Origin of the sequence: Microcoleus sp. LAD1_D5 (assembly GCF_036702115.1) — a bacterium.
Lineage (GTDB): Bacteria > Cyanobacteriota > Cyanobacteriia > Cyanobacteriales > Microcoleaceae > Microcoleus.
This window is the reverse complement of record NZ_JAUBSA010000005.1, coordinates 56,960-144,042: the sequence shown is the minus strand read 5'-3', so window position 1 is coordinate 144,042 and position 87,083 is coordinate 56,960. Positions and strand designations below refer to the sequence as shown.

Sequence of the window (87,083 nt, the reverse complement as noted above, 5' to 3'; positions counted from 1 at the left end):
CTTTTTAGGGGCGGGCTAGAAGCCCACCCCACAAGAAAATTCACTCTTTGTGGAACAGGCATCTTGCCTGTTCTTCAGGATTGTTTTAGGGGCGCAATCTTTTTAGGGGCGGGCTAGAAGCCCACCCCACAAGAAAATTCACTCTTTGTGGAACAGGCATCTTGCCTGTTCTTCAAGATAGTACAAGATGTAAAGAGACACCCATTACCAATTACCATTAACAATTACCAATTACCACTTAACAATTACCTAAATGTTTAACAAAGTTTTGATTGCAAATCGCGGTGAAATTGCCTGCCGAATTATCCGCACACTCGATCGCCTCGGAATTGCTTCGGTAGCAGTATATTCTGAAGCCGACGCCCGCGCTAAGCACGTTTTCGCCGCCAGCGAAGCCGTTTGTATCGGTGCAGCCGCCGCAGCCGAGAGTTATTTGCGGTTCGATCGCATTCTCGAAGTTGCGCGCCAAACTAAAGCTCAAGCTATCCATCCGGGTTACGGCTTTTTGAGCGAAAATGCTGAATTTGCCGAAGCTTGTGCAAGCGAAAATATTGCATTTATCGGCCCGACTCCGAGTCAGTTGCGCTGCTTTGGATTGAAGCACACCGCGCGGGAAATAGCCGCTGCAAATCAAGTGCCGCTAACTCCCGGAAGCGAACTTTTAGCAAGTTTAGAGGATGCGGAAAAAGCGGCTGGGGCGATCGGCTATCCGGTGATGCTCAAAAGTACCGCAGGCGGCGGCGGCATTGGTTTGCAGGCTTGTTTTGGCGATCGAGATTTGGCAGAAGCATTTGAAAAAGTACAGCGTTTGAGTCAAAGCAATTTTAAACAAAGTGGCGTTTTTTTAGAGAAATACATTCAAACAGCCAGACACATTGAAGTCCAAATTTTTGGAGATGGCAAAGGCAATGTCATAGCCTTGGGCGAGCGAGATTGTTCGGTGCAGCGGCGCAATCAAAAAGTAATTGAAGAAACCCCCGCCCCTGGTATTAGCGACGAACAGCGAAATCAATTGTACAGTGCAGCCGTGCGGTTGGGAAAAGCCGTAAATTACCAGTCAGCCGGTACTGTTGAATTTGTGTTTGATGTCGATGCGAAACAGTTTTATTTTTTGGAAGTCAACACGCGCTTGCAAGTTGAACACGGCGTTACTGAAGCTGTCAACAATATCGACCTCGTTGAGTGGATGGTAAAACAGGCTTCTGGAGATTTGTTCCCCCTGGAAGAGTACCGCTATCAACCGCAGGGACACTCAATTGAGGTGCGAATTTATGCCGAAGATGCCGGCAAGAATTTTCAGCCGAGTTCCGGGTTGCTGAATCAAGTTGCGTTTCCCGAAAACGTCCGCTGCGACAGTTGGATAGAAACCGGCACGGAGGTTACTCCTTTTTACGATCCGCTGCTAGCCAAAGTAATCGTTTGCGGGGATAATCGAACCCAGGCGATCGCTCAACTCAAAGCTGCTTTAGATGCCAGTGAAATAGCGGGAATAGAAACTAATTTAGATTACCTCCGCCAGATTTTGGACGATTCCCGATTCAACCGAGGCGAACTGAGCACGCGCTTTTTAAACTCTTTTGAATACGCACCTTTAACGATCGATGTATTGGATGGGGGAACCTACAGCAGCATTCAAGATTATCCGGGGCGGATTGGCTATTGGGATGTTGGCGTGCCGCCTTCTGGGCCGATGGATCATCTGGCATTTCGATCGGCAAATCGTTTAGTAGGAAATCCCGAATCGACAGCAGGATTGGAATTCACAGCTACAGGCCCAACTCTGCGCTTTAATGCCGATACAGTTATTAGTTTAACTGGTGCAACTATGAAGGGAACGCTAAACGGCGAATCGGTGCCGTTTTGGACGGCAATTCCCGTTAAAGCGGGCAGCATTCTCAAGCTAAAAGCCATTCAAGGCGGTGGCTACCGCACTTATTTAGCAGTCAAACACGGCTTTAATGTCCCCGATTATTTGGGCAGCAAATCAACTTTTGTACTGGGCAAATTTGGCGGACACGCGGGCCGCACGCTGCGTCCGGGAGATGTGCTTAAACTGCATCAAACTGCAACTCTGGAAGCGGAATTATCTTTGCCTCCGGAACTAATTCCCACCTACAGCAATAATTGGGAAATCGGCGTTTTGTACGGCCCTCACGGCGCGCCGGATTTCTTTACTGAGTCAGACATGGAAATGTTTTTCTCTACAGAATGGCAGGTGCATTACAACTCGACGCGGACGGGCATTCGGCTGATCGGCCCGAAGCCCACTTGGGCGCGTCAAGACGGAGGAGAAGCGGGTTTGCACCCGTCTAACATTCACGATAATGCTTATGCGATCGGCACGATCGATTTTACGGGCGATATGCCTGTAATTCTCGGTCTTGACGGCCCGAGTTTGGGAGGTTTTGTGTGTCCTGCTACTATTGTGCAGTCGGAATTGTGGAAAATCGGGCAACTGAAACCGGGGGACAGCATTCGCTTTCACTGTTTGAGTTTTGCTGAAGCTTTGCAGCGGGAATTAGCACAAAATAGGCAAATTGCTACTTTTTGCTTGCCTGTTTTTGGGGAAAATGCGGAGGAATTGCCCGCAGTTTCCGCTTCTCCAATTTTGCACGAAATTCCAGAATCTCCGGGACAGGTTGCTGTTACTTACCGTCAAGCTGGGGATAAATATATTCTAGTTGAATACGGCCCATTGGTGCTGGATTTAAATTTGCGTTTTCGGGCGCACGCATTGATGGAACAGTTGAAAGCAAATCCGTTGCCGGGTGTTATCGAATTAGTGCCGGGAATGCGATCGCTCCAAATTCACTTTGACAGCCGCCAGATTTCGCAACAGCAGCTAATGCAGGCGCTGATTGCGGCGGAGGCGGAACTTCCGGCGATCGAGGATTTGGAAGTGCCGGCGCGAATTGTGCACTTGCCTTTATCTTGGGAAGATGAATCGACGCTGTTGGCCATTGAAAAATATATGCAGTCTGTGCGATCGGATGCACCTTGGTGTCCCAGCAATATTGAGTTTATTCGCCGCATAAACGGGCTTGACAGCATCGAACAAGTCAGAGAAATTGTATTTAATGCTAGTTATTTAGTGATGGGTTTGGGAGACGTTTATTTAGGCGCGCCCGTCGCAACTCCCCTCGATCCGCGTCACCGTTTGGTTACTACTAAATACAATCCCGCCCGCACTTGGACTCCTGAAAATGCAGTTGGCATTGGCGGCGCGTATTTGTGCGTTTACGGGATGGAAGGGCCGGGAGGTTATCAATTTGTCGGCCGCACGGTGCAAATGTGGAATCGGTTCAAACAAACGGCGGATTTCCAGTCTGGTAAACCTTGGCTTTTGCGCTTTTTTGACCAAATCCGATTTTATCCGGTTTCTCATGAGGAATTGCACCGCTGTCGGGAAGAATTTATTGAAGGGAAGTTTAAATTAAAGGTTGAGGAAATCACTTTTAATTTGAGAGAATACAATGAGTTTTTGCATTCTATTGCGGGCAGTGCGGCTGAATTTAAAGCGCAGCAGCAGGCCGCATTTAATGCAGAGCGCGATCGCTGGGCCGCATCCGGGGAATTTGACGCTGAATCTGCCGCAGAATCCTCGGCGGATGTGGGTTCTGAAACGGCTGCGGAGGTTACTTTGCCGATCGGTTGTGAGGCTGTTGTCGCTCACGTTTCGGCCAATGTTTGGCAGGTGCTGGTTAATGTGGGAGATGCGGTTGCAGAGGGCGATCGCCTGTTAATTTTGGAAGCGATGAAAATGGAAATTGCTATTACTGCTGATGTTGCGGGCACTGTTGCCCAGTTGTTTTGTGAAAAGGGGCAAACGGTGACAGCCGGACAAATTTTAGCGGCTGTTCAACCGAATTAATCCCTCTGTTGTCAGTTCGGGCACAGTAGAAGCCGTTGCATAATTGCGGGATGATTTTGATTGTTTTGTGGGATGAGTTCCTGATCTCGTCCGATGTATTTTCACCGCAGGCGGGACACCCCACAAGAATCATCCTCAAATTGTGCAACGCCCGCTCATTTAATGAAGGTTTAGCAGCAGTAAGGGCTTCAAAAGGGTGGGGATACATCAATCAAGCAGGCCAGTGTGCGATCGCCCCCCACTTTTCGGCGGCCGACAGTTTTTCGGAAGGCTTAGCCGCTGTCAAGCCCGATGGCAAATCTGGCTTTATCCATCAAGCTGGAAAGCTGGTCATTTAGGAGGTTAGGACTTTGTTTAGGCTTTAAATTTGTTTAAGTCTCGTTAACTTAACTCCAGCCGCCCAGAATTGAGCGGCAAACCATCCTGAAATACCAGCAATTCTCCCGGCTGGATTTGCGTCCAAACTTCGTTATCTGTCAGCGGAAAAGTAGCAATAACAGCCACGCGATCGTCCTCGTTGGTCAATTCCCGAAAATCGACAGTTACATCTTCGTCGATCGAGTGAGCGCTAGCAAAAGGTGCTTGTCGCACAATATAATGCAGATTAGTAGAACAGTGGGTGAACAAGTGTTCTCCATCAGAAAGTAAATAGTTAAAAATTCCGTGTTCTGCCAGACTTTTAGTGATTTCCTCCAGTACGGGGTAAATTTCCCCTAAAGGAGGCTTACTTTGAGGAAAAGTAGAGCGCAGCTTTTCTAATATCAAACAGAATGCTTTTTCGCTGTCAGTTTTGCCAACCGGTTTGTAAACTCCGGCACATTCTGGATAAAAATTTTCGAGATTTCCGTTGTGAGCAAATACCCAATAACGTCCCCAAAGTTCCCGAATAAAAGGGTGGCAGTTTTCCAGAGCAATTTTGCCTTGCGTAGCTTTGCGGATGTGAGCAATGACGTTAGTTGAATGAATGGGATAGCGACGTACTACTTCTGCAACCGGAGAAGCAATCGCAGGTTTAGAGTCTATAAAAAGGCGACATCCCAAACCTTCAAAGAAAGCAATTCCCCAACCGTCTTGATGAACGTCCGTTTTGCCCCCCCTTGCAGAAAAACCCTCAAAAGAAAAGCAAATATCTGTCGGAACATTGCAGTTCATTCCCAGTAATTGGCACATAGCTTTTAAGTCTCTGGAGTGTGGATCGATCGCGCAGCTATTGGCAGCTACAGATTTGCGGTGATAATATTATAGTATTAACGGGTTAAATACACATAATATTTGGCTTAATCAACCTTAATGATACTGAAGTTAAAAACTTGGCGATCGGTAAAAAAATCGCTCGTGTTTCCCTGCGAACGATGTTAACCGATAAATCGCTGTACACTTTTTCCCGTGTAGACAGCGAGTATAAAATGTTAGCCGATATCCGGGAAGGAATTGATAGGACTTTGATGGTTTGGCAGCACCGTTTGAAGGCCTATAACAATTAGCCGGCCATTCACCTCATCAAAAATTATGGAAAGATTAGTTTGCTTAAATGCTCTGGGAACTGAATCTGGTGTTTATGAATGGTGCTGGACAAGACGATATATACTGTATAAAAAGCTAAGCAATGGTGTATTTGGGTCTCGATTATATCCGCCCCCACATCATTAATATTACTACTTAACTATCCGAGCGAGAGCGAGATTTTTTGATTAAAATTAAAGACAAGGGCACAGGAATGTCTGAGGAAATAATATCGCAGATTTTTGATTTTTCCTTCATTACAAAATCTGTTATAAAAAACGGGAACCGGATAGTCAATCAGGCGTCACATAGGGGAAGAAACCGAGGGCGGCAGTTTGACTTGTTCCTGGGTTTTGGGAGAAGGAATGGAATTTACGATCGCCCTTCATCTCAAATAGTACGCGCGTGCGTAGCTATCCCGTCGGGAATCGCGCTTTTTCTCACTTTTTTGGTCTTAAACTCACAAAGTATAAATAATATGAAAAATCATAAGTGCGATCGACAAATTTGGAAAATCCTTAGCAGCTTAATACTAGGATTCGGATTGCAGGCATTATTCAGCATTCCAGCCTTAGCAGAAACGACAGATCCTGAAACAACAGCAAATAGTGAAAATTCAGAACCTCCAGTTAATGAATGGTATCAATTACCCGTACCGACAAATAATCTAGCGGATAATTTTGATCGTAATCTCGATCGACAATCCCTCGAAGCTTCTCACAATGTAGATGTAATTTCACCGATAAACCCCACATCGGAGCCGCCTGTACCTATCGCGAGTGAGAGAGAAACTCACATATCCGAAGCCAGCGAAACCCAGCCGGCAGAAATACCTCCGTTAGTTGAAGAAAATAAATTAGAAAATCCCCCATTAGTTTACCCTGCTGAAAACTCAATAGAACAAGTTACATCAGTTTCCCAACTCAGCGACGTACAGCCCACAGACTGGGCATTTCAAGCCCTGCAATCCTTAGTAGAAAAATACGGCTGCATAGCTGGATACCCCGACGGAACCTATCGTGGAAACCGCGCTATAACCCGCTATGAATTTGCAGCCGGAGTCAATGCTTGTTTAGATAAAATCCGCGAGTCCATCGCCAAATCAACTGAAAGTCTAGCTAAGCGAGACGACTTAATAAAACTGCAAAAATTGCAAGAAGAATTTGCCGCAGAAATTGCCACAATGCGAGGCAGAGTGGATGTGCTAGAAGCGCGAACTAGCGAACTAGAAGCCAATCAATTTTCGACCACAACTAAGCTGTCGGGATTTACAATTTTTGGGATACAAGGGCGCACTGCCAACCGTGCTGATCGGACTCCCAGAGACGGCAAAAGAGATACCAGAGACCCCGGTACAAATGTCAACACCATTAACCTAAATCAATTCTACTTAACCACTCAATTTAGTCCTCGCAGTAACTTATTAATCGGTTTTTACAACCAGAACGGAGGCACTTCACCACAATTAACCGAAGACGTAAACCTTGCTTATAATTTAGCCGAAACTTCTGGATTCACTCTCAGCGACCTCAACTACCGCTTTCTGGTCGGGGACAAATTGGCAGTGTTTGCAGGAACAGCAGGAGTTAACATGATTACCGCTTTTCGAGGGCCGAATCGGGCAGAAAGTGCAGCTTCCGGCCCCCTTTCTGCCTTCGCCCAAAGAAACCCAATTTTGAACACTGGTTTGGGTTTAGGCGGCATCGGCCTTGACTGGCAATTTGCGAAGCGAGCCAGTTTGCAAGCAGTTTATTCTACTAACATTCCCGGATTTTTTGTCAGTTCTAACGGGTCTCAAGGACACAATACATTGGGTGTACAACTAACTCTGACACCAGCCGATCCCGTTGATTTTACTATCTATTACGTTAACGATTATTCGCCGAACGGTAATCTGATTAGTTTGGCAGGGGATAGCCAATTAACTGCTATTAATCCTAACACAAATAAGTCCGCATCTCTGGAAACAAATGCAGTTGGAGCAAGTTTAAATTGGCGCATTTCATCGCGAGTTTCTATGGGAGGTTGGGCTGGTTATACAAATTCTCGCATTCCTGGTAAATCTGGTACGGTAGCCACTACAAATTATATGGTTTTTGTAAATTTTCCCGATTTGTTTAAAGCCGGAAATTTAGGAGGAATTTATATCGGGCAACCGCCTAAAATTGTCAGCAGCAATTTACCTACAGGCAATAACGTTCCTGATTTTTTAGATACGGGTTTAGGGCGATCGGGCGGGCAACCCGGAACGACTACTCATGTAGAGGTATTCTACCGCTGGCAGGTGAATGATAATATCAGCGTCACCCCTGGATTAATCTTGATTTTTCAACCCGGTCATACTCCCGATAGCGACCCGATCTCAGTTGGTGTATTGAGAACTTCATTCTCCTTTTAAGAGTTTAATCCTGTGGGGCCGGGTTTAGTAAATCGCGAATTGCAAACAATTTTGGTGAACTCGGCCCGGAGGAACGGCCCACAAGAAAATTTTATTTTGTGGAACAGGCACCCTGCCTGTTAAGCGAGAAAGGTGTTCTTCGGTCTGCAGACAGTGATTAAAACCCCAGCGGGATTTCCTAAGATTTTTTCTCAGTAAAAACCCGCTATCTTTACTGCAACTTTACAATTAGTAGTAATTTCCCCGTTTTTATCTTTTTTTCCTACATACAAATACTTAATTAGTAAGTTTAAAAAAATACGCATAAATACGCTTGAAACATAAGTTTTCCTAACTTAATCTATTATTAGGAGCATTACTAATAGTTCTTTAAGTTTAGGTTTAGATAAATATGATTAAATCAACGGGCTGTCTTGGGTTTCTGAGCTTTGCTGTAATTTCTGCTATGACTGCCTATCCGTGCCAGGCACAAACCACTGTCAAATCGCCGACAAATGTAAATGCAACACAGGAGATTACAATTACCGAGTCACCAAATGTTGTTAACACTTCTGCCAGCAATATAGGGAAAAATTCTAACATTTCTAAATCTTTTACCGTCTCAGAATTGAATAGCACACCTCCTAACTCTCGTCCTCCTATAACAACTCCTCCAAATCAATCTGCACGCACAAATCCATTAGGATGTCGATTTTTTGATACTCCTTCAATGCAGCAATAAATGTTCCTGCATCTCTGGATAAATAGAATATCATGGCTGAATTGAGGGCGATCCTTTTTTAGGATAGCCCTCTATTTGTGCGATCGTACTTCCGAAGAACATTATATGCAGTAAAAATGATTGATGAAATTAACTCTAGTTTAAATATTATCGGGGAAAATCAGAAAGTTGTTTGATATCCCTCAAAACAATTTGAGGCTGCCCTTTGTACTGTTCTACCTTCCCGCTGACATACACATATCCCCGTCCCACACCCGCATAACGCTTCTCGATTAGCCGCTTCAAGGGAGCCATTTCATCAGTTTCAGCATCTGGTATCCACAAATCTAATTTATGATACACCGAACCAGCATAAATTAGAGCGCTGCCACCGATCCATTTAGTAATTCCCGCCTGCAAATCGCAGAAAATAGTTATAGATTTAGCTTTCTCAGAAGCAGCTAATATTTTCGGGTAGTGCAACCTCAAAGAAAGCGCTCCTGCCGTTGCTTCCGACAACCGAAACTCTTCAACAATCGAGGCTCGCATCGACCACCAAGGCAGTAAATTAGCATAGTTGCGAGAGGGAATTTTGGCATTGATAATCGGATTCCAAATCATCAGATTGTAAGCTTTTGCCGCCGATTCTGCCTCAGTCATTTGGCGGTGATATAATCGGGAGCGGCCGTATTTTACAAAGTAGGGACTCCAGCCTTCTGCAATCAGTTTCAGATTGTAATTTTCTCCGTCTTTATGCACATAACAAAGGAGGCGGCCGTAGTTATCGCGGTGTTTTTCCACCGCAATTTCTATCGGGTCATCTGTATCAAATTCTATGTCAATTTGAGCAAGTCCGCCATCTGCTGTGGCGAAGTATTTTTTAGCCATTTCCGAAGCTGCTTTCCCCGCCGCAGTTACAGGTTTGGAACCTCCCGAATGACTTTCTTCTGTATCGACGCAAATCAGGCGCAGAGATTCGGTTTTGCCGTTGAGAGAAATTTTGATGCTGTCGCCGTCAACTACTTTAGTTATTTGCAAGTTCGGAATTCTGGTTGCCATATTTTCAACCCTGTTGCACTTGAGATTTCATGCAGATATCGGTTGAATCATACACGAGTTCGTTATCAAGAGCAACTGTAATTTTTGTTGTTTGTATTAATATTTGTCAACTGTGGCGTATTTTATCAACTCGGGGAAAAAATCTCGAAAATCTGATTCTAATCGCTGATAGTTAGCGGTCAAATCTTCTATGCCGCTTGCCAAGTTGTTTGTCCGTTTGAGTCGCGCCGACATTCTTGTAAGAGTGATGCCGATTTCGGCAATTTCCTGATAAGATGAAAGCAAGTCGCGGGCAATTATTGTTGGCAGCACCCGCTGGAGAGACTCAGGTAATATATCGCGGTTGTCTTGCAGGATTTTATAGACATCCTGAGAAAAATCGCGGAGCGGAATTTCTGAATATTCCAGCCAATTTTTAGCCAAGAAGTGGTCGTAAAACACGTCAATCAAAACTCCAGCAAACCTGCGTCTATCGCCGCAAACAAGGCTTTTACTCGATCGCACTATGGGGTGAGTGTCCGTGTAGCTATCTACTTTGCGGTGCAAATCGATGCCCTTTCTAATTTCCTCGGGATATAGGTTGACTGCCGAACCTTTGACAAAATCTCCTAAGAGATTGCCAATCAGGGATTCTGGCGTGCCTTTTGATAAGAATAGATGAGCCAAATAATTCATCGATTATCAATTAATTTTTGTGGAGCGATCGAGTTTCACCTTCCAAGCTCCTAATATATTCGCGAATCACATCGGTCTTTGTTCGACCGCTGTTCGCGCAATAAGCTTCCAGCCGAAGCATTTCGATTTCAGGCAGTCGAATGGTTAGAACTTTAACATTGTTACTCATACTGCAATTATACTGAAAAATGCAGTACAATTATAGCAGATAAATGCGCCTTGGCAGAATGTTGCCGCACCATGCCAAGACGACTTCCCCGAAGTTGAACGTCCAACAAAGGAGCAATTTAATTATGATTCAAGATCCAGAAAAAGAACCAGAACGCTGAGACGAGCCGATTTTAGCGGATAACCCCAAGCAAGCGAAACAGGAGTGCCAAAAACGAGCCGATCGCTACCGAGTTGAATTAGAATCTGTAACTCAACCCGGAAAAGTCGAAAATCGCCCTCAAGTGTACCGTTGCAACTACAAGGAGAAAGAGTGTGCGATTCGTTGGAACGTGAATCACGGTAAAAGCCCGTACATAACGTTTCCAGCCACAAGGCTGAACTCTCGGTATGATAAGGGTGCAAGTCCCTTCTGTCAGACTCAGGCATGACTCCCTATCTGCCCACACCGACCAAGCTCGATTCTTGGAGAGTGAAGCTGGGAACAGGGCGCAACCAGACACCCAACGTGGGGTGACACTGGCGCTAATGGGGAGTTCCAATGGTGAAACAGAGCCTAGAAAAGTAACTTACTCCTAAGCGGGTCACAGACCAAAAATCCCGACTTCACTGGAGCTTATTCCCGCCGAATTGTACATTTAATATCGGCAAGAGTCCTGGGAATCCAGTAGTTAAATTGGCTCCACCTAAAGGAACAATCAATCTAACCGAGGGAACGAAGAAAAACGGACTAAGGGTCAAGGGGAAGTCGAACCCTTTCGTAGGCTAGACGAGCAGCGGAATCCCCTTAGTTCGGGTAGGACAGACCGTAATTGGTCTGAGGTGTTCAGAAAACATAAGTTAGAGCAGCGCATGATTAGACACAGCAGCAATGTTAGTGAATCTTGGAAGACGTTACCTTGGAAGAAATTCCGAAGGGACTTATTTCGCCTACAAAAACGAGTGTTTAAAGCGATTCAGGTTGGAGACAAGCCGAAAGCGAAGTCCCTCCAAAAGCTAATTCTGAAATCTCGGGCTGCAAGAATGTTGGCGATACGTCAAGTAACGCAACTGAATGCTGGCAAAAAGACTGCGGGAATCGACGGAAAAGCCTCACTCACATTTGAGGAAAGGTTCGCACTGAGTGAAGAACTCAGAGCCAAAAGCAACAACTGGAAACATCAGAAGTTGCGCTCAATACCAATCCCTAAAAAGGATGGGAGTACCCGCCTCCTTAAGATACCGACTATCGCCGATAGAGCGTGGCAATGCCTCGCAAAATACGCGCTAGAGCCAGCACACGAAGCAACCTTCCACGCCCGGAGTTATGGGTTTAGAACAGGAAGGTCGGCGCATGACGCGCAGAAAACTCTGTTCGACAACCTACGCTCTAAGAGCAACGGAATAGAGAAACGGGTTATCGAGCTCGATATCGAAAAATGCTTTGACAAGATAAGCACGCGCGAGCATAATGGAACGACTCATCGCCCCAAGGGGCATCAAGACCGGAATATTCCGCTGTCTAAAATCAGGAGTCAATCCAGAATTTCCAGAACAAGGAACCCCGCAAGGGGGCGTGGTAAGTCCATTACTAGCCAATATCGCTCTCAATGGGATCGAAGGAATACATCAATCAGTCCGTTACGCGGACGACATGGTAATAATTCTGAAGCCCAAAGATGACGCACTGGCAATACTTGATAAAGTCAGCGAATTTCTGGCAGAACGAGGTATGAAGGTTAGTGAAAAGAAAACCAAGCTAACGGCTGCGACAGATGGGTTTGACTTCCTCGGTTGGCATTTCAAAGTGCAAAACAACGGGAAATTTAGATGCGTCCCATCAGCGGACAATTTTAAAGTGTTCCGTCAGAAGGTAAAACACATAGTTAACAAACCGAATTATGGTGCTACAGTCAAAGCTGAGAAATTAGCCCCTGTAGTTAGAGGCTGGAGAAATTACCATCGCTACTGTAAGTTGGAAGGGTCACGGTTATCACTGTGGTTTATCCAAAAAAGAGCCTTCAAGGTATTCAATAAGGAATCGAAACAATCTCGCGACACCAGCAAAAAACTGCTGGATAAAGCATTCCCGACGGTTCCTTACTCCGAAAATAAATTCGTCAAAATCAAAGGGGAAAAATCACCTTACGACGGAGATATAGCCTACTGGAGCGAGCGTAATAGCAAGCTTTACAACGGCGAAACCTCTAGAGCTTTAAAACGGCAAAACCATAAATGTGGGAAATGTGGTCTAAAAATGCTAGGCGATGAAAAGGTACATCTGCATCACGTAGATGGTTGCCACAGTAATTGGAAAATAAACAACCTTCTAGCGGTTCACGAAAGTTGCCACGATTATCTACACATGAGCAAAGGCGCAAGCCAAGAACATCGGGAGCCGGATGCGGGGAAACCAGCACGTCCGGATCTAACTGAGAGGTGCGGAGGATAATACCTCCCATCGACTCAAACAATGGCTGTTCTGGAATGTGTAAAACCAGGTGCTAAATTCGGTCAAATTATTCTGGCCGTCGATCTGACTGTTGCCGGTGCTGTCGATCGCGTTCTGGCAAAAATTCAAGACTTGGGATATGACCCAGAAATTCGTCATGTCAACTATCCGTCTGGAGTTCACGTCTTGGCAATTCTCAAAGACGAACAGCACAAGCAAGCAGTTGATGATGACTACTTGCTGGAGGATTGGCTACAGGTAAGGTCTGAAATTAACGCCGATGCCGTTCATCTGTGGCGCGGCAAATAAGCAAATTAACAATTAAACCGCAGATGAATGCAGATGTAATCTTATCTGCGTTCATCTGTGTTTATCTGCCTACATCTGCGGTTGCAAAATACCCCTACGAACCTCCCCGCAACTTATCCAAAACCGTCCGGTCTTCCAAAGTGGAAGTATCCCCAGAAACCTCTTCTCCCGCAGCTAAAGAACGCAGCAACCGGCGCATGATTTTGCCGCTTCGCGTTTTCGGCAAAGCATCGGTAAATCGAATTTCGCCGGGACGGGCGATCGCCCCAATTTCCTTAACAACGTGCTGCTTCAACTCCTTAGCCAATTCATCGCTAGGTTGCTGCGAGTTGTCCAGCGTCACGAAAGCCACAATTTCCTCACCTTTAATCTCATCCGGTTTGCCAACAACCGCAGCTTCCGCCACCGCTGGATGCGATACCAAAGCTGACTCGACTTCCATTGTGCCGAGTCGGTGTCCGGCCACATTTATTACATCGTCAACGCGGCCCATTACCCAGAAATAACCGTCTTTGTCCTGGTGCGCGCCGTCTCCAGCAAAGTACACGAATTCGCCATCTTTCGGGTGCAAATATTCCCAATAAGTGCGGCGGAAGCGATCGGGATCGTTGTAAAGTGTACGCATCATTCCCGGCCAAGGATGCTTCACCACTAAATAACCGCCGCTTTCGTTAGTGACTGGTTCGCCATCTTGGTCAACAACATCGGCTACAATTCCGGGGAACGGTAGGGTTGCAGAACCGGGTTTTGTAGGAATTGCACCGGGCAAAGCGGTAATCATAATTCCCCCGGTTTCTGTTTGCCACCAAGTATCGACGATCGGACAATTCGAGTTGCCAATTACGCGCTGATACCACATCCAAGCTTCGGGATTTATCGGTTCGCCGACGGTTCCTAACAATCGCAAAGAGGACAAATTTCTGGCATTTGGCAATTGTTCACCCATTTTCATAAAGGTGCGAATTGCGGTGGGTGCAGTGTAGAAAACTGTGACGCCGTATCTTTCAATTACATCCCAAAAACAGCCGGGATTAGAAGGGCGAGGAGCACCTTCATACATTAAAGTTGTCGCACCGTTGGACAGTGGCCCGTAGACTATGTAACTGTGTCCGGTAATCCAGCCTACATCAGCAGTACACCAGTAGACATCGGTATCTTGAAGGTCGAATATCCACTTGGTTGTCATGTGGGTATAAAGGTTATAACCACCGGTTGTATGGACGACTCCTTTGGGTTTTCCGGTACTTCCAGAAGTGTAAAGAATGAACAGCAAATCTTCGCTATCCATCGGTTCGGCCGGACAGTCAGCGGATGCACCTTTTTGCAATTCATGCCACCAGCGATCACGCCCTGGTTCCATGTCAATTTGCTGTTTGGTGCGCTGAACTACCAGAACGTTGGTAACGCTGGGTACGGCATCATTTGCTAATGCTTTGTCTACTTGTGTTTTGAGGCCGACTGCTGCATCTTTGCGGAAGCCTCCGTCAGCGGTGATGACGAGTTTTGCTTGGCCGTCGTTGAGGCGATCGCGCAAAGCTTCTGCACTAAAACCGCCAAAAACAACGCTGTGTACTGCACCGATTCTGGCGCAGGCTAGCATGGCGATCGCAGCTTCGGGAATCATGGGCATATAAATGCCGACGCGATCGCCTTTTTGGACTCCCAATTGTTTGATGACGTTCGCCATTTGGCAGACTTCGCGGTGGAGTTGCGCGTAGGTGAGGGTGCGGGAGTCTCCGGGTTCGCCTTCCCAAATCAGGGCGGCTTTATTTTTGCGCCAAGTGGTTAAGTGGCGATCGAGACAATTGTAAGAAATGTTTATTTTGCCGTTGACAAACCATTTAGCAAAAGGCGGCTGCCAGTCGAGCACGGTATCCCAGTTTTGGAACCAGTGCAATTCTTGGGCCGCGAGTTCTGCCCAGAATGCTTGGGGGTCAGCTTTGGCTTTATCGTAGAGGGCTTGGTACTCTTCTAGGCTTTTGATGTGAGCTTTTTGGGAGAATTCAGCGGGCGGCTGAAATAGGCGTTTTTCCTGAAGAATTGATTCGATCGTATCTTGTGACATTGCTTTTAACTTTAATTTCGGTTAGTCTTTGTAACTATTGTTTGCATAAGTTGGGGCCGAAGTATGTTTATTTTCCTTAAGACTTTGGGAAATTTTGTAATAGGTTGAGAGGTTGTTCTTTTTTTGCTCGTCGATGAATGCCGATTAACGCAGATGAAGAGGATTTTTTAGCCTATTTTTAATGGTTGATTATTGTTAGTAATTAGTCTAATACATTTTTTTAATTTGTACTTTTTTGTAAATTATATCAGCTATAATTAGGTAGTTAGTGAATTTTAATTGAATGAAAGCCATGACCCAAAATTTAGAAGCAAGCCAACTCTCGCTAAATGACGTTCGCCGCCTTCTCAAACTGGAAGAGGGAGAAGGAGACGCCTTCACCGATTTTTTCTCTTTGGAACCGCTGTCAGAATTAGAACAGCAGGAAATATTAAAAATTAGAACTGACTTTCGACGCTACTTATCCGCAGGAAAAGTTTCAGAAGAACTGGTTAAATTTTTAGTGCTTTCACCGTTAATGAGATTAGCAGGATTTTTTGATATTCCGATCGTGCTGACAATGGAAGATAGCATCCCGATCGAGGTTGAGGATGGGGATACTTTAATTAAAGGGCGCTTGGATATTTTAGCGGTAAATCAGCCGGATGCAGAGCTCGCGGCTGCACAGTTTTGGATTTTGGTAGTGGAGGCGAAAAATAGTGCGATCGATCCTTGGGCCGGTTTGCCGCAATTGCTGACTTATGCTTATAAAAGTTTGCAGCAGCAATCGTCTGTTTGGGGATTGACGACGAATGGACGTAACTATCAGTTTGTGTATCTGACGCGGGGCAATCCTTGCACTTATCAGATTTTACCAGACTTGAGTTTGACTGACCCAGAGCGATCGCTCTTGTTGGCGCAAGTCTTGAAAGCTATTTGCAAATTGCAGAATGTGCAGTTGCAGTTGGCTTAATATAGACTTGTTATACGGCATTCTCAGTATTCGGTTCGCGTGCAAAGGTGATTGCACCATCATCATGGTAGTACAGACACCAATCAGCATTCTCGCCAATTACCACAAGGTTTTCGCCAGCAAATATTTCAGCCGCAAATTCCACAAGTATTTCCCACATCGTCAGCACAGCAGGATCGCCATCGGCACTAAAAACCGGAAGTAAAAGAACCTTAGCTAGAAATGGAATACCGCGCTGATGCAACCAATTCTTTAAATCAGACTCTTTTTGAATACTGTACTTCTCTACCGACTTGAAGCATCCGGCGCTGAACGGCGTATTGCCCCAACCATCATCGCCGCAAAGGATATCGTAACAGTTAAAAGCATCGTAAACAGCTTGAGTTGATGCCCTGTCTAGAAATAAAATTTGATCTCTGCGTGCCTGTGGTCTCTCTAAAAACGCCTCTGGAGAATCAAAAATTGTCCAGCGATTGACCGGAGGAAAATTGGCTCCTTGCAGAATCGAAATATCAATCCAATTATAGGGTTCCATCAACGATAGCTCCTTAAGTGGATCTAAATACGTAACCTCAATATCGCAACGAAATCACCCCACTGTACTTTTTGAGACATTGGTTAACTGTAGCAACTTATCCAGCGTCTCCTGGGCCGATACTTGCAATTGAACCTCACCAATATCAAATCGAGGATCTTCAATCAAATCCGGGTTGCTGCAATAAGCATCAACATCGGCAAACAACTTGTCTAAAATCTGAAATTCTCTTCCCGGCTGGAGATTATTGTCACTCTTAAACAGTTGTAGAAACCGCTGTTCAAACTCATCAGCGCTGATTTTACTTCCTGCAAAATTTTGTAATAACTTGATATAGTTCTCCATGCTTATCCACCTCCAATATCTCCACTCGCACTTAATTCAGCAATTTGGGCAGAAGTCAGCTTCCAGCCACTAATAAAATTGTCTCCTGCGTCCACTATAACATTTAAATTAGTCGCAGGGTCAAAGTAGTGCTTGACTGGTTGCCTGCGATAAGTACCGGCAATCTCTTGCACTCCCTGTTTCTGGACATGAGTTTGAATAGCTGCTGCAAATGCTGCTGCTGTCTGCAAATTATAATTGCCTGAAACACCAAAATCAGCAGCGTGTTTGAATTTCTTTTGAATTTGCCGATCGCATATAGGCAGATTTATAGACATATTTAAGTCAAGATTTGTTAAAAATTTACAGTTTACCGTGACATCAGGTAAATTCTTATCTTACTATAAGAAACGGCTCAACCCTAAAACTAAAGGTAAGAAAATGTCTGAACTTAGACAAAATCTAATTACCAGAGATTGGGTAATCATCGCCACCGAACGTGCGACAAGACCAGATCAATTCTCTAACAAAAAAAAGTTGGCGGTAGTAGTGCCACCGCACCGGGCCGATTGCCCGTTTTGCGTGGGAAATGAGGAAGACGGAACCTTAGAAACTTGCCGTTTGGGCGATCGCACCGGGTGGAAAGTCAGGGCAATTTACAACAAATATCCCGCCCTCTCCCCGACAGCAGAATGGATGAGGATATCATCGGGAATTCACCGCACGATGGCGGGAATCGGCGTTCACGAAGTAATTGTCGAACACCCGCGACACGATTTGACGACAGCTTTGTTGAGCGTTGAAGAAGTTGCAAACATACTTTTAGTATACCGCCAGCGCTATGTAGAAATTAGAAAAAATCCCCACATTGAAACAATTATTATCTTCAAAAATCACGGGGAAAGTGCCGGAACTTCTCTCGAACACCCCCACTCGCAGATAGCAGCGACGCCCGTTGTACCCAGCCAATTTCGCAGCCGCATCGACGAAGCTATTAGATATTTTGATGACACGGGAGAATGTCTGTTTTGCCGGACTTTGGAAGATGAATTAGCGGCGAGAGAAAGAGTGATTTATGAGAGTGAACATTTTGTGGCTTTTATCCCTTACGCTGCACTTTCACCGTTTCACACTTGGGTTTTTCCGCGCCGACATTCCTCTTCATTTGATGAAATTACTGAGGGGGAAATTACGGATCTTGCTGATACTCTGAAAACTGTACTGGCTAAGCTTTATTACGGATTGAACAATCCCGATTACAACTATAATATTCGATCGGCGCCGATCGCCGAAGGGGGAACAAAATACTTTCACTGGTATATCGCAATTATTCCCAGAGTCACCAAGCAAGCTGGGTTTGAGTTAGGCAGCGGGATGTTTATCAATACTGCTTTGCCCGAAGAAAGTGCAGCGTTTTTGCGATCGATCGAAAATCCTAGCGACAGTAATTTGGGGTTGATCTAGAGTATCCTAGCTCACAATATGTTCAATTGTGGTGGAAATGCACCCAGGCCTTCTGAGTTGCGAGTCAGTGTTGGGGGAAGAAACTGATACCCTTTGATATTTGAGATGAAAAAATTGAAGACTTGGGAATGATGGACTCTCTAAGAGTTTGGATGAGGGACTTACGGTTGCATTCTGCTTTGAAACTGGTTAAATTTACGATTTAAAGTTATGAACGTACAAATACTTAGGGATTTTACCAACCTCAAAATAAACTTTCGACATACTGCCAGCAGTCGTCGCTAAAAGTACCTCTCAAAATATCTCTAATTTTGGCATCGATCGATAATATCCCCTCGCCAGATTCGCCAGATTCGCTGATTTCGCAACTGTCATCAGACAAATTTTCTTGGAGGTGGGCGAGAGTATCGGCGAAATTAGCCAAAAAATAATGTTCTTGCACCCACGCTGTCGGATCGGGTATTGCTGCACTTCCAAAAGCTCGATCGACTAAATTTTTTTTGGCAACATCGTCAGTGTGGTTTTTCATGTTGAGGTCGATGTAGGTAGATTTTGTAACTATATCCCATCTTAAGCTTAATTTTCAACAGGATAGCGATCGCGATCGACCCCCCGCAGTGACAAATTTGTATAGTTTGTGCGATCGCGATCGTGATTTTTTTCGAGAGGGTGTGTTATCATACTACCTCAAACTCGGTGGTCAATAATTTTCACCTCCGGCAAAATACACTTGGGCAGCATCCCGTGAACTCCTTTTTGGGGATTGTTGACAGCCTGCGTAATCCGAAAATTTACCGCAAGGGAAGAGAAAACATAAGCATCTTCTTCTTTGAAACCTGCAAACTTTTGCAGCCAATAAACCGTCTGTTTTACTGCCATTTCAAAGGCTTCATCTAACGTCCGCCCGAATCCCATAATCACAATATGAGTAGGCGTTTCCGCAAACGGAAATATCAGAAAAAAATCCTTGCGTAAGATGATTTGAATAGTCCCGTTCATCGAAGTTTCAATCGCAGTACCGTCAACTTCACCGTCTCCTTGTGCCGAATGTCCGTCGCCGACGGACAGTAAACCGCCGCGCAGAAAAACAGGTAAAAATAACCGCGTTCCTGGTTGGAGTTCCTGATTGTCCATATTGCCGCCGTAGCGCTCTGGAGGAATAGAAGAACGGTTGATTTGTGCATTGGCCACGCCGATAATTCCAAAAAAAGGATGCAGGGGAATCCGAATGCCGCTACCTGCAGGAAATTCTGCAATTTTTTGCTCTAAATCTAGCGGAATAAACCGCAATTTAGGTTCGGGAAAATACTCAGGCAAAACTCCCCATCCGGCGCGAATTGCATTAAATCCTACTGGTAAACTTGGGTAAACATCCTCAATGTGAATTTCTAAAACGTCTCCTGGTTCGGCATTGTTAACATAAATCGGGCCTGTCAGCAAGTGGGGCCCTGGGCCAACTTTGCGGTTGGGAGGCAAATTCTGACAAATATCTAAAAATTCGGGGGTGAGAAATTCGGGCGGCGCTTTGTCAGCAACATAATATCCTGAATAGGTTTCGATATCGATGCGATCGCCCGAATCGACAGTTAAAGCAGGTTCGATCTTCGGAGAAAAACCGCCCAAGTGTACGGTTTTGCAGTTAGCCTTGAGAAGGTGGCGAGTCATATCTATTTGAGATTGAAGATGGTTTAAGAGTGTTAAGATTGCTATATCGCAAGTCTAAATCATTTTTGCCAAAGATTTTTTTTATGAACCGCAGAGGGCGCAGAGGGCGCAGAGAAACAGAATGGAGAGATGAAAAGAGGTCAAAAAATCATTGAGGTTTGTTAGAGGTGAGATATTTTACTAATTTCTTAACTTTTTGATAACGTTGGTAGTTTAAAATTTAAAGTGGGTGTCGCGGGTTTATATGTATTGGGGTGGCGAGTTCTGTTTGGCTGGTGAAACCCGCCCTTACAAACTAATGACTAATGAATTATGTTAACGCCTTTGCCTAATAAAGTTGAAATTTCTCAAGGTTATTCTCGCAATCCCTGGTTTTTTGCTGTTTTGATTTTGATTGTCCTCTTGCTAGGTTTTATGATGCCATCTAACCTCAACGAACCTCAGCTTTTAACCGATCCGTTTTTGCAAGTCCCAACAGCAAACTCGGTGCGAGTTGTCTGGTTCACAGAGTTTGCTGGTACTCGCAACACTGTTGCTTACGGCGAAAATTTGAATCAAGTTGTGACGGCAAATACTACTAAGCTAAGCCGCACTCGCGAAGACAAAGACTCGCGCATCTCCGATGAAATCAAACAAAGCATAGTTGACAGCAATTCCATAGTCCGCGACATCTGGCGGCATCAAGCAGAAGTCTCCAATTTAATGCCCGGTGTTCGCATTCCTTATCGAGTCACTAGCGAAAGGAAAGACGGCGCATCTGTCAGTAGCAAAGTTTTCACTCTTTCTCCCACACCAGCAGCAGGAATTGGGATTAAAATTCTCCTCACTTCCGACCATCAATTGATGCCTATGACAGCAGCAAATCTCCAGAAAGTAGCCGAAACAATGGGGAGAGTTGACGCGGTTTTGATGGCTGGGGATTTAATTAATATACCCGATCGCGCTTCCGAATGGTTTGACGACGACCGAGGCCGCGCCTTCTTTCCCGCTCTGCAAGGTCGCGCATTTTCCGAACTGGACAAAAACGGCATCAAAACCGTTTACAACGGCGGCGAACTGATCCAACACGCGCCTTTATTTCCCGCCATTGGCAATCACGAAATCATGGGTCGCTTTGCAACCAACAGCAAACTTGATGACCAATTTAATGATCCTTTTCCCCGCGCCGTTGCCGAGAAAATATACGCTCAACGTGCTACCTCTTTGAATCCCAAGAATGACTCTTCAGTGCGCGAACTCTGGCTAAAAAACAATACTTTTAATAGCGATACCTATGACGAAATTTTCAATTTACCAGGAGGCAAAAAATACTATGCTGTGACTTTTGGGGACGTGCGGTTAGTGACTTTGTATGTTACGAATATCTGGCGAACTCCGAATTTAGATCCGGGTGCGAGAGGCAGGTATCGCGAACGGGACGAAGATTTTAATAATCCCGAAAAATGGGGATACGGACAGCATATTTTTGAGCCGATTGTCAAGGGGAGCGCTCAATATAATTGGCTGCAACAAGAGTTAAAGAGTGCGGAATTCCAGCAGGCAAAATATAAAATTGTGATGTTTCACCACCCGCCGCATTCTCTGGGTGACAATATTGTACCTGCTTATACTGACCCAGTGCAAATAGTCGATCGCGCGGAGAATGGCGAGATTAAAATGGTGCGTTACGAGTATCCGAAACAGCAAGATTATCTGATTCGGGATGTAGTGCCGCTACTAGAAACAGCGGGGGTGCAGTTGGTATTTTACGGACATTCGCACTTGTGGAATCGGTTTGTAAGTTCCAGCGGAATGCACTTTTTGGAGAGTTCTAATGTTGGCAACAGTTACGGTGCTTTTGCGGGGGAAAAGCGCCGATTTGTGCCGCCGGCATATCGGGAAGATTACAGCGCTATTGGAGACCCGAACGGATTGGAACCTGTGGTGCCGACTGTTGCGCCTTTGTTGGGAGAAGACGGGCGGCCGCTGCCGTATATTGATAGCAACGATATTACGGCTTTTACTATTTTTGATACGGGGGAGGGTACGGTTAGCAGCTACTATTTTGATACGCGGAAACCGGAGTCGCAAGTGGTGAAGTTTGATGAGTTTAAGTGCGAAAGGTAAGGGCACGGCATTGCCGTGCCCCTACAGATATCTGATTGAACTGAGATGTTGCACTATTCTCAATTAGCTGTTTAAAAACGGGCAAGATGCCCCTTCCACAATAGCATTGAGTTGTGTGGAACAGGCATCTTGCCTGTTCTTGAGAATGGTGCAAGATGTAATACCCAGTTGCATTCTGATGTAGAATCTAGTTGAGGGTGATAAATGTCAAATAATTTGGAAATTTCCGAAAATATTCGGCTGTTGACTCAACCGTCTTATAGCCCCGAATTAATGCCAGTTGAACATCTGTGGGAAGATTTACGAGAAAACTATTTTAATAATCGAATATTCAAGTCAATGTCTAAGGTAGTCGATGAACTTTGTCATGGACTTGTCAATCTCGCATCTAATCCGGAACGCTTGCGATCAATGACTTATTTCCCACATTTTAGAATAAGCTCTTTGAACGCAACTTAGTATCAGCTTATACAACAGGCATACAATGTTCGCTGGAAAAAAAGTCAAGCTAATCGCTCACTGAAAACGTGTTAATACTTTGTTCAAACGTGGGCCTGCGCTGTTCAAATTCCTCAGCACTGGTAGAGAATGCAACAATCCACATATTGCTCCCTTGCTTAATCGTGTACATTATCTGTTTGGCAGTTACACCCGAAATTGTTGATTCTGTCACGATCTGACCTGCCTGATAGCGGTCAAGCGACACCTTCTTCTGCTCCACGACACGAAATTCGCTGGGTAATTGTTTGGTAATCATATCCAAGTATGTATCTATTGTCACTGTAGATCCAACTGACTCTATAGCAATAGCGACATTACTCAGAAAACCGGGTTTACCAACCTTCGAGTCAAAAGCCCAAATGACGAATGCGGATGGATTCTGTTTGAGAGACTGAGCTATCTGCTGATAGAAGGGCCCCAAAGATTCCAGCTTTTGAACCACCACGTCCAGATTTTGGCTGAGATCTCCGCCGCTATAACTCTCCGGTAACTGTAATTGTGCACCCCGTCCCTCAAATTTTTTCCAACCTGGGATGGTGGTGGTTTGTGTGGTGACAAACGGACTTGATGCCTGTTGTTGAGAGGTTTCTGGCTGCTTGCAGCCTATGACTAGGCTTGGTAGCAACAGACAGAGTACCAGCAAAAAGTTTTTCTTATTCATGGAATTACGGTTTATACCCCAACTTGGTATCACTCATGATTGTACGTCTGAACGCAACTTGGTATAAGATTAAATTGAGATGTTGCACCCTTCTTAATTACCTGTTTAGGAACGGGCAAGATTCCCCTTCCACAATAAAATTGAGTTGGGTGGAACAGGAATCTTGCCTGTTCTTAACAATGGTGCAAGATGTAAGATTAAACCTTGTCTTTCGCAGGTGGAACCAAACCAGTTTTATTCAAACCCGCATCAATCTGCCTGAGCAATTTAAAATCATCTTCGGGTAAGGAATTAACAGGCGAGTGTTTTTCCAGAAATGAGAATGCTTGGCGAAATTCACGCGGCCGGGAGTCGATCGCACCATCGAAGTGACAAGGTACAATTTTTTCAAAGTCCCAACTCGCCACTTTATCCACCCAATCGAGAGTTTCCCTCGGCGCGCGGTTGAGAATCAAAGTCTGCAAAATCGGCGCCACAAACAACCGCCCTCCTCCCCGCAAAGCCTCAAACGATCGCTCCCAATGTGTTTTCCACTTGAACGGATACAACCCGAAATAAGCTTTCCTAGAGCGTTCTGGCGCTTCTAGTGCGTTGGCGAACACCTCCGACCACGGCGGCACTTCCAGCACGCTAGGCGTAAAATACATGGCAAATAAGGCGATTCTCTGCCACCCTTTGCGCCGATTTTCGTGGGTGTCTGCCACCGTCTCCAAGGCGCTGTCTTTGGCGTGAAATAGCAGCGGGTACGAGTCGAGTTGGACGATCGCGGGCGGATTTTCGGGAATGGAAACTATGGAATCTGTTAACATCAGCGTGCGCGATCGTCTGTGAAATAACGCAACTTCTGCAAATCTGCCCAAACCGAGGTCTAGCGGGCCGAGAATTGCCCAGTCAAATTGATCGGCTAACGGCGTGTTGCTGCTGTCAAACGGCAGTACAGAGGTGCGTTTCGCCGGCAAACCCAGCCAACTCAGCGGCAAATTCACCGGGAAACTCCACTGCTGCGGGGCGACAAATACCTGCGCTTCGGGAAAACTCCTCGCAAAGGGGCCGACAAAAACCTTGTGCTCGATGCCCGAAACCGTTGTCAGCAGGATGTACTTCACCTCGCCGTGCTCTGCTACTAACTCTTTTACCAAGCGGATGCACTCAGGAGTCGGTGCAACGGGGGCGTAGACGAGAAGGCCTTCGGGTTCTAGTTTAATTACTGTCATCCGAATCGGGACGACAACGTAGAAAATGCCTTGTAGTTGGTCAAAAGTCCAGATTGTGTCCTTGACTATTTCCTTGCGGATGGTGCGCCGCTTGCTGTAGGGATAGAGGGGGACGACTGGCCAAAAGGCCCAAGAATAGTCCCGAGAATCAATCTGTGCTGATGTTGGTATGCCTTCGCCCTCTGCCACTGCGCGACTCCTTGCCGATGTTTTTGGTACGTGCGTGCGATCGAACTGTTTTTATCTTATTTCACTCCTGTTGCGCGGATTCGAGGAGTTGAAACCGGGTTTCACCAGGCCTGGGTGCGAGAACTATTAAACCAACTGTTCAGGATCGATGCCTAACTCCCGCAACCGCGCCGCTAGTCTTTCCTCTCGCTGTTGAGATTCTGTGAGTTGCTGTTGAGATTCTGTGAGTTGCTGTTGAGATTCTAGAACTTGCTGTTGAGCTTCTATCAGTTGCCGTTCCGCCGCCGTTGCTCTTTCACCCGGACTCAAAATCAACCCTCCTTGGGCCGTAAACCACCGCACCCACAACCGATTCATACTCTTATAAGTGCCTTGCCACCAACCTAAACTCAACTGCAACTCAGGAATAAATAACCGCCCATCAATTAATTCTGCAGGTTCATAGTGGCCTCCTACAAGATGAAAAGCTCGCAATTCATCCGTGTAGCGACTGAAAATAAAATAGTAAGGAATCCGCAAAATTTGTTCATAAACTTGCCACTTAGTCGGCGGTTCCCCAGCTTGCTGAACAGTCCGCCCTAAATCTTCATCTTCAGTGCCCGGCGATAGCAATTCCACCACCACAAACGGATTTACCCGTTCTTGCCAAACTACATAACTCAAACGCATATCGCGCCCTTGATAAAGCCTTGGCACACCCACCGCAGCAAACCAATCCGGGCGTTTATGCCAGCGCGGTTGTGTTGCATCGTAATACAAATTTAGGTCACTGGCTGTAAAGACTTGTTCCGCATCCCATCCCGGCGGCAAAAACGTGAATTCCAAGAGTTGCGGCTGATCTAAATGAAATGTATCTGGCAAACCGGGCTCCTTTGGGTCTTCGCTGGGTAAATCATACATTGTTGGCAAACTCTGCCGGGGGTCTAAAGGCGGTTCAGCTTGAGCAGGCGGGTAAGTCGGGAATGTCATAATGAATTTTGAGGTTGCTTATCCTGATATGATTATAACCTTGTGAGAATGTCTTGCATTTCCAAAGAATTCCCATTAACTCTCAATCTCAAATCTCAAATCAAAACTCCAAAATCGATATGACTCAAAACTACCGCATCACTCTTTTACCAGGAGACGGCATCGGCCCTGAAATTATCGCTGTGGCGGTAGATGTCCTGAAACTTGTCGGTCAACAATTGGACATCGGCTTTGAATTTCAAGAAGCTTTAATGGGTGGCGCTGCTATTGATGCAACAGGCAATCCGCTACCCGAAGAAACACTGGAAAAATGCCGCAACTGCGATGCAGTATTGTTAGCAGCTATTGGCGGTTACAAGTGGGATAATTTGCCCCGCGAACAGCGGCCGGAAACTGGATTATTAGGACTGCGCGCCGGATTGGGATTGTTTGCAAATTTGCGTCCTGCGACTATTTTACCGCAATTGGTTGATGCTTCTAGTTTGAAACGGGAAGTTGTCGAAGGCGTGGATATTATGGTCATCCGCGAACTCACCGGCGGCATTTATTTCGGCAAACCGAAAGGTATTTTTGAGACGGAAACAGGCGAAAAACGCGGTGTCAATACGATGGCTTACACCGAGTCAGAAATTGATAGAATCGGGCGTGTCGCTTTTGAGACAGCCAGGAAGCGGGGCAAAAGGCTGTGTTCCGTTGATAAAGCGAATGTTTTGGATGTTTCGCAACTGTGGCGCGATCGTATTATTGCCCTTTCTTCAGAATACCCTGATGTTGAAGTTTCTCACCTCTACGTTGACGCCGCCGCCATGCAGTTAATTCGCTGGCCGAAACAGTTCGATACGATTGTCACCGGCAATTTATTCGGCGACATTCTTTCCGATGCGGCGGCAATGCTAACTGGTAGTATTGGGATGCTGCCTTCTGCTAGTTTGGGAGCAAGCGGGCCGGGGGTTTTTGAACCCGTGCACGGTTCCGCACCAGACATCGCCGGACAAGATAAAGCCAATCCCCTCGCCCAAGTTTTAAGCGCAGCAATGATGCTACGTTACGCCTTAAATCAGCCGGAAGCTGCTAATAAAATCGAGCAAGCAGTCGTCGAAGTTTTGGATCGAGGTTATCGCACTGGTGATATCATGTCGGAAGGCATGAAACTCGTCGGCTGTCGGGCGATAGGCGATGCTTTAATTGAAGTTCTGCAAGGTTGATTTATTTACCTTGTAGGGGCGAATTCTTACTCCATTAGTGTCAACTTAAAGTTAAACGTAGTATCAGTTTTCGGTCTGAGTCACAATCCTCTCGATCCCCCCTAACCCCCCTTAACAAGGGGGGAACTGGAAGCACTCAAAGTCAACCCCTACTCCCCTTTTTAAGGGGGATTTAGGGGGATCGAGACTTCGATACAAACGAGAGAGATACAGGGTTTTAGTCTTAAGTTGACACCCATAGTTCTTACTCGTTCCCAGGCTCTGCCTGGGAACGAGAAAACAGCCCCTACAGGAATTGGGGTTTAATGTTCCGCAGTCAAAAGATTGAATTGCTCGGTATCAATGCGATTTGCTCGATACAAAACTTCAGCTATTTCCGAAAGCGCTAGCACAGAATGTGCGCGATAACCGTTGGCCTGCATCTTATCTTTGACTCCCTGTTCGTGGTCGATTAATACCACGATATCTTCCACATTCAACCCGGCCGATTTTAACTTAGCCGCGCCTTCCATCACGCTTTTGCCACTAATTAAAATATCATCGACTACGACAATCGTTTCTCCTGCCTGAAAATGCCCCTCAATCAATTTGCCCGCCCCGTAAGTTTTCACCTCCTTGCGCGGGAAAATCATCGGGCGTTCCATCCGCAATGCTAAACCCGTTGCTGTGGGTAAAGAACCGTAGGGAATTCCGGCAATGCGATCGAATTTTAAATCCTTGAGAATGTCTGCATAAGCGCTGACAATTTGATGGAAAATCTGCGGAATTGAGATAATTTTCCGCAAGTCGATGTAATAGGGAAATACGGCTCCCGATGCTTGTACGTGGTCGCCAAAAACTACGCAGCCGATGTCATAAAGTTGCAAGATTAAATCGCGGTGAGGTTCCGGTTGCAAAAAGCAAACATCCGGCAGCCACAGTTCGCAAGTGGGACTACCTTCGATCGCCCGCAGCCTCTGTTTATTAATACTATCCCGCAATTTCTCAATTTCTCGGCGCGGCTCTTTTCCCGCTAATAAACTCGGGGGGACTGGCAGCAATAAATCTTCACCATTCTTGCTTAAACCAGCCGCCAGCAGTTGTGCGAGGTCGTTTTCTTCTGTGAGGTCATTTTCTACGGGGATGTCTCCTTCTACTAAAATTAGGCGTTCAGGAGCCTCTCTGCGGATGCGGGCTAACATATCCGGCATTACTCCTACTTCTAAACCGAGTTTTTCGGGAGTTCCCCAAGTTTGAGAGAGTCGGACTAATTGCAAGTAAAAAGGGTTGTTTGGCGTCGGGTATTCTTGCAAATCCGCCGCTGACGGGTTGGCGGTGGCACAGAGGACAAAAACAGTTTTTCCAGCGTATAACAAAAAAGGCGCTACTTGGTCGAATCCGGGATAGGGACTTAAAGTAATAGCGTCAACTCGCCAGTCTTGAAATACAATTTTGGCAAACACTGTGCTGGTATTTAAATCGCAGTGTTTGGCATCTAAAATTACTGGCAGGTGAGGGGGAATAATTGTTAAAATTTCTTGCAGCAATGCCCAACCGGGAATACCGAGAGATTGGTAAAAACCGAGGGTGATTTTGCAGGCACAGATTAAATCGGCTGTTTGGTCGATCGCACTTTTTAGCTTTGACAACAAATCAGTTACAAAAGTTTGAGTTTCCTCCCCAGTCATGGAAACCAGCGCGGGCAAGGTTTCCGGGTCGGGGTCGAGGGCTAAATAAAGCAAACTTTGATTGCTTTCAACAGCCGCTAACAGTTTATCGAAAAAGTTGGTTCGATCCGTCATAGTGTGTTATAGAGGTAAGGGGAAATTAAAAAATTGCAGATCAAAGTGGGAGGGGTGTTGTGCCGGAATAAACCGATCCCCGTTGAAATTGAAATTAAGAATCTTTTAAGATTGTAGAAGGTAAAGAGGCGGAAATCTGTAACTTTGGGAGCAGTTTCATGGGGAATGATTTTTGGGTTGGCTACACCAGTGATTTCACCTAACCCGCAGCAAATCAATTAGTTGCGGTAAAGTAACCAGTGTCCGGGCGGCGATTTGATCGGCATTCCTCTAGCGCAGGGGAGTTTAGCAAATGCAGATTTGAGAGGAGCAAATTTTAGGGAAGCTAATTTATCCGGGGCAAATTTGAGCGGGGCTTCTTTGCCGCAAGCTAATTGACAAGGCGCTAATTTTAGCGATGCTAATTTAACCAGAGCTCGTTTGAGGGGGCCAATCTAAAAAATGCTACCGTTGCAGGTGTTATTTGGGTTGACGGTAGTATTAAATAGAAGCAGAAGCTAAAGCAATGCCCGCCTTATATTATGGATAGTAATAAATGATCGGTACGATCGACTTTACGATTTGGGACGAGTTGCTGCAACGCTACGTTGACGATTTCGGCCGGGTCAATTATCGGGGCTGGAAAGCTGAGGGGGCGGATGTTTTGAGGGGGTGGCTGGAAAGTTTGGCGGATGTGGATTTGGCGGATGGTACTGATGCGGATGCGCGGCTGGCGTTGTGGCTGAATGCGTATAATGCGATCGCAATTTCTCATGTTCTGGAAGTATATCCGATCGCGTCCATCCGTCCCAAAATTTTGGGAATTCCCAACTGGCTGAGTTTTTTGGATTTTTTCACTCGTTCAAATTCGATTATTGGCGGCAAAAAGCACAGTCTCAATCAAATCGAACACGCAATTTTGCGGCCGGAATTTGCCGAACCGCGCATCCATTTTGCATTAGTTTGCGCTTCAGTCGGGTGCCCGCTGCTGCGCCGGGGGGCTTATTTCCCCGAGTCGGTACGGACTCAACTAGAAGCGGATGCCAGCCGTTTTATTCACAATCCTGATAAGGTGCGATATGATGCCCAGAAAAAGACGCTTTATTTGAGCAAGATTTTTAAGTGGTACGGCGAGGATTTTGTAAAGGCGGCGGGTTCGGTGGCTGAGTATGTGGGCGGTTATTTGGGGCCGGAGGCGGCTGTGGGTGATGGATGGGCGATCGTTTTTTTGCCTTACGACTGGAATTTGAATCGGGTTGAGGGTTGAAATTTCCGGGAATTGGTAGGTTTTTTTTGGGGGTGGTTTTTTCGGTTGTATCGCTTGTTCTGTAAGGATTTGAGCTACTTTGGGGAAAAAAAATGTTCCCGGAAACGCTGTAATGCTGGCTGTGATGGGTTTTGAGGGCATTTGAAAATTTTGCCTCTTGACAGGTCGATCGCTCAAATGCTACTTTTTATATCAGTTTACGGAAATGTACCTTGAAAACTAAATAGAGTAAGGCTTTCAGATATGGCAGCCGCAATCAAACTAAAACCCTATTAGGGATTGAAACCGTGCTGTTGCGGGTTGGGGAGTTTTAGTGTTATATTCATGCCGCAATCAAACTAAAACCCTATTAGGGATTGAAACAGTTCCGTGCGTGGCAATCTTCGGCTGAGGCTGCCGCGCCGCAATCAAACTAAAACCCTATTAGGGATTGAAACGCTAGCGCCATCTTTTCGTGCCAGTTGCATCCGTGAGGCCGCAATCAAACTAAAACCCTATTAGGGATTGAAACGAAGACCGGAAAGATTTCCAAAATTGGTGGGCAAAATTCCAGCCGCAATCAAACTAAAACCCTATTAGGGATTGAAACTACCGGATTGGAAGCGGGTAGGTTTTTAGTGGCGCCGCAATCAAACTAAAACCCTATTAGGGATTGAAACTTTTCTTCATGAAACGGACACAAGCCTTTGAGATTTTGCCGCAATCAAACTAAAACCCTATTAGGGATTGAAACGGTTGCGGGCGGTTGTTGTCGTGGGGCTTCGTTCGCCGCAATCAAACTAAAACCCTATTAGGGATTGAAACTGCCGGAAAAATGCGCCGCTCCTAATTTATGCGATGCCGCAATCAAACTAAAACCCTATTAGGGATTGAAACGATGTGCCCCGAGCCTGCGAGGGGTGCGCTTGCGCGCCGCAATCAAACTAAAACCCTATTAGGGATTGAAACGTGGGAGAATAAGTGTATCTTGCGCGAACGGTCGCCGCAATCAAACTAAAACCCTATTAGGGATTGAAACATGGCTGCCGGCATTGTTGCATTACAAGGCTTGTGCCGCAATCAAACTAAAACCCTATTAGGGATTGAAACGGGTTACTCCAAATTGCATCTCGACGCAAATCGAGCGCCGCCGCAATCAAACTAAAACCCTAGTAGGGATGGAAACATAGCCTTAATCAGGTTGAGAGTGGAGATTTTCACTAATCGGTAGGTGGTTACAAGAATGCTAACCAATTAGCTATTGATCCGCCCTTAAACCTCTCCACTCAAAATCTGTTGAACCGTCAAACTTAGCTGTGGAAACATCGGAGATACGATCGCCTCTCCATCCCGAAACACCCCAACCTCAACATATTGCCCGTCCTCAAGCCGCAAAACCGTCACCACTTCTTCTATTGGATCGATAACCCAATACTCTGCGATGCCCCGCGCTGCGTACTGAGCTCGTTTGCGATCGTAATCCCGATCGCTGCCCACTCTACCCCGACTGACTACCTCCACTACAAACCGAGGAGGCAGCATATCGAAAGTGATAGTTAGCCTGGTTGCTGTCAGCGGAATGTGTTCAGGTTCCAGAATTATCAAATCGGGGTAGCGGTTGGCCGCATCTCCCGATCGCAAAACGGCAACTTGAACCTCGCAATTATGCGTTTTAATCAGCCTGAGTGGCACTAGCCCGCTGCTAGCAAGATAGAAAAATAGATAGTTAGCAATGAAATTATTAGGTTCAGATTCTGGTGGCAAAGCTATTAACTCCCCATCAATTAACTCATAGCGTTGACCCGTATCATTTGAGTAATTAAGGTACTCGTCAAAAGTTAATTTTTTAGATTGAGCTTGTACCATAAAATTACATTCCTTGATTTATTCGTTCCTTTCTGCTGGGAGTTTGTTTCTGTAGAAACGGTTTCAACAGCCGAAGGATATCAATCAAATCTGCTGTGCAAGTTCAGCAGGTGTCCCAGCCTCCATCGACAATCGACCCACAAGTGACATATTAAAAACTATCACAGTTCAAATCCTCTGGAATATTAAAAATGATTTCAGATAAATTTCGGCGCGAGTTGCGAGCTCAAGCCAAACTCTGGCAAGCAGAAGGACTCATCGACACTTCATTCTACCAACAACTTTCCGAACGCTACCAATTCAACACACTCGAAACCGCCTCCCGCAACCGTTTCCTCAGCATTCTCATCAGTCTCGGCGGCATTCTCCTCGGTATAGGAGTCATCACCTTTGTAGCGGCAAACTGGCAAGTTTGGTCGCGCGAAGTGAGAGTTGCACTGCTGCTAAGTCTTTTCGTAGCAGTCAATGCAGCAGGTTTCTATCTGTGGCGAATTCCCCCATCCCGAAGCCAAAACTCCAATCCCAATATGCCCGCAACAAAAGGGCGAAACAAACTCCTAGGTGAAGGATTGTTGCTGTTAGGAGCTCTGATTTTAGGAGCAAATATGGCATTGATGGCGCAAATGTTCCATATTGGCGGTTCTTCCTACGGACTTTTCCTTGCTTGGGGAATCGGCGTGCTCGGAATGGCTTACAGTTTGCGGTTGACTTCCTTGGGCGTTTTGTCCGCACTTTTAATCGGTTTGGGCTATTGGCTTGCCGTGTTAGATTGGTCTTCCAAAGTCGAGTTTTCTTGGCTGGAAGTTTTGGTGCGGCAAATGCCGATCGCAGCCAGTATAATGTTTGTGCCACTGGCTTATTGGTGTCGATCGCGTGCTATTTTTGCCATAGGTGCGATCGTGATAATTTTTTCCCTACAAGTTTCTATCGTCCAAGGCTTAAATCTAACCTGGGGTACAGCAATTTTTTGCGCCCTACCGCCCGCTTTGCTGTGGGGATACGACGATGCAATCTGGCCGAAGGTACGCAGCAAGCTGTTTCAACCTACCGCCCGCAGTTTAGCACTGCTGTTTCTCGCCAGTTTGTTTTATTTTCTTTCTTTCCACTGGTTGTGGCAAGATTCGCCGAATCCTGCGCCAACGGAGTCGGATTGGGTTTTGCTGGCAAATGTGGCTGTTTTGGGCGGTTTCACGGTGTTTGAGTGGCTGCGCTTGGGACGTTTGGAACTGCGGCGACCAAGACAAAAAGCAGTGGATTTGACTACAAGTGCGATCGGCATTTTAATTCTCGCCAGCGCCTTAATACCGCTTATTCACCTCAATTTTACTCCCCTTCCTCAATTGGCAACTTTTCTGTTCAATGTTTTATCATTTTTGCTCGCTGTCGGCTTAATCCGAGAAGGTTTAACTGTAGGAAACCGCCAGACTTTTTGGGGAGGCATGGTATTAATCACCCTGCAAATTATCAGCCGAGTGTTTGAATATAATACAGGATTGTTGCTCAAATCTTTTGTATTTGTTTTGTGCGGAATTGGCGTAATAGCTGCGGGTTTGTGGTTCGAGCGCCACTTCGCAAAAATCCCCGATGAATAGGAGCATTCTACTATAGTGCGATCGTCCCGCTTGCACTGCACTCGGAAGATGATTAGGCCGATTCAAAGGTCAACGATATTATTCTGCGAACCAATTCCCAATTCCCAATATGAACACCGAAAATCCAGCTTTAACAGATCAAAGTTCCGAAATAGCAGATACCAGCGCTACTCCCCCATCATTCACCCTTCCCCCCGCTGCGAAACGCCTTCCCGGGTGGCGGTTGTGGGTTCCTTTGCTGCTGCAAATCGGACTAATTGCCGCCGTACCCGCCACCGCAGTTTACACTTTTATTACTGGCAAAACAGTTGTCCTGCAAACAGCACCAGTAGACCCTTACGACTTTTTGCGCGGCTATTACCAAGTTTTGAGCTATGATATTTCCGCTATCACAAATCTCCAAAAACTCCCCGGCTGGAAAGATTTACCTGGAGAAAAAATATATTGTCCGCCAAGAGTTGTTTGTCCACAAAATACGCACAGTGTCAAGCCACAAACCAGTTTTTATGTAATCTTAGAAGCGCCAAAAGCCGCGACTAATCCCGGTCGCCCCCAAGCTTGGAAACCCGTCCGCGTCAGCCCGGAAAATCCCGCCAATTTGCCCGCGAATCAAATCGCTATTAAGGGCAAATATAACGGTTGGCAGATGGAATACGGCTTAGAAACTTATTATATGCCAGAGGATGAAAGGGAAAAAGTCAATCAGGAGATTAGCGAAGCTCAAAGGAAGCAGCGACAATCTTTTTTGGTAGAAGTAAAGGTTGACAAAACAGGCCATGCTGTGCCTGTGAGTTTGTGGGTGCGCGATCGCAATTATCGATTTTAGCCAATTTAGCCAAAAGGTCGATCGGTCTTTTGCCCTTGTTTTGAGTATTTTGGCTTAGGGATGGGGCCGAGGTTCCGCGATTCCCTACCGCAACCGGTCCGCAGGCGCGATCGGGATAGCTTCACTCGCGCAGACCTTTCAATTGCCGACAACCCAGGAGAATCTATTAAGATATATAAGACTTGTGCAAATCTTGCCAGTTCAAGGGCGCAAGTCATGACTCTACTGGAGCTTCTCATGTTAGCCGAGCTAATCTCTGCCAGACGAATACTCAAGACCAAACTCCTCGACTTCTTAGGACTTCCCGAAAATTGCCAAGACCAAACCGATCACCTCGTCAACCGAATTGTATCCCTGCTGGAAGCAAATCCAGCCGAACAAGAAAGATTTTGGGAGACATTCAAAAGTGAATTAGCCGTCGATCCGGTAGAAGTAGAAACAATACTCAAGTGTTCGCCAGCAGAACGCCAGCAGTGGATTGAACAAGACAAACTCCCTATTTTAGAATACCGCTCTTTCCGCAAATCAGGAATCCATTTAGAATATCCCGTTCACGACAGAAGATTGATCTTAAGTCTAACGCCAACCGATATTAATAATTGGCGCAAAGAACCCAAAGGGCTGATTAAAAATCATCGCCCAATACCCACCCCAATCAATACAGAAAACCCCGTAGAAAACGAACAATCCCGAGTAGCTTTTAGTTCAGAGTGGGAAAAAATAATTGCCGACTGGAAAGAACAAGGTTCGGCGGAAATTTCAGCAACCTTCCAGCTAGCTTACTGGACAGTTTGGGCGTCGCGGTGGGCAAAAGAAAATCAGCTCAACAGCTTTAAAGCAATTAATAAATATAAGGAAGTCTACGAAACTCACCAGCAGGAATGGTACCAGCGAAAAAATCAAGCAGTCAAGTTACTGATTGAAATGCCTTACGCCATGCTTTACTTCTACCGTCCGGCGGATGCTGACAAATTATATCTGGAACTGTGCGACGACCACCAGGAAATGATGAAAGATGGCTACTATTGGGATAAGTGGGATTTTTTCTATCAGAACCGCAAATTGGTAAATAAGTGCCGCGAATGCGTGTACTCCGACATCAAAGATTATTACTCGCTTTACTATCTCGAAATCAAAAGCGACAAGTTTCCCGATTTTAGTTTTTCTTTCCACACGCCGTACCCAATCGGCAGAAAATTTTTGCCGCATCCAGAAACGCTGCCTTATGTAGACCACGTAGAACAGGACGGTATTTTTCGCTTTGGTCGCCCGCTGCTGGAACAAGAGAAAGCTCTTCACACAGAAAAAGATGTATTGCTCAAGTTTGAGGCGGCTTTGGCAGAAGCGAAAAAGTTTGTTTAGTCATTAGTCATTAGTCATGAGTAGAGTTATTGCACATTTTTTGATTGATAGGGAAAACCATGATATCAAATCTGTTAGCATCGGCATTATTCAGATATCTATTCTCGACCTCTGCGTGAATCAGCGTCAATCCATTGTCTTCTGCGGTTAATTTTTCTTTTTTTAACCGCAGATACAGGCAGATAAACACCGATTAACGCAGATAAATTATATCTATTCCGGTTGTACCTTCGGTGATTGTTTACGGTTGACTGGACTTGACGCCCGACGATGCTACCGGATTTGATATGTTTTGAACTTGGATTACTTGAATGCTGCCGCCAGCATAAACTTTTGGTTGTTGAGTTCCTTCGGAATTGTACGATCGCAATCCCACCTCTGCCAACAAACTCCCCAAGTCAGTTTCAGTCTCAAACAACCACAAAAATACAGCCCACCCTGGCAAAAATACCGGATTAGTAGGCGAGTGAAAATCTACCAAAATGAATAGACCACCTGGCTCGATCGCGCGGTACACTTCTTAAAAGATTTGTCGCAATTGCGCCCGTTGCATTTCGTGCATCGCAACGCTGCTGTGTACTCCTGTGAAACTGACAGTCGGGAAAAGGCATCGACTCAGCAAAAGCTTCTAAATAATAATTGGCTGATGGTACATTTTTCCTTGCCCGTTGCAGAGATAATGGCGAAGCGTCAAGTCCTGTGACATCCTGGAAATATTGCACCAGAAATTGCTTAGTTTGACCGCTACCGCAGCAACGGTCTAAAACTTTAGTTTCGGCGCTGAGGGTCAAATTTTCCCAGGCTTGTTGACCCAAACGAGCATCGCCACCTACGCTCAAAGCAGCAAGACGCGCGATCGTATCGTAGAGCCACTGATACCGATAACTTAAATCTCTAAAAATAGTTGCCATAGTCAAAATTATGTATACCTTGCTATCGACTTAAGATATTATTAAGTTATATGATAAAGATAAGTAACAGAACTGAGATATTGGGAGAGCTGTAACCGCTATGGGTCGTGTGGGAGTATTGCTATTAAACTTGGGCGGGCCAGATCAAATCGAGGATGTCCGTCCTTTCCTGTTCAACTTGTTTGCTGACCCGGAAATCATTCGCATTCCGTTTCCGTGGATGCAAAAACCGCTCGCCTGGTTGATTTCGACCCTGCGTTTTCAGAAATCCCAGGAAAACTACCGCCAAATCGGGGGCGGCTCTCCTTTGCGGCGGATTACCGAGGAACAAGCCGCTTCGCTGCAATCCGTCTTGCAGTCCAAGGGACAAGATGCTCGAGTATACGTGGGGATGCGCTACTGGCATCCTTTTACCGAAGAGGCGATCGCCAAAATTAAGCGCGATCGCATCGAACATTTGACAATCTTGCCGCTGTATCCTCAATTTTCTATCAGCACCAGCGGTTCTAGCTTCCGGCAGCTAGAAGAAATGTGGGGCAAAGATCCAGCCCTCAAAGATATCGAATATACCGCGATTCCTTCTTGGTATAAGCGGCCAGGCTACATTCAGGCAATGTCGGAATTGATAGCCCAAGAACTAGACCACAATCCTCATCCCGATCGAGTTCACATCTTTTTCAGCGCCCACGGCGTCCCCCTGAGCTACGTAGAAGAGGCTGCAGACCCCTATCAGCGCGAGATTGAAGATTGCACTCGTCTGATTATGGAACATTTGGATCGATCGAACGAACACACTCTAGCTTATCAAAGTCGGGTTGGCCCGGTGGAATGGCTCAAGCCTTACACCGAAGACGCGATTACCGAATTGGCAGAAAATGGAGTCCAAGATTTGTTGGTAGTTCCGATTAGTTTTGTTTCCGAACACATCGAGACTCTGCAAGAAATTGACATGGAGTATCGAGAATTAGCCGAAGAATCGGGGATTAAAAATTTCTACCGAGTGCCCGCCCTGAATACTCATCCGGTGTTTATTGAAGCTTTGGCCGATTTAGTCATCGAGTCGATCGAATCTCCCAGCGTTAAATTCTCGGATGTTATACGCCCTTCCAAGACAGTGAAAATGTACCCTCAAGAGCAGTGGGAGTGGGGTTTGACCACGGGGGCGGAAGTTTGGAACGGTCGTGTGGCGATGATTGGTTTTGTGGCATTATTGCTGGAGTTAATTACGGGTCAGGGCCCGCTACACTCGATCGGATTGCTTTAAATTGACAGTTGACAGTTGACAATTGACCGTTGACTGTTGACTGTTGTTACAAATGACTAATGATATCAAATCCGTTGGGATCTGAATTATTCATCTCTCTTCTCTTCCTCAGCGCCCTCTGCGGTATCTGCGGTTAAATCATTCCGAAACAACCGCAAACGATATGATTAATTACCAATAACTAATCACTAATTAATCAGGATCGCGCTTGCGGCGGCGGGGATTTCCCCTATCACCCGGTATTCCCTGACTTTTGTACCAGCGATACCACTCTTTAGAACTGCGAATTGCCAGCCACAGCAGCAGCATAGCAAATAACCCTCCCTGCCGCGGGGCGTCAAAGGCAAACAAAACCAAGGAAATGCACAGAACATCTTGGAGGAAAATCACCCAAATCGGCAAACCCCGCAGCCGATAAAACCATCCTGCTTGTACCAGTTGCAGCACTAAAGCCAACAAACCTCCGACAATACCAATTATCCACAGCATCCAAGGGTGAGCAATAATTTCCTCGATCGAACTTACTTGAGCGATCGAAATTCCCATAATTGCTCCTACAATAGGGCTGAAAATAATTTGCACAATTTGCAGTACCCGCTGTCCTACAAAGGTTTTAGAAGCAAATAACTCTAACAGCGACCAACTCACCAAGATGGTGATAGCCACCTGGGGGGGAACCCCCGACAATAGAGGTATTTCCGACCAAAGTTTGTCAATCCGCAACAAACCAATTAACAGCAGGGGCAGGGCAATTCTCATACCCCCTGCCGCAGACGCAGAGAGTGCGGCTAGGAGTCCAACCATAATAATAATTCAGTTTCTAACGTCAGCTAAAGCCTCGATCTATTTCAGAATTTAATTCCCCTGATGGCTGGCTGTGATTTGAGCGATCAAACTCAAGTTGAGGCTTGAGCTTAAATATCACCTTCTATTGTAAGTGTATCTGCTTAATTGCTGCTTGGCCCTGCGAGATTGTCGATCAATACAAAACAGTTGAGTGTTCTTAGTTGACTGTTGTCAGAAGAAAGGAGGCAGCATTCAACCAGGATTGTGATTAAATTAGCTTAAGCACCCGAAGCCTTTTTCTCTCTGACAACAGTCAATTAACAACACTCAACAGTCAACTAACTTCTTATGTCTGATTCATTATTTGCCGATGCCAGTCGCCGATTAGAACGAGCCTTAAAATATGTGTCCCTTTCCGAGGATACGATCGAACGGCTGAAACACCCCAAATCCAGTTTAATTGTATCGATTCCCGTGCGGATGGACGACGGTTCCCTGCGAATTTTTCAAGGTTATCGGGTGCGCTACGACAATACCAGAGGCCCGTCTAAAGGAGGAGTGCGCTATCATCCGGGAGTATCCCTTGATGAAGTGCAATCCTTAGCATTTTGGATGACTTTTAAATGTGCAGTTTTGAACTTGCCTTTTGGAGGAGCCAAGGGCGGAATTACTCTCAATCCCAAGGAATTGTCCAAACTGGAATTGGAACGGTTGAGCCGGGGCTATGTCGATGCGATCGCAGATTTCATCGGCCCCGATGTCGATATTCCCGCGCCGGATGTCTACACCAATCCCATGATTATGGGTTGGATGATGGATCAATACAATATTATTAAGCGGCAGCTTTCTCCAGCGGTGGTGACTGGTAAACCAGTGACAATTGGTGGCAGTTTGGGCAGAGATACGGCAACAGCAATGGGTGCTTTTTTTGTAGTAGAAACTATTTTACCCAAATTTGAGCTAAATCCTCAAGATACAACTGTAGCAGTACAAGGTTTTGGTAATGCCGGTGCAGAAATAGCTGAACTTCTCTGGAAAGCAGGTTACAAAGTTGTTGCTGTCAGCGATTCCCAAGGGGGAATTTATGCTAAACAAGGGCTGGATATCCCCAGTATTCGAGGCTTTAAAGACTCTAACAAAGGTATCAAAGCTCTTTACTGCGAAGGTTCTGTTTGCAATATTATCGAACACGAAATCTTGACAAATGAACAGCTTTTAGCATTAGATGTAGACGTGCTCGTTCCAGCAGCTTTGGAGAATCAAATAACGGAAGCAAATGTTAATGATATTAAGGCTAAGTTTATTCTTGAAGTAGCTAACGGGCCGATTGATTCTGCTGCTGATTTGATTTTAGAAGCGAGGGGGATTCAGGTAATTCCTGATATTTTAGTCAATGCGGGAGGCGTAACGGTTAGTTATTTTGAGTGGGTGCAAAACCGCAGCGGGCTTTATTGGACGCTGGAGGAAGTCAACCAGCGGTTGAAGCATAAAATGGTCGAAGAAACTGAGGCAATTTGGAAAAAATCTCAGGAATTGTCAGTTTCCATGAGAACTGCTGCTTACGTGTACGGGTTAAATCGACTCGGAGAAGCGATGAATGCGAAGGGAACACGGGATTATTATGTGAATGGTTGAGAAATAAAATCCCCGACTTCTTCTGGTTATGTTCGTGAAATATCGAAGTAATTTCAGAAGTCGGGGATTTGGCTATTGGCTATTACATAGCCTTAGTCTCCGGCATCAAACACTTATCAGAATCGCAGCCAGCCGGTCCCGAATCCATCATTTCACCTAAGTCATAACGACTCAGTGCCGCATGAAAAACATCTATTTGGCGACGAACTAAAACGTCTTTCAACATCGTCTCGTAAGTTTTCTTACTCACGGGTTCAAAAGGCAGACGCGGGAAAGTTTCAAGAGCATCAAACCGAGCCAAAAGCGCTGCGGAAATGTAGCCTTCATCATCGCGAATCGCTTCGTAAATCCGAGTACCCAAACTTTCAACTTCATTTTCCCGCAACTCAATAGTCGCGCTGGTGTTATGTCGCACATAGAACTTTTGCACCTGCATATAAAAGTCCATTTGTGCCGCCGCTGAGAATTTGTTAATGTCAATTTCATCAGCACCGGGCAAGTCAGCCCAACTTACCGCAACGGGTATTTCTACCAGCCATTCCGTGCAGCGTTCGTCGAAGGGATTGTTCAACAAATTGCCGTTTTCATCTTTGTCAGATTGAGACGGAATTACGTTGTATCCGTAGTCGATGCAGGCGAGGGCTACGGGGTCGTTTTTGCCGAAAGTGATGCGGCGAATGAAACGCTGGGCTTTCGGCGGATGCCAGCCGGGGGAAGCACCTGTCAGCAGAGATTTAGTACCCGATGGTTGAACGGTTGTGCAGCGATTTGGGCGTTTTAAGGAATGGCGATCGCAATAATCCCATACTACCCGATTCACAATCTCCCGCCAACCACTCAAATACTCTTCTTCCCGCTGTTTAAAAGCGATTCCTTGGGGAGTTTGCGGGCGGCCTTCCACCCACCAGCGCAGCCACTCAACGCCAAAAGCATGAACGAAGAAATCGAACAATCCCGTGAAAGATACGCCGACAATCGGGTCTAGTTCGCGGCTGTATTGATAGCGAGGTTCAAGAAATTTGTGATTGAGAAGTACCGCTACAGATAGAGCTCCGGCGGTGAAAGCTTCCTCTTGTTCTTTGAAGTTGTAAGGGTCAAGTTGATTGAGGTGAACCTCCGCCAAATTACAGTTTCCAGCTAGGGTATTGCCGAAAACTCCCTTATGAAACTCTGGTTCGTTGAAGCAGTAAGTATCGTGCAATCCTGGTAATTCTTCGACACTTCTGACGACTTGCCATTTACCTTTGCCTTTAGCATTCGTCCCTTTGCTCACATCTAACCGCTGACAAGGTATTTCACCACAGTCAGTAATTTGCAAGTAGTACAAATCCCGACTTCGGACACCGTAATTAGTAATTGACCCTTGATGAGCGCAAAGATTTAGCGACGAACGAATACCGCATTTAGTCAAAAGTAACTGAACTCTGAAAGCGCGATCGCGGTCAGAAATATAAATTCTGATACCATTACTGTGGGTATTCGAGCCGTCCGTATCAGCTAATCCAGCAATAAAATGTAAAATTGCTTGCCGATTCCAGCTCGCAATTACATTTAGTGCTTCTGGGTTAACTTTCAAACTTTTCAGCAACTCTCCAGAAAAGCTCAAGTTAGTTACATCGGTAAAAGCAGGTAAATAGTCATAGCTTCTTTCAGGAGACTTATTTCCTGCCACTGACAATGCCATTTTTTGTTCGTAAAGTCGAACTTTTGCATTGTCATTTTGGTCTGTAGTTCCATCTCCTACAGCCACACCCAAAGTGTAAGCATAACTTGAATCGATATTCATGCCATCTTCATACTGAATTGTAAAAGGTTCAGTATGAATGCTATATCGACTTGTATCCATCAAGTCTTTGGTTTGAACTTCTTTGTAAACTTTACCAAAGCGATCCTTGACAAAAAAACGATGATATTCTGTGGCATCCAGATAAGTACCATCACCAAACTTTACACGATAAAGTTTGCGTCGCCCGCCACAAGTATCACTCCCTGTCTGAAATGGTGTGACTGAACTCCATTTTTTACCATTCCAAATTTCGATTTCAGTTCCAACAACGTCCTTTATTTGATGCAGTCCGCCTCTAGTAATTAGCAGAGTGTCACCACTGACACAATGAAAATTAGAGCCGATTATTTCACCACACGGGTTTAAACCCATGCGGACTAACCGATGCTCTAATTCTTCCACAGTCATATTAGGATAGCGTTCCTGCAACCAATCTTTAGCTTTTCCTTCGTCGTAAGCTTTCAAAAACTCAAGTTTAAGACTCGGTGTTGAAAGTAAATCAACATTAGATCGAGCTACAGCTTCGCCGGCCCATTGAATCGCACCTTCGCCGCTGTAATACTGTTTGCGGACAGCATCAATACATTCTTCTAGTGTAGGTTTGGTATGGAAAACTCGCGTATGGTTGGCCATCCGAAGGGCATCGCGTTCTGGATCTATTCTCCAGTTGCCGTTATCATCTTGCTGCCACAAATTATTTTTAGCATTTGCCCCTAGTTCGTCATCGAAAGAAAACTGACGAATTCCGGCGGATCGGCGAATATTGCCAGCAACAATTGTGACCGCTGCTTCATCAATCAACACGCAGCATTCAACTGAATTTAACTGCCGCCCTAAAGCTTTATTCAAAATTGCGGCGCAGCGCTGATAAAGGTCGGGCAATTTCACCGGATTGGCTACTCCGCCAAAACCTTTTAAAGGTTCTCCCACGGGGCGAACGTCGCTCAAATCGATGAATACTTGAACTTCTCCGGCAAATCTTTCATCTGTGGATAATTCCAGCAAAGTTTGATAGGAGTTTACCCAACCTTGGCGAGAATCTCCGACATAAATAGTTGCGGTTTTTTCTGCTATTTTTACTTCTGTTTCTTGACGGCGCGACTGGGCGGGTGTAGAGCCAATTTCGCCTTGCATGGTTAGGGTTAAACGGTTGCGGATCGGCGGCAGTTGGTTGATATATTGTGGTTCCAAGACTGCCCCAGTGCCGCAGCCCATCATTGCCAAATCCATTAACAAACCAAAGGAACGCCAGTCGAGAATATTTGTTGAGGAGCAATTATATGCGCCGGAAAAATTCTCTGGTTGTTCGATCCATTTGCTGCCCCCTACCCACAGCCAGCGGCCTGAAGCGAGGGTTTTGAGCTGGTTTTGCATCCGGTGCAGCAGTTGTGTTTCTTCGGGGGTGAGGTTTCCCAGCTTTTGCAGCCCCTTGACTGTTCGATCGCACACTTGGGCCCAAGTCTCCCTTCCCGTCTCGGTACGGCGGCTGTAAGTCCTAAAAAATACTGGATTGGCTGCGGGTGCTGTTTCGGGGAAATCGGACAGGTTGCGTTTCTCGCTGGCACTCGATCGCTCTAATTCTCGAACCATAGGTTGTGTACTGACGTGTCGGAATATATCAACAGACTACGAATATACAACAGGATTCAGATTTAGGGTTAAAGGTTAATATATTTGACAATTTGCACTAAATATGGGGCACAGAAGTGTACAAGCTCGATCGGGCGAGATCCTCAAAACTTGACAAAAAAACCCGATTTCTTCCTGAAAGCGGGTGAATAGCAAATCTTGTCAATTGTCAATCCTTTGTCAATAAAAACTCAATATTGGGTAACAGCGGGTCTTGAACAACCCCCACACCGTTAAAGCCCCAACGTTCGAGTAGCTTTTTTACCTGAGAACCGGAAATCGATTCTACTCCAAATCGATCGGCAACATCAGCAGCGTGGGCGTTGAGATAACTCAAAGCGTCATAGTCTTCGCGAAACATCAGCAGGTAACTCACTGCCGCATCTGGGTTGGGATTCGCGGACAGATATTTGCCGTCACTGCGGGAACGTAGCAAGTAAAAAACTTGAGATAACATCTTATCTTGGTTGTCAAAATAATATGTTACCTCAAATTGGGAATTAGAAATTGCCCAAACGATTTTAGACTGACAATTTGAGATAGTAGAAAAGTTGAGTTTTTTTCAACTTTCTACCTAAAAAGTACATAATTGATGCCTAAAATCGCTGGGAATCTAGCAGTTAAATCAAAGTCAGTGCTAAGCCTTTAATCCCTCGCCCGTCACCTATTTGACCGACGATAGAAGCTTGACCGGTCGTCAAATTGATATTGTATAGGCTGGAAACTCCGCCAACCTCGATCGCAGCCAAAGCCGTCTCGTTACCGCCAACACTCCTGATATCAAAGCCGAGAACAGTACCAGCATCAATTCCCAAAGATCCGATCGTATTCAACACCCCATTATTCGGTGGATCTTGTCGCACCAAAACGTCTAAATTGGTGTCAATTGCAAATAGTGTCGTCGAATTTGCCCCTGCAAAGTTATTCACATACGCAGCAGCAGCAGCAGCGCCGGGATTGCCAAAATTGCGATCGCCCGCAGCATAAGCCAAATTCCCGTCGAGTTGAATTCCCCCCGTCAGCGTGTCAAAATCCACAAGTGCCCCAGTATCAGGGTTGAGGCGGGCGTTTTGACCAGGTTGATTGACAAACCGAATTCGATCGACTGTCGGATTGAAATCAAAACCCGCAGCCCCCGGAGTTAGAGGAACAGCAAACTGCCCGCTACCGACTTGACTTGCAGCCCCAGTAACCGGATTAATCGCGTACAAGCGATTACTAGAACCCACACCGTAAAGCAAACCGTTAGCGGGGCGAAAATCAATTCCCAGCAAACTTTCTCCCGGCTGCAACCCCGTAACTGCTGCGTCACTGAGAATCGCCCGCGGTCCCGCCTCGTTAAAACCTACAATTGTTTCAGCGCCATTTCTGACCGTTAAGGCGTAAGCTGTAGGCAAAGGCAAAGCCAAACCGTTAATCTGTCTCCCGTCGGCAATTTGACCGACAAAGGAAGCTTGACCGCTACTTAAATTGATATTGTACAAGCCGGAAATGCCACCAACTTCCAGCGCCGCCACTGCCACCTCGCGGCCGCCAATACTCCTGATATCAAAGCCGAGAATGCTAGTAGCATCAACTCCCAAAGATCCGATCGTATTCAACCCTCCATTATTCGGCGGATCTTGTCGCACCAAAACATCCAAATCGCTGTCAATTACAAACAGGGTTGTCGAAGTTGCCCCTGCAAAGTTATTCACATACGCAGCCCCTGCTGCCGCCGGATTTGACCCAAAATTGCGATCGCCCGCAACATAAGCCAAATTCCCGTCGAGTTGAATTCCCCCCGCCACCGTGTCAAAATCCACAAGTGCCCCGTTATCCGGGTTGAGGCGGGCGTTTTGATCGCCTTCATTGACAAACCGAATTCGATCGACTGTCGGATTGAAATCAAAACCCGCAGCCCCCGGAGTTAGGGGAACAGCAAACTCCCCGTTACCGACAGGACTTGCTTCCCCAGTCATCGGATTGACAGTATACAAGCGATTGCTAGAACCCACACCGTAAAGCAAACCGTTAGCCGGCCGATAATCAATTCCCAGCAAACTTTCTCCCGCTTGCAATCCAGTCACGGGCAAATCTGAGAGTACACTTCCCGGATTGGAAAGACTAAAACCGACAATCCGATTAGCAGGAGTTAAAGCATAAGCCGTTGTCCGCGCTGGAGGCGGGGGGCTGGGAACAACGCTGCCAATATTATTAGTGAAACTTGCCTGGTTAATCGCACTTTGCCTCACTCCTCTGAGAGTAGCGAGAAATTCTCCTGTTACCCGGTCTTGAATAACAGTATCGTTTCCAGCTTCCTGAATATTCAAGTCGCTAAAACTGAGTCCTCCCGCCAAACCGATTAAATCTGTACCGGCAGCAAAATCGGCGATCGCGTCGGCATTTGCCAAACTAACACCGCCACTGGTACGGAAAGGGTCAGCCTCAGCGTAGCGCCTCAAAACAAATAGGTCTGCCCCCTCTCCCCCTATCAGGATATCAGTATCTCGATCGCCCGACAAAACATCATTGCCGGAGTTGCCCGATATGGAATCGCTGCCTTTTCCGCCCACTAAAAAATCGTTACCTTCTCCGCCGTTAATAGTGTCGTTATCTAAATCTCCAAAAAGCGAATCTTGACCTGAATTGCCATCTATTAAATCGCTTTGCTTACCTCCATAAATGCTGTCATTACCAGAGTTTCCGGCAATGGTGTCATTCCCCATTAAACCAAAAATCAGGTCATCTTCTGGACTTCCTGCTAGCAAGTCTGCTTGGGCGGTGCCTCTAATTTCTGCCATCCTCTAATTACCCTCTAAATTTGATACTTCTGTTGCCTAACGGCGGTGGTATTCTCAGTCAAAATATCACAAATTCGCACTTTTAGGAGAGTTTTTCTGATTTTCGGCTGTAGGGGTGGCTTGCCATACAAGTATTACAGGCAGATCAAATGATATATAAACCCGCCCCCGGATTCAAATAAACCCACTCCTAAAGATAGATCGCTTAGCCGTATTTTATAGTTGGCTGTGTAGCTGGCGGGCGATCGCAGCTAAACTGCAAACAGGCAAGCTGAATTTTTTAGGGGTGCGAACCTATGAAATTTTGTACTGCGTTCATTAGTAATATACGCTGACTCTATAATTTTGGATCTGTACAGTCAGAAATTCTTTTTTAACTTTAATCTTAAAGCCTGCGAAGGTGAGCTTTGTGTGTGTAGCGGCGACCACCATCGCTCAATATAAAGTGGATAATAACTGCGGAATTGACCTAATAAGTTGAACAGTCGTCTGAAGAGGAATTAAGCTTTCAGGCAGGGGTTTAAACCTCTGCCTGAATAGGGGTTTCACATTAAGTTAACACCAATGAGTTTTGCCTGGGAACGCACAAAAGCTGTTTTTTAGCTTTTCTTTCTTCCTTCCTTCTTTCTTTCTCAGGACTTACGCAATAACACATTGTGACTGCTAATCTAACTTGATTTAAGTATATACTGTCGCCGCCATTATATCAAGTCTGCACGGAAAATTCCTCTGGATCAATATCCCAATTTGCCCAGCGAATTGCCTCCCTCGCTGATGTCAGGTTAGGTGGAACTCTCAAAGCGTGAATGAATCCCGTACTCGGACAAGTCATTTTTAACAAACAAATCGGCTCTACATCGGCATTATCTATTTGTAATAGTGCATATTCCTGCCAACTATCTATTTGTTTTGCTGACAATTCTTGAATTATGCGCTCGTAACCAATTCCTTCAATTAACACTCGCCGCACTTCGGCATTCTCTTCTGCTAAAAGCCATTGGGATTGCCATTGATTGGGGTGGACTTTGCCGTATTCTTCAGGCAATCTGACGCTGTGATAATAGTAAATTTTCCATCCATCGGCAAACTCGATCGCAGGTTCTCCTTCAGCGTGCAAGCGGTTTTGACTGTCAAAGCGCAGGTGGCGGGGGCGATCGCACACCGCGCAAATCTTTTCAAAGGGAAATATAAAACCGCAATGCTCAAAAAGCAGCTTTTGGCAGTGATGTATTTCTTGTGCCTTTTGGGACAGATTGACACCTGATGAAGAGATATACAATTCAGTCAAATAGATTTCTTTAAACAAATTCGTGGGGGTTGAATGGTATCTCAGCTCGGACAAATGATTGGGAAAAACATTCCCCATCGTTCCTTCTGATCGCTCTAATTCGTCAACCAATTCCCTCATTAGCGAACTCAGTGCGCTGTCTGCTTCGGACTCGATCGTCAGGCGATCGAGCTCATACTGCCACACGCCCGGACTTGCAAATTCTCCCACAATCGATGGGGACATGGATATCAATTTCCAATCTAGCTTTTCCCCCAATCTATTGCTGTCCCATTCGTCTGAGCAGTTTGGTGAATGGTCGCCTTTGGGCAAGTTGAAAATTTGGATAAAAGCGTCGCGGGGACTGCTGCAAACAATAACTTGGGGTTCTTCTAGGCTAATAGCGGCATAGGCAACTTTGACAGCTTCTGTGGCTTTTTGAGCATCAATTGGCGTAGTCGAGAGAGTAAGATGTTTCTGTGCGAGGAGGCCTAACACGCAGATAGCGGTCATTTGATTGTTGTCGAGATTCAGTTCTGTCAGATTGGTGAGCGATCGCAAGGCACTGATGTCGGTAATTTTATTGTTATTGTATTCGAGATACAGTGTGGTCAGATTGGTGAGCGAGCCCAGGGAGCTGATGTCGGTAATTTTATTGTTGTCGAGATCCAGTGTTGTCAGATTGGTGAGCGAGCCGAGGATGCTGATGTCGCTAATTTCATTGCCCCAGAGATGCAGTGTTGTCAGATTGGTGAGCGAGCCGAGGATGCTGATGTCGCTAATTTTATTGCCACCGAGATACAGTGTTGTCAGATTGGTGAGCGAGCCGAGGATGCTGATGTCGCTAATTTTATTGTCGTTGAGATTCAGTGTGCTCAGATTGGTGAGCGAGCCGAGAAAGCTGATGTCGGTAATTTGATTGTCGCTGAGATCCAGTGTGGTGAGATTGGTGAGCGAGCCGAGGATGCTGATGTCGGTATTTTGATTGCAGTCGAGAGACAGTGTGATCAGATTGGTGAGCGAGCCGAGGATGCTGATATCGCTAATTCCCGTGTTGCTGAGATCCAATTCGGTCATGCTTGAAAGTATCTGCTCCGCTTCTTGTGCGTCATCAGTGCCAGCCTTTTCTAACAACACTTTAACTGTGTGCCTTGCCGATTCTGAAAGACTGTCAATATGCCTGCACCAGTCCGCAAAGCGACTAAAACTCATTGGCTCGTTTGGTGGTTTTTCTGACATAAAACACTCCTAGATGGGGAATGGGGCATCGGGAATGGGGCATGGGAATATTTATCGCACTTTTATGGTAGTTTATCGCGTAGTAAAAGCCAAGTGTTGAGTTTTTCATCTAAAACATATTTATCAGTATCAGAAAGTGCTGCAATAACTTTCAATCGATTTTTAAGTTTTCTTAACTCGCGAATTTCTGCAATAGGTAGCGTTTTCCAATTAGCTGCCTTTTTTTCGACATCTTCCTGCGACTCTTGGACGTTCTCCCAAAACCATTCTAAAATTAAGTTAACATCGAGAACAGGATGATCGGAAATTACTTCCTGTTTTTCTATCATCGCAGCCCGCAACATCATTGAGGAAATCGTAAAAGACTCGCCACTACCTGGTTTTTTCCGATCGGCATCATCGGCTTTGCGATCGTAAATTGCGATTGCTACTTCTGCCCATTTGCGATCGCACAAACCGGAACCATTTTGACCTTTTCGAGCCTTAGCCGAGGCAACATCGGCTAATAATAGCCAGTTAAACCCTTGTGGTTCGGTGGTTTGACCTGAAAATATGTTGTTCGCCCAAATCAGTACAGATTCGGCATTTTGTTCGAGAATGCGATCGAGGGATATTGTCGTAGGAGATTGAGTCATAATTTATCTACTCCACATATTCGATATCAGCATTATTTGGATCGACTCCTTGCTGCCTAAAGGCTGCAATTCCTAGTTCTAAGCTCTCTGAATTGGGTCTAAAATGCCCGCTGTGATTGCTGATTGTTAGCAAAATATACAAACCGTTGGTGCCGACAATCTCGGCTTCTCCCGCCGCCAAAACAGGCTGACCGCGAGTTATAACCGTATGGTAAATTTCATTGTTAACATCTAAAAATTTCGGAATTATAAGGAGTTCTAGGTTGGTTGTCACTGCCCATTTGACAGTACCTTCATTAATTATATCGTCAAATCCTGCTTCTCCCACTTTAATGGGTCTGATACCTAACTCATCTGCCGATCGAATTTCATCATTTAGCGTCGCGGGGGACTGATTGGAAAAGCGAGGGCTAGGAACATTATTTGAAAATGATTGTGTCACAACAGAATTTAACGAGAATCAAATTTACAGTCAAATATGATTCTATCACTTCAAATCTTCCAGCTTAATCCGAGGATCGACAGCTTTCAGCAGCAAATCCGCAAACAAATTCCCAACAATCAACATCGTCGCACCCATCATCAAACTTGCCATTACTAAATACAAATCTTGATTAGTCACGGCCTCCAGAGTCAGCTTTCCCAAACCCGGCCAATTAAAGAAATATTCGGCAATAAACGCACCGCTCAACAAACTAGCAAACTCAAAACCCAATAGGGTAATCAACGGATTAACTGCATTCCGCAAAGCGTGAACGTAAATTACTCGATCGTCCGGCAAACCTTTAGCCCGTGCTGTTCGGATATAATCTTGACGCAGCACGTCCAAAAATTGTCCGCGCATCAATCTTTGCAAACCCGCAAAACCAGTAAGGCTGAGGGCGACTGTTGGCAAAATTAAGTGCCAGCCGTAATCAAGGATTTGACCCCACCAAGGTAAGTCTGCGTGGTCGATACTTGTCATTCCTCCGACGGGAAACAGAGGCGAAGTATTCTGAGCAAAAAATAGCAGCAGCAACGCTGTGATAAAGCTGGGAAATCCTTGTCCCGTGTAGCTGACTACTTGCAGAACTCGATCGACTGTGCGGTTTTGATTGACGGCGGCGACAATTCCCAAAGGAATCGCGATCGCCCAAGTTACAATCAAAGATGCGATCGCCATCAATAACGTCGCCGGTACCCGTTCCCACAGCAGCGAAGCTACGGAGCGCTGATACACAAAACTCGTGCCAAAATTCCCCCGCGTTACAATTTGTTGCAGCCACAGCCAATACTGCACAATCGCTGGTTTATCTAAGCCGAACTGCTGTTCGAGTTGCTTGAGAGTCTCCGGCGAAATCTTCGGATTTTGGCTCAAAGTATCCAAGTAATTTCCCGGTGCCAGTTCAATAATTGCAAAACAAAGCATCGATGCCAAAAATAGCGTTAAAAGTGCCTGCAACAGTCGCTTGAAAACATAAGTTTTTGTCTCCCTGCCAAACAGAGAACTCAACCCTCGCGAATTTTGATTCAATTTAAGAGAAGTCATACGATTTTAGATTTTAGATTTTAGAATTGAACAATTGAAGAATTGAAGAATTGTGAATGATATTAATTCCGGTTGCATCGGAATGATTTAACCGCTCTTGACGCAGAGATAGCAGAGTCTCCAGAAGAGAGAGATGAATAATTCCGATGCAAAGCTCAAGGATATTATTTGTCAGTAGTTTTTATTCAGCAGTCAACTGTCAACTGTCAACTGTCAACAGTTAACTGTTAACTAACTAATATTCAACTAGCGTGACGATCGGCACATCGGGCAATTTCTGCCTGCCACCCAAAGCCTGCAATTCAATGATAAAAGCAAAACCGACAAGCTCGCAGCCAGCTTGTTCCAACAACTTAGCCGTCGCCGCCGCTGTTCCGCCAGTGGCGATTAAATCGTCCACAACCAGCACCCGGCTGCCCGCTGTCATCGCATCTCGGTGCATCTCCAGTCGATCGACACCGTACTCCAACTCGTACTCAGCAAAATGAACCGCACCTGGCAGTTTCCCCGGTTTGCGGACAGGAATAAAGCCTATTCCCATTTTATAAGCCAAAGGCGCGCCAAAGATGAAGCCCCGCGATTCCATGCCCACCACATAGTCAACAGACATTGCAGAGCATTTTTCGGCTAAGCTGTCAATAGTGTAGCTGAGCCCTTGCGGGTCGCGCAGCAAAGTTGTAATGTCTCGAAACATAATTCCCGGCTTGGGGAAATCAGGAATGTCGCGAATCAGAGATTTGAGATCCATAAGCTTGCAGATCGGCGTTGAGGGTAACGAGGCATCAAAAATGCTACAATAATAACGTCAAAATTTAAAAATTAAAAAATAAAAATTAAAACTAAGAGCTTCTTTAATTTTTATTCTTTAATTGCTTAATCCTTTACGTACTATGTAAACAAATGTCATAATTCCCTAACAACAGGGTTGAATATCAACATTTGTCACCCTATGATCGAAAGTCAAAAATCTAATATCTAAAATCCAATGATTAAGTTGGCAGCACGAGTGGGTGAGGTTTCTCCTTCGATAACCTTGGCGATCGCCGCTAAGGCTAAAGCCATGAAGGCCGAAGGAATTGATGTCTGTAGTTTGAGTACGGGAGAACCCGATTTTGATACGCCCGAACACATTAAAGCAGCGGCAAAACAAGCTTTAGACGAGGGGAAGACTAAGTACGGCCCTGTGGCTGGGGAACCGCAGTTAAAAGCTGTGATCGCCCGCAAACTCCGCGATGACAATAATCTCAACTATCAACCGGAAAATATCATTGTCACCAACGGCGGCAAGCATTCCCTCTACAATCTGATGATGGCTCTGATCGAGCCTGGAGAGGAAGTAATTATTCCGGCTCCCTACTGGCTAAGCTACCCAGAAATGGTGAAACTCGCTAGCGGCAAGCCAGTAATTGTACGGACTGATGCTTCTACAGGATATAAAATTACACCGGAACAACTGAGTCGAGCGATTACTCCCAAAACCAAGTTATTTGTACTGAATTCGCCTTCTAACCCGACGGGAATGGTTTACTCTCCGGCGGAAATCAAAGCATTGGCCGAGGTGATAGTCGATCGAGATATTTTAGTGGTTGCTGACGAGATTTACGAAAAAATTATATATGACGAGGCTCAACACGTCAGCATCGGTTCCCTAGGGAAAGAAATCTTCGATCGCACCCTGATCAGCAGCGGTTTTGCTAAAGCTTACTCGATGACCGGCTGGCGAATCGGTTATTTGGCCGGGCCGAGCGAATTAATTAAAGCCACCGGCACGATTCAAGGTCACAGTACCTCAAATGTGTGTACCTTTGCACAGTACGGCGCGATCGCAGCTTTGGAAAGCAGCCAAGAATCTGTCGAAAAAATGCGTCTAGCTTTTGCCGAAAGGCGTCAGGTAATATTTGAATTACTCGATGCTGTCCCTGGAATTAGCTGTATTAAACCAGACGGTGCTTTCTATATGTTTGTCAACATCAGCAAAACTGGAATGAATTCTCTGGAATTTTGCGACGCTTTCTTAGAACAGCAGCAAGTAGCAGTTATTCCGGGGATTGCGTTTGGTGCAGACGACCACATTCGCTTGTCTTACGCCACCGATTTAGGCACAATTAAAAAAGCCGTAGAAAGGCTCGATAAATTTGTCCGCAGTATCTAAAAATTAGTTAGTAGTCAGTGGTTATTTGTTATTTGTTATCGGTAGCAGCTTACTGGTGACTGCTGACTGCTGACTAATGACTAATGACTAATGACTAAAGCTGTTTAGTCATAATCTCTTTGAGCAAATCCAACCCCTTCTTAACTCGCCGAGAAACAGTCACCGCACTGATACCCAAGCGTTCAGCCGTTTCTTTCTGCGTCAAATCGTAGAGAAAAACAAACTCCAATATCTCGCGAGTCCGTTGTTCCAACATAGCCAAAGCTTGCTGTACGCGAATTTGATCCTCTTGCGCCAACTGAAAACTCCGATACTTAGTATCGGGCACCAATTCTCCCAGACAAGTAGCCCCCTCATCTTCATCTTGCATCGGCGCATCCAAACTCAGAGGCGATCGGTTGAGATGGGCCAACTTAATTTCTTGCCATTCTCCTACAGAAACCTCAAGCACTGCTGCTACTTCAGCATCCGTAGGTTTGCGGTTTAACTGCACCTGCAAATCCTTGATCGCTGCTACTGATTTGCGTTCCAGGGACTGCCAGTGGCGGGGAAATCGCACAGAAGGGCTTTTGTCCCGCAAGTAGTGTTGAATTTCGCCCCGAATGTAGGGAATTGCAAAGGAACTAAAAGCGTGCCCCTTCGCGATATCAAACCGCTCGATCGCCCTGATCAACCCCATACATCCGACTTGCAGCAAATCGTCATAGCTTTCACCGCACTGGTTGATCCAGTGGTAAACTTCTTTTCTGACCAGTCCAATATTCAGTTTAACTAACTGATTGCGGATTTCATTCGATCCAGAAATTTGGTACTCGCGCAACAATTGCAAATTTTCGCTTTTTAGCTCGTTCGGCACTGTGGTAGACATGGTGACATAAGGGTTGGTAGAGCAGAGGACTGAGGTTGCTTTAGATCTAGCTTCTAATCTAGTCTAAAACAATTCACTTTTAGCTAGTGTAATCCTAGCACTTAATAGGTGTGATAGCGGACACACCAGTTTAACTTTCCGAACGTGAACGGATTTAGCGGGATTATCAGAAGGTTTTCGGCATAAGGCAGACTTTTACCATGTAGAAGGCCTTCGGCACAATCCCCAATTTAACCAGGTTTTTTTAAAAATATATTATAAGCTGAAAGCACTTTGAATACAATACTTTAATTAATAAAAAATACCAACTTCATAGCTTGCCAATGACCACAATTCAATCATAAATTTAGTCATTAGTCAACAGTCCTAAGTTATGTTGCTCAAGACTGTTGGCTAATGAAGAGCTAGCAGTACCTTTAGGGCAAAAAACTGCTTAAGTTCGATCGATCCTGAAAGCCAATTTTACGAGACAGAAGGCTCAATGCGAGCGTAAAACAAACCCCGAATTTTCACGTCCAGAGCCGGTCTAGCTCCCAAATCAGTATCAGAAGGCTGCGTGCTCTCAAAAATCCCGCCAACTTCGCCAGTGGCGCTGTTGACTTTAGCAACTTGGAGAGAAATTTTGCCCGCCTTGGTGCGGGTGTCAGCCACCTTAACATTAGCCCGCACACGTTTGGAATTGTCAGAAGCCGGAAGCGCTACAGCATTGTCATAGCCAGTCGATACCCCGCGACCTTTAGGGTCTAAAAAGCCTGCGCTGCGGTAAGACGGAACGTTAAACTCCCCTCTCAAATCGGTGGAAGTATTGATAGCAACTACTCCAGGATCAGAACTAGCAACTAATTCTTTAATGGTAAACAAGAAAGGTACTTGTTCTCCGCCCGGTAACTGAATCGTAATTGCTTGAAAATCCAAGCCGTCTTCTTCTGTAAAAGTCAGAGTTCCGTCAGTACCGACCTTAAGCGTACCTTGAACTTGGTCAATGCTCGACGTGAACCGGGTCAGCAATTTACCAGGCACAAATTCCGCTTCTTGGCGTTTGTTTGCTGGTTCTTCCTTGACAAAATAAGTTGTGGGCTGCAAACACAAACCAGTCAGTTTATAGGTGCCACCCGCTTCGATGGGGATCGATCCCCGAGAAGTTTCTGCCAAGCTAGGGCAGTTATTAGCCAATCCAGTACCTCTAATCTCGTCGTAGGTGAGCAACTCAGTAGTTGCCACCGTCGAGTCAGGAGCAGAAGAACAAGCAACCAGCGCACTCATGCAAAATGCTAAAAGTGCAACAATTAAAGCACGATATTTCATTGCAAACCTCAATATCCAACATCGGATTATATTAAGAAAAAGCCCTACTTCGAGCAAAATATAATTGCCCGCCGGCAGGCTAGGCCAGCGCTTAGGGCAGCATTTAGATCCTGATCGCTCGCTTCACCGAGACCGGCATTGACTCAAAAAATCAAGCTAGTGCGCCGTGAAAATAAGCATGAACTTACGATTTCTCAATCATGTTCGGATCGCAGCCCAATACACATGGTACGACGGGTTGTGCTCTTTTCCTGACTTGGACTGCAAATTAATATTGCTTAAGTCAACCTACTTAAGTTACTTTGCTTATGGCCCCGAATGGCGATCGCGACTAGCTCGATTAGTCGGTTGACCAAAAGGCTGGGGACAAAGGCCTTGTAGATTTCACAGGAAGCAGCGGTATGGACAACGGCAAAGATTTAGAGTCAGAAAAGTTGCAGTCTCAAATGCAATCGGTGACAGAGGCGATTCGGACTTTAGCCGAAAGTTGTCAGGGAGACAGTCTGCTGCTTTTGGCCCTGCTGCGGACGCTGGAAGCTTCGCACCGGGAAATTCGGGACGGTTTGTTTCAAGCGTCTTTTCCCGACAACCGCCAAGCACTTTACAAACTGCTCAGGAATATTGAAGCCAATGGCGGCTGGCCTTACATCCACCGCATGAAACTTCGATCGCTCTTGGGGTACACCCAACAATTATCTCCCCTAGAAGATTCTCCAGCCGAGTCACCACAAGACTCGGCCGAAACTCCCCAGGACGTTAAATAGTTTTGAGTGATGAGTTTAGTGAGTTTTACATTAACTCATCACTCATCACTAAGCTGCGCGATCGCGCCTAGAACCCAAAAGGTGTAGGAGCTAAGGGTATCGGGTTCGGCACCGCCGTCGGGAATATCGGCGTCTGACCGGGCATTGGCAATAGTCCGGGAGTCGGGGGGATCGAACTAATTGACAGCAGAGGCGAATCAGGCACACTAACTGTCGGCGGAGTTGGAATCCTCGAAGCAGTCGGCGTGGGAGTCGAAGTTGGTGCTGCTGTCGGAGTCGGAGTTGGTGCCGCTGTCGGAGTCGGAGTCGGTGCTGCTGTCGGAGTCGGAGTCGGTGCTGCTGTCGGAGTCGGAGTCGGTGCTGCTGTCGGAGTCGGAGTTGGTGCTGCTGTCGGAGTCGGAGTCGGAGTCGGCGCCGCTGGTTCCGTGAGAGTCGGCGTCGCTTCTTCCGTGAGAGTCGGCGTCGCTGCTTCCGTGGGAGTTGGAGTCGGAGTTGGAGTTGGAGTTGGAGTTGGAGTTGGAGTTGGAGTCGGAGTTGGAGTTGGAGTTGGAGTTAGAGTTGGATCTGTAATTGTGGTTGTAACTGTAGTTGTAGTTGTAGTTGTAATGGTGGTTGGCCTGGGAGTAACCGTCCCAGTCACAGCGATAAAATCGTTGACATCGATCAGCGCCGCCGGAGTGTCTGTCAAAATTGCTAAAAGCTTGCCGTCGAGCGTAATTACTGTATCCCTGAGATTTGAACCGTTGCCTTGGCTAACTACCAGTTGACCGAAAGATAAATTGCTCGGCAGTCCAAAGAAATCCTCTGCGTCATTGTAATCAGTAATTAAAACCAAACTGCCAGGCCCGGCTCCCAATCCAAAGACATCGCTGCCACTGCCACCAGTCAGAGTATCCGAACCCTCACCTCCGATCAGAGAATCATTACCCTCTGCCCCAAATAAATTGTCATTGCCGAAACCGCCCAAAATTGTATCGTCGCCGATACCTCCGGCCAAGGAGTCATCGCCAAAACCGCCGTCGATACCATCATTACCTTTGCCACCAAACAGGAAATCATTGCCTTCATCTCCCAGTACCGAGTCGTCGCCCTCATCGCCGCGAAGGGTATCGGAACCGCTGCCACCAAAAACTGTATCGTCAGCCTTACCACCGAATATCTGGTCATTACCAGCGTCTCCGAAGAGCGAATCGTTGTCGGCATTGCCGTACAAAGTGTCGTCGCCGTCGCCGCCGGTCAAATAATCGTTGCCCTCAGCGCCCAACATTTGATCCCTACCACTGCCGCCGTTGAGAGAATCGTTCCCAAAATTCCCGTAGAGAAAGTCATCATCAGCATTCCCGAACACGGAATCGTCACCGTCACCCCCTGTGAGGGTGTCGTTACCAGTACCGCCAGCAATCACATCAGAGCCTGCGTTGCCACTAACTAAGTCGTCCCCTGCGTCTCCCAACACGCTGTCTATCCCGTCGTTGCCTTCGAGGATGTCGTTGCCTAAACCGCCACGAATCGAGTCGTCGCCGTTCCCGCCGGAAGCAAAATCGCGGCCTTGGTTGCCAATAAGTTCGTCATTTCCTTCACCCCCAATCACCGAATCTGCTCCGTCACCTCCCAGAAGCTGGTCGTTACCGCCGTCGCCCTCTAGGGTGTCATCTCCTCCCGCACCCAGGAGCGAATCATCGCCATCTAAGCCGCGAATTCGATCGCTCAGAGGAGTTCCTAGAATAAAGTCGTTGCTGTCTGTGCCGATCAGATTTGCCATACGGGATACACCGCTCCTAAATCAAATAAATTGTTTGAAATTATGTTAATCGCCTTCGTGACAAGGGATTGCTGCTTGCCTAGGTTAGCATAATTGAGATTTTGGCAATCTGGCGAAGGGGCACTGGAAGTTTTGCTCGTGTCCGCAGTTGCGATCGGGGCTGGTATAATGCCCGATCGGCAATCTAATTTAGTTATTATGGATTTTTTCAAATACAAATTAGTCGATCGGACTCAAGGAATTCAAACTCGACAAACGAAATGAGCCCGAATAAAAAATGAATAACCTTTTTCATTCTTGCGCCTCCTCAATTTTTTACTTCTGATACCACTTTGAAAAAAGAATGCAACGGGAGGAGAACTCCAAATCATTAGCTCATTTTTCACTCCCAATTCTTCAATCTAAAATCTAAAATAATAGGACGGAGGTCTTATAATTTTATTCGGTAATAGGTAACACTATCTCAAATTCACTTCCTCCCCCCAAAGTAGAATTCACATTAATTGTTCCGCCGTGGGTTTCGACTACAATCTGGCGGGCGATCGCCAATCCTAACCCGGTGCCTTTTCCTACTGCCTTCGTTGTGAACAAATGGTCAAAAATCCGTTTTTTTACTGATTCTGTCATGCCCGCACCGTTATCGGCAATCTGAATTTTGATGTGTTGATCGCCCAACTGACTGGTACGAACTGTGATACAGTGTGGGTTTGCTTTAATGGCATCCAAACTGCGTCCTTGGTTTGATTCTTCTAGAGCATCGATCGCGTTAGCAAGCAGGTTCATAAAGACTTGGTTAAGTTGACCGGGAAAGCATTCGATTGGGGGGAGATTGCCGTAGTCGGTGACGACTTCGATGGCAGGATGGTGTTCGTTGGCTTTCAGCCGATGTTTCAAAATTAAGATTGTGCTGTCAATGCCCTCATGGATATTAAACGGAACTTTGTAGTCTTTATCGGCTCTGGAGAAGGTGCGGAGGCTGGTGCTAATGCCGCGAATGCGATCGCACCCGACTTTCATCGACAACAGCATCTTTGGCAAATCTTCTAACGCATACTCTAAATCAATATCCTCAGCATCTTCTTCGATTTCCTCGCCGGGATTTGGCAGTTTTTCTTGATATAATTTTAAGTGGGAAATCAGATCTTTGATCGTGGTGGTTGCTTCCTCAATATTGCCGCTAATAAAGCCGACAGGATTATTGATTTCGTGGGCTATTCCTGTGACGAGATTGCCCAAGGCGGACATTTTTTCGCTTTGCACGATCTGTAACTGTGCTTGCTGCAAATCAAGGAGCGATCGCTCTAATTCTTGTGCATAAGCTTGAGATTGTTGGTACAAGCGGGCATTTTCTAGAGAGATAGCCGCTTGGGCGCACAAAAGTTGGATGACTTCAGTGCGATTTTCTGTAAATGCACCAATTGTCAAGTTATTTTCTAGATATAGCAACCCGATTAATTTACCCTGATTTAAAATTGGCGCGCACAGCACACTTTTGGGCTTTTTCTGCATCAAATACTGATCGGCAATAAAATCGTTTTGTACTGCTGCATTATCCAAAACGACAGTTTTCCCAGTCCGCTTAACATAGTTGACCACAGCAGGGGGAAACTCGTCGCTGGCTGACAGCGGTACAGATATTGAGATGACCTCTTGGTTGAAGGAGGCTACAGCTTCGATGGTGAGATTCCCATCCTTAAGCAACAGCAGAACTGCTTTTTTTGCCCCGGCATTTTCCATCACCACACACATCAGTGCAGCCAGTAATTTTTCTAATTGAATTTCACTCGATAGAGTTTGGGCTGCTTTGAGAATAGCCGCGAAATCCAGGGTTTCGTAAATACTGTTGCTGCTAGATAGACTTGTTTGGAAGGTTTGATGTAAAATTGACGATTTATTGCTTGTTTGGAGGCGACTTTCGCTGATTACAAAACGATTTTCTATTGCCTGCAATATGGGAGCAAGAAGTTGGGGATAGCGTTTTTCTAAGTCATCGATTTTGGCTTTCGCACCCCAGCGAGCATAACAGTAGTAGGCTTCTTGCATATAAGCTTGCGCCACTTTTTCTTTGCCCCAGTCGAGGTAGAATTTAGCTGCTAGTTCGTTAGCGAGGGCTTCTTCTTGGATGTATTCGTTTTCTTTCGCTCCAGAAATGGCGCGATCGTACATTTCAATAGCTTCTGCCCTCTGTCTGGCAACTCGGTATTTCTCTGCTTCTACCAACTGCCACTTATGCAAATAATTCATGGGGGCGTGTTCTGCCCAATGCTGCAACTTCCTTTGATTTTCCTGAACTCGTTGCAACGAAGTTTCTAACTCCGTCTCGGACTCAGGAGTGGCCAGGGCTATGAGTGAGTCATAGAAATATAAACCAGCTTCGGAAGTAGTTCCTGCACATCCCGCTATATACTGTCTTGCTCGATCGACATCTACGGAGGCCCCAGCAATGTCTTCCAGCAGGAATCTCAACGTTGCCCTGTACAGATAGAAGACGCAGAGTCGGTAAAAATCGTTAGAGGCAAGCGACTGAGAAACCAGCTTCTCCTCATAGCGTTCCTGTTCAAAGGAAATCTCCAAGTTGTTTGGATTACCCAATAAAAACAGCGTTGTTTCCCAATAAATCGAACAATAATTTGCCGTCGTTAGTTGGTTGAGGTCGAGTAATTGCTGACGGTATGCCCGAATTTGGGGATCAAGTTCTGCTAAAGGCTGACCGCACCCGTAGGAATGTAGACAAAATCCATGCCCATTAAACCCCACAAACTCTAAATTTCCTGTTTCTAATCCGGCTTGATAGCCTGCCTGAAGAATGGGGAGGGTTTCCCGCAAATGCGATTTGCGATGGTACAAAAAGAGTCCGATCACAACACAACTTGCAGAGCGAATATTTTTGGCCTCCGCGCTACTGCCAAGACGATAAGCTAATCGGCCAAACTCATCGGCTACCGTCACATCTTGTAGAAAGTTGTTGAGAATAATCCCATAAGAACTATAGCTATAAGCTGAAGTAGGACTGTTGCCATATTGGATAGATAAATTTACCTGTAAGGCAGCCACCAGCGCAAACAAAGACGAACCAACCAGATAACAAACTGACACCAGACTTGCCGCCACTTGCATCGTGGCCAGCTTTTGGGTATCCACCATCGCTGGCAGATCGAATAACTCTTCAATCGGTCGATCGCCGATCGAGCTATTAATTTCCTGCACTGCTTGCTGAATATCTTCTGATGTAGGGCGATCGGGCAATTCAACTCCTAATTCTTTGAGACTCAACAAACCGATAGCAATTGCTTCTAAAAACTTGTTCTGGGACGATAATGCCTGAATTTTGACGATGTAAACGCTCACTCGCTCTAGGGGAGTGCTGGTATGATGAATCACTGTGTCAATCCACTGATTCATCTGGTCAAATTCGCCACAGAGTGAAGCCACTTCTGCTGCTATGTAGTGCAAGTTCAAGGTCATCTCGTACTGTCGTTGCCAAGCGCTCTCTCCAAGCAAATTTAGCCCGATCTCCGCATACTCGCGAGCAGCTTGATAAGCAGTAGCGGCTCTGGCTTTGCGGCAAGCCGTGAGGTTGAGTTGTGCCAAATCAGATCGTTCTCTTTGGTCTTCAATCAGCGCAATACCATAATTCAACTGATTGACAACTGAAAAAATTTGCTCTTCTATAGCTGCGGGTGAAATTTGCTGGCTCAGCAATTGTCCAATCTGATAGTGAGCACGATCTCGCTCTTGTTCGGGAATTAAAGAATAGGCAGCTTGCTGAACGCGATCGTGCAAAAACTTGTAATTCACCACTTCCGAATTTTCTGTTTCCTCCCGTCTTTCTCGCCCCATATAAAACTTGTAGATTTCACTTTCAGGCAGGATTAACCCCTCTTGCAAAGCCTTCCACAAGTCCGCCGCCGTTTCCGTTTCCAATTGCTCGGAAACAACTGCCAAAGTCCCCAAATCAAACTGATTGCCAACACAAGCAGCCAACTTCAACACATTCTGAGTCGCTGGCGGCAATTTTTGCAACTGCAACGCCATAAACTCGACCACATCATCCGTCAGCGCTGCCTCCCGAACTCTAACAATATCGCACTGCCAATAACCAGCAAGCCGGTCAAACTCAATCAGCCCATCCTGATGCAGTGCTTTTAGAAACTGCGTTGTAAAAAAGGGATTTCCCTGGGTTTTTTGTGCCACCAAATCAGCCAAAGGTCTTGCCCAATATGGAGCACAATTGAGCGTATCAGCAACCAAATGATTTAGACTTTCTGAACTCAACGGTTCCAGCGTAATAGTATTCACTGTTGCCCCAGCTTTGACCGCTGCATCCAGTGTCAGCATCAACGGGTGCGCTGCAACTACTTCATTATCTCGGTAGGCACCAATTACTAATAAATAGCCGATTGTCGCATCGGCCACCAGCATTTCCATTAAGCGCAGCGAGGCGGAATCTGCCCACTGCAAGTCATCCAAAAACATCACCAGGGGATGTTTTGGTTTTGTGAACACCTTAATAAAGTTTTGGAAAACCAAATTAAACCGATTTTTTGCCGCATTTCCTGATAATTCTAGTGCGGGGGGTTGTGGCCCAATAATTCTTTCTAGTTCGGGAATTACTTCAATAATGACTTGTCCGTTCTCGCCCAGGGCTTGCAATATTTGAGTTTGCCATTTTTTCAACTGCTCGTCACTTTCGCTCAACAATTGTTTCATTAAGTCTCGAAATGCTTGCACAAAAGCTGAGAAAGGAATGTTGCGGTTAAATTGGTCAAATTTACCTTTAATAAAATAACCGCGCTGGCGGACAATTGGTTTTTGAACTTCATTTACAATTGCAGTTTTCCCAATCCCAGAAAAACCCGCTACTAGCATCATTTCAGTTGTGCCACTACTGACGCGATCAAAGGCTTCGAGTAGGGTTTCTACTTCAGTTTCGCGACCATAGAGTTTTTCTGGTATAATGAATCGATCGCCGACATCCCTCTGCGCGATCGCAAAACTCTTTATCCTACCGTTTTCTTCCAGTTGATCCAAACAACATTCTAAATCGAATTTCAGCCCCAACGCACTCTGATAGCGGTCTTCGGCATTTTTCCCCATTAATTTGCTGACAATCTCCGAAAGTACAGGCGGGATTTCAGGATTGATTTGATGCAGTGATGGCGGTTGCTTGGCAATATGAGAGTGTACTAATTCCATCACATCGTTGGATTGAAACGGCAATCGTCCCGCCAGCAATTCGTAAAAAGTCACGCCCAAAGAGTAAAAGTCACTGCGGTAGTCTATGCCGCGATTCATCCTTCCCGTTTGTTCAGGAGACAAATAGCCGAGTGTCCCTTCCAGCAGGTTAGGATTCATCAAGGTTTGAGTTTCCCTTGGTAGCAAAGATGCAATACTAAAATCAATGAGTTTGACTTGTTTTGTTTGTGGATGAATTAAAATATTGGCGGGTTTAATGTCTTTATGAATTATCCGGTGGCGGTAGAGTATATCTAATATATTGCTCAGGTCGATACCCACTTGCAAAAACTCCATCAAAGACGACCGAGTTTCCCTTTTTTCCGTCCACTCCTTCAGAGAAATTCCCCCAAAGTCTTCCATTACCAACGCATAGCTGTTTTGGTAGGTTTCCAAGCTGTAGGTTTGGATGATTCCGGGCAAGTTGAGGTTTTTGGCGATGGTGTACTGATTGCGAAATTCCACCAGTTCGCTGAAGCTGGGATACTGACTCCGCAAGACTTTGATGGCGACCGGTTTTTGGTCGCCAGTGCGGAAAGCTCGATAAACTAGGGTGCGAGTTCCTGAGTAAATGCGATCGAGAATTTGATAACCTGTCAATGTAAAATTTATACTTGCCATACTTTTATTCTTCCCGTCCTCCGCCGGCTATTTCCACATTAGCAGAAGCCAATACAGTTTCGCAGTCCAGTGGTTGTTAAATTAATATGACATAGAGCGCTCAACATTTGTGATTGGGATCACTGAAATAATACACTTTTTAAACTTACCAAATCCTATTTTTATTAAAAATTAAATAGCCTCATCCATATTGGAATAGTGAATAATAAACTAACGCAGCCGAGGCCGATCGCAGTTACGGCTAATTCGCGATCGAGATTGAAAGCTTCAGCCAGCAATGTAGTACCAAAAGCAGGAGGCATTGCCATTTGCAGCACTAGCACAAGTCGCGGCGCGCCCGCGATCCCAAAAAACGTTAATCCCGTGCCAATTACCAAGGGAATTAACAGCATTTTAATCGCCAGACAAACCAAAACTTGTTTGAGGTTGTGCAAGGAATTCAACTTGCTCAACTGCATCCCGATCGTAATTAAAGCTAAAGTAATTACAGTCCAAGCGCCTGTTGTTAACAATTCTGCGATTTGTGCCGACAGCGGCAAGCTGCGCGAGATAAATCCTAGACCAAAAGCCCACATTCCCGGATTCTGAAAAATTGCCTGCAGGGGAATTAACCAACTCTGAGGGCGATCGCTTTTACCGCAGTGAGAAGCAATAGCAACTCCCAGTATATTGATTCCCATGGTAGTGCCTAGCAAGTCGTAAAACAACGCCCAGGCAAAGTGTTCCGAGCCTAATAAGGACAAGGTGACGGGAATGCCTAAAAAACCCGTATTACCCACCATCGTTGCCAATAAGAAGCTGCCTTGAGTGGGCAAACTCCAAGCGGTAGTGTGTTCCGGGCTATTTTGGGCGATCGGATTAAGACTCTTGAAACGTTCCTCGCCGACACCGAAATTTATCAAAATCCAAGCGAGTCCTCCACCTGCTAGAATTGCCGCCCAAGCTATCAGCGGCGCCATCCAAATAGCGCCCGACAAATTGGCGCTGCGGATAAAAGCAACAATGCTCAATGGGGTGCCAAAGAAGAAAAGAAACTTGGCTAAATATGTAGAATAGCTTCTCGGTAGCAGGCGGCCGAGAATGAATCCGAACGCCACCCATCCGATTAGATTTAGATAAAGTTCGAGCAGCGGATTTTCTAAATAAAGCATGATTGGCTAAATCTTTACTAAATATTTACGCAGATCCACTACTTTTGCCAAAAAAGCCCACCTTTACCCTACCGCCGCAGTTTTCCCTTGCACCGCAGCGCTCAATATTAATGATTATTCAGCCTCGCAGATAATTTTCCAGACAGGCCTTGACATCCACAGAAGCGCGTGTCATGCTTAACTTGATGAATAAGTCAACATAGGTGAAAACTATGGCACGGCAAGCAAAACAATCATCTCAAGTCAAAAGTTCCAGCAGCCAAGCAGCCTCCAATACTCGTACCAAGTTTACCCTCTACAATTTTGCCGGAAACGCAAAGGCATTCTATCTAGTCGATCGCATTAATTTAGAAAGAAAGCCCGGTGATATCCCAGAAAAATCCGTCGCTCACAGCATTATCATCATCGACCGTTCCGGCTCAATGTATTATGAGTTAGAACCGCTGAAAGAAACCCTAATCAAGCTTTTGACCTTAGACGAATACAACAATTACCAGCTAATTGTCAGCCTAATTTCCTATGCTAGCAATGGGGACGTAATTTGTCATTTCCAGCGAATTCCCATTCAAGAAGTGCTGAAGTTTGACTCTCACTACATCAAAGAAATTCAAAAAATCCACACGGCTGGCAGTACCTGCATATCGCAGTCGATGCAACTCGCTAAATCTCTGGTTAAAGCGGGAGAAATGACAGCGATCAATTTGCACACAGACGGCTATGCAAATGACCCCAGTGCCAATTCGGAAGCTGCAAAACTAGGGGAAATTTGCGAAGAACTAAAAGATATGGATGTGTTTGCCAACACGATATCCTATGCCTCTGCTGACTTCAAACTGCTATCCAAAATCGCCAACACATTATCGGGTAATTGCATCCGCGCTGGCGAAGTCAAAATGGTTTATGATGCTCTTTACGACAGCACAAAACTGTTAGGCAGTTCCGTTGCACCTGCGCTGGAAGAACCGTTAATTAAGGAATATGATTATCAAGTTTTTGTTTCCAAAAGCGGCAAGAAAATCAACGGTTCATCGAGCACGCTGAAAATCTGCGGGCTGAAAGCAGACGATCGGGGACTCTTTTACAAATATCAGAAAGTCGCCAAAGATGAGTATGACAAACTAGATGTTCCCGTTGCTCAAACTGATGAGTCGGTGTTGGCTTTTGCGAAAGCTAACCTCGCTGACGGCAATTTAAATACGGCTAAGTATGCGCTGGTGAGTACCTTCGACGCTACTTTGACGGAAAAACACGCGAAAGCTTTGACAAATGCCCAAATAGCCGAGTTTACCGAAGATTTGGAAGAGGCTGTTTTTGCGCCTGAGGTGTTGAAAAATCATGAAATTGGCGATCGGGTAAAAGTCAGCGATAAAATTTCCCTGCTGGAGTTAATCAAGATATTGGAGGAAAACAGCAACAGCATCATCATCAACTTGAAACACTTGCAAGAAAATTATCAGCGAAAAGGTTTGAAGCGAATTGAGGGAAAGCGAGACGAAAACGGCAACCTTGTCAAGCCTTGGCTGAAAACTGAATTCTTAGATGGTGGCGAATACGTGCAAATGGGTTCATTTGCCATCAATCAAAATACCGCTACCATCAATATGCTGATTACCCGCAAAGCTAAGCTGGTAAAAGTTGAGGATGAAATTTTAATCGCAGAAGTCGCGGGAATTCTAGTTACAGACCTCAATACTTTCAACAATTATACCATTGTCAGCGACGGCGAAGTTAATATTAAGTCGCTACGAACCAAAATCAGCAGCAAACCAGTGTTTGATTTGCTCAAAAAATGCGGTGTCCTTGAAAAAGACGGTTTGCCTGTGCAAGAATTTGACTTCCGTTCAGAGTACGATATTAAGTTAGAGACTTTGCCTCTCGTGCCTTTTGACGGGCGTTACGGCAGCCTTGACGGAGTGTTTGAGGAACTCGCAGAAATCAAAATTCTCTCCAGCATTCTCTCGGCTCATTTGAAGGAAGAATCCGAGGCTTACACAGCGGAACAATTGGAAGAATTGAAACAGCATTATCTGTCAAAAAGCCTTTACATCAATTTTCCGACGACGACGGAATACACAGATTTAAAAAGTGCGATCGCCAACGGTTCAGTAGATTCGCGAGTCAGCTACAAAATCGACATCGGCAGCAAAAACATCCTCAACTTCGGCAAATTGCACTCTGCCAACAAATTTCTCGATCGCCTTTATGAAGTTTACCACAAAAACACGGGCGAAAAGTTAGCCAAACCGACATTTGACATCACGTTAGATGAGCCTGTTGTCTTCGCACACAAAACGCTGTCATCCCGAACAAAAATCACCAAAGTTGACGACTTGATGAAACTGATTTTCGATGAGTTTTTGGGGTTGGAGGATAACGGAATTGTTAGCGCTACTTTAGCCAAAGTTGGTGCAGATAGTTTGCTGCGCCTTTTGCAAGCGAAATGGCAGGGAGAAGATGTCAATCGAGACGAATTTGTCGCTGCTTTAGCTAATGCGAATGAGCGACTGGAAGCTTATGCCGAAAAAGTGTACAGCGAAAAAGTTTCACCGCTGGTTTTCTATATCGGTTCTACCGGACTTATCCCGGATGAAATGGAGGCAAAAGCGGCGGCTGCTGAGGAAATTAATTCTAAATACGGCAACTTGCAATTTTCTAAAGATGAGCAAGAGGGGATGTTTTTTGAAGTGGGAGACTGCATTATTAGCGTGTATGCTAAGAATGAGTATTTCACGGTAGGGAAGTAGGAATTAGGGTGGGCAAATAATGCCCACCTTGGTTAAATATGGTTGATTGAAATAAACCGCAAAGGCGCAGCGGTGGCGACTAGGAAATAGGTAGATGGGACAAGTGTTAGGTTGCCAAGACGAAAGGAGCGGAATCGTTCGGGTTTGTAACTTTCCTTTGGTGTTGCTTTTGCGAAAGTTTATTCTCTGGTAGGATAGAGAACAACGCTCTATAAAAAATCTAGTAGCTAAATTATCTGCAATTAGGTTACAATGATATTATGCAAATTCTCATACGGAGGGCAAGCCAATGACACAAACATTATCAATGTCTGTTCTCTATAAAAAACTCTCGGCGATCGGTTTCCCAAAACCTTTCGTTCGAGAAAAAGGTTTGCCCAGTTGGTGGAATGAAGAACTAGACAATAAACCCGTCGCCGTCCTAGAGGCTGCTGGTCATATTGCCCAACGTCTGCACCTAGACCTCAAGAGTCTTTTAGCCGAGGATCAGAATCCTCAGTTTAAGCCCTTACTCCGTACCAAGTTCAAGTACCATCAACAGGATAAAGCAGACGTACCTGATGTTGCCCATCAACTTGCCTCACGGGTTGCGGAAGTCGTCGCTGATACTATAAAGCTCGAATTTCAGCCCATCCCATCCGATCCTCATCAAGTTCGTTCAGAGATAGTTGCCAAACATTCTCAAGTCACTTTAGAAAGCTTGCTCGATTACTGTTGGGAACATGGTATCGCTGTTGTCTATTTTAAGGATTACCCTAAAAATACCCGCAAAATTAGAGGCATGATCCAATGGCAAGCCGATCATCCGGTGATTGTCTTGAGTAGTGGTAATACACAACCCGTATGTCTAGCATTCGATCTTGCCCATGAACTGGGTCATCTCGCCCTTGCTCATATTCAAGAAGGTATTTTGATTGATGATGATATTAAGCAAGACTGTGATGATCAAGAAGAAAGAGATAGCAATCAGTTTGCAGTTAAACTGCTAGTCAACAGTTTTGACAACTCCGTCGGTCACAAAAAATTTAAGAATGCAGAAGACCTAAAGAATAAAATTATTCAACTTCTTCAAAGTGACTCAACTATTGATCCATGTGCATTAGCTTTAAATTATGGCTGGTATAATAAAGATTTTGCATTGTCTATGGGATGTGTAAAATTAATCCATCCTGCTAAAGAAGGACACAAGACTATTAACAAATTTTTAGATCAGCATCTAAATTGGGAGGAATTAAGTGACGATAATGCTGATTACTTAGACCAGATTTTAGGAGAATAGCTTTGTCTGCTTGTATCTATTGCATTGATAATGACATCATCAAAAAGCTTGCTACATTCCAGCTATTCGATAAGACTCTTCAATTATTTGATGCTAGTTCTGAGCAAGTTAATATTCTAAAGACGGCACAATATAAATTTGAAGGCGATTGGGAAAAATTTAAAAGAGGTAGAAGTCGAAAACCCGAAGATGCTTTGATTAATTATAAACAAGTTCTTTACCTTACTAAGACTTTACCAAAAATATCTGAATCTGATATTGACCAAGAAATTTTTATCCAATTATCCAATATTGAAAATATCGATCAAGGTGAAGCCATTCTCACAAGTCATGCTATACAAATCATCCAAAAAGATAAATCTGCTCAGATTTTTACTGGAGATAAAAGATTCATCAAAGCCTTAGCAAAAGTTAACTTACCTATCATTCAAGAATCTCTCAAGCATAGATTATGGTGCTTAGAGCAACTTGTTCTCAGAAATATTGAAGCCGATGGCTTTGAGACTATTAAGGATCTCATTGTTCCTGTTCGAGAATGTGATACAGCAATTAAGAGTGTTTTTGGTTCAGGGCTTAAATCAACACTTGAGAACTCCCTAGCTACTTTAAAAAATTATATTGAGGAGTGTCGGCAGGAGGCAGGTAATCTACTAAATCCTTACAAGTAGATTTATAGCCTTTCTCAGTAACATGAGGTACCCGACGTGCATAGGGCATAGGGCATAGGGCATACCTCACTTTCTTGAGAACCGCTATAAGTGTGGCACTTCGCCTTAGTCCTGGCTTAAAAACGGAATCTCCTCATCTTCATCTTCCACCGTCTTAAGGGCATCTTGAGGATGTCAAGTTGAACTCGCAATCTCTCTAGCAGCTTCTCGCAGCCGCTCCATATCGCGCATCGGTGGTATACCAAAGAGCCGCTTGTACTCTCGGTTGAAGTGGGAGGAATCGTCATAACCCACACGGTAGGCAGCACTGGTAGCGTCAAGGTTTTGCCCCAGCATCAGACGGCGAGCTTCCTGGAGCCGCAGTTGCTTCTGGAACTGCAAAGGACTCATGGCAGTGACAGACTTGAAGTGATGGTGGAAGCTCGATACACTCATTCCAAGCTCTCGTGCGATGCTTTCAATCCGAAGCGGCTGGTTAAAGTCTTTACGAAGTCGATCGACGGCTCTAGCAATTTGGTGGGTAGAGCCACCCAGAACAGCAATATGACGCAGCCGACCACCTTGCTCTCCCATCAGGAGTCGGTAAACGATTTCCCGCTTAATCAGTGGTGCCAGAACATGAGCTTCAGCAGGGGAATCTAGAAGCCTGACGAGCCGCACCACAGCGTCCAAAAGATTTGCATCCAACGGACTTACGTTAATCGCTTTCACATTGGCATCCCTTTGTGGTGAGGGATCGCCCGCCTCAACCATGACTGAACCAACAAGAGTGGGGTCGAGATCCAGGCGAAGGCCAAGGTACGGTAGCGCCTTAGACGCTTCCTGAATTTGGCTGGCAATCGGCAGTTTTACCGTAGACAGCAAATAATGCAAAGGGTCGTACAGATAGCGATCGTTGCCCAGAAGAACTTCTTTGCTGCCCTGGGCGATCGCACAAAAGGCAGGGATAGACACACTATGAACGCATTCCGAAGGTGAGGAGGAGTGGTAGAAGTGCAATCCTTTCAGCGGCTCGATCGTCCCATCATGACGAATCGCCTGTGCAATCCGCTCGGTCAGTTCGTCTCTGTGGGCTTGCGCTCTATCTGCAAAGCGCTTTGCCTGCTGGTCGTTCATTAACGACCTATCGGGCTTTTCACTCGGTTTGGCAGCGTTCATTTCTAAGTTTGCAGGATTGTACAACAATCTTAGACGATCGTTCTATTGCTTGCCGTTGAGGATTCTTAGAATGAAGCCAAAGCAATGAAAAACCATTTCGGCTTCTTGTAAGCAGTCTGGATTTTTATACAAGAGTAAACTCAGTTTTGATTGGGCAAGAGATTCCCCTACTGATAACCAAAAGGGCATCAAGGCGAACCTTGCTTCTTAAAAAATTCATCCCTATTGATAGAGAAGCGATAAGTGCTCGATCTCTACAATTGGGGGTAGCCAAAGGAATTCAAACGATGAAACTGCTCACCGCAACGGTCCTATCGCTTTCTCTGCTCGCTTCGGCCTCGGCCCAAGCAAATCCGGCAGGAGCCGCCGAGGGGTCCGGTGCTCCCCAGACCGCGCTAATGCAAGATTCGCAGACAATCAACATCACGCGAAGCGGCTCTGTGCCCTCGCGGAAGGGGCCAGCCGAAAACTTCACGGGTTCGGTGCGCGTCGATCCTCTGTTCGAGGCGGAGGATCCAGCAGACACGTTTGGCGCCAACGTTACATTTGAGCCTGGTGCTCGATCGGCATGGCACACCCATCCGCTTGGTCAGACCCTGATCGTGACAGCGGGCGTCGGGCGGGTGCAGAGCTGGGGAGGACCGGTCGAGGAGATTCGGCCAGGAGATGTCGTCCGGATTCCGCCCGGTCAGAAACACTGGCACGGAGCCTCGCCAAATACGCCAATGACGCATATCTCGATCGTGGAACAGCTCGACGGCAAGAACACCGACTGGATGGAACAGGTCAGCGACGAGCAGTACGGCACGCCAGTCCAGGCGCAACGATCGCCATCCGCTGCGCCTGCACGCTCCGTCCCCGCTGTCAGCGTGCAACCGACGGCGGCCCAAAGAGCGTTCGGCGACATCGCCCCCAAGTTGGTTGAACTCACTGACAAGGTGCTATTTGGTGATGTCTGGGAACGTCCTCAGCTATCAAAGCGCGATCGCAGCCTGGTGACCGTCAGCGCCCTGATCGCGATGAACCGTCCCGACCAGCTTCGATTTCACCTCGCCAAAGCCCGCGAAAATGGCCTGACCCAAGACGAGTTGATCGAGACCATTACCCACTTGGCGTTTTACGCGGGCTGGCCTAACGCAGTTACCGCGATTGACGTGGCTAAGGAAGTCTTCGAGAGCACAGGACGCCCGAGCGAAGGCACACAAGCGCCTGCGGTGGGTGCAGACCGTTAGAATAGTCGGCGCGAAAAACAAACACTTGTCCAGGGATTGTTTGAGAATTTTGCAAGGAGCATCATGGACGATAATCAAGAACGGAAAGATTTCAGTTCAACCGAGAGCGATTCGCAGCTCAGCGCGGACGAAGAAACACTGCTCGACCAACTCGGTATTACCGGCGCTGCTCGCCGCAAATTCTTGGGGCAAAGCATGGCTGCCCTACTCGGCACCTTCGCCTTCCACCTGCTGGCTAAAGAGGAGGCCTTTTCCACGCTCGCCGCTGCGCCCGACGCCGTGTTCGCCCAGACCCCTGGGGTTGAAAACGCCGTTAAGGTTCTTTTGAAAATCAACGGCTCGACCCAACGGCTGGAAGTGGATTCGCGCATGGCGCTGCTCGACACCCTGCGCGAAAGACTTGGATTGACCGGCACCAAAAAAGGATGCGATCAAGGACAGTGCGGCGCTTGTACGGTGATCGTTGACGGGCGCCGCGTGCTTTCTTGTCTGACACTTGCCGCTAGCTGCGAGGGGAAAGAGGTGACGACCATCGAAGGGATCGCTGACGGCGACAATCTTCATCCGATGCAGGCGGCGTTCATCAAACACGACGGCTTCCAGTGCGGCTACTGCACGCCGGGGCAGATATGTTCGGCCGTGGCGCTGCTGGAGGAAGCCAAAAACGGTGACGCGAGTCACGTCACTAACAATTTGCGGACGAGCACGCAGAATTTAAGTCTCTCTGATGAAGAAATCAGAGAACGCATGAGCGGCAACATTTGCCGTTGCGGCGCGTATCCGGGAATCGTTGCGGCAATCAGAGAAGTTCAGTCCGGGCGCGAAACAGCCCAGGCTTGGCATTTTGCCAGCGATGAAGAAATTGCCGTTGCATTAAACGAGGAGGGCAAAGCCGATGCAATCGTTTAAATATTCCAGCGCCACCGATGCGGCAAGCGCTGTTCGTACCGTTTCCGCGAATCAAACGGCAACGTTTCTGGCAGGCGGGACAAATTTGATTGATTTGATGAAAGAATACGTCGAGCGTCCCAGCGAACTTGTTGACATTTCAGGTTTGAATCTGGCGGAAATTCGATCGACCTCGAACGGAATTTCGATCGGCGCCTTAGCCAAAAATACCGACACGGCCAACCATCCACTCATCCGGCAAAATTACCCGCTTCTGTCAATGGCGATTTTAGCCGGCGCCTCCGCGCAGCTTCGCAATATGGCGACCAACGGGGGAAATTTAATGCAGCGCACCCGTTGCCAGTATTTTTACGACATCGCTATGCCCTGCAACAAACGCGATCCCGGCAGCGGATGCGGAGCGCTTCAGGGGATCAATCGCATTCATGCCATTTTTGGCTACAGCGACAAATGCGTGGCGACTTACCCGGGCGATATGGCGAATGCGCTTTATGCGCTGGACGCGGTAGTGAGGATTCGCGGCACGAACGGGCAAGAACGCACAATCGCGCTCCAGGATTTTCATCGCTTGCCCGGTAACACGCCTGAAAAAGATAACAATCTTCAGCATGGGGAATTGATCGTCGCGATCGAAATGCCGAAGAATAATTTCGCCAATAAGTCTTATTACCTAAAAGTTCGCGATCGGGCTTCCTATGCTTTTGCACTGCTTGCCGTGGCTGCTGCTTTAGAAACAAGCGGCAACACCATCAAACAGGCACGTGTTGTTTTGGGCAGCGTCGCGCATAAACCTTGGCGTTCACCCGAAGCGGAAAGAGTTCTGATTGGAAAACCTGCGACGGAAACAACTTTTCAGGCTGCTGCCGAAGCGGCTCTGAAAGATGCGAAACCGCTTGAACATAACGGTTATAAAGTCGAACTCGGAAAACGCGCTATTGTTCTGGCTTTGCAGCAAGCGTTGACGAGCGGTGCGGCCTAATTATATCAATTCCGGTTGTATTGGAATGATTAAACCGCAGAGAACGCAGAGAACGCAGAGGAAGAGAACAGAGAGATGAATACAGGACGATGAAGGGCGGATTTGATATTAGGGAGGATAAACGAAATGGCAAGATACATCGGAAAAGAAATGAGCCGCGTGGACGGTGCAGCCAAAGTTACGGGAAAGGCTAAATACGCGGCGGAATTCCAGGTTCCCAATCTCGCTTACGGTTTTATCGTGCTGGGAACCGTGGCAAAGGGCACGATTAAATCGATCGACACGGGTGAGGCTGAAGGCGCAGCAGGCGTAGTTCGCGTCTTCACGCACCTGAACGCACCGAAGCTTGGTCCGAAGTCTTCCACGGAGCAGGCCCCGCCCCGCGCCACGGAGGAGGAAGACAAGTCGTTTCGGGCGCTCCAGTCTGACAAAATCTTCTTCAATATGCAGCCCGTGGCACTCGTCGTCGCCGAGACATACGAACAGGCACGTTATGCGGCACGTCTGGTTAAAGTCTCCTACAACTCACAGCAGCACACGACCGACACTGAGGCGGTGCGCGCGATCGCGCGCGTCCCCACTAAAGGGCCTGCTCCGAAGCCGCGCGGTAATCCCGAAGAGGCGATGCGTACAGCGGCCGTGAAGGTAGAGGCCGAGTACCGCATCCCGATCGAGCACCACAACCCCATGGAGCCGCACGCGGCGATCGCGGTCTGGCAAGGCGACAAGCTAACGGTCTTCGACAAGACGCAGGGGGTCTATACCGTGCGGACACATTTGGCTTCGAGCTTCGGCCTGCCCGAGGAAAACGTGAGTGTGGTGTCGCCCTTCGTCGGCGGGGCGTTTGGATCGTCGCTGCGCCCGAACTATTATCCGGCGCTGACAGCGATGGCAGCCCGCGAACTCAGGCGCCCAGTCAAGGTTGTCTATACGCGCACGCAAATGTTCACTGGCCACGGTTATCGTCCGCACACGATTCAGAAGATCGCGCTCGGCGCGGAGCGATCGGGAAAGCTCTCGGCGATTATTCATGAAGCCGTGCACAACACCTCCACCCTCGAGGAGTTCTCAGACGACACCACGGGTTTTACGCGCCAAGTCTACGCGTGCCCGAATCTCTACGCGCCGCTGAAGATTACCGACACGGACCTCCCCACCCCGACCTGGATGCGCGCACCGGGGGCCGTTAGCGGGATGTTCGCGCTCGAATGTGCGATGGACGAGCTGGCCTACGCGCTGCGGATCGACCCGCTCGAACTTCGGCTGATCAACTATGCCGAAGTAGACCCCGAGAGCGGCAAGCCTTTTTCGAGTAAGGCGTTGCGGGAGTGCTACCGGCTGGGCGCGGAAAAATTCGGTTGGAAGAATCGCAAGTTCGAGCCGCGATCGATGCGTGACGGACGCCTACTCGTCGGTTGGGGAATGGCGACCGGCGTCTGGGGCGCTTCCCAGATGCCTGCTGCGGCCCTGATCACGCTGGGGGTGGACGGCACGGCCAAAGTCGCAAGTGCGACCAGCGACATCGGACCTGGCACCTACACCGTGATGACCATGATCGCTGCCGAGTATCTGGGGCTGAAGTTGGAGCAGGTGAAATTTGAACTCGGGGACACGAAGTTCCCTCGGTCACCGTCGCAGGGGGGCTCTTGGACGACGGCGAGCGTCGGCTCGGCGGTGCGCGGGGCGGCTCTGGCGATCGGCACGAAGTTGCTGGCGCTGGCGAACCAGGAAGCGAATTCTCCGCTCAAGGGGGCTGCCTCCTCGGATGTCGAAATGCTCGACGGGCAACTGCAACTAAAAAGCGACCCGTCGCGTTTGGTCAACATCTCCGCAGTGATGAAGCGTAATAATCTCACCGCAATCACGGAAACATTCGAGTCGCGTCCCTCAGAGGAGCGCGAGAAGTATGCGACGTTGGCCCACGGCGCGCAGTTTATTGAAGTGAAGGTCGATCCGGATGTGGGGACTGTCCAGGTTACGCGCGCCATTGAAGTGAGCGCCTGCGGCAAGATCATGAATCCGAAGGCCTCGCACAGTCAGGAAATCGGCGGCTTTGTCTGGGGCATTGGTATGGCGCTGCAAGAGGCGACTGAAATCGACCACCGTTACGGGCGGATTATGAATCCGAATTTGCAGCACTATCACGTGCCGGTTAATGCCGATGTCTTGGAGATCGATACGATATTCGTTGAGGAGGAGGATAAAGTCGTCAATCCGCTCGGTGTCAAGGGCATGGGCGAACTCGGCATGGTCGGCATCCCGGCGGCGATTGCCAACGCTGTCTTTCATGCCACGGGCAAACGCATCAGGGATCTGCCGATTACGCCGGACAAGCTGCTTTGAGTGAGGTCATTTGAGGAATGAAGTGACAGCGGTAGTCGAGGCGATCGCCTACGCGAAGGTCAGGGGGAACGGTGCGCGCTGGCAACGGTGGGCAGTGTGGAAGAATCTTCGTACCGTCGCCTTGGTGCAACGCATGGGAATGGGTGCAAGACAGGTCCAGAAAAAAGTGAATTATAGGTATTGACCTATTATGTAGTGCGCTATATAATAGTGGTTGACTGGATTTTAAAATGGATAACAACTCGAACATCAACCAACGGCGACACGTGGGGAGGCAGCTTTCGTTTGCCCTCTATAGTGCGTCGAACCGGGTCATTAGGCTTCATCGGCCCTTTCTTGAGCCTTTGGGCCTGACCTATCCTCAGTTTCTGGTCATGCTGGCTCTCTACGAGGGCACCCCGCGCACTGTTGGGGAAGTAGGGCAAGAACTCGGTATGGATAACGGAACCTTGACGCCCCTCTTAAAGCGCCTTGAGAGCGCGGGGTTGGTGACGCGCACCCGTGACCAACAGGACGAACGCCGCGTTCTTATCGAGCTGACAGAAGCGGGCGAGGCACTCCGCGAGGCAGCGTGCTCGATCCCTGAAAAGATCGAGACGGCCTGCCGTCTCTCCGATGAAGACCTTGCCGAGCTTCGCGACACGTTGAACGGGCTGGCAATACCCCGTCAAACAACTCCGTAAAAGGATTATTTATCATGGTTGACACGAAGAAATTGAACATCGGAATCTTAGGCACTGGCCATATCGGGAAGACTTTGGCACGCAAACTCAGTGCGGCCGGACATGACGTGAAGGTGGCCAACTCTCGCGGCCCAGAGACCATCGAGGCCGATGTGCTGGCTTTCGGCGCACGCGCGGTCTCGACCGCTGAAGCGGTGGAGGACGTTGACGCGGTGATCCTCTCGATCCCTCTCAACCGCATTCCCACAATCGCGCCGCTAATCGCCAACCTACCAGCCGAGACAGTCGTGATCGACACGTCTAATTACTATCCCCACCGCGACGACAAGATCGATGCTATCGAGGCCGGGCAGGTTGAGAGCCTCTGGGTGGCCGAACAGCTAGGCCGGCGGATCGCCAAGGCGTGGAACGCGATCGGGTCTGGCTCCTTCGCCACCTTGGGCAAGCCTGCTGGAAGCCCTGACCGTATCGCCCTCCCTGTAGCTGCTGACCGCGAGAACGATCGCTCCGTGGCGATGGCGCTCGTCGAAGACACCGGGCTTGATGCTTTCGACGCCGGCACGATCGCCGATTCGTGGCGTCAGCAACCAGGCACGCCCTGCTATTGCACCGATCTCACGCGCGAACAGATGGCGGCAGCGCTGGCATCTGCCGACGCATCACGATCGCCAAAGCGCCGGGACTTGGCAGTTGCAGTAATGCAAGAACGGCTTGGTGACGCCACGACAAATCCGGATGCCGATTTCGGGGTTCGTCTGAGCCGTGCGATTTATATGTAACGTGAGTTCGGGATAAGAAAGGGACAAGCAAGTAAGCTAAAAGTCTTCACACCAAAGCTTTACACGCTCGTCCCCTGATTAGTTTAGAAGAAGAATTTTGCAGGATTGTACAACAACTTGCAAGTATCGTTATATCGTCCTTTATGCTGAAGTCTTTATAATCAAACTTAAACAGTGAGATACAAAAATTTTTAGGCTGAGCAATGAAAGAAATACACGATATTAAGGCTGCTTTAGAGCAAGTAAAAGACACCACGAAAAAGCTAGCCTTGGCAACTTTAGTTAAAGTGGAAGGTTCAACTTATCGCCGACCTGGTGCGCGAATGTTGATGAGTGCAGATGGCTTGATAGTAGGTGCAATTAGCGGTGGCTGTTTGGAAAGTGATGTATTTGAGAAAGCACAGCAGGTAATGAACACTGGTAGGCCTTGTGTGGTTAAGTATGACTCCACCTCCGAGGAAGATTTAATTTGGGGATTGGGGCTTGGCTGTCAAGGCATTGCTTATGTTTTGATTGAATCCTTGCCAGTAAACGAGCCGAACCAAATTAGTTTTGTCCACAAATGCCTTGATGCTCGGTTTGAGAGTGCTATTGCAACTGTATTTAATATAGAGGGTGAAAGCAAATCTCAAATAGGCGATCGCTTGCTACTAAATTCAGATATCATCAACCACATCAGCGATGAGGAATTAGCAGCAGCGGTTTTAAGGGATACACAAGCAGCACTTCAACACAAAACCTCGGTAGGGAAACAATATCAGTTAACAGGCGGGAAAGTTGAAGTTTTTATTCAAGTCATTGGGCCGCCGCTGTCGCTGGTAATTTTGGGTGCTGGGTATGACGTTCTTCCCGTTGTTCGCTTTGGCAAACAGTTAGGGTGGCATATTACTGTAGTTGATAACCGCCAACGGGAAGCAAGCCGAAAGCGTTTTCAAGAAGCCGATCGAGTTAAATTTTGTTCTCCTGAGGATGTATTAAAAAACATCGAGATAGATGAGCGTACTGTTGCTGTAGTTATGACTCATAATTATTTAGACGACCTGGAATTGCTGAGAGTGTTATTGCCTTCTGGCTTAAAATACTTAGGTGTACTTGGCCCTAAGAAAAGAACAGCCCGATTATTGCAAGAACTACAAGAAGAAGGAGTTATCCCGACTCCACAACAGCAACAAAATTTATATAGTCCGGTGGGACTCGACATTGGGGCAGATAATTCCGAAGAGATTGCTCTGGCGATTATCGCCGAAATTCAAGCAGTAACAGCAAAGCATCAAGGTGGTTTTTTAAGAAATCGCACTGTACCAATTCATGATTCAATCAATAGTCAATAATCAAATAATTAATGGCTAATACGGGTATGTTCTTAATAATCAAAAATTCAAAACTTGGGTATGGTATTTAAAATTGGTCTAATTATTCTCGCTGCTGGAGCTGCAACCCGCATGGGAAGACCAAAACAATTGCTTTCTTATCAAGGACGCAGCCTGATACTCCATGCGGTTGAAGTTGCCTTAGCTTCTATGAGCCAACCTATCATAGTAGTCCTGGGAGCTTATGTAGAACAAATTAAACCGGAACTAATGCCAAAGGCAGTGCAAGTTGTAGAGAACTCCCAATGGCAAGAGGGAATGTCTTCTTCTATTCGCGCTGGTATGAGTATGCTACTGAAAACTAACTCTAAACTTGATGCAGTTATCATCTCACTTGCAGATCAGCCGCTAGTTTCTCCCCAGATTTTTAATCAATTGATTCAGTCTTATCAAGAAACGCAAAAAGTAATTATTGCCTCAAAGTATAACGAAACTACAGGTGTACCTGCCCTGTTTAGCAAGGCCTTATTTCCCGAACTGATGCAGCTTGAAGGAGATAAAGGTGCAAAAGCGTTAATCCAAAAATATATAGATAGAGGATTGATTCTGCTAATACCAGAAGCAGCGATTGATATTGATACGCCCGACGATTACAAGCAGTTGCTATTAAAGAATTTTAAACAGTGAATAAATTATGAAAACTAACGATCGCCAAATTTACCAACAAATAATTTTGACACACGCCACAAAACCGCAAAACAAAGGAAAAACTAACCCTGTACATCGTCAACACCGAGGAGAAAATCCCTATTGCGGTGATGTGGTTGATTTAACGCTGCTACTAGATGAAGCAGAAAGTAAAATTGCAGACATTAAATTTGAAGGTGCAGGTTGTGCTTTGTGCCTTGCTTCTGCTGACTTAATGGCGATCGCTATCAAAGGTAAAACTATTTCACAGGTGCTTTTAATGGTAGAAGAGTTCCGCGAGATGGTAGCGGGAAATACTCAGTTTGAGCCTCCGTTGGAGAAACTCAATATCATGCAAGGTGTTTCCCGATATCCGATGCGGGTTAAGTGTGCAACTTTGGCTTGGCATACCCTCAAAGCGGCGCTGAGTTCGGTTGAAACTAGCAATGAATAGCTATAGTCACATCCAGCAGAGGCACATCCAATGGACTCATATCAATTCCGGTGCAACCGGAATTATTGTTGACTGTTGGCTGTTGACTGTTGACGAATGACGAATGACGAATGACTAATGACTAATGACTGACGAATAGCCTGTGCAATAGGCTATTCGTCAGTTCGTTTCTGTGGGCTTGCGCTCTATCTGCCTCGGGCTTAGCCTGCTGGTCGTTCATTAACGACCTAGCGGACTTTTCACTCGTTTTGGCAGCGTTCGTTTCTAAGTTTGCAGGATTGTACAACAATCTTAGACGATCGTTCTATTGCTTGGCCTTGAGGATTCTTAGAATGAAGCTAAAGCAATGAAAAATGGTTCCGGCAAATTGTAAGCATTCTGGACTTTTATTTAAGAAAAAACTCAGTTTTGATTGGGCAATAAACCTGCTGAGTGACAACCAAAATGCCATCAAAGCTAACCTTGCTTATTAAAAAATCCATCCCTATTGATAGAGAAGCAATAAGTGCTCAATTTCTACGATTGGGACAGCCACCGAAATGGCATCAAGTGAAGGAATTAAGAAATGGACATTAAACGAAGTGGCTCACAGCCTTCGGCCAAAGGACCGGCTGAGTATTTTACCGGCACTGTCCGCATTGACCCCCTGTTCGAGGCGCACGATCGAGCACGCACACTTGGTGCCAGTGTCACGTTTAAAGGCTTCCCTAATGGGCAACACCCAAAGGAGTAAAAAATGACAAGGAACGAGAATGGAAGCTACACAGGAAAGGTTGCGTTTGTGACCGGAGGAGCGAGCGGCATCGGTCGAGCTACGGCGCTGGCGTTTGCCCGTGAAGGTGCCAGCGTGGTGGTCGCTGACATCTCAGAACAGGGCAATCAAGAAACAGTTCACACGATCGAAGAGCTTGGCGGTCGGGCGATCGCCGTCAAGTGTGATGTGACGCGAACCGAGGACGTGAAGGCGGCTCTGGACAAGACCGTTGAGGCTTTCGGGCGGCTGGACTTCGCCTTCAACAACGCGGGCATCGAGCCGAGGAAGGCAGCTCCGACCGCCGAGTACGAGGAGGAGGAGTGGAACCGGATTATCGACATCAACCTCCGCGGCGTTTTCCTGTGCATGAAGCACCAGATCCCGCTGATCCTCAAGCAGGGAGGCGGCGCGATCGTCAACACGTCATCGGGCGCGGGAATCATCGGCATCAAGGGCAGCCCCGCGTACACCGCCGCGAAACATGGCGTGATCGGACTGACCAAGGCAGCAGCCCTCGACTACGCCGCGCAGAACATCCGCGTCAACGCCGTGTGTCCCGGCTACATCGACACCCCGATGATGGGTCGCTTCACCGGCGACACGGACGAAGGGCGCGCCAAGGTGATTGCCGAGGAGCCGGTCGGACGGATGGGCAAGCCCGAGGAGATCGCGGAGGCTGTCCTCTGGCTGTGCTCCGACGCGGCTGGCTTCGTCATTGGGCACGCCCTGGTCATCGATGGCGGCCAAACGGTGCAGTGATGTTCGCCGCCAACCCGATCGAACCCTAAACGCATAGACAACAAAGCATTGTCGCCATCGTCACCTTCACCGCCAACGGCGATGACTCATATCGCCACTCAGGAGGTACTCGACGGCAAGCCCCTGGACTGGATGGAAAAGACCAGCGACGAACAATACCAGGCACCAAAAGTAAACAAATAGGAGCATCAACCCATGTACAACACGAAAGCTTATTCCGCAGCCAGTGCAACATCACCGCTAGCCTCCGACACGATCGCACGGCGCGATCCAACCGAACACGACGTTCAGATCGAAATCCTCTTCTGCGGCATCTGTCACTCCGATGTCCATTCGGTGCGTAATGAGTGGAGCGACTTCATGTCTACTACCTACCCGATCGTTCCCGGTCATGAGATGGTGGGACGGGTCACTCAGGTTGGCTCGGCAGTGACGAAGTACAAGCCTGGCGATCTGGCAGGAGTCGGCTGCATGGTTGATTCGGATGGAACCTGTCCCAATTGCAAAACAGGACTTGAACAGTTCTGCCCGAACCTGACCCTCACCTACAACTCCCCGGACAAGCACCTTGGAGGTGTCACCTATGGTGGTTACTCCGATAGCATCGTCGTCGATGAACGCTTCGTTCTGCGCGTTCCCACCAACCTCGATCTCCCTGGAGTCGCGCCACTCCTGTGCGCCGGAATCACAACCTACTCGCCTCTGCGCCACTGGGGTGTCACCAAGGGCAAGAAGGTCGGCGTGGTTGGTATCGGCGGGCTAGGCCACATGGGTGTGAAGTTCGCCCGTGCATTCGGAGCCCACGTCGTCGTTTTCACCACCTCGCCCAACAAAAAGGAAGACGCGCTGCGCCTCGGTGCCGACGAAGTGGTCGTCTCCCGCAATGCCGACGAAATGCAAAAGCACGCTGGCAGCTTCGATTTCATTCTCGATACCGTCTCCGCCAATCACGACATCAACGCCTATCTCAACCTGCTTCGCCTCGACGGCAACATCACCCTTGTCGGCGCACCTGAGAAGCCCCTGGAGGTCGCGGCATTCAGCCTGATCATGGCCCGCCGCAGTCTCTCCGGCTCTAACATCGGCGGCATCGCGGAAACCCAGGAGATGCTCGACTTCTGCGGCGAACATAACATCACCGCCGATGTTGAAGTCATCCCCATCCAGAAGGTCAATGAAGCCTACGAAAGACTGCTCAAGTCCGATGTGAAATACCGCTTCTGTATCGATATGGCATCCCTTAAATCTGAATAACCCAGGTGGAACCTCGAAGGACTAATCATGCAAACGCGCAAACTTGGAAACAGCAATTTGGAAGTCTCGGCGATCGGACTTGGCTGCAGGTAGGGCTGTTTCATTCTCAGGGAAATCATCGTTTTGTAGGGGTAGTGCCCCCGTGCCTACCCCCTCCACGGACGAGGGAATCGGTGTTTCAAATATCGGGGCAACCACGGGGGGTTTGCCCCTAGGTCGAATGAAACAGCCCGGCCCCAAAGGGGGAAGTTCCACCTAAAGAACAAAGCAAAAAATACCACAGACGGATTACATGGATGCGTTGGCGCAAGATGGAGAGGACTGGGTGAATTATTTGGATAAATATTCTGAATCTGTACAACAGTTAATGAATTTAACTCGTAATAAACGTCGCTTTTATCAACAGGGTAGACAGGCTGCAACCATTATTATGCGGTCTTGTTCCTAGACCTCTTTCTCGCGCTCCCAAACCCTTGATAACACAGAAAAATGAGAGGAAACGTCATATTTTAGTAGTTAAAAAGGGATTTCATCATCATCTTCCTCTTCCATAGTCTTAGCCGTCATCCGCCAACTCGTAAGATACTCAATTTGCACATCAATTTTGTTAATTGCTTCCCCTAACCGCTTTTGGATGTATTGAGTCAGCGTCACCATAAAATCTAACTCAACTCCCACAGATAGGGCAAGTTTTGCCAAGCTAGCAAAATCTACCTTCAAAATTGAGGAACTGGATAACTTAAAATGGGGAGTATTTTCCTCATTTTGCACCAACATTGCTTTTTTAATTCGTTCTTTGAGATGCTCAACTTCTGAATCCAGCAACTTCCATTCAGGCAAAATTTCTTTGTACCTTTCACCCAATGCAGTTAAATCATCACTCTCCGGTTCCGGCGCAATTTTCTTAGTAGATTTCCGCCGTTGCTGTACATTAGAATTTAACCGCAAACTAGCAATATCCTCCACTTCCAAAGATGGATGAGCGATGAGTTTGCCTAACTGTTTTTGAATTTCTTTCGTCAGCGTTACCGGAAAATTTAACTCAATTCCCTCAGTTTGCGTCAGTCTGGCCAGGGTGAGAAAATCTACTTTCATCGTTATCGAACTGGAAAGCTCAAAATAAGAACTGTCTTTGAGCTTTTGGGCTAGCATCCCTGCTTTAAGGCGTTCTTTCACTTCAGCGATTTCTGAATCTAGTGGCTTCCACTGAGATTCTATTTCCTGATATTTTTCGCCCAATGCTGTCAAGTTTTCCGTTGCGGGTTCGGGGTAACATTGGGCAAGAATTTCTAGCAGGCGGCGATGCACTCCAGCTAAATAAACCGCGTCCATCTTGGCATATTCTAGCTGCTTCTGCGTCAGAGGACGCTTTGCCCAATCGCCGCTTTGTTCTGTTTTATCTACATAAGCAATGCCGCAAAGTGTTTCTATTAAAGTTTTGAGTTGTCGATTAGGTAAGGGCAGAATGTAAGCTGGAATCTTTCTCGCCATTTGCAATGTGCAACTGACATTTTGAGCGTCGTCATTGCCTAGAAATCTGATGTCATAGCTGGCGTTGTGCAATACTTTTTCAATATCTGGATTTACCATGATTTGGTTAATGAAATCTTTTGCCAATTCTGGTTTATCCAATACATCAAGTATAAAAGTGGCATCTCCACTAGAATCTGTGGAGTCAGCTAACACCTGAATCAGAGATAATCTGGGGTTGGATTTATAGTCTGCTATTTCTGTGTCAACCCACAGGATTTTAGCTTGGGAAAATTTAGTGATGAGTGCTTTGATGTCGTTTGCTGCTGTTAAATAAGGCATTTTTACAGACTTTTGCTATTAATTTTTTGATTCTATTATGCTATAGCAATTATCGGATCGATTGTCAACGATTCAAGCGCCGGACATGGCAAGGCCGTGTCCCTACAGATATTTTTTCACAATTAGTATTAAATGTTGACCCGTCTTGGAGGGAGAAACCGGGAATAGACGATCGCATTTTTACCATTCAGCAGTAAGGTACGCAGCGCGCACCTTACAAACTATTAACCTATGACTCTTCTGCCACTTCCTCAGATTCCGATTCTTCGATCGATTCTTCACCAGCAGCCGGCACTAAAGCCACAGCTACGATCGAATCATCCTCGTCCAACCGCTGCACCCGCACACCCGTTGCTGTGCGCGATTGGGTAGAAATTGCACTCACAGCCTGACGGATAATAATACCTCGGTTGGTAATGATCATCAACTCGTCATCTTCGTTGACAATTCGCAGCGCAGCTACCTGATCCTTACCCTTTTTCGACTTAAATTTAGTAGCCGTCAATCCCTTGCCCGCCCGTCTTTGTAGGCGGAATTGAGAAACTGGAACCCGCTTGCCGTAGCCGTTGGTGGTGATTACCAACACCGAAGGAACTTCGCTGCTAACTGTCGGAATTTCTTCGGCTTCTTCGCCTTCAATTTCCTCGGCTTGCAGTTCTAATTCTTCGTCTTCCAATTCCGCATCTTCCGTTTCCAATTCAGCAAGTTCTGCCCCTTCAAATTCCGAATCTTCAGTTTCTAATAGAGCAATATTAGCTCCCTCAAATTCCGAGTCTTCAGTTTCCAATTCAGCAATTTCGGCAACAATTGAACTGGGCAAAATGTCCATACTGATCAACTCATCGCCCGATCGCAATTTCATTGATTTTACACCCCGCGTCGCGCGGCCGACTGGGCGCAACTGTTCGTGATTGGTGCGGAAATGAATTGCCATGCCTTGGCGCGTACCGATGATGATGCTGTCACCCACTTTTGCTCTCCGTACCCAGCGCAGTTGGTCGCCTTCTTCTAGAGAAATCGCGATTAATCCATTAGTGCGGATGTTGCCAAAAGCGGAAAGTGCGGTTTTCTTGATGTAGCCGCCGCGAGTCAGCATTACCAAGTATTCTTCGCTGGTGAATTCTGTCACTGACACCATAGAAGTGATTTTTTCTTCTATAGGAATCGGCAACAGTTGCACCACGGGAGTGCCGCGGGCCGTCCGGGAACAGATGGGAATTTGATAAGCTTTGACAGAGTAAACTACGCCCCTGTCGCTGAAGAACAAAACGCTGTCATGATCGCAACAAGAAAGGAAATGTTCTACTCCGTCGTCTTCTTTCATTTTCGCGCCTGCTTTGCCGCGAGTAGCGCGACTTTGGGCCTCGAAAGTGCTGACAGGCATCCGCTTGATGTAGCCTTGCTCTGTGATCAGAATAATTGCTTGTTCGTTGGCAATTAAATCTCTTTCATCAATTTCTCCTTCGGCGTGTTCGATGACGCTGCGCCTAGGAGTGGCGATTTTGGTTTGGATTTCGACTGCTTCAAATTCGGCGATTTCTAAGATGCGTTCCCGGCGCGCTAAGATATCTTCCAAATCGGCGATTTTAGCTCGCAGTTCTTCGTGTTCTTGCTGAATCTTTTGCGCTTCTAATGCTGTCAAACGCCGGAGCTGCATTTGCAGAATTGCGTCGGATTGCTGTTCCGAAAGACCATAATTATCCATCAATTCTTGTTTCGCTGCTGCGGAGTCGGCAGCGGCGCGAATTAGGTGAATAATTGCATCTAAGTTGTCTAAGGCAATTAATAAGCCTTGCAGAAGGTGGTCGCGTTCTTCTGCTTTGCGGAGCTCATATTGAGTCCGGCGAGTAATTGTCTCAATGCGGAAGTCTAGGAAGACATTGAGGAATTGGGAGAGCGTAAGTAGTTGGGGTTCCCCGTTTACTAGCGCTAACATATTGGCTCCAAAGTTGGCTTGGAGGGGTGTTTGTTTGTAGAGGTTGTTGAGGACGACGCGGGGATAGGCGTCGCGCTTGAGTTCGATCACGATCCGCATTCCGTCTCTATCGCTTTCGTCGCGAATGTCGGAAATTCCATCTAATCTTTTGTCGTTGACAAGTTCGGCAATTTTCTCAATTAGCGCTGCTTTGTTTGTTTGGTAAGGCAATTCGGTGATAATAATTGCTTCTTTGTCGGGGCGGCCGGGATGTTCGATGGTTTCAATGCCGGCGACTCCGCGCATTGTAATCGAACCGCGCCCGGTGGTGTAAGCATCGCGAATGCCACCTCTGCCCAGAATTTGCCCTCCGGTGGGAAAGTCCGGGCCCGGGATGTACTGCATCAATTCCAGGTCGGTAAGTGCT

Annotated in this window: 70 protein-coding genes, 4 pseudogenes and 1 CRISPR repeat array (1 of these 75 cut by a window edge); of the genes and pseudogenes, 39 read left to right on the top strand and 35 right to left on the bottom strand. The window is 46.8% G+C overall.

What is annotated here, in order from left to right:
• Positions 1–253: 253 nt before the first annotated feature.
• The gene (uca, locus tag QUA70_RS04340; protein WP_333345215.1) at positions 254–3,871 is read left to right on the top strand and encodes an urea carboxylase; all 3,618 of its coding nucleotides are present in this window, start codon (positions 254–256) and stop codon (positions 3,869–3,871) included.
• 50 nt (positions 3,872–3,921) lie between these two features.
• Positions 3,922–4,209, top strand: coding sequence for a WG repeat-containing protein (locus QUA70_RS04335; protein ID WP_333345214.1), 288 nt, complete (start codon positions 3,922–3,924; stop codon positions 4,207–4,209).
• Positions 4,210–4,252: 43 nt separating this feature from the next.
• On the opposite strand, the gene QUA70_RS04330 is transcribed toward QUA70_RS04335, so the two are convergent.
• On the bottom strand, positions 4,253–5,041 hold the full coding sequence (locus tag QUA70_RS04330) for a class II glutamine amidotransferase (protein WP_333345212.1): 789 nt from the start codon (positions 5,039–5,041) through the stop codon (positions 4,253–4,255).
• An 811-nt stretch (positions 5,042–5,852) separates the two neighbouring features.
• On the opposite strand from QUA70_RS04330, the gene QUA70_RS04325 reads away from it, so the two are divergent.
• The gene (locus QUA70_RS04325) at positions 5,853–7,772 is read left to right on the top strand and encodes an iron uptake porin (RefSeq protein WP_333345209.1); all 1,920 of its coding nucleotides are present in this window, start codon (positions 5,853–5,855) and stop codon (positions 7,770–7,772) included.
• A gap of 391 nt (positions 7,773–8,163) precedes the next feature.
• Positions 8,164–8,493: a hypothetical protein gene (locus tag QUA70_RS04320; protein WP_333410315.1), complete on the top strand. Its 330-nt coding sequence runs from the start codon at positions 8,164–8,166 to the stop codon at positions 8,491–8,493.
• A 147-nt stretch (positions 8,494–8,640) separates the two neighbouring features.
• Here the strand turns inward: QUA70_RS04320 and QUA70_RS04315 are convergent, their stop codons facing one another.
• The 3 genes from QUA70_RS04315 to QUA70_RS04305 all read right to left on the bottom strand — a co-directional run bounded on the left by QUA70_RS04315 (position 8,641) and on the right by QUA70_RS04305 (position 10,375).
• Positions 8,641–9,531, bottom strand: a complete 891-nt coding sequence (locus QUA70_RS04315; RefSeq protein ID WP_333345207.1) for a thermonuclease family protein — start codon at positions 9,529–9,531, stop codon at positions 8,641–8,643.
• A 96-nt stretch (positions 9,532–9,627) separates the two neighbouring features.
• Complete coding sequence (locus tag QUA70_RS04310) at positions 9,628–10,206, bottom strand: ACP phosphodiesterase (RefSeq protein ID WP_333332917.1); 579 nt, start codon at positions 10,204–10,206, stop codon at positions 9,628–9,630.
• Positions 10,207–10,216: 10 nt separating this feature from the next.
• Positions 10,217–10,375 carry a ribbon-helix-helix protein, CopG family gene (locus tag QUA70_RS04305; protein ID WP_332952379.1) on the bottom strand — a complete coding sequence of 53 codons (159 nt, stop codon included), beginning with the start codon at positions 10,373–10,375 and terminating at the stop codon, positions 10,217–10,219.
• 851 nt (positions 10,376–11,226) lie between these two features.
• Between QUA70_RS04305 and QUA70_RS04300 the strand changes: the two are divergent.
• The 3 genes and pseudogenes from QUA70_RS04300 to QUA70_RS04290 form a co-directional block, all read left to right on the top strand.
• A pseudogene (locus tag QUA70_RS04300) lies at positions 11,227–11,772 on the top strand (reverse transcriptase N-terminal domain-containing protein); the annotation flags it as partial.
• Positions 11,773–11,824: 52 nt separating this feature from the next.
• Entirely contained in the window at positions 11,825–12,805 is a 981-nt protein-coding gene (locus QUA70_RS04295; RefSeq protein ID WP_333345205.1) for a reverse transcriptase domain-containing protein, read from the top strand.
• Between the two features lie 21 nt (positions 12,806–12,826).
• A complete protein-coding gene (locus QUA70_RS04290; RefSeq protein ID WP_333303486.1) occupies positions 12,827–13,114 on the top strand; it encodes a hypothetical protein in 288 nt (95 codons plus the stop codon).
• 94 nt (positions 13,115–13,208) lie between these two features.
• On the opposite strand, the gene acs is transcribed toward QUA70_RS04290, so the two are convergent.
• Positions 13,209–15,179, bottom strand: a complete 1,971-nt coding sequence (gene acs / locus QUA70_RS04285) for an acetate--CoA ligase (protein WP_333345203.1) — start codon at positions 15,177–15,179, stop codon at positions 13,209–13,211.
• A 292-nt stretch (positions 15,180–15,471) separates the two neighbouring features.
• Here acs and QUA70_RS04280 point away from each other — a divergent pair, with 292 nt between their 5' ends.
• On the top strand, positions 15,472–16,131 hold the full coding sequence (locus QUA70_RS04280) for a restriction endonuclease subunit R (RefSeq protein WP_333345237.1): 660 nt from the start codon (positions 15,472–15,474) through the stop codon (positions 16,129–16,131).
• A gap of 10 nt (positions 16,132–16,141) precedes the next feature.
• Here QUA70_RS04280 and QUA70_RS04275 read toward each other — a convergent pair whose 3' ends face one another.
• From QUA70_RS04275 to QUA70_RS04265, 3 genes are read right to left on the bottom strand one after another with little or no spacing between them, the layout of a single operon-like run.
• Complete coding sequence (locus tag QUA70_RS04275) at positions 16,142–16,666, bottom strand: hypothetical protein (RefSeq protein ID WP_333345201.1); 525 nt, start codon at positions 16,664–16,666, stop codon at positions 16,142–16,144.
• Positions 16,667–16,720: 54 nt separating this feature from the next.
• The gene (locus QUA70_RS04270) at positions 16,721–17,011 is read right to left on the bottom strand and encodes a colicin immunity domain-containing protein (RefSeq protein WP_333345199.1); all 291 of its coding nucleotides are present in this window, start codon (positions 17,009–17,011) and stop codon (positions 16,721–16,723) included.
• A 2-nt stretch (positions 17,012–17,013) separates the two neighbouring features.
• Positions 17,014–17,328 carry a colicin D domain-containing protein gene (locus tag QUA70_RS04265; protein WP_333345197.1) on the bottom strand — a complete coding sequence of 105 codons (315 nt, stop codon included), beginning with the start codon at positions 17,326–17,328 and terminating at the stop codon, positions 17,014–17,016.
• Positions 17,329–17,431: 103 nt separating this feature from the next.
• Between QUA70_RS04265 and galT the strand changes: the two genes are divergently transcribed.
• Positions 17,432–18,454: a galactose-1-phosphate uridylyltransferase gene (gene galT / locus QUA70_RS04260; RefSeq protein WP_333345195.1), complete on the top strand. Its 1,023-nt coding sequence runs from the start codon at positions 17,432–17,434 to the stop codon at positions 18,452–18,454.
• A 244-nt stretch (positions 18,455–18,698) separates the two neighbouring features.
• On the opposite strand, the gene QUA70_RS04255 is transcribed toward galT, so the two are convergent.
• Together QUA70_RS04255 and QUA70_RS04250 are read right to left on the bottom strand one after the other, a co-directional pair.
• On the bottom strand, positions 18,699–18,983 hold the full coding sequence (locus QUA70_RS04255; RefSeq protein WP_333345193.1) for a hypothetical protein: 285 nt from the start codon (positions 18,981–18,983) through the stop codon (positions 18,699–18,701).
• 158 nt (positions 18,984–19,141) lie between these two features.
• Complete coding sequence (locus QUA70_RS04250) at positions 19,142–20,119, bottom strand: acetamidase/formamidase family protein (RefSeq protein WP_333345191.1); 978 nt, start codon at positions 20,117–20,119, stop codon at positions 19,142–19,144.
• A gap of 312 nt (positions 20,120–20,431) precedes the next feature.
• Here QUA70_RS04250 and QUA70_RS04245 point away from each other — a divergent pair, with 312 nt between their 5' ends.
• Together QUA70_RS04245 and QUA70_RS28550 are read left to right on the top strand one after the other, a co-directional pair.
• Positions 20,432–22,225: a metallophosphoesterase family protein gene (locus QUA70_RS04245; RefSeq protein ID WP_333345189.1), complete on the top strand. Its 1,794-nt coding sequence runs from the start codon at positions 20,432–20,434 to the stop codon at positions 22,223–22,225.
• Positions 22,226–22,429: 204 nt separating this feature from the next.
• Entirely contained in the window at positions 22,430–22,684 is a 255-nt protein-coding gene (locus tag QUA70_RS28550) for a transposase (RefSeq protein ID WP_445251609.1), read from the top strand.
• Positions 22,685–22,733: 49 nt separating this feature from the next.
• On the opposite strand, the gene QUA70_RS04240 is transcribed toward QUA70_RS28550, so the two are convergent.
• The 3 genes from QUA70_RS04240 to QUA70_RS04230 form a co-directional block, all read right to left on the bottom strand.
• Entirely contained in the window at positions 22,734–23,387 is a 654-nt protein-coding gene (locus QUA70_RS04240) for a hypothetical protein (RefSeq protein ID WP_333345187.1), read from the bottom strand.
• 197 nt (positions 23,388–23,584) lie between these two features.
• Entirely contained in the window at positions 23,585–24,790 is a 1,206-nt protein-coding gene (locus tag QUA70_RS04235) for a DUF4336 domain-containing protein (protein ID WP_333345185.1), read from the bottom strand.
• 126 nt (positions 24,791–24,916) lie between these two features.
• Entirely contained in the window at positions 24,917–25,759 is an 843-nt protein-coding gene (locus tag QUA70_RS04230; RefSeq protein WP_333345183.1) for a Uma2 family endonuclease, read from the bottom strand.
• A gap of 119 nt (positions 25,760–25,878) precedes the next feature.
• On the opposite strand from QUA70_RS04230, the gene leuB reads away from it, so the two are divergent.
• On the top strand, positions 25,879–26,964 hold the full coding sequence (leuB, locus tag QUA70_RS04225) for a 3-isopropylmalate dehydrogenase (RefSeq protein ID WP_333345181.1): 1,086 nt from the start codon (positions 25,879–25,881) through the stop codon (positions 26,962–26,964).
• Between the two features lie 302 nt (positions 26,965–27,266).
• Here the strand turns inward: leuB and QUA70_RS04220 are convergent, their stop codons facing one another.
• Positions 27,267–28,745, bottom strand: a complete 1,479-nt coding sequence (locus tag QUA70_RS04220; protein ID WP_333345179.1) for a bifunctional orotidine-5'-phosphate decarboxylase/orotate phosphoribosyltransferase — start codon at positions 28,743–28,745, stop codon at positions 27,267–27,269.
• A gap of 255 nt (positions 28,746–29,000) precedes the next feature.
• Between QUA70_RS04220 and QUA70_RS28545 the strand changes: the two genes are divergently transcribed.
• The 3 genes and pseudogenes from QUA70_RS28545 to QUA70_RS04215 all read left to right on the top strand — a co-directional run bounded on the left by QUA70_RS28545 (position 29,001) and on the right by QUA70_RS04215 (position 29,991).
• Entirely contained in the window at positions 29,001–29,123 is a 123-nt protein-coding gene (locus QUA70_RS28545) for a pentapeptide repeat-containing protein (RefSeq protein WP_445251608.1), read from the top strand.
• A gap of 3 nt (positions 29,124–29,126) precedes the next feature.
• Positions 29,127–29,183 (top strand): annotated as a pseudogene (locus QUA70_RS28540) (pentapeptide repeat-containing protein); the annotation flags it as partial.
• Between the two features lie 97 nt (positions 29,184–29,280).
• Positions 29,281–29,991 carry a DUF547 domain-containing protein gene (locus tag QUA70_RS04215; protein WP_333345177.1) on the top strand — a complete coding sequence of 237 codons (711 nt, stop codon included), beginning with the start codon at positions 29,281–29,283 and terminating at the stop codon, positions 29,989–29,991.
• 249 nt (positions 29,992–30,240) lie between these two features.
• A CRISPR array of direct repeats spans positions 30,241–31,156; the repeat unit is 37 nt; unit sequence GCCGCAATCAAACTAAAACCCTATTAGGGATTGAAAC.
• A gap of 86 nt (positions 31,157–31,242) precedes the next feature.
• On the opposite strand, the gene QUA70_RS04210 is transcribed toward QUA70_RS04215, so the two are convergent.
• Complete coding sequence (locus QUA70_RS04210; RefSeq protein ID WP_333345175.1) at positions 31,243–31,836, bottom strand: Uma2 family endonuclease; 594 nt, start codon at positions 31,834–31,836, stop codon at positions 31,243–31,245.
• 191 nt (positions 31,837–32,027) lie between these two features.
• Here QUA70_RS04210 and QUA70_RS04205 point away from each other — a divergent pair, with 191 nt between their 5' ends.
• The 4 genes from QUA70_RS04205 to QUA70_RS04190 all read left to right on the top strand — a co-directional run bounded on the left by QUA70_RS04205 (position 32,028) and on the right by QUA70_RS04190 (position 35,767).
• Positions 32,028–33,428 carry a DUF2157 domain-containing protein gene (locus QUA70_RS04205; RefSeq protein ID WP_333345173.1) on the top strand — a complete coding sequence of 467 codons (1,401 nt, stop codon included), beginning with the start codon at positions 32,028–32,030 and terminating at the stop codon, positions 33,426–33,428.
• A 109-nt stretch (positions 33,429–33,537) separates the two neighbouring features.
• Positions 33,538–34,254, top strand: a complete 717-nt coding sequence (locus QUA70_RS04200) for a GDYXXLXY domain-containing protein (protein WP_333345170.1) — start codon at positions 33,538–33,540, stop codon at positions 34,252–34,254.
• Positions 34,255–34,470: 216 nt separating this feature from the next.
• The gene (locus tag QUA70_RS04195) at positions 34,471–35,616 is read left to right on the top strand and encodes a hypothetical protein (protein WP_333410313.1); all 1,146 of its coding nucleotides are present in this window, start codon (positions 34,471–34,473) and stop codon (positions 35,614–35,616) included.
• Between the two features lie 16 nt (positions 35,617–35,632).
• On the top strand, positions 35,633–35,767 hold the full coding sequence (locus QUA70_RS04190) for a hypothetical protein (RefSeq protein ID WP_333332851.1): 135 nt from the start codon (positions 35,633–35,635) through the stop codon (positions 35,765–35,767).
• Positions 35,768–35,857: 90 nt separating this feature from the next.
• On the opposite strand, the gene QUA70_RS28535 is transcribed toward QUA70_RS04190, so the two are convergent.
• Together QUA70_RS28535 and QUA70_RS04185 are read right to left on the bottom strand one after the other, a co-directional pair.
• Entirely contained in the window at positions 35,858–36,097 is a 240-nt protein-coding gene (locus QUA70_RS28535) for a hypothetical protein (protein WP_445251607.1), read from the bottom strand.
• A complete protein-coding gene (locus QUA70_RS04185) occupies positions 36,072–36,527 on the bottom strand; it encodes a class I SAM-dependent methyltransferase (RefSeq protein ID WP_445251606.1) in 456 nt (151 codons plus the stop codon). Before QUA70_RS04185 ends, QUA70_RS28535 begins: the two co-directional genes overlap by 26 nt.
• Before the next feature lie 100 nt (positions 36,528–36,627).
• Here QUA70_RS04185 and hemH point away from each other — a divergent pair, with 100 nt between their 5' ends.
• Positions 36,628–37,791, top strand: coding sequence for a ferrochelatase (gene hemH, locus QUA70_RS04180; RefSeq protein ID WP_333345167.1), 1,164 nt, complete (start codon positions 36,628–36,630; stop codon positions 37,789–37,791).
• Positions 37,792–37,983: 192 nt separating this feature from the next.
• Here hemH and QUA70_RS04175 read toward each other — a convergent pair whose 3' ends face one another.
• Positions 37,984–38,595 (bottom strand): DUF4126 domain-containing protein, encoded by a 612-nt coding sequence (locus QUA70_RS04175; RefSeq protein ID WP_333332845.1) that lies wholly within the window; start codon positions 38,593–38,595, stop codon positions 37,984–37,986.
• A gap of 330 nt (positions 38,596–38,925) precedes the next feature.
• Here QUA70_RS04175 and QUA70_RS04170 point away from each other — a divergent pair, with 330 nt between their 5' ends.
• Complete coding sequence (locus tag QUA70_RS04170) at positions 38,926–40,212, top strand: Glu/Leu/Phe/Val dehydrogenase (protein ID WP_333332842.1); 1,287 nt, start codon at positions 38,926–38,928, stop codon at positions 40,210–40,212.
• An 82-nt stretch (positions 40,213–40,294) separates the two neighbouring features.
• Here the strand turns inward: QUA70_RS04170 and nrdJ are convergent, their stop codons facing one another.
• From nrdJ to QUA70_RS04130, 9 genes and pseudogenes are all read right to left on the bottom strand, one after another.
• Positions 40,295–43,588, bottom strand: a complete 3,294-nt coding sequence (nrdJ, locus tag QUA70_RS04165) for a ribonucleoside-triphosphate reductase, adenosylcobalamin-dependent (protein ID WP_333345165.1) — start codon at positions 43,586–43,588, stop codon at positions 40,295–40,297.
• A 208-nt stretch (positions 43,589–43,796) separates the two neighbouring features.
• The gene (locus QUA70_RS04160) at positions 43,797–44,084 is read right to left on the bottom strand and encodes a hypothetical protein (protein ID WP_006630975.1); all 288 of its coding nucleotides are present in this window, start codon (positions 44,082–44,084) and stop codon (positions 43,797–43,799) included.
• A gap of 163 nt (positions 44,085–44,247) precedes the next feature.
• Positions 44,248–46,410: a DUF4394 domain-containing protein gene (locus tag QUA70_RS04155; protein ID WP_333333643.1), complete on the bottom strand. Its 2,163-nt coding sequence runs from the start codon at positions 46,408–46,410 to the stop codon at positions 44,248–44,250.
• A gap of 706 nt (positions 46,411–47,116) precedes the next feature.
• Positions 47,117–47,626: pseudogene (locus QUA70_RS28530) on the bottom strand (DUF6745 domain-containing protein); the annotation flags it as partial.
• Positions 47,627–48,190: 564 nt separating this feature from the next.
• Positions 48,191–48,754 (bottom strand): annotated as a pseudogene (locus tag QUA70_RS28525) (leucine-rich repeat domain-containing protein); the annotation flags it as partial.
• 224 nt (positions 48,755–48,978) lie between these two features.
• Positions 48,979–49,551, bottom strand: coding sequence for a hypothetical protein (locus QUA70_RS04145; RefSeq protein WP_333345161.1), 573 nt, complete (start codon positions 49,549–49,551; stop codon positions 48,979–48,981).
• A gap of 7 nt (positions 49,552–49,558) precedes the next feature.
• On the bottom strand, positions 49,559–49,993 hold the full coding sequence (locus QUA70_RS04140) for a hypothetical protein (RefSeq protein WP_333333649.1): 435 nt from the start codon (positions 49,991–49,993) through the stop codon (positions 49,559–49,561).
• A 45-nt stretch (positions 49,994–50,038) separates the two neighbouring features.
• Positions 50,039–51,079, bottom strand: a complete 1,041-nt coding sequence (locus tag QUA70_RS04135) for an ABC transporter permease (RefSeq protein ID WP_333345160.1) — start codon at positions 51,077–51,079, stop codon at positions 50,039–50,041.
• 235 nt (positions 51,080–51,314) lie between these two features.
• Complete coding sequence (locus QUA70_RS04130; RefSeq protein WP_333345158.1) at positions 51,315–51,827, bottom strand: adenine phosphoribosyltransferase; 513 nt, start codon at positions 51,825–51,827, stop codon at positions 51,315–51,317.
• A 237-nt stretch (positions 51,828–52,064) separates the two neighbouring features.
• Between QUA70_RS04130 and QUA70_RS04125 the strand changes: the two genes are divergently transcribed.
• A complete protein-coding gene (locus tag QUA70_RS04125; RefSeq protein WP_333345156.1) occupies positions 52,065–53,231 on the top strand; it encodes a pyridoxal phosphate-dependent aminotransferase in 1,167 nt (388 codons plus the stop codon).
• Positions 53,232–53,325: 94 nt separating this feature from the next.
• Here the strand turns inward: QUA70_RS04125 and QUA70_RS04120 are convergent, their stop codons facing one another.
• Together QUA70_RS04120 and QUA70_RS04115 are read right to left on the bottom strand one after the other, a co-directional pair.
• Complete coding sequence (locus QUA70_RS04120) at positions 53,326–54,099, bottom strand: RNA polymerase sigma factor SigF (protein ID WP_333345153.1); 774 nt, start codon at positions 54,097–54,099, stop codon at positions 53,326–53,328.
• Between the two features lie 462 nt (positions 54,100–54,561).
• On the bottom strand, positions 54,562–55,404 hold the full coding sequence (locus QUA70_RS04115; protein ID WP_333333659.1) for a photosystem II manganese-stabilizing polypeptide: 843 nt from the start codon (positions 55,402–55,404) through the stop codon (positions 54,562–54,564).
• A gap of 401 nt (positions 55,405–55,805) precedes the next feature.
• On the opposite strand from QUA70_RS04115, the gene QUA70_RS04110 reads away from it, so the two are divergent.
• Complete coding sequence (locus QUA70_RS04110; protein ID WP_333333661.1) at positions 55,806–56,168, top strand: hypothetical protein; 363 nt, start codon at positions 55,806–55,808, stop codon at positions 56,166–56,168.
• 67 nt (positions 56,169–56,235) lie between these two features.
• On the opposite strand, the gene QUA70_RS04105 is transcribed toward QUA70_RS04110, so the two are convergent.
• Positions 56,236–57,930, bottom strand: a complete 1,695-nt coding sequence (locus tag QUA70_RS04105) for a calcium-binding protein (RefSeq protein WP_333345151.1) — start codon at positions 57,928–57,930, stop codon at positions 56,236–56,238.
• 93 nt (positions 57,931–58,023) lie between these two features.
• On the opposite strand from QUA70_RS04105, the gene QUA70_RS04100 reads away from it, so the two are divergent.
• On the top strand, positions 58,024–58,194 hold the full coding sequence (locus QUA70_RS04100; RefSeq protein WP_333345149.1) for a hypothetical protein: 171 nt from the start codon (positions 58,024–58,026) through the stop codon (positions 58,192–58,194).
• 174 nt (positions 58,195–58,368) lie between these two features.
• Here the strand turns inward: QUA70_RS04100 and QUA70_RS04095 are convergent, their stop codons facing one another.
• Positions 58,369–63,786 carry an AAA family ATPase gene (locus QUA70_RS04095; protein ID WP_333345147.1) on the bottom strand — a complete coding sequence of 1,806 codons (5,418 nt, stop codon included), beginning with the start codon at positions 63,784–63,786 and terminating at the stop codon, positions 58,369–58,371.
• A 164-nt stretch (positions 63,787–63,950) separates the two neighbouring features.
• The gene (locus QUA70_RS04090; RefSeq protein ID WP_333345145.1) at positions 63,951–64,937 is read right to left on the bottom strand and encodes an AEC family transporter; all 987 of its coding nucleotides are present in this window, start codon (positions 64,935–64,937) and stop codon (positions 63,951–63,953) included.
• Between the two features lie 212 nt (positions 64,938–65,149).
• Here QUA70_RS04090 and QUA70_RS04085 point away from each other — a divergent pair, with 212 nt between their 5' ends.
• The 3 genes from QUA70_RS04085 (at position 65,150) to QUA70_RS04075 (ending at position 69,628) form a co-directional block, all read left to right on the top strand.
• Positions 65,150–67,681 (top strand): vWA domain-containing protein, encoded by a 2,532-nt coding sequence (locus tag QUA70_RS04085; RefSeq protein WP_333345143.1) that lies wholly within the window; start codon positions 65,150–65,152, stop codon positions 67,679–67,681.
• 289 nt (positions 67,682–67,970) lie between these two features.
• Positions 67,971–68,960: an ImmA/IrrE family metallo-endopeptidase gene (locus QUA70_RS04080; RefSeq protein WP_333345141.1), complete on the top strand. Its 990-nt coding sequence runs from the start codon at positions 67,971–67,973 to the stop codon at positions 68,958–68,960.
• 2 nt (positions 68,961–68,962) lie between these two features.
• Positions 68,963–69,628 (top strand): hypothetical protein, encoded by a 666-nt coding sequence (locus QUA70_RS04075; RefSeq protein ID WP_333345140.1) that lies wholly within the window; start codon positions 68,963–68,965, stop codon positions 69,626–69,628.
• 174 nt (positions 69,629–69,802) lie between these two features.
• On the opposite strand, the gene QUA70_RS04070 is transcribed toward QUA70_RS04075, so the two are convergent.
• Complete coding sequence (locus tag QUA70_RS04070; protein WP_333345235.1) at positions 69,803–70,744, bottom strand: AraC family transcriptional regulator; 942 nt, start codon at positions 70,742–70,744, stop codon at positions 69,803–69,805.
• 329 nt (positions 70,745–71,073) lie between these two features.
• On the opposite strand from QUA70_RS04070, the gene QUA70_RS04065 reads away from it, so the two are divergent.
• From QUA70_RS04065 to QUA70_RS04010, 12 genes are all read left to right on the top strand, one after another.
• On the top strand, positions 71,074–72,018 hold the full coding sequence (locus tag QUA70_RS04065) for a (R)-mandelonitrile lyase (RefSeq protein WP_333345138.1): 945 nt from the start codon (positions 71,074–71,076) through the stop codon (positions 72,016–72,018).
• A 63-nt stretch (positions 72,019–72,081) separates the two neighbouring features.
• Positions 72,082–72,927, top strand: coding sequence for a 2Fe-2S iron-sulfur cluster-binding protein (locus QUA70_RS04060; protein ID WP_333345136.1), 846 nt, complete (start codon positions 72,082–72,084; stop codon positions 72,925–72,927).
• Positions 72,914–73,906, top strand: coding sequence for a xanthine dehydrogenase family protein subunit M (locus QUA70_RS04055; protein WP_333345134.1), 993 nt, complete (start codon positions 72,914–72,916; stop codon positions 73,904–73,906). Before QUA70_RS04060 ends, QUA70_RS04055 begins: the two co-directional genes overlap by 14 nt.
• Before the next feature lie 126 nt (positions 73,907–74,032).
• A complete protein-coding gene (locus QUA70_RS04050) occupies positions 74,033–76,249 on the top strand; it encodes a xanthine dehydrogenase family protein molybdopterin-binding subunit (RefSeq protein WP_333345133.1) in 2,217 nt (738 codons plus the stop codon).
• 230 nt (positions 76,250–76,479) lie between these two features.
• On the top strand, positions 76,480–76,932 hold the full coding sequence (locus QUA70_RS04045; protein ID WP_333345131.1) for a MarR family transcriptional regulator: 453 nt from the start codon (positions 76,480–76,482) through the stop codon (positions 76,930–76,932).
• 14 nt (positions 76,933–76,946) lie between these two features.
• Positions 76,947–77,711 (top strand): NAD(P)-binding domain-containing protein, encoded by a 765-nt coding sequence (locus tag QUA70_RS04040; protein ID WP_333345129.1) that lies wholly within the window; start codon positions 76,947–76,949, stop codon positions 77,709–77,711.
• Positions 77,712–77,914: 203 nt separating this feature from the next.
• Entirely contained in the window at positions 77,915–79,042 is a 1,128-nt protein-coding gene (locus QUA70_RS04035; RefSeq protein WP_333345128.1) for an XdhC family protein, read from the top strand.
• 60 nt (positions 79,043–79,102) lie between these two features.
• Entirely contained in the window at positions 79,103–79,708 is a 606-nt protein-coding gene (locus QUA70_RS04030; RefSeq protein WP_333333691.1) for a nucleotidyltransferase family protein, read from the top strand.
• A gap of 7 nt (positions 79,709–79,715) precedes the next feature.
• Positions 79,716–80,162 (top strand): Fe-S cluster assembly sulfur transfer protein SufU, encoded by a 447-nt coding sequence (gene sufU / locus QUA70_RS04025; RefSeq protein ID WP_333333693.1) that lies wholly within the window; start codon positions 79,716–79,718, stop codon positions 80,160–80,162.
• Between the two features lie 736 nt (positions 80,163–80,898).
• Positions 80,899–81,675 carry an SDR family oxidoreductase gene (locus QUA70_RS04020; RefSeq protein WP_333333694.1) on the top strand — a complete coding sequence of 259 codons (777 nt, stop codon included), beginning with the start codon at positions 80,899–80,901 and terminating at the stop codon, positions 81,673–81,675.
• A 48-nt stretch (positions 81,676–81,723) separates the two neighbouring features.
• Complete coding sequence (locus QUA70_RS04015; protein ID WP_333333696.1) at positions 81,724–81,858, top strand: hypothetical protein; 135 nt, start codon at positions 81,724–81,726, stop codon at positions 81,856–81,858.
• Between the two features lie 12 nt (positions 81,859–81,870).
• Positions 81,871–82,929 (top strand): NAD(P)-dependent alcohol dehydrogenase, encoded by a 1,059-nt coding sequence (locus QUA70_RS04010; protein ID WP_333333698.1) that lies wholly within the window; start codon positions 81,871–81,873, stop codon positions 82,927–82,929.
• A 516-nt stretch (positions 82,930–83,445) separates the two neighbouring features.
• On the opposite strand, the gene QUA70_RS04005 is transcribed toward QUA70_RS04010, so the two are convergent.
• Entirely contained in the window at positions 83,446–84,741 is a 1,296-nt protein-coding gene (locus QUA70_RS04005) for a ribonuclease D (RefSeq protein WP_333333700.1), read from the bottom strand.
• 229 nt (positions 84,742–84,970) lie between these two features.
• Positions 84,971–87,083: the 3' portion of a DNA gyrase subunit A gene (gene gyrA / locus QUA70_RS04000; protein WP_333345126.1), read on the bottom strand. It continues 605 nt past the right edge of the window; only the last 2,113 of its 2,718 coding nucleotides appear in the window; the start codon falls outside the window, past its right edge — the gene reads right to left on this strand; its stop codon occupies positions 84,971–84,973.

What these genes read in the sequence shown, in the direction of transcription:
- QUA70_RS04240 (WP_333345187.1), bottom strand. Translation starts at nt 23,387, where the DNA reads ATGAATAAGAAAAACTTTTTGCTGGTACTCTGTCTGTTGCTACCAAGC.
- leuB (WP_333345181.1), top strand. Translation starts at nt 25,879, where the DNA reads ATGACTCAAAACTACCGCATCACTCTTTTACCAGGAGACGGCATCGGC.
- QUA70_RS04050 (WP_333345133.1), top strand. Translation starts at nt 74,033, where the DNA reads ATGGCAAGATACATCGGAAAAGAAATGAGCCGCGTGGACGGTGCAGCC.
- QUA70_RS04185 (WP_445251606.1), bottom strand. Translation starts at nt 36,527, where the DNA reads ATGGCAACTATTTTTAGAGATTTAAGTTATCGGTATCAGTGGCTCTAC.
- sufU (WP_333333693.1), top strand. Translation starts at nt 79,716, where the DNA reads ATGAAAACTAACGATCGCCAAATTTACCAACAAATAATTTTGACACAC.
- QUA70_RS04295 (WP_333345205.1), top strand. Translation starts at nt 11,825, where the DNA reads ATGGAACGACTCATCGCCCCAAGGGGCATCAAGACCGGAATATTCCGC.
- QUA70_RS04055 (WP_333345134.1), top strand. Translation starts at nt 72,914, where the DNA reads ATGCAATCGTTTAAATATTCCAGCGCCACCGATGCGGCAAGCGCTGTT.
- QUA70_RS04135 (WP_333345160.1), bottom strand. Translation starts at nt 51,079, where the DNA reads ATGACTTCTCTTAAATTGAATCAAAATTCGCGAGGGTTGAGTTCTCTG.
- QUA70_RS04265 (WP_333345197.1), bottom strand. Translation starts at nt 17,328, where the DNA reads ATGTCTATAAATCTGCCTATATGCGATCGGCAAATTCAAAAGAAATTC.
- galT (WP_333345195.1), top strand. Translation starts at nt 17,432, where the DNA reads ATGTCTGAACTTAGACAAAATCTAATTACCAGAGATTGGGTAATCATC.
- QUA70_RS04230 (WP_333345183.1), bottom strand. Translation starts at nt 25,759, where the DNA reads ATGACATTCCCGACTTACCCGCCTGCTCAAGCTGAACCGCCTTTAGAC.
- QUA70_RS04305 (WP_332952379.1), bottom strand. Translation starts at nt 10,375, where the DNA reads ATGAGTAACAATGTTAAAGTTCTAACCATTCGACTGCCTGAAATCGAA.
- QUA70_RS04280 (WP_333345237.1), top strand. Translation starts at nt 15,472, where the DNA reads ATGACCCAAAATTTAGAAGCAAGCCAACTCTCGCTAAATGACGTTCGC.
- QUA70_RS04030 (WP_333333691.1), top strand. Translation starts at nt 79,103, where the DNA reads ATGGTATTTAAAATTGGTCTAATTATTCTCGCTGCTGGAGCTGCAACC.
- QUA70_RS04335 (WP_333345214.1), top strand. Translation starts at nt 3,922, where the DNA reads ATGATTTTGATTGTTTTGTGGGATGAGTTCCTGATCTCGTCCGATGTA.
- QUA70_RS04160 (WP_006630975.1), bottom strand. Translation starts at nt 44,084, where the DNA reads ATGTTATCTCAAGTTTTTTACTTGCTACGTTCCCGCAGTGACGGCAAA.
- QUA70_RS04200 (WP_333345170.1), top strand. Translation starts at nt 33,538, where the DNA reads ATGAACACCGAAAATCCAGCTTTAACAGATCAAAGTTCCGAAATAGCA.
- QUA70_RS04310 (WP_333332917.1), bottom strand. Translation starts at nt 10,206, where the DNA reads ATGAATTATTTGGCTCATCTATTCTTATCAAAAGGCACGCCAGAATCC.
- QUA70_RS04330 (WP_333345212.1), bottom strand. Translation starts at nt 5,041, where the DNA reads ATGTGCCAATTACTGGGAATGAACTGCAATGTTCCGACAGATATTTGC.
- QUA70_RS04210 (WP_333345175.1), bottom strand. Translation starts at nt 31,836, where the DNA reads ATGGTACAAGCTCAATCTAAAAAATTAACTTTTGACGAGTACCTTAAT.
- QUA70_RS04195 (WP_333410313.1), top strand. Translation starts at nt 34,471, where the DNA reads ATGACTCTACTGGAGCTTCTCATGTTAGCCGAGCTAATCTCTGCCAGA.
- nrdJ (WP_333345165.1), bottom strand. Translation starts at nt 43,588, where the DNA reads ATGGTTCGAGAATTAGAGCGATCGAGTGCCAGCGAGAAACGCAACCTG.
- QUA70_RS04080 (WP_333345141.1), top strand. Translation starts at nt 67,971, where the DNA reads ATGACACAAACATTATCAATGTCTGTTCTCTATAAAAAACTCTCGGCG.
- QUA70_RS04245 (WP_333345189.1), top strand. Translation starts at nt 20,432, where the DNA reads ATGTTAACGCCTTTGCCTAATAAAGTTGAAATTTCTCAAGGTTATTCT.
- uca (WP_333345215.1), top strand. Translation starts at nt 254, where the DNA reads ATGTTTAACAAAGTTTTGATTGCAAATCGCGGTGAAATTGCCTGCCGA.
- QUA70_RS04045 (WP_333345131.1), top strand. Translation starts at nt 76,480, where the DNA reads ATGGATAACAACTCGAACATCAACCAACGGCGACACGTGGGGAGGCAG.
- QUA70_RS04090 (WP_333345145.1), bottom strand. Translation starts at nt 64,937, where the DNA reads ATGCTTTATTTAGAAAATCCGCTGCTCGAACTTTATCTAAATCTAATC.
- QUA70_RS04190 (WP_333332851.1), top strand. Translation starts at nt 35,633, where the DNA reads ATGAGTAGAGTTATTGCACATTTTTTGATTGATAGGGAAAACCATGAT.
- QUA70_RS04155 (WP_333333643.1), bottom strand. Translation starts at nt 46,410, where the DNA reads ATGGCAGAAATTAGAGGCACCGCCCAAGCAGACTTGCTAGCAGGAAGT.
- hemH (WP_333345167.1), top strand. Translation starts at nt 36,628, where the DNA reads ATGGGTCGTGTGGGAGTATTGCTATTAAACTTGGGCGGGCCAGATCAA.
- QUA70_RS04275 (WP_333345201.1), bottom strand. Translation starts at nt 16,666, where the DNA reads ATGGAACCCTATAATTGGATTGATATTTCGATTCTGCAAGGAGCCAAT.
- QUA70_RS04065 (WP_333345138.1), top strand. Translation starts at nt 71,074, where the DNA reads ATGAAACTGCTCACCGCAACGGTCCTATCGCTTTCTCTGCTCGCTTCG.
- QUA70_RS04270 (WP_333345199.1), bottom strand. Translation starts at nt 17,011, where the DNA reads ATGGAGAACTATATCAAGTTATTACAAAATTTTGCAGGAAGTAAAATC.
- QUA70_RS04110 (WP_333333661.1), top strand. Translation starts at nt 55,806, where the DNA reads ATGGACAACGGCAAAGATTTAGAGTCAGAAAAGTTGCAGTCTCAAATG.
- QUA70_RS04205 (WP_333345173.1), top strand. Translation starts at nt 32,028, where the DNA reads ATGATTTCAGATAAATTTCGGCGCGAGTTGCGAGCTCAAGCCAAACTC.
- QUA70_RS04040 (WP_333345129.1), top strand. Translation starts at nt 76,947, where the DNA reads ATGGTTGACACGAAGAAATTGAACATCGGAATCTTAGGCACTGGCCAT.
- QUA70_RS04175 (WP_333332845.1), bottom strand. Translation starts at nt 38,595, where the DNA reads ATGGTTGGACTCCTAGCCGCACTCTCTGCGTCTGCGGCAGGGGGTATG.
- QUA70_RS04095 (WP_333345147.1), bottom strand. Translation starts at nt 63,786, where the DNA reads ATGGCAAGTATAAATTTTACATTGACAGGTTATCAAATTCTCGATCGC.
- QUA70_RS04130 (WP_333345158.1), bottom strand. Translation starts at nt 51,827, where the DNA reads ATGGATCTCAAATCTCTGATTCGCGACATTCCTGATTTCCCCAAGCCG.
- QUA70_RS04005 (WP_333333700.1), bottom strand. Translation starts at nt 84,741, where the DNA reads ATGCCTTATTTAACAGCAGCAAACGACATCAAAGCACTCATCACTAAA.
- QUA70_RS04010 (WP_333333698.1), top strand. Translation starts at nt 81,871, where the DNA reads ATGTACAACACGAAAGCTTATTCCGCAGCCAGTGCAACATCACCGCTA.
- QUA70_RS28550 (WP_445251609.1), top strand. Translation starts at nt 22,430, where the DNA reads ATGTCAAATAATTTGGAAATTTCCGAAAATATTCGGCTGTTGACTCAA.
- QUA70_RS04060 (WP_333345136.1), top strand. Translation starts at nt 72,082, where the DNA reads ATGGACGATAATCAAGAACGGAAAGATTTCAGTTCAACCGAGAGCGAT.
- QUA70_RS04255 (WP_333345193.1), bottom strand. Translation starts at nt 18,983, where the DNA reads ATGAAAAACCACACTGACGATGTTGCCAAAAAAAATTTAGTCGATCGA.
- QUA70_RS04320 (WP_333410315.1), top strand. Translation starts at nt 8,164, where the DNA reads ATGATTAAATCAACGGGCTGTCTTGGGTTTCTGAGCTTTGCTGTAATT.
- QUA70_RS04020 (WP_333333694.1), top strand. Translation starts at nt 80,899, where the DNA reads ATGACAAGGAACGAGAATGGAAGCTACACAGGAAAGGTTGCGTTTGTG.
- acs (WP_333345203.1), bottom strand. Translation starts at nt 15,179, where the DNA reads ATGTCACAAGATACGATCGAATCAATTCTTCAGGAAAAACGCCTATTT.
- QUA70_RS04290 (WP_333303486.1), top strand. Translation starts at nt 12,827, where the DNA reads ATGGCTGTTCTGGAATGTGTAAAACCAGGTGCTAAATTCGGTCAAATT.
- QUA70_RS04070 (WP_333345235.1), bottom strand. Translation starts at nt 70,744, where the DNA reads ATGAACGACCAGCAGGCAAAGCGCTTTGCAGATAGAGCGCAAGCCCAC.
- QUA70_RS04120 (WP_333345153.1), bottom strand. Translation starts at nt 54,099, where the DNA reads ATGTCTACCACAGTGCCGAACGAGCTAAAAAGCGAAAATTTGCAATTG.
- QUA70_RS04085 (WP_333345143.1), top strand. Translation starts at nt 65,150, where the DNA reads ATGGCACGGCAAGCAAAACAATCATCTCAAGTCAAAAGTTCCAGCAGC.
- QUA70_RS04170 (WP_333332842.1), top strand. Translation starts at nt 38,926, where the DNA reads ATGTCTGATTCATTATTTGCCGATGCCAGTCGCCGATTAGAACGAGCC.
- QUA70_RS04250 (WP_333345191.1), bottom strand. Translation starts at nt 20,119, where the DNA reads ATGACTCGCCACCTTCTCAAGGCTAACTGCAAAACCGTACACTTGGGC.
- QUA70_RS04325 (WP_333345209.1), top strand. Translation starts at nt 5,853, where the DNA reads ATGAAAAATCATAAGTGCGATCGACAAATTTGGAAAATCCTTAGCAGC.
- QUA70_RS04105 (WP_333345151.1), bottom strand. Translation starts at nt 57,930, where the DNA reads ATGGCAAATCTGATCGGCACAGACAGCAACGACTTTATTCTAGGAACT.
- QUA70_RS04125 (WP_333345156.1), top strand. Translation starts at nt 52,065, where the DNA reads ATGATTAAGTTGGCAGCACGAGTGGGTGAGGTTTCTCCTTCGATAACC.
- QUA70_RS04145 (WP_333345161.1), bottom strand. Translation starts at nt 49,551, where the DNA reads ATGACTCAATCTCCTACGACAATATCCCTCGATCGCATTCTCGAACAA.
- QUA70_RS04035 (WP_333345128.1), top strand. Translation starts at nt 77,915, where the DNA reads ATGAAAGAAATACACGATATTAAGGCTGCTTTAGAGCAAGTAAAAGAC.
- QUA70_RS04220 (WP_333345179.1), bottom strand. Translation starts at nt 28,745, where the DNA reads ATGACGGATCGAACCAACTTTTTCGATAAACTGTTAGCGGCTGTTGAA.
- QUA70_RS04215 (WP_333345177.1), top strand. Translation starts at nt 29,281, where the DNA reads ATGATCGGTACGATCGACTTTACGATTTGGGACGAGTTGCTGCAACGC.
- QUA70_RS04315 (WP_333345207.1), bottom strand. Translation starts at nt 9,531, where the DNA reads ATGGCAACCAGAATTCCGAACTTGCAAATAACTAAAGTAGTTGACGGC.
- QUA70_RS04115 (WP_333333659.1), bottom strand. Translation starts at nt 55,404, where the DNA reads ATGAAATATCGTGCTTTAATTGTTGCACTTTTAGCATTTTGCATGAGT.